General features: G+C 71.2%; 100 protein-coding genes and 1 pseudogene (2 of these 101 only partly in view). 47 read left to right on the top strand and 54 right to left on the bottom strand.

The genetic code is table 11. The features are described 5' to 3' along the window. The 4 genes from ACG04Q_RS19205 to ACG04Q_RS19190 form a co-directional block, all read left to right on the top strand. Positions 1-1,303 carry the 3' portion of a sodium:solute symporter gene (locus ACG04Q_RS19205; RefSeq protein WP_394512886.1) on the top strand. It extends 92 nt beyond the left edge of the window, so only the last 1,303 of its 1,395 coding nucleotides appear in the window; its start codon lies beyond the left edge, outside the window; it ends in the stop codon at positions 1,301-1,303. 84 nt (positions 1,304-1,387) lie between these two features. Then, positions 1,388-1,813, top strand: coding sequence for a hypothetical protein (locus ACG04Q_RS19200; protein ID WP_394512885.1), 426 nt, complete (start codon positions 1,388-1,390; stop codon positions 1,811-1,813). A 73-nt stretch (positions 1,814-1,886) separates the two neighbouring features. After that, positions 1,887-3,623: an ABC transporter ATP-binding protein gene (locus tag ACG04Q_RS19195; protein ID WP_394512884.1), complete on the top strand. Its 1,737-nt coding sequence runs from the start codon at positions 1,887-1,889 to the stop codon at positions 3,621-3,623. 37 nt (positions 3,624-3,660) lie between these two features. Then, positions 3,661-5,406, top strand: a complete 1,746-nt coding sequence (locus ACG04Q_RS19190) for an ABC transporter ATP-binding protein (RefSeq protein WP_394513011.1) — start codon at positions 3,661-3,663, stop codon at positions 5,404-5,406. Here ACG04Q_RS19190 and ACG04Q_RS19185 read toward each other — a convergent pair. The 3 genes from ACG04Q_RS19185 to ACG04Q_RS19175 are packed head-to-tail and all read right to left on the bottom strand — an operon-like array spanning position 5,378 to position 6,994. After that, complete coding sequence (locus ACG04Q_RS19185) at positions 5,378-6,112, bottom strand: SDR family NAD(P)-dependent oxidoreductase (RefSeq protein ID WP_394512883.1); 735 nt, start codon at positions 6,110-6,112, stop codon at positions 5,378-5,380. The genes ACG04Q_RS19190 and ACG04Q_RS19185 overlap by 29 nt on opposite strands. Next, a complete protein-coding gene (gene ubiG, locus ACG04Q_RS19180; protein WP_394512882.1) occupies positions 6,109-6,855 on the bottom strand; it encodes a bifunctional 2-polyprenyl-6-hydroxyphenol methylase/3-demethylubiquinol 3-O-methyltransferase UbiG in 747 nt (248 codons plus the stop codon). The genes ACG04Q_RS19185 and ubiG overlap by 4 nt, the downstream gene beginning before the upstream one ends. Further along, a complete protein-coding gene (locus ACG04Q_RS19175; RefSeq protein ID WP_394512881.1) occupies positions 6,848-6,994 on the bottom strand; it encodes a hypothetical protein in 147 nt (48 codons plus the stop codon). Before ACG04Q_RS19175 ends, ubiG begins: the two co-directional genes overlap by 8 nt. A gap of 110 nt (positions 6,995-7,104) precedes the next feature. On the opposite strand from ACG04Q_RS19175, the gene ubiM reads away from it, so the two are divergent. Then, on the top strand, positions 7,105-8,262 hold the full coding sequence (gene ubiM / locus ACG04Q_RS19170; RefSeq protein WP_394512880.1) for a 5-demethoxyubiquinol-8 5-hydroxylase UbiM: 1,158 nt from the start codon (positions 7,105-7,107) through the stop codon (positions 8,260-8,262). 9 nt (positions 8,263-8,271) lie between these two features. On the opposite strand, the gene ACG04Q_RS19165 is transcribed toward ubiM, so the two are convergent. Together ACG04Q_RS19165 and ACG04Q_RS19160 are read right to left on the bottom strand one after the other, a co-directional pair. Next, positions 8,272-9,519: a patatin-like phospholipase family protein gene (locus ACG04Q_RS19165; RefSeq protein WP_394512879.1), complete on the bottom strand. Its 1,248-nt coding sequence runs from the start codon at positions 9,517-9,519 to the stop codon at positions 8,272-8,274. Positions 9,520-9,542: 23 nt separating this feature from the next. Next, on the bottom strand, positions 9,543-10,205 hold the full coding sequence (locus tag ACG04Q_RS19160) for a phasin family protein (protein ID WP_394512878.1): 663 nt from the start codon (positions 10,203-10,205) through the stop codon (positions 9,543-9,545). A 184-nt stretch (positions 10,206-10,389) separates the two neighbouring features. Between ACG04Q_RS19160 and ACG04Q_RS19155 the strand changes: the two genes are divergently transcribed. From ACG04Q_RS19155 to ACG04Q_RS19140, 4 genes are all read left to right on the top strand, one after another. Continuing rightward, complete coding sequence (locus ACG04Q_RS19155) at positions 10,390-12,381, top strand: SDR family oxidoreductase (protein WP_394512877.1); 1,992 nt, start codon at positions 10,390-10,392, stop codon at positions 12,379-12,381. 185 nt (positions 12,382-12,566) lie between these two features. After that, a complete protein-coding gene (locus tag ACG04Q_RS19150; protein ID WP_394512876.1) occupies positions 12,567-13,109 on the top strand; it encodes a GNAT family N-acetyltransferase in 543 nt (180 codons plus the stop codon). After that, the gene (locus ACG04Q_RS19145) at positions 13,082-14,341 is read left to right on the top strand and encodes a saccharopine dehydrogenase family protein (protein ID WP_394512875.1); all 1,260 of its coding nucleotides are present in this window, start codon (positions 13,082-13,084) and stop codon (positions 14,339-14,341) included. Before ACG04Q_RS19150 ends, ACG04Q_RS19145 begins: the two co-directional genes overlap by 28 nt. Then, complete coding sequence (locus ACG04Q_RS19140; protein ID WP_394512874.1) at positions 14,338-15,108, top strand: nitrilase-related carbon-nitrogen hydrolase; 771 nt, start codon at positions 14,338-14,340, stop codon at positions 15,106-15,108. The genes ACG04Q_RS19145 and ACG04Q_RS19140 overlap by 4 nt, the downstream gene beginning before the upstream one ends. A 1-nt stretch (position 15,109) precedes the next feature. On the opposite strand, the gene ACG04Q_RS19135 is transcribed toward ACG04Q_RS19140, so the two are convergent. From ACG04Q_RS19135 to ACG04Q_RS19125, 3 genes are all read right to left on the bottom strand, one after another. Then, positions 15,110-15,604 (bottom strand): hypothetical protein, encoded by a 495-nt coding sequence (locus tag ACG04Q_RS19135; protein ID WP_394512873.1) that lies wholly within the window; start codon positions 15,602-15,604, stop codon positions 15,110-15,112. 52 nt (positions 15,605-15,656) lie between these two features. After that, positions 15,657-16,139 carry an outer membrane lipoprotein gene (locus tag ACG04Q_RS19130; RefSeq protein ID WP_394512872.1) on the bottom strand — a complete coding sequence of 161 codons (483 nt, stop codon included), beginning with the start codon at positions 16,137-16,139 and terminating at the stop codon, positions 15,657-15,659. Positions 16,140-16,247: 108 nt separating this feature from the next. Then, the gene (locus ACG04Q_RS19125; RefSeq protein ID WP_394512871.1) at positions 16,248-16,805 is read right to left on the bottom strand and encodes an HNH endonuclease; all 558 of its coding nucleotides are present in this window, start codon (positions 16,803-16,805) and stop codon (positions 16,248-16,250) included. A 239-nt stretch (positions 16,806-17,044) separates the two neighbouring features. Here ACG04Q_RS19125 and ACG04Q_RS19120 point away from each other — a divergent pair, with 239 nt between their 5' ends. The 8 genes from ACG04Q_RS19120 to ACG04Q_RS19085 all read left to right on the top strand — a co-directional run bounded on the left by ACG04Q_RS19120 (position 17,045) and on the right by ACG04Q_RS19085 (position 25,928). After that, positions 17,045-17,770, top strand: a complete 726-nt coding sequence (locus ACG04Q_RS19120; RefSeq protein WP_394512870.1) for a TetR/AcrR family transcriptional regulator — start codon at positions 17,045-17,047, stop codon at positions 17,768-17,770. A 39-nt stretch (positions 17,771-17,809) separates the two neighbouring features. Continuing rightward, entirely contained in the window at positions 17,810-19,600 is a 1,791-nt protein-coding gene (locus ACG04Q_RS19115; protein WP_394512869.1) for an acyl-CoA dehydrogenase C-terminal domain-containing protein, read from the top strand. A gap of 49 nt (positions 19,601-19,649) precedes the next feature. Beyond that, a complete protein-coding gene (locus tag ACG04Q_RS19110) occupies positions 19,650-20,081 on the top strand; it encodes a DUF2147 domain-containing protein (RefSeq protein WP_394512868.1) in 432 nt (143 codons plus the stop codon). A 23-nt stretch (positions 20,082-20,104) separates the two neighbouring features. Beyond that, positions 20,105-22,501 carry a 3-hydroxyacyl-CoA dehydrogenase/enoyl-CoA hydratase family protein gene (locus ACG04Q_RS19105; protein ID WP_394512866.1) on the top strand — a complete coding sequence of 799 codons (2,397 nt, stop codon included), beginning with the start codon at positions 20,105-20,107 and terminating at the stop codon, positions 22,499-22,501. A gap of 65 nt (positions 22,502-22,566) precedes the next feature. Next, positions 22,567-23,097 carry a DUF4442 domain-containing protein gene (locus ACG04Q_RS19100; RefSeq protein ID WP_394512865.1) on the top strand — a complete coding sequence of 177 codons (531 nt, stop codon included), beginning with the start codon at positions 22,567-22,569 and terminating at the stop codon, positions 23,095-23,097. 29 nt (positions 23,098-23,126) lie between these two features. After that, positions 23,127-24,350, top strand: coding sequence for an acetyl-CoA C-acyltransferase (locus tag ACG04Q_RS19095; protein ID WP_394512864.1), 1,224 nt, complete (start codon positions 23,127-23,129; stop codon positions 24,348-24,350). A 3-nt stretch (positions 24,351-24,353) separates the two neighbouring features. Next, on the top strand, positions 24,354-24,887 hold the full coding sequence (locus ACG04Q_RS19090; protein WP_394512863.1) for a DUF1569 domain-containing protein: 534 nt from the start codon (positions 24,354-24,356) through the stop codon (positions 24,885-24,887). Between the two features lie 276 nt (positions 24,888-25,163). Next, complete coding sequence (locus ACG04Q_RS19085; RefSeq protein WP_394512862.1) at positions 25,164-25,928, top strand: enoyl-CoA hydratase; 765 nt, start codon at positions 25,164-25,166, stop codon at positions 25,926-25,928. A gap of 4 nt (positions 25,929-25,932) precedes the next feature. Here the strand turns inward: ACG04Q_RS19085 and ACG04Q_RS19080 are convergent, their stop codons facing one another. Next, positions 25,933-26,094: a DUF1328 domain-containing protein gene (locus tag ACG04Q_RS19080; protein ID WP_394512860.1), complete on the bottom strand. Its 162-nt coding sequence runs from the start codon at positions 26,092-26,094 to the stop codon at positions 25,933-25,935. A gap of 143 nt (positions 26,095-26,237) precedes the next feature. Between ACG04Q_RS19080 and ACG04Q_RS19075 the strand changes: the two genes are divergently transcribed. Both ACG04Q_RS19075 and ACG04Q_RS19070 read left to right on the top strand, forming a co-directional pair. After that, on the top strand, positions 26,238-26,963 hold the full coding sequence (locus ACG04Q_RS19075) for an SGNH/GDSL hydrolase family protein (RefSeq protein WP_394512859.1): 726 nt from the start codon (positions 26,238-26,240) through the stop codon (positions 26,961-26,963). A 106-nt stretch (positions 26,964-27,069) separates the two neighbouring features. Continuing rightward, a complete protein-coding gene (locus ACG04Q_RS19070; RefSeq protein WP_394512858.1) occupies positions 27,070-28,899 on the top strand; it encodes a rhamnogalacturonan lyase B N-terminal domain-containing protein in 1,830 nt (609 codons plus the stop codon). Between the two features lie 31 nt (positions 28,900-28,930). Here ACG04Q_RS19070 and ACG04Q_RS19065 read toward each other — a convergent pair whose 3' ends face one another. Beyond that, positions 28,931-29,335 carry an acyl-CoA thioesterase gene (locus ACG04Q_RS19065; protein ID WP_394512857.1) on the bottom strand — a complete coding sequence of 135 codons (405 nt, stop codon included), beginning with the start codon at positions 29,333-29,335 and terminating at the stop codon, positions 28,931-28,933. A gap of 71 nt (positions 29,336-29,406) precedes the next feature. On the opposite strand from ACG04Q_RS19065, the gene ACG04Q_RS19060 reads away from it, so the two are divergent. Continuing rightward, positions 29,407-31,188 carry an ABCB family ABC transporter ATP-binding protein/permease gene (locus tag ACG04Q_RS19060; RefSeq protein WP_394512855.1) on the top strand — a complete coding sequence of 594 codons (1,782 nt, stop codon included), beginning with the start codon at positions 29,407-29,409 and terminating at the stop codon, positions 31,186-31,188. Positions 31,189-31,198: 10 nt separating this feature from the next. Here the strand turns inward: ACG04Q_RS19060 and ACG04Q_RS19055 are convergent, their stop codons facing one another. The 6 genes from ACG04Q_RS19055 to ACG04Q_RS19030 all read right to left on the bottom strand — a co-directional run bounded on the left by ACG04Q_RS19055 (position 31,199) and on the right by ACG04Q_RS19030 (position 37,868). Next, complete coding sequence (locus tag ACG04Q_RS19055) at positions 31,199-32,437, bottom strand: M15 family metallopeptidase (RefSeq protein ID WP_394512853.1); 1,239 nt, start codon at positions 32,435-32,437, stop codon at positions 31,199-31,201. After that, positions 32,434-33,693, bottom strand: a complete 1,260-nt coding sequence (locus ACG04Q_RS19050) for a hypothetical protein (protein WP_394512852.1) — start codon at positions 33,691-33,693, stop codon at positions 32,434-32,436. Before ACG04Q_RS19050 ends, ACG04Q_RS19055 begins: the two co-directional genes overlap by 4 nt. Before the next feature lie 74 nt (positions 33,694-33,767). Continuing rightward, positions 33,768-36,530: a hypothetical protein gene (locus ACG04Q_RS19045; RefSeq protein ID WP_394512850.1), complete on the bottom strand. Its 2,763-nt coding sequence runs from the start codon at positions 36,528-36,530 to the stop codon at positions 33,768-33,770. Positions 36,531-36,617: 87 nt separating this feature from the next. Then, complete coding sequence (locus ACG04Q_RS19040; RefSeq protein WP_394512848.1) at positions 36,618-36,929, bottom strand: hypothetical protein; 312 nt, start codon at positions 36,927-36,929, stop codon at positions 36,618-36,620. 64 nt (positions 36,930-36,993) lie between these two features. Further along, positions 36,994-37,611, bottom strand: a complete 618-nt coding sequence (locus ACG04Q_RS19035) for a UPF0149 family protein (RefSeq protein ID WP_394512847.1) — start codon at positions 37,609-37,611, stop codon at positions 36,994-36,996. Between the two features lie 17 nt (positions 37,612-37,628). Continuing rightward, on the bottom strand, positions 37,629-37,868 hold the full coding sequence (locus tag ACG04Q_RS19030; protein ID WP_394512845.1) for a hypothetical protein: 240 nt from the start codon (positions 37,866-37,868) through the stop codon (positions 37,629-37,631). 67 nt (positions 37,869-37,935) lie between these two features. Between ACG04Q_RS19030 and ACG04Q_RS19025 the strand changes: the two genes are divergently transcribed. Together ACG04Q_RS19025 and ACG04Q_RS19020 are read left to right on the top strand one after the other, a co-directional pair. Beyond that, on the top strand, positions 37,936-38,802 hold the full coding sequence (locus ACG04Q_RS19025) for a transposase (protein ID WP_394512843.1): 867 nt from the start codon (positions 37,936-37,938) through the stop codon (positions 38,800-38,802). Positions 38,803-38,994: 192 nt separating this feature from the next. Beyond that, entirely contained in the window at positions 38,995-39,843 is an 849-nt protein-coding gene (locus tag ACG04Q_RS19020) for an amidohydrolase (RefSeq protein ID WP_394512842.1), read from the top strand. On the opposite strand, the gene ACG04Q_RS19015 is transcribed toward ACG04Q_RS19020, so the two are convergent. Continuing rightward, entirely contained in the window at positions 39,835-40,191 is a 357-nt protein-coding gene (locus ACG04Q_RS19015; protein WP_394512840.1) for a hypothetical protein, read from the bottom strand. The two genes, ACG04Q_RS19020 and ACG04Q_RS19015, sit on opposite strands and share 9 nt — an antisense overlap. 181 nt (positions 40,192-40,372) lie before the next feature. On the opposite strand from ACG04Q_RS19015, the gene ACG04Q_RS19010 reads away from it, so the two are divergent. From ACG04Q_RS19010 to ACG04Q_RS18995, 4 genes are all read left to right on the top strand, one after another. Further along, on the top strand, positions 40,373-42,595 hold the full coding sequence (locus tag ACG04Q_RS19010) for a penicillin-binding protein 1A (protein ID WP_394512839.1): 2,223 nt from the start codon (positions 40,373-40,375) through the stop codon (positions 42,593-42,595). A gap of 124 nt (positions 42,596-42,719) precedes the next feature. After that, on the top strand, positions 42,720-43,409 hold the full coding sequence (locus tag ACG04Q_RS19005) for a hypothetical protein (RefSeq protein WP_394512837.1): 690 nt from the start codon (positions 42,720-42,722) through the stop codon (positions 43,407-43,409). A gap of 38 nt (positions 43,410-43,447) precedes the next feature. Continuing rightward, positions 43,448-44,293, top strand: a complete 846-nt coding sequence (locus ACG04Q_RS19000; RefSeq protein ID WP_394512836.1) for a phytanoyl-CoA dioxygenase family protein — start codon at positions 43,448-43,450, stop codon at positions 44,291-44,293. Between the two features lie 135 nt (positions 44,294-44,428). Beyond that, positions 44,429-45,523 (top strand): BON domain-containing protein, encoded by a 1,095-nt coding sequence (locus ACG04Q_RS18995; protein ID WP_394512834.1) that lies wholly within the window; start codon positions 44,429-44,431, stop codon positions 45,521-45,523. Between the two features lie 65 nt (positions 45,524-45,588). Here ACG04Q_RS18995 and ACG04Q_RS18990 read toward each other — a convergent pair whose 3' ends face one another. The 10 genes and pseudogenes from ACG04Q_RS18990 to msrP all read right to left on the bottom strand — a co-directional run bounded on the left by ACG04Q_RS18990 (position 45,589) and on the right by msrP (position 53,590). Next, entirely contained in the window at positions 45,589-46,017 is a 429-nt protein-coding gene (locus ACG04Q_RS18990; protein ID WP_394512833.1) for a hypothetical protein, read from the bottom strand. 122 nt (positions 46,018-46,139) lie between these two features. Beyond that, complete coding sequence (gene glmU / locus ACG04Q_RS18985; protein ID WP_394512831.1) at positions 46,140-47,519, bottom strand: bifunctional UDP-N-acetylglucosamine diphosphorylase/glucosamine-1-phosphate N-acetyltransferase GlmU; 1,380 nt, start codon at positions 47,517-47,519, stop codon at positions 46,140-46,142. 63 nt (positions 47,520-47,582) lie between these two features. After that, on the bottom strand, positions 47,583-48,212 hold the full coding sequence (locus ACG04Q_RS18980; RefSeq protein ID WP_394512830.1) for a DUF4136 domain-containing protein: 630 nt from the start codon (positions 48,210-48,212) through the stop codon (positions 47,583-47,585). A gap of 107 nt (positions 48,213-48,319) precedes the next feature. Then, a complete protein-coding gene (locus tag ACG04Q_RS18975; protein ID WP_394512829.1) occupies positions 48,320-48,844 on the bottom strand; it encodes a hypothetical protein in 525 nt (174 codons plus the stop codon). Next, entirely contained in the window at positions 48,841-49,800 is a 960-nt protein-coding gene (ttcA, locus tag ACG04Q_RS18970; protein WP_394513010.1) for a tRNA 2-thiocytidine(32) synthetase TtcA, read from the bottom strand. Before ttcA ends, ACG04Q_RS18975 begins: the two co-directional genes overlap by 4 nt. After that, positions 49,797-50,195 (bottom strand): dihydroneopterin aldolase, encoded by a 399-nt coding sequence (locus tag ACG04Q_RS18965; protein WP_394513008.1) that lies wholly within the window; start codon positions 50,193-50,195, stop codon positions 49,797-49,799. Before ACG04Q_RS18965 ends, ttcA begins: the two co-directional genes overlap by 4 nt. Positions 50,196-50,507: 312 nt before the next feature. Next, positions 50,508-51,059, bottom strand: a pseudogene (locus ACG04Q_RS18960) (FAD-dependent oxidoreductase); the annotation flags it as partial. 79 nt (positions 51,060-51,138) lie between these two features. Further along, positions 51,139-51,933 carry a MipA/OmpV family protein gene (locus tag ACG04Q_RS18955; RefSeq protein WP_394512828.1) on the bottom strand — a complete coding sequence of 265 codons (795 nt, stop codon included), beginning with the start codon at positions 51,931-51,933 and terminating at the stop codon, positions 51,139-51,141. 60 nt (positions 51,934-51,993) lie between these two features. Further along, positions 51,994-52,617, bottom strand: coding sequence for a protein-methionine-sulfoxide reductase heme-binding subunit MsrQ (locus ACG04Q_RS18950; RefSeq protein WP_394512827.1), 624 nt, complete (start codon positions 52,615-52,617; stop codon positions 51,994-51,996). Between the two features lie 4 nt (positions 52,618-52,621). Beyond that, the gene (gene msrP / locus ACG04Q_RS18945) at positions 52,622-53,590 is read right to left on the bottom strand and encodes a protein-methionine-sulfoxide reductase catalytic subunit MsrP (protein ID WP_394512825.1); all 969 of its coding nucleotides are present in this window, start codon (positions 53,588-53,590) and stop codon (positions 52,622-52,624) included. A 153-nt stretch (positions 53,591-53,743) separates the two neighbouring features. On the opposite strand from msrP, the gene ACG04Q_RS18940 reads away from it, so the two are divergent. Next, positions 53,744-54,916, top strand: a complete 1,173-nt coding sequence (locus ACG04Q_RS18940) for an alkane 1-monooxygenase (protein ID WP_394512823.1) — start codon at positions 53,744-53,746, stop codon at positions 54,914-54,916. A gap of 36 nt (positions 54,917-54,952) precedes the next feature. Here the strand turns inward: ACG04Q_RS18940 and ACG04Q_RS18935 are convergent, their stop codons facing one another. Continuing rightward, on the bottom strand, positions 54,953-55,531 hold the full coding sequence (locus tag ACG04Q_RS18935) for a TetR/AcrR family transcriptional regulator (protein WP_394512822.1): 579 nt from the start codon (positions 55,529-55,531) through the stop codon (positions 54,953-54,955). Between the two features lie 112 nt (positions 55,532-55,643). Here ACG04Q_RS18935 and ACG04Q_RS18930 point away from each other — a divergent pair, with 112 nt between their 5' ends. Then, positions 55,644-56,111, top strand: a complete 468-nt coding sequence (locus tag ACG04Q_RS18930) for a nuclear transport factor 2 family protein (RefSeq protein ID WP_394512820.1) — start codon at positions 55,644-55,646, stop codon at positions 56,109-56,111. A gap of 89 nt (positions 56,112-56,200) precedes the next feature. Here the strand turns inward: ACG04Q_RS18930 and ACG04Q_RS18925 are convergent, their stop codons facing one another. Genes ACG04Q_RS18925 through imuA form a run of 3 tightly spaced genes read right to left on the bottom strand, consistent with a single transcriptional unit; the run spans position 56,201 to position 61,731 of the window. Beyond that, positions 56,201-59,572: an error-prone DNA polymerase gene (locus ACG04Q_RS18925; protein WP_394512818.1), complete on the bottom strand. Its 3,372-nt coding sequence runs from the start codon at positions 59,570-59,572 to the stop codon at positions 56,201-56,203. Positions 59,573-59,591: 19 nt separating this feature from the next. Then, positions 59,592-60,893: a DNA polymerase Y subunit UmuC family protein gene (locus ACG04Q_RS18920; protein ID WP_394512817.1), complete on the bottom strand. Its 1,302-nt coding sequence runs from the start codon at positions 60,891-60,893 to the stop codon at positions 59,592-59,594. Continuing rightward, positions 60,862-61,731: a translesion DNA synthesis-associated protein ImuA gene (gene imuA, locus ACG04Q_RS18915; protein WP_394512815.1), complete on the bottom strand. Its 870-nt coding sequence runs from the start codon at positions 61,729-61,731 to the stop codon at positions 60,862-60,864. The genes ACG04Q_RS18920 and imuA overlap by 32 nt, the downstream gene beginning before the upstream one ends. Positions 61,732-61,898: 167 nt before the next feature. Here imuA and ACG04Q_RS18910 point away from each other — a divergent pair, with 167 nt between their 5' ends. Further along, positions 61,899-62,285 (top strand): YciI family protein, encoded by a 387-nt coding sequence (locus tag ACG04Q_RS18910; protein WP_394512813.1) that lies wholly within the window; start codon positions 61,899-61,901, stop codon positions 62,283-62,285. A gap of 10 nt (positions 62,286-62,295) precedes the next feature. Here ACG04Q_RS18910 and ACG04Q_RS18905 read toward each other — a convergent pair whose 3' ends face one another. The 3 genes from ACG04Q_RS18905 to ACG04Q_RS18895 form a co-directional block, all read right to left on the bottom strand. Then, positions 62,296-63,354, bottom strand: a complete 1,059-nt coding sequence (locus ACG04Q_RS18905; RefSeq protein ID WP_394512812.1) for a serine/threonine protein kinase — start codon at positions 63,352-63,354, stop codon at positions 62,296-62,298. Between the two features lie 35 nt (positions 63,355-63,389). After that, a complete protein-coding gene (locus tag ACG04Q_RS18900; RefSeq protein WP_394512810.1) occupies positions 63,390-64,247 on the bottom strand; it encodes a DUF2726 domain-containing protein in 858 nt (285 codons plus the stop codon). Positions 64,248-64,380: 133 nt separating this feature from the next. Further along, complete coding sequence (locus ACG04Q_RS18895; RefSeq protein ID WP_394512808.1) at positions 64,381-65,193, bottom strand: GNAT family N-acetyltransferase; 813 nt, start codon at positions 65,191-65,193, stop codon at positions 64,381-64,383. A 207-nt stretch (positions 65,194-65,400) separates the two neighbouring features. Here ACG04Q_RS18895 and rplM point away from each other — a divergent pair, with 207 nt between their 5' ends. The 3 genes from rplM (at position 65,401) to erpA (ending at position 66,693) form a co-directional block, all read left to right on the top strand. Beyond that, on the top strand, positions 65,401-65,829 hold the full coding sequence (gene rplM, locus ACG04Q_RS18890; protein WP_088482271.1) for a 50S ribosomal protein L13: 429 nt from the start codon (positions 65,401-65,403) through the stop codon (positions 65,827-65,829). 9 nt (positions 65,830-65,838) lie between these two features. After that, on the top strand, positions 65,839-66,231 hold the full coding sequence (gene rpsI, locus ACG04Q_RS18885) for a 30S ribosomal protein S9 (protein ID WP_233373278.1): 393 nt from the start codon (positions 65,839-65,841) through the stop codon (positions 66,229-66,231). 99 nt (positions 66,232-66,330) lie between these two features. Then, positions 66,331-66,693, top strand: a complete 363-nt coding sequence (erpA, locus tag ACG04Q_RS18880; RefSeq protein ID WP_394512806.1) for an iron-sulfur cluster insertion protein ErpA — start codon at positions 66,331-66,333, stop codon at positions 66,691-66,693. A 3-nt stretch (positions 66,694-66,696) separates the two neighbouring features. Here the strand turns inward: erpA and ACG04Q_RS18875 are convergent, their stop codons facing one another. Next, a complete protein-coding gene (locus ACG04Q_RS18875) occupies positions 66,697-67,809 on the bottom strand; it encodes an anhydro-N-acetylmuramic acid kinase (RefSeq protein ID WP_394512805.1) in 1,113 nt (370 codons plus the stop codon). Beyond that, positions 67,787-69,175, bottom strand: coding sequence for a peptidoglycan DD-metalloendopeptidase family protein (locus tag ACG04Q_RS18870; RefSeq protein WP_394512804.1), 1,389 nt, complete (start codon positions 69,173-69,175; stop codon positions 67,787-67,789). Before ACG04Q_RS18870 ends, ACG04Q_RS18875 begins: the two co-directional genes overlap by 23 nt. Positions 69,176-69,410: 235 nt before the next feature. Here ACG04Q_RS18870 and tyrS point away from each other — a divergent pair, with 235 nt between their 5' ends. Together tyrS and ACG04Q_RS18860 are read left to right on the top strand one after the other, a co-directional pair. Then, a complete protein-coding gene (tyrS, locus tag ACG04Q_RS18865; protein ID WP_394512803.1) occupies positions 69,411-70,637 on the top strand; it encodes a tyrosine--tRNA ligase in 1,227 nt (408 codons plus the stop codon). Beyond that, the gene (locus tag ACG04Q_RS18860; RefSeq protein ID WP_394512801.1) at positions 70,638-70,976 is read left to right on the top strand and encodes a hypothetical protein; all 339 of its coding nucleotides are present in this window, start codon (positions 70,638-70,640) and stop codon (positions 70,974-70,976) included. It begins immediately after the preceding gene. 105 nt (positions 70,977-71,081) lie between these two features. Here the strand turns inward: ACG04Q_RS18860 and ACG04Q_RS18855 are convergent, their stop codons facing one another. Together ACG04Q_RS18855 and ACG04Q_RS18850 are read right to left on the bottom strand one after the other, a co-directional pair. Further along, complete coding sequence (locus ACG04Q_RS18855; RefSeq protein ID WP_394512799.1) at positions 71,082-72,728, bottom strand: diguanylate cyclase; 1,647 nt, start codon at positions 72,726-72,728, stop codon at positions 71,082-71,084. A gap of 152 nt (positions 72,729-72,880) precedes the next feature. Continuing rightward, complete coding sequence (locus ACG04Q_RS18850; RefSeq protein ID WP_394512797.1) at positions 72,881-76,243, bottom strand: S41 family peptidase; 3,363 nt, start codon at positions 76,241-76,243, stop codon at positions 72,881-72,883. Between the two features lie 135 nt (positions 76,244-76,378). On the opposite strand from ACG04Q_RS18850, the gene ACG04Q_RS18845 reads away from it, so the two are divergent. From ACG04Q_RS18845 to ACG04Q_RS18825, 5 genes are all read left to right on the top strand, one after another. Beyond that, positions 76,379-77,911, top strand: coding sequence for a DUF4331 domain-containing protein (locus ACG04Q_RS18845; protein ID WP_394512795.1), 1,533 nt, complete (start codon positions 76,379-76,381; stop codon positions 77,909-77,911). An 11-nt stretch (positions 77,912-77,922) separates the two neighbouring features. Next, positions 77,923-78,195: a hypothetical protein gene (locus ACG04Q_RS18840; protein ID WP_394512793.1), complete on the top strand. Its 273-nt coding sequence runs from the start codon at positions 77,923-77,925 to the stop codon at positions 78,193-78,195. A 2-nt stretch (positions 78,196-78,197) separates the two neighbouring features. Then, positions 78,198-79,325 carry a hypothetical protein gene (locus tag ACG04Q_RS18835; protein WP_394512791.1) on the top strand — a complete coding sequence of 376 codons (1,128 nt, stop codon included), beginning with the start codon at positions 78,198-78,200 and terminating at the stop codon, positions 79,323-79,325. Then, on the top strand, positions 79,322-80,422 hold the full coding sequence (locus tag ACG04Q_RS18830) for a HupE/UreJ family protein (protein ID WP_394512790.1): 1,101 nt from the start codon (positions 79,322-79,324) through the stop codon (positions 80,420-80,422). Before ACG04Q_RS18835 ends, ACG04Q_RS18830 begins: the two co-directional genes overlap by 4 nt. A 137-nt stretch (positions 80,423-80,559) precedes the next feature. Next, complete coding sequence (locus ACG04Q_RS18825; RefSeq protein ID WP_394512788.1) at positions 80,560-83,370, top strand: penicillin acylase family protein; 2,811 nt, start codon at positions 80,560-80,562, stop codon at positions 83,368-83,370. Here the strand turns inward: ACG04Q_RS18825 and ACG04Q_RS18820 are convergent. Beyond that, the gene (locus ACG04Q_RS18820; RefSeq protein ID WP_394512786.1) at positions 83,360-84,265 is read right to left on the bottom strand and encodes a 5'-nucleotidase; all 906 of its coding nucleotides are present in this window, start codon (positions 84,263-84,265) and stop codon (positions 83,360-83,362) included. The two genes, ACG04Q_RS18825 and ACG04Q_RS18820, sit on opposite strands and share 11 nt — an antisense overlap. 59 nt (positions 84,266-84,324) lie before the next feature. Here ACG04Q_RS18820 and ACG04Q_RS18815 point away from each other — a divergent pair, with 59 nt between their 5' ends. From ACG04Q_RS18815 to ACG04Q_RS18800, 4 genes are all read left to right on the top strand, one after another. Further along, positions 84,325-85,107: a substrate-binding periplasmic protein gene (locus ACG04Q_RS18815; protein WP_394512784.1), complete on the top strand. Its 783-nt coding sequence runs from the start codon at positions 84,325-84,327 to the stop codon at positions 85,105-85,107. Between the two features lie 121 nt (positions 85,108-85,228). Continuing rightward, complete coding sequence (locus ACG04Q_RS18810; RefSeq protein ID WP_394512783.1) at positions 85,229-88,399, top strand: hypothetical protein; 3,171 nt, start codon at positions 85,229-85,231, stop codon at positions 88,397-88,399. Positions 88,400-88,401: 2 nt separating this feature from the next. Next, complete coding sequence (locus ACG04Q_RS18805; RefSeq protein WP_394512782.1) at positions 88,402-90,087, top strand: SWIM zinc finger family protein; 1,686 nt, start codon at positions 88,402-88,404, stop codon at positions 90,085-90,087. A 289-nt stretch (positions 90,088-90,376) separates the two neighbouring features. Then, positions 90,377-92,386 (top strand): reverse transcriptase family protein, encoded by a 2,010-nt coding sequence (locus tag ACG04Q_RS18800; RefSeq protein ID WP_394512781.1) that lies wholly within the window; start codon positions 90,377-90,379, stop codon positions 92,384-92,386. 6 nt (positions 92,387-92,392) lie between these two features. Here ACG04Q_RS18800 and ACG04Q_RS18795 read toward each other — a convergent pair whose 3' ends face one another. The 12 genes from ACG04Q_RS18795 to gspG all read right to left on the bottom strand — a co-directional run bounded on the left by ACG04Q_RS18795 (position 92,393) and on the right by gspG (position 104,147). Then, a complete protein-coding gene (locus ACG04Q_RS18795; RefSeq protein WP_394512779.1) occupies positions 92,393-93,169 on the bottom strand; it encodes a substrate-binding periplasmic protein in 777 nt (258 codons plus the stop codon). 17 nt (positions 93,170-93,186) lie between these two features. Then, positions 93,187-94,398, bottom strand: coding sequence for a type II secretion system inner membrane protein GspF (gene gspF, locus ACG04Q_RS18790; protein ID WP_394512778.1), 1,212 nt, complete (start codon positions 94,396-94,398; stop codon positions 93,187-93,189). Between the two features lie 140 nt (positions 94,399-94,538). Beyond that, positions 94,539-95,963 (bottom strand): type II secretion system ATPase GspE, encoded by a 1,425-nt coding sequence (gspE, locus tag ACG04Q_RS18785; protein ID WP_394512777.1) that lies wholly within the window; start codon positions 95,961-95,963, stop codon positions 94,539-94,541. A gap of 6 nt (positions 95,964-95,969) precedes the next feature. Then, positions 95,970-98,153, bottom strand: coding sequence for a type II secretion system secretin GspD (gene gspD, locus ACG04Q_RS18780; protein ID WP_394512776.1), 2,184 nt, complete (start codon positions 98,151-98,153; stop codon positions 95,970-95,972). 2 nt (positions 98,154-98,155) lie between these two features. Continuing rightward, a complete protein-coding gene (gene gspN / locus ACG04Q_RS18775) occupies positions 98,156-99,046 on the bottom strand; it encodes a type II secretion system protein N (protein WP_394512775.1) in 891 nt (296 codons plus the stop codon). Further along, the gene (gene gspM, locus ACG04Q_RS18770; protein WP_394512774.1) at positions 99,046-99,573 is read right to left on the bottom strand and encodes a type II secretion system protein GspM; all 528 of its coding nucleotides are present in this window, start codon (positions 99,571-99,573) and stop codon (positions 99,046-99,048) included. The genes gspN and gspM overlap by 1 nt, the downstream gene beginning before the upstream one ends. Then, complete coding sequence (gene gspL / locus ACG04Q_RS18765; protein ID WP_394512773.1) at positions 99,573-100,820, bottom strand: type II secretion system protein GspL; 1,248 nt, start codon at positions 100,818-100,820, stop codon at positions 99,573-99,575. Before gspL ends, gspM begins: the two co-directional genes overlap by 1 nt. Before the next feature lie 80 nt (positions 100,821-100,900). Next, complete coding sequence (gene gspK, locus ACG04Q_RS18760; RefSeq protein WP_394512772.1) at positions 100,901-101,935, bottom strand: type II secretion system minor pseudopilin GspK; 1,035 nt, start codon at positions 101,933-101,935, stop codon at positions 100,901-100,903. An 83-nt stretch (positions 101,936-102,018) separates the two neighbouring features. Beyond that, positions 102,019-102,660 (bottom strand): PulJ/GspJ family protein, encoded by a 642-nt coding sequence (locus ACG04Q_RS18755; protein ID WP_394512770.1) that lies wholly within the window; start codon positions 102,658-102,660, stop codon positions 102,019-102,021. Then, the gene (gene gspI, locus ACG04Q_RS18750; protein ID WP_394512769.1) at positions 102,660-103,025 is read right to left on the bottom strand and encodes a type II secretion system minor pseudopilin GspI; all 366 of its coding nucleotides are present in this window, start codon (positions 103,023-103,025) and stop codon (positions 102,660-102,662) included. Before gspI ends, ACG04Q_RS18755 begins: the two co-directional genes overlap by 1 nt. Then, positions 103,022-103,471, bottom strand: a complete 450-nt coding sequence (locus tag ACG04Q_RS18745; protein ID WP_394512767.1) for a GspH/FimT family pseudopilin — start codon at positions 103,469-103,471, stop codon at positions 103,022-103,024. The genes gspI and ACG04Q_RS18745 overlap by 4 nt, the downstream gene beginning before the upstream one ends. A gap of 253 nt (positions 103,472-103,724) precedes the next feature. Then, entirely contained in the window at positions 103,725-104,147 is a 423-nt protein-coding gene (gene gspG, locus ACG04Q_RS18740; RefSeq protein ID WP_394512765.1) for a type II secretion system major pseudopilin GspG, read from the bottom strand. Between the two features lie 52 nt (positions 104,148-104,199). Between gspG and ACG04Q_RS18735 the strand changes: the two genes are divergently transcribed. Further along, on the top strand, positions 104,200-104,802 hold the full coding sequence (locus ACG04Q_RS18735; protein ID WP_394512764.1) for a hypothetical protein: 603 nt from the start codon (positions 104,200-104,202) through the stop codon (positions 104,800-104,802). 7 nt (positions 104,803-104,809) lie between these two features. On the opposite strand, the gene ACG04Q_RS18730 is transcribed toward ACG04Q_RS18735, so the two are convergent. Further along, complete coding sequence (locus ACG04Q_RS18730) at positions 104,810-105,883, bottom strand: nicotinate-nucleotide--dimethylbenzimidazole phosphoribosyltransferase (protein WP_394512763.1); 1,074 nt, start codon at positions 105,881-105,883, stop codon at positions 104,810-104,812. 32 nt (positions 105,884-105,915) lie between these two features. Then, entirely contained in the window at positions 105,916-107,481 is a 1,566-nt protein-coding gene (gene ilvA, locus ACG04Q_RS18725; RefSeq protein ID WP_394512761.1) for a threonine ammonia-lyase, biosynthetic, read from the bottom strand. Between the two features lie 253 nt (positions 107,482-107,734). Between ilvA and ACG04Q_RS18720 the strand changes: the two genes are divergently transcribed. Continuing rightward, positions 107,735-108,166, top strand: a complete 432-nt coding sequence (locus tag ACG04Q_RS18720) for an OsmC family protein (RefSeq protein WP_394513006.1) — start codon at positions 107,735-107,737, stop codon at positions 108,164-108,166. Here the strand turns inward: ACG04Q_RS18720 and coq7 are convergent, their stop codons facing one another. Then, positions 108,167-108,829, bottom strand: a complete 663-nt coding sequence (gene coq7, locus ACG04Q_RS18715) for a 2-polyprenyl-3-methyl-6-methoxy-1,4-benzoquinone monooxygenase (protein ID WP_394512760.1) — start codon at positions 108,827-108,829, stop codon at positions 108,167-108,169. 193 nt (positions 108,830-109,022) lie between these two features. Between coq7 and ACG04Q_RS18710 the strand changes: the two genes are divergently transcribed. Together ACG04Q_RS18710 and ACG04Q_RS18705 are read left to right on the top strand one after the other, a co-directional pair. Next, complete coding sequence (locus ACG04Q_RS18710; protein ID WP_394512759.1) at positions 109,023-110,072, top strand: porin; 1,050 nt, start codon at positions 109,023-109,025, stop codon at positions 110,070-110,072. Positions 110,073-110,248: 176 nt separating this feature from the next. Further along, positions 110,249-111,011, top strand: partial view of a porin gene (locus tag ACG04Q_RS18705; protein WP_394512758.1) — the 5' portion only. It continues 302 nt past the right edge of the window; only the first 763 of its 1,065 coding nucleotides appear in the window; its start codon is at positions 110,249-110,251; its stop codon lies beyond the right edge, outside the window.

The raw sequence follows: 111,011 nt of genomic DNA, 5'->3' as shown, positions 1-111,011 counted from the left end.
GGGTTTCTACGTGGGAGGCAGGGAAAGTCCCTGGCCGGTCGTCGCGTTCGGGATGGTCGGCACGTCGCTTTCCGGCGTCACCTTCATCAGCGTGCCCGGCTCGGTGGCGGCCAGCGGCTTCACCTACCTGCAGGTCACGCTGGGCTATGTGGCCGGCTACGTGGCCATCGCCTTCGTGCTGCTGCCGGCCTACCACCGGCTGCGCGTCGCCTCCATCTACGAGCTACTGGGGGAGCGCCTGGGGCCGGCCGCGCGGCGGCTGGGCTCGGCCTACTTCATCCTCAGCCGCACCGTGGGCGCGACGGCGCGGCTCTACCTCGTCGTGCAGGTGCTGTACCTGCTGATGCTGCAGCCGCTGGGCCTGCCCTTCGCCGTCGGCGCGGCCGTCGTGCTGGCGATGATCCTGCTCTACACGGTGGAGGGTGGCGTGAAGGCGCTGGTGTGGACCGACACGCTGCAGACCGCCGGCATGCTGACGGGGCTGGTGGTCTGCATCGCGCTGCTGTGGCGGCCCGACGCGCTGGCGCAGCTGGACGCCGCCGGCCTGAGCCGCGTGTGGGTGGGCGACCCGCTGTCCCGCGACTTCTCCGTGAAGGCGCTGCTGGCCGGCATGTTCATCGCCATCGCGATGACGGGGCTGGACCAGGAAATGATGCAGAAGAGCCTGTCGGTGGCGAAGCTGCGCGACGCGCAGAAGAACCTGCTGCTGCTGGCGGTACTGCTGGTCGTCGTCATCACCGCCTTCCTGCTGCTGGGCGGGCTGCTGACGCTGTTCGCCCGCGAGCACGGGCTGGCGGCCACCGGCGACGCGCTGTTCCCCGCCGTCGTCATGCAGCACCTGCCGGGCTGGGTGCAGGCGGTGTTCGTGCTGGCGCTGGTGTCGGCGCTGCTGCCGAGTGCCGACGGCGCGCTGACCGCGCTGACGGCCAGCACCTGCCTGGACCTGCTGCGCGTGGGCCAGGACGACATCCGCACCCGGCGCCGCGTGCACCTGGGCTTTGCGGTGCTGTTCCTGCTGCTGGTGCTGGGCTTCAAGGCGCTGGACAACGCCAGCATGGTGTTCCTGATCCTGAAGCTCGCGGGCTACACCTACGGCCCGCTGCTCGGGCTGTTTGCGTTCGCGCTGTTCACGCCGCGGCCGGTGTCAGGCCGTGCGCTGGTGGCGGTGTGTGTGGCGGCGCCGCTGCTGTGCGCGGTGCTGGACTTCGGGCAGCCGTGGGGTGGGTGGCAGATCGGGTTGGAGTTGTTGGTGCTCAATGGCCTGCTAACGTGGCTAGGGCTGTGGTGGGCAGGGCGTGACTGAGGTGACTCGTCGTTCGCACGCAAAGCAGCGCACACACGTCTCTAGGGTTGCCGCTACGGCAGCCAGCATGGAAGGTAAGACAGAGTGGACGAACGCATAGCCATTTGGAACGTTCTGCATGATGGCGAGATCACAGCGGTATCGCGTTCGGGCAGTGCCGTCACGTTCTTCGTCAGCATTGGCTACTTGAGGCGTCGATTCGCGCCACCTGGCGGATGCTTTGCATTGAGCCTCGGCGAGGTGAGCGAATTGCATTTCCATGACTTCGACGGCGAGGTGCAAACGCTTGAACAGCAATTTGAGACGGGCAGGTTGGACATCCTGGGCACCGAGTCGCAACGCTTGCCCATCGTCGTGGATACGTCGATGGGAAGCATGACGCTTTCGTTTGAGCGGTTCGATTTGTCACTGGATACGGGCCAGCTTGTGAGCTTTGCTGAGATAGATCAGGTGTCCGACGAGTACTGGCGGGACTGGGAAGGCAAGCGTCTTCGGGGTGAAGCTAGCTAGCGTCTAACTGTTGTCGACCCGCGAAGCCTGCATGTCCTCGCCTGACCTCCAAATTCACAGCACCCTCTCCCGCATGCTCGCCACCTTCGTGCGCGAGCACTGGCGCGCCTACGCGTCGGCCGCGGCCATGCTCAGCTGCATCGCTGCGATGACCGTCTGGATTCCCCGCCAGGTCGGCCATGTCGTCGATGCGCTGGTGGCCGGCAAGCTGCAGGGCCCGGCGCTCATCGAGCCGCTGTCGCTGCTGGTGCTCGCAGGACTCGCCATCTACCTGTTGCGCGTGGGCTGGCGGCTCACGCTGTTCAAGGCGGCCTACCGGCTCGGCGCGCGGCTGCGCACGCGGCTGTTCGCGCGGCTGGCGCTGCAGGGGCCGGCCTACTTCCAGCAGCAGCGCACCGGCGACCTGATGGCGCTGGCGACCAACGACATCGACACCGTCGAGATGGCCGCCGGCGAGGCGATGCTGGCGGGCTTCGACGGCACGCAGACGCTGCTGCTGGTGCTGGCGATGATGACGCTGTCCATCGACTGGCGGCTGGGCCTGGCCGCGTTGCTGCCCTTCCCGCTGATGGGGCTGGCGTTCTGGTGGATCAGCAAGCATCTGCACGAGGCCGCGCAGGACTCGCTGACCCGCTTTGGCGACCTCAACCAGCAGGTGCAGGAGAGCCTGGCCGGTGTGCGCACGCTGCGGGCGCTGGGCCTGGTGGACCGCAGCCGCCAGCGCTTCGGGGCGCTGGCCGACAGTGCCGCCGAGGCGGCCTTCCGCTCGCAGCGCTGGGAGGCCGCCTACGAGCCGGCCGTGGGCATGACGCTGGCGGCGGCCTATGCCATCGCGCTGGCCGTGGGCGGCTGGCTGGTGGCGCAGCGCGAGATCACCATCGGCCAGCTGACCGCGTTCACGATGTACCTGGGCCAGCTGATCTGGCCCATGTTCGCGGCGGGCTGGGTGTTGTCGCTGCTGGAGCGCGGCCGGGCCGCCTGGGCGCGGCTGGCGCCGGTGCTGGATGCGCCGCTGACGCTGGCCGATGCAGGCCGGGCCGCGTTGCCGCCCGGCGCGACGCTGACCGCCGAGGGGCTGAGCTTCCGGTTCCCGGGCGCCAAGCGGCCGGCGCTGGAAGCGGTGGATCTGACGCTCGCGCCCGGCCGCACGCTGGGCATCGTGGGCGCCACTGGTGCCGGCAAGTCCACGCTCGTGCGCCTGCTGCTGCGCCAGGCGGAGCCCGACGCGGGCCGGCTGCTGCTCGCCGATGTGCCGCTGCCGGACCTGCCGCTGGCCACGCTGCGCGCGCACATCGCCTGGGTGCCGCAGGAGCCCTTTTTGTTCTCGGCCTCGGTGGCCGACAACATCGCGCTGGCAAGACCTGGCGCCACGCCGGCCGACATCGAGGCCGCCGCCCGGCTGGCCGCCGTGCACGACGACATCGCGCGGCTGCCGCAGGGCTACGCGACGGAGGTGGGCGAGCGCGGCGTGACGCTGTCCGGCGGCCAGCGCCAGCGTGTCGCCATCGCGCGGGCGCTGCTGTCCGACGCCGCACTGCTGGTGCTGGATGACGCGCTGTCGGCCGTTGACACCGGCACCGAGACGGCCATCCTTGACCACCTGCGCGAGCTGCGCGCCGCGCGGCCCGACCGCAGCGTCATCGTCATCGCGCACCGGCTGTCCGCCGTCATGGACGCCGACGAGGTCATCGTGCTGAAGCAGGGCCACGTCATCGAGCGCGGCACGCATGCGCAGCTGCTCGAACTGGGCGGCTGGTACGCGGCCCAGTGGCGCTATCAACAGATCGAGGCCAGCCTTGAAGCCGAGTAAGCCGACCGAGAAGCCCTGGCAAAGCGTCGGCCTGCTGATGGACGCGGCGGCGCCCGAGCGCCCGCAGCTGATACGCGGCGGCCTGTGGCTGCTGCTGGCGGCCGCGCTGGAGGCGCTGGGCCCCATCCTCGGCAAGCGCTACATCGACCACCACCTGCTGCCCGGCCACTACGACCTCGGCGCGATGGCCGCGCTGCTGGCGGCGGTGTTGCTGACCGGCTGGGCGGCGAGCTGGGTGCGCTACGCGCAGCTGTCGCGCATGGCCGGCGTGGCGCGGCGCTCGGTGCTGCGGCTGCGCGAGCGGGTCTACGCGCATGTGCTGGCACTGCCCATGGCCTTCTTCGACAAGGCCATCACCGGCCAGCTCGTCAGCCGCGTCACCAACGACACCGAGGCCGTGAACCAGCTCTACCGGCAGGTGCTGTACGTGATGCTGGATTCCAGCATCGTGGTCGCCGGCTCGCTGGTGGCGATGGCGGTGCTGGACTGGCGGCTGATGCTCATCGTCGCCACGCTGGTGCCGGCCATGGTGGGCATCATCCTGGGCTACCAGAAGCTCTCGGCGCCGGCGGTGGCGCGCACGCGCCAGCTGCGCAGCGACATCAACGCGCAGATGGCCGAGAGCATGGCCGGCATGGCGGTGCTGCAGGCGGCCGGCGCGGCCGGGCGCTTCGGCGCGCGCTTCGAGGCGGTGAACGCCGAGCACCGGCTGTCGCGCATCGCCGAGCTGCGCGCCAACGCGTGGCTGCTGCGCCCGGCGCTGGACCTGCTGAACGTGCTGCTGCTCGTCACCGTCATCTACGGCTTCGGCCGGCGCGAGCTGTCGGGGCTGGAGGTGGGGCTGCTCTATGCCTTCCTGTCCTACATCGCCCGCGTCGTCGAGCCGCTGATCCAGATCACCATGCAGTTCGGCCAGCTGCAGCAGGCCATGGTGGCCGCGTCGCGCGTGCGGGCGCTGCTGGAGGAGGATGAGCACCGCGGCGTGGACCCGATCACGCAGAACGGCGCACCCATCACGCGCGGCGAGATCCGCATCGAGCGCCTGGGCTTCGGCTACGACCCCGCGCGGCCGGTGCTGCACGGGCTGGACGTGGACATCCCGGCCGGCAGCTTCACCGGCATCGTGGGCCACACCGGCAGCGGCAAGAGCACGCTGCTGTCGCTGCTGTTGCGCTTCTACACCGCGCAGCAGGGCCGCATCACCATCGACGGCCAGCCGTTGCACGCCGTGCCCGACGCGGCGTTTCGCGACGCCGTGGGCCTGGTGCCGCAGGAGGCCACGCTGATGGCGGCCAGCGTGCGCGAGAACATCGCGATGGGCCGGCCCGGCATCAGCGACGAGGCTGTCGTAGAAGCGGCCAAGGCGGCGCGCGCGCATGACTTCATCACGGCGCTGCCGCAGGGCTACGACACCCGGCTGGGTGAAGGCGGCGTGCGCGTCTCCAGCGGCCAGAAGCAGCTGCTGGCCATGGCCCGCGCGCTGGCCGGCGCGCCGCGGCTGCTGTTCCTGGACGAGGCCACCAGCAATGTCGACAGCGAGACCGAGGCGCGCCTGGGCGAGGCGCTGGCCGCGCTGCACGGCCGCGTCACCGTCATCGCCATCGCGCACCGGCTGTCCACCATCCGCGCGGCCGACCAGATCCTGGTGCTCAACCACGGCCGGCTGCAGGAGCGCGGCACGCACGAGGCGCTGATGACGCTGGACGGCGGCCTGTACCGCCGCCTGGTGGAGCTGCAGACGCTGGAAGAAACGCCTAGCGAACCAGAGGCCGGATCTTCGTGAAGCCGCCGTCCACCGGTAGCACCTGGCCGGTGAGGCGCGCGGCGGCGTCGGACAGCAGCCAGGCCATCACGCCGGCCACCTCGTCGGCGGTCTGCACGCCGCCCAGCGGGTATTGCCTGGCCGCGCCCTCGCGCATGGCAGGCTGCTTGAGCATGGCCGCGGTCATGGGCGTGTCGGTCATGCCGGGCGCCACGGCGTTGATGCGCAGGCCCTGCACGGCGTAGCTGGCCGCGGCGCTGCGCACCAGCGCCTCGATGCCGCCCTTGGCCGCCGCGATGGCCTCGTGGTTGGCCACGCCGATGCCGGCCACCACCGAGCTCACCAGCACCGCCGCGCCGGGCTGCGGCGGTTCGCGCAATGCCTCCACCCAGGCGCCCAGCATGTAGAGCGCGCTGTCGAGGTTGACGCGCAGCACCTCGCGCACCTGCTCGGGCTTGCTGCGGTGCAGGGGCGCGATCAGCGTGCTGCCCACGCAGTGCGCCAGCCGCGTGGGCGTGCCCAGTGCCTCGCGGCAGGCGGCGATGGCGGCCGTGGCGCCTTCGGGCGTGGTGGTGTCCGCGGCGATGTGCAGCGCGGCCGGGACGTCGGCCAGCGTGGCGGCATCGCGGCCGACGGCGGCCACCTGCCAGCCCTGGGCCTGCAGCTGAACGCACAGCGCGCGGCCGATGCCGCCGCGGGCACCGGTGACGAGAGCGATGGAAGTCATGGTCGGGTCTCCGGTGATGGGCGGGCAAAGCTCGCCAGGTAGTTGACCGAGGTGTCGCGCGTCCAGCGGGCGCGGTGCAGCACCGGCAGGTAGCGCATGCCCAGGCGCTGCAGCGGCCGCAGGCCGGCCTGGGCGGCGGCGGCCTCCAGCTCGTCGGGCGTGACGAACTGGCGCCAGCGGTGCGTGCCGACCGGCAGCACGCGCAGCAGGTATTCGGCGGCCACGATGGCCAGCAGCCAGCTGCGCGCGGTGCGGTTGATCGTGGAGGCCACCAGCAGCCCGCCCGGCACCACGGCGGCGGCCACCTGCGCGAGGAAGGCGGGCACGTCGTCCACATGCTCCACCACTTCCAGCGCCAGCACCACGTCGAACCGCTCGCCGGGCCGCAGCGCGCTGGCCGGGTCGCCGTGCCGGTAGTCCAGCCGGGCCGACACGGCGGGGTCCGGCGCCGCGTGGCGGCGTGCGGCGCCGATGTTGCCGGCCGACGCATCGATGCCCACGACCTGCGCGCCCTCGCGCGCCAGCGCTTCGCTCATGAGGCCGCCGCCGCAGCCCACGTCCAGCACGCGCAGCCCGGCCAGCGGCCGGCCGAAGTGGCGCTCGGCCGCCTCGCGCACCCACTGCCCGCGCAGCGCCTGCGTGACGTGCAGCGGCCGCATCGGGCCGCGGGCATCCCACCAGGTGGCGCTCCAGGCGTCGAAGCGGGCGATCTCGTCGGCGCGGACGGTGGGGCTGTCAGACATGGCGGTAAGGCGTGACGTCGGCCGCGTCGCGCCCCAGCATGTCGGGCGGGCAGGCGCCGGGGTCCAGCCGGTGCATCGCGGCAGCATGGGTGCCGTCGGCAGGGGCGCTGGGCTGGGCGGTGGTCGGAGCTGATGTCATGACCGGGCATGCTGCCCGCAGCCGGGGAACCCCATGGCGTGCTCGGGATTCCCAGGGGGGCTGACCTGTGTCAAGGCGGCGCTGCCGGCCTGCACCTAGGCTCCGCGGCCATGAACGATCACGCCCGCCCCGAGCCCTCTGTCGTCATCTGCGGAGCCGGCCCGGCCGGCCTGGCGCTGGCGTGCGCGCTGCATGACCGCGGCCTGGCCGTGCGCGTGCTGGAACAGGCCGATGCCGCCGCGCTGGCCGCGCCTGCGGACGATGGCCGCGAGATCGCGCTCACGCACCGCTCGCGCCGCTTGCTGGAGCGCCTGGGCCTGTGGCAGCGCTTGAGTGACATCGCGCCGCTGCGCAGCGCCGCCGTGCGCTCCAGCGGCTCGCGGCGGCCGCTGCCGTTTGCCTCCCGCGGGCAGGACCTGGGCTGGCTGGTGGCCAACCACCGCCTGCGCGCGGCGGCCTGGGCCGGCGCGCAGCAACGCGGCATTGATCTGCGCTGCGGCCAGACGGTCACCGGCTTCACGCGGTTGGACGGCCTGGCGCAGGTCGACACCCGTGGCGGCGAGCGGCACAGCGCGCCGCTGGTGGTCGCGGCCGACAGCCGCTTCTCGCCGCTGCGCCGGCTCGCCGGCATCGGCGCACGGCACCAGGATTTCGGCCGCAGTGCGCTGCTGGTGCCGCTGGCGCACGAGCGCAGCCATGACGGCATCGCGCAGGAGTGTTTTCTGGCCGGCCACACGCTGGCCCTGCTACCCAAGACGGGTCAGCGCTGTTCGGCCGTCTGGACCGTGGCCAACAGCGAGCTGCCGCGGCTTGCCGCGATGGATGGCCTGGAACTGGCCCTGGCCATCGAGGCCGCCGCCGAGGGCCGGCTGGGTGCGATGCGGCTGGATGGCGAGCGCCACGTCTACCCGTTGGTGGCGGTGTGGGCCGAGCGCTTTGTGGGGCCGCGCCTGGCCTTGATCGGCGACGCGGCGGTGGGCATGCACCCGGTCACGGCGCATGGCTACAACCTCGGGCTGTACGGCATCGAGGCCCTGTCGCGCCGGCTCGATGCCGCGCGCGACCCGGGCGAACTCGGCCCCTTGCTGGCCTACGAGGCCGAGCACCGCCGCGCGGCCGGACCGCTGTATGCGGGCACCAATGCGCTGGTGCGCTTCTTCACGGACGACCGCGCGCCCATGCTGGCCCTGCGCCGGGCGGTCATCGACGTGGCCCGCCACCTGCCGCCGGTGCAGGCGGCGATCACGCGGCGCCTGGTGGACGCCTGAGCCCGCGGCTCAGCGCCGGCGGGCTTCCAGCACGCTGAGCGTGCCGCGCAGCGTGCGCAAGGCCTGTTCGGTGCGGGTCTCGCCCGGGGCGGGCAGCAGACGGGCTTCGCGGTTGGCCAGCACGTCCTCGCGCAGCGTGAGGCCGGTGCGGGCGAACTGCGGCTTCAGCTCGGCGGCGCGCTGGCGCAGCAGCTCGCGCGTGGCCTGGTAGGCGTGCTCCGCGAGGTGGCGTCGCTGGCGGTAGCTGAAGGTGTTGGCGAGGAAGAACTCGGCGTCGCGCGGGTTGGGCTCCAGCAGCACGATGTCGGTCTGCGGGTGGCTCAGCTCGTAGCCGCGCATGCCCAGCTCCAGCCGCGAGTGGATCAGCGAGCGGAAGGTCTGCGACAGCACCAGCGGCAGGCCGCCGTCCACCAGCCGGTGGATGTGCGGCTGCAGCGCGCGGCCGGCCGGGCGGCCCAGCTTGCGGGCCAGGTCGCGGGCGCGGCGCGAGCGGTCCTCGCGGGCGGTGGAGCGGCGGTCGCTGGCGTAGGGCACCAGCGGGTTCAGGCAGATCAGCAGGTCCAGCCCGCGGTCCAGCAGCACGGAGGCGTGCAGCGTCTTCTTCAGCGCGCCGTCCACGTAGTGCCGGCCGCCGATCTCGACCGGCGGGAACAGCCCCGGCAGCGCGGCGCTGGCCTGCACGGCGCGCGAGATGGGTACGTGGTCCCAGCCCGGCGCGCCGAAGGGCACGGCCTCGCCGCTGTCCAGGTCGGTGGCCACCAGCACCAGCGGGCGGCGCAGGCGGCGGAAGTCGTTGCTGCGGCCGGGCTGCGTCAACACGCGCGTCAGCGCCTCACCGAAGCGTTCGCTGCTGAGCAGGCCGGTGGGCAGCGCGCGGCCCAGGCGTTCCAGCGTGGCGAGCTTGGAGCGGCCTTCCAGCAGCACCTCGCGGGCCGAGTCGGCCAGCAGGCCCGGCAGCAGCCGCAGCCGCTGGCCCAGCTCGGCCCAGGCCGGCTGCAGCAGCTCGGCGGGGTCGAAGCGGTCGGGGGCCTCGGCGCTGTTCTCGATGAAGGCGGCGCAGAGCTGGCGCGGCGTCATGCCGTTGGCCAGCCCCGCGGCGATGAAGCCGCCTGCGCTGACGCCGATGTAGCCGTCGCAGGCGGTGACGTCGAGGCCGGCGACGGCCTCTTCGAGGGCGCACAGCGCGCCCACTTCATAGATGGCGCCCAACGGGCCGCCACCCGCCAGGGCCAGGCCGATGCGTGGCTGCTGGCTCATGGGCGGGATGCGTCAGCCCGTGCTCAGGCCTGAGCGGCGGGCTCGGCCTTGGGCGCCGGGGCGGCCTTGGGCGCGGCGGCCTTCTTGGCGGCCGGGGCCTTCTTGGCCGGGGCGGCCTTCTTGGCAGCAGCCGCGGGCTTGGCGGCGACAGCCTTCTTGGCCGGCGTGGCGGCGGCCTTCTTGGCGGCGGGGGCGGCCTTGGTCACGGCGGGCTTGGCGGCCGGCTTCTTGGCGGCCTTCTTCGCCGGCTCCACGCCGGTGGCGACGGCCAGCGCGTCGATGCGCTTGATCAGCGCGTCGATGTCGCCCTTGGTGGGCACGCCCAGGCCTTGCAGCGCCTTGGCGACGCGGGCTTCGAAGATGGATTCCAGCTTGTCCCACTGCTGGCCGGCTTTGGCGCCGACGTCGCCGGCGACGCTGCTGACCTTGCTGGCCACGGCGCTGAGCTTCTCTTCGGCGGCGGATTGGGTCTTCTTCTGCAATTTCAGTCCTTCGGAGACGAGGGCCTCGAAGACCTTGGAGCCTTCACCCTGGGCCTTGGCGAAGGAGGCGAGACCGGCGGCCCAGATCTGCTGGGCGCTGTCCTTGACGTTCTGAGCCATCGCGCTGTCGAGCAGGCCAGCCGGGAAGCCGGTGGCGGCAGCAGCCTTCTTCTTGTCAGCCATCTTCTGGAGCTTCTTGACCATGGTTGTCCTTTCGATAAGAGCGAATTGCCGACGGGACTGTAGCGGCGCCCCGGCCCGGCGGCGCGGCCATTCCTAGTGAGAGGGCTCTATGCGGCCACTCGGGAAAGTGCCCAGCGGAGTGCTTGTGGCGCTGGTGAAGAATCAGGCGAAACCCGCCCTCGATTCCTACAAGCAGGAGACCCGCATGCAGTATTTCGTCACCGGTGCCACCGGCTTCATCGGCAAGCGCCTCGTCAAGAAGCTGCTGGCGCGCCGGGGCAGCACGGTCCACTTCCTGATGCGCGAGGAGAGCGCCGCGAAGCTGCCCGACCTGCTGGCCTACTGGGGCGTCAGCAAGACCCGCGCGATCCCCGTGTACGGCGACCTGACCGCCAAGAAGCTGGGCGTGGCCGCCGACGTCATCAAGGGGCTGAAGGGCCAGATCGACCACCTCTACCACCTCGCCGCCGTCTACGACCTCGGCGCCGACGAGGAGTCGCAGGTGGCCGTCAACATCGAGGGCACCCGCTCGATGGTGGAGTTTGCGCAGGCCATCGATGCCGGCCATGTGCACCACGTGTCGTCGATCGCGGCGGCCGGCCTGTACGAAGGCGTGTTCCGCGAGGACATGTTCGACGAGGCCGAGAACCTCGACCACCCGTACTTCATGACCAAGCACGAGAGCGAGAAGATCGTGCGCAAGGAGTGCAAGCGGCCCTGGACGGTCTACCGACCGGCGCTCGTCGTGGGCGACTCGCACACCGGCGAGATGGACAAGATCGACGGCCCGTACTACTTCTTCAAGCTGATCCAGCGCATGCGCCAGATCCTGCCGCCGTGGATGCCCAGCGTGGGCCTGGAGGGCGGGCGCATCAACATCGTGCCGGTGGACTTCGTTGTCGACGCGCTGGACCACATCTCGCACAAGGTCACGAAGGGCCAGGGCTGCTACCACCTGGTGGACCCCAAGGGCTACCGCGTTGGCGACGTGCTGGACATCTTCAGCAAGGCCGCGCACGCGCCCAAGATGAACCTGTTCATCAACGCGGCGCTGATGGGCTTCATCCCCAAGAGCGTGAAGAAGGGGCTGATGGCGCTGGCGCCGGTGCGCCGCATCCGCAACGCGGTGATGAAGGACCTCGGCCTGCCCGAGGACATGTTCACCTTCATCAACTACCCGACGCGCTTCGACTGCCGCGACACCGAGGCCGCGCTGAAGGGCTCGGGCGTGGCCTGCCCCGACCTGAACGACTATGCGTGGCGGCTGTGGGACTACTGGGAGCGGCACCTCGACCCCGACCTGTTCATCGACCGCTCGCTGAAGGGATCGACAGGCGGCAAGGTGGTGCTGGTGACGGGCGGCTCGTCGGGCATCGGCCTGGCCGCGGCCATCAAGTTCGCCGAAGCCGGCGCCATCACGCTGATCTGCGCCCGTGACCAGACCAAGCTCGACGAGGCCGTCAAGGAGATCAAGGACAAGGCGGGCAAGGGGGCGCAGGTGCATGCCTTCGCCTGCGACATCGCCGACGAGGAAGGCGCGGCCAACCTCATCCAGTGGTGCACCGAGAATTTCGGGGGCGTGGACTTCCTCATCAACAACGCCGGCCGCTCCATCCGCCGCGCCATCGAGAGCAGCTACGACCGCTTCCACGATTTCGAGCGCACCATGCAGCTGAACTACTTCGGCTGCCTGCGTGTGACGATGGGCCTGCTGCCCGGCATGGCGGCCAAGAGGAAGGGCCACATCGTCAACATCAGCTCCATCGGCGTGCTGACGAACGCGCCGCGCTTCAGCGCCTACGTGGCCAGCAAGGCCGCGCTGGATGCATGGACGCGCTGCGCGTCCAGCGAGTTCGCCGACACCGGCATCACGTTCACGACGATCAACATGCCGCTGGTGCGCACGCCCATGATCGCGCCCACCAAGATCTACAACAACGTGCCCACGCTGTCGCCCGAGGAAGCCGCCGACATGATCGCGCAGGCCTGCGTGGCCAAGCCGGTGCGCATTGCCACGCGCCTGGGCATGACGGGCCAGATCCTGCACGCGGTGGCGCCGCGCATCGCGCAGATCGTCATGAACACGACCTTCCGCATGTTCCCGGACAGCGACGCCGCCAAGGGCGAGAAGAAGGGCGGCGGCCTGTCGCCCGAGGCCATCGCGCTGCAGCAGATGATGCGCGGCATCCACTTTTGACCCCTCGTCCGGGCTCGCCCTGCTGAACGCAGGCGAACCCGGCCGGTCCCCCGCGGGGACGGCGATTGACCGGGCATCAAGCCCGGTCAACATCGCCAGGCGGGCCGGCTTGGGGCGGCCCGGCGCTCGGCCCGAAGATGCAGTCCTGGCTCCAGCCAGGCTTTTTCATTTCAGGGGACATACAGATGCTCAGAGGACAACGCGTCGGCCTTCGCTACGTGACCGAGGACGACCTGCCTTGGCTCAAGCGCACGGTCGGCGACCCGCAGGTGCGCGGGCCCCACCTGGGCTCGCGCATGATGCCCCCGCACAAGGTGGACGAGCGCTGGCGCGACAACGGCTTTGCCAACGACGATGCCGAGCGCCTGCTGATCTGCCATCTGCTGGACGGCAGCGTCATCGGCGACGTGGTGCACTTTGCCGCGGCCCGCTACACGACGGCGCGCGAGATCGGCTGGACGATGGCCGACGTGGCCATGCGCGGCCAGGGCTTGGCCACGGAGGCGGCGTCGCTGCTGGTGGACTACTTGTTCGAGAACTGGTCCGTGAACCGGCTGTCCTGCGGCATGTCCGTGCACAACCATGCGTCGCGGCGTGTGGCCGAGAAGTGCGGCTTCACGCACGAGGGCATCCAGCGTGGCGTCGTCTTCGTCGCCGGCGAGTATGTGGACTGCCATTCGCTCAGCCTGCTGCGCAGCGAATGGATGGCGATGAAGGGGCGCGCGTGATGGCGAGCGGCGCGCGCGAGTTCGACCTCATCGTCTTCGGCGCCACCGGCTTCACCGGCCGGCTGGTGGCCGAGTACCTGCACCTCAGCGGCGCCGGCGGTGCGCGCTGGGCCATCGCGGGCCGCAGCCTCGACAAGCTGGCCCGGGTGCGCGACGAACTGCACCTGCCGCCGTCGGTCGCGCTGCTGAAGGCCGATGCCGGCGATGCCGCCGCGCTGGCCCGCCTGGTGCGGCGCACCCGCGTCGTCATCACCACCGTGGGCCCGTACCAATTGCATGGCGAGCCCCTGGCCACCGCCTGCGCCGAGGGCGGCACCGACTACGTGGACCTCTGCGGCGAGCCGCTGTGGATGGCCCGCATGATCGACAAGCTGACGCCGCTGGCCGAGGCGAGCGGCGCGCGCATCGTGTTCTCCTGCGGCTTCGACTCCATCCCGTTCGACCTCGGCGTCGTCTTCCTGCAGGCCGAAGCGCAGGCCCGCTTCGGCGCGCCGCTGCCCGAGGTGCGCGGCCGCGTCGCGCGGCTCAAGGGTGCGGCGTCCGGCGGCACGCTGGCCAGCATGATGGAAACCATCGAGGCCATCCGCCGCGACCGCTCGCTGCTCAAGGTCATGGCCAACCCGTTCTCGCTGTCCGGCGGCTTCAAGGGGCCGAAGCAGCCGGATGACCAGGGCGCGGACTTCGACGACTGGGCCGATGCCTGGACCGGTCCCTTCGTGATGGCGACGATCAACACGAAGAACGTGCACCGCAGCAACGCGCTGCGTGGTCATCCCTGGGGCGAGGGCTTCGTCTACAGCGAGAAGATGCTGACCGGCAAGCCGGGGCAGGGCGACAAGGGCCGCAAAAAGGCCCAGGCGCTGGCCCGCTTCACGAAGCTGCAGAACCTGGCACTGGGCTTCACGCCGACGCGCGCGCTGCTGCGTCGCTTCGTGCTGACCCAGCCGGGCGACGGCCCGAACGCGGCCGCGCGCGAAGCCGGGCGCTACGAGGTGTGGTTCAGTGGCAAGTCCGCCGGCGGCGAGCTGCTGCGCGCCATCGTCAAGGGCGACCGTGACCCCGGCTACGGCTCCACCTGCAAGCTCATCAGCGAGGCGGCGCTGTGTCTGGTGCAGGACATCGACCGCGACGCGACGCCCGGCGGCGTGTGGACGCCTGGCAGCGCGATGGGGCTGGCGCTCGTGCGGCGGCTGCAGGCACGGGCCGGGCTGAGCTTCGAGATCGCGGCTTGAGCGGCCCGCCCCGCTGGGCCATCAGCCAGCCGCGCATGCACGCCACGCTGGCGGGCAACCTGGCCGAGACGCTGCGGGCGTTGGAGAACGCCGCCGCCGCCGGCGCCGAGGGCTGCGTCTGCGCGGAGCTGGCGCTGACGGGCTTTCACCGCGGTGTGCCGGCGCTGGTCGATGCCGATGCGTTGGCGGCGGCCGAGGCGGAGTTGCGTGCCGCTTGCGCGCGGCTGGGTGTCGCCGCCGCCGTGGGCGTGCCGACGCTGGGTGGGGGAGGCGCCGTCTTCAGCAGCCATCTGCACATCGACGCCGCCGGTCGCGAGGTGGGCCGTGTGCACAAGCGCGGCCTGACGGCCAGCGAGGCGGGCTTCTTCACGCCCGGTGGCGCGCGCGGCTGGACGGCTTTGAGCGGCGTGCTGGCCACATCGGTGCTGTGTCGCGAGATGCTGGATGGCGCCGAGCTGGCGCCCGAGTTGCACGCGGCGCTGTCCGCGCACGATGCGGCGGTGCCGCGGGTGGTGTTCTGGCCGAGCTACATCGGCGAGTCCGACGCAGAACAGGCCGCGTTGTGCGAGGCCTACCGGGCCGGTGCGGCCGAACTGGCGCGGGCGCTGGGCGCCTGGGTCCTGCAGAGCAACTGGCCCGAATCGCTGAATGCGCCGGCGCAGCGTGGCTTCGGCGCCAGCTGCGTCATCGCGCCGGATGGCCGCCGCGTCGCCGCGCTGCCGCGCGATGCGGCCGCACAGGTCGTCGCTGCGCTGGGCCGGCGCTGACTCAGTCGCGGCCCGCAGGGCGCTCGAAGCCGTTGTCCACCCAGGCCTCGGCGGCCGACTGGTTGAAGCGGAAACTGGCGCCGACCTTGACCTTGGCCAGCGGCTCGCCGGCGGCGTCGAAGGCGGCCAGCCAGGCATAGGGGTCGTCCTCGGCCGGCACGATCTCCAGCGTCACCTTGATCCAGGCGCCGTCGCGGGCGACGTACAGCGTCTTGTTCAGCTGTGCATGCAGCTGCTGCTCGTGGCGGCGGATGACCTCGGAGGCCGTCTTCACCAGCGTGTTGAACGCGCTGGTGTCCAACGGCTTGGGGTTCTTCTTGTCGCGGCCCATGGTCCACGGGCCCACCAGCGCCGGCTCGCTTTCGCCGGCCTTGAACATGGCGACGGCCCAGCCCTCGTCGTCCTCGTTCTTGATGACCTGGGCGGTCCAGCCGTTGTCGCGCCACAGGCGCGGCTCGTGCAGGGGGGCGTCGTCGTCGGTCGGCAGATCGGTCATGGGGAGAGGCGGGCCAAAGCCCGTCATTCTCTCCCCGTCCCGATGCCGACCGTCAGCCGTTGGTGGGGGCCGGTGCGGCGGGCACGACGGCCGGGGCGCGCGTCACGCGGGTCTTGCCGCCGGTGGTGGTGAGGATGACCGGATCGCCGGCGTTGAAGCTCTCCGCGCCCTTGGCCTGCACGATGGAGCGGCGCTCGCCGTTGCGCAGCTGGACGGTGATCTCCAGCGCATCCTCGCGAGTGGTGGAACGTTCGATGGCGTTGCCGATGACGGCGCCGGCCACGGCGCCCAGCACGCCGACGACCTGGCCTTCACGGCGGCCGCCCACCGAACTGCCGGCGATGGCGCCGGTCACGCCGCCCGCCACGGCACCGACACCGCTCTGCGAGCCGTCGACGACGACCGGGCGGGACGACAGCACGGTCGCGTCCTGCACCTGCGACAGGCGCTGCGCGTCGCCGCGCTGGATGACGTCGGGGCTGGTCGTCGAGCAGGCCGACAGCGCCAGCGCGGCGACGAGGGTGAGGGAAGTCATGAGCTTGGACATTCGAGTCTCCTTGGGCAGAACACACGCCCAACGTGTCGAATTGTCATCGGGTTGACCGCCGGATGCGGCGATCTACAACTCTTTACGCCGACGCTGTCAACCGTGCAAACGCGAGCTGCGCGGCACGCTGGCGAGCAGGAATTCCATCTGGTCGGCCAGGATGCGGCGGCCGCGCAGGATCATGTCCTCGTGCAGGCTGGGCACGTAGGGCAGGTAGAGCAGGCTCATGCGGGCCTCCTCGGGCAGGCGGCTGCCCTTGCGACCGTTGCAAGCCTTGCAGGCGGTGATGCAGTTCATCCACGTGTCGGCGCCGCCGCGCGACGTGGGCTGGATGTGCTCGCGCGTCAGGTCTTCCGGCAGGTGGCGGTGGCCGCAGTAGGCGCAGACGAAGCGGTCGCGCACGAACAGCTTGCTGTTGGTCAGCGCCGGCGCCTGCCGCCAGGCCCGGCTGGGCACGGCGCCGCGCACGGCGATGATGGAATGCACCTCGATGCGGGACTGGCGCCCGGTCACGCGCTGCAGGCCGCCGCGCAGCACCTGGCAGGGGTCGCCCAATGTCCAGGCGACGCCGTCGCTGGCGTAGATCACGGCCGCCTCACGCGTGGTGATCCAGGCCTGGGGTCGGCCGGAGACATCGAGTTGGAGCACGTCCACAGAGTCACACCTCCTCCCTCGAGCCTAGCGAGAACCGCGCCAGCGCTCAAGCGTGCTTCCATGACAAGGCGGCGCCCGCCCGCCGGGACGTTTCGGCCCGAAAGCGGCAGGGTGGCTAGGGTCATCCCTAGGTCGGCGTGCGTATTAGGCACATCACCCTAGGATTTCGTCGGGGCAAGCTGGCGTTGTCACGCGAGCGACCTGCAAAATAGAACGACCGTTCGTTTTATTCTTGCCCTGTGTCCACGCTTCCCGTCCCCGCCAAGAAAGCCGCCCCGCTGCGCGCCGCCAAGCCGGTGCGCGTGGCGCGCTCCCTGCAGAAGGGCCAGCAGACGCGCGCCGCCATTCTGGACGCCGCGCTGGGCCTGGCCTCGCACATGGGCCTGGAAGGCCTGTCCATCGGCGCGCTGGCGGACGTTACGGGCATGAGCAAGTCGGGCGTCTTCGCGCACTTCGGTTCGCGCGAGGAACTGCAGATCGCCGTGGTCACGGAGTATCACGCCAAGTTCGAAGAGGAAGTCTTCTTCACCGCGATCCGCGAGCCGCGCGGCCTGCCGCGCCTGCGCGCGATGTTCGAGCGATGGGTGCGCCGCGTGTCCGTCGAGGTGGACTCGGGCTGCATCTACATCTCCGGCGCCGTCGAGTTCGACGACCGGCCGGGCCCCGTGCGCGACGCGCTCGTCGCCATGGTCAAGGCCTGGCATGCGGCGCTGCAGAAGGCCATCCAGCTCTCCATCGGCGAGGGCCACCTGAAGGCCGAGGCCGACGTCGAGCAGATCTGCTTCGAGCTGCACGGTCTCATCCTGTCGCTGCACCATGACGCGCGCTTCATGCGCATCCCCGGCGCGCTGACGCGCGCCGGCACCGGTTTCGACCGGACCATCCAGTTCTACGCGACGCCGTTCGGCCTGCAGGTCGATCAGGCGCGCAAGCCTTCCAAGACTGGCGCTTCGATCAAGCGCTGACCGATCCACCACCCCCACCATCGCCCCCAGGAGTACCCGATGCCCCAGTACACCCCACCCATGCGTGACATGCAGTTCGTCATGCACGAGTTGCTGAACGTCGTCGACGAACTCAAGATGCTTCCCGGCCACGAGGACATCGACGCCGACACCATCAATGCGGTGCTCGAGGAAGGTGGCAAGTTCGCCGCCGAGGTCATCGCCCCCATCAACCTCAGCGGTGACGCCGAGGGCTGCACGCTCGACAAGGCCACGCACGAGGTGACCGCACCCAAGGGCTTCAAGGAGGCCTACAAGCAGTACGTCGAAGGCGGCTGGCCGGCACTCTCCTGCGACCCGCAGTTCGGCGGCCAGGGCCTGCCGCATCTGGTGAACCAGTTCTTCTACGAGATGCTGAACTCGGCCAACCAGGCCTGGACGATGTACCCGGGCCTGAGCCACGGTGCCTACGAGGCGCTGCACGCGCACGGCACGGCCGAGCAGCAGGCGCTGTACCTGCCCAAGCTGACCAGCGGCGAGTGGACCGGCACGATGTGCCTGACCGAGCCGCACTGCGGCACGGACCTGGGCCTGCTGCGCACCAAGGCCGAACCGCAGGCCGACGGCACCTACAAGATCACCGGCGCCAAGATCTTCATCTCGGCCGGCGAGCACGACATGGCGGAGAACATCGTCCACCTGGTGCTGGCCCGCCTGCCGGACGCGCCCGCGGGCTCCAAGGGCATCTCGCTGTTCGTGGTTCCGAAGTTCAACGTGAACGCCGACGGCAGCCTGGGCAGCCGCAACGGCATCTTCTGCGCCGGCCTGGAGCACAAGATGGGCATCCATGGCAACGCCACCGCGCAGATCGTGCTGGAAGGCGCGACCGGCACGATGGTGGGCCAGCCCAACAAGGGCCTGGCCGCGATGTTCGTCATGATGAACGCCGCCCGCCTGGGTGTGGGCAACCAGTCGCTGGGCCTGACCGAAGTGGCTTACCAGAACGCCGTGGCCTACGCCAAGGACCGCATCCAGATGCGCGCGCTCTCCGGCCCCAAGGCGCCGGACAAGCCGGCCGACCCCATCATCGTGCACCCCGATGTGCGCAAGATGCTGCTGACCGCGCGCGCCTTCGCCGAAGGCGGCCGCATGCTGCAGGCCTACACGGTGCTGCAGCTGGACAAGGCGCTGAAGAGCGACGACGAGGACGAGCGCAAGGAAGCCGATGCCGAAGTCGCGCTGCTGACGCCCATCATCAAGGCCTTCATCACGGACAACGGCTGGCTGGCCACGTCGCACTGCATGCAGGTCTTCGGTGGCCACGGCTTCATCCACGAGTGGGGCATGGAACAGTTCGTGCGCGACGCGCGCATCAACATGATCTATGAAGGCACCAACACCATCCAGTCGCTGGACCTGCTGGGCCGCAAGGTGCTGGGCAACAACGGCGCCACGCTGAAGAAGTTCGGCAAGAAGATCGCCGCCTTCATCGAGGAAGAGGGCACCAACGAGGCCATGCAGGAGTTCGTGAACCCGCTGGCCGACCTGGGCGACAAGGTCAACAAGCTGACGCAGGAAATCGGCATGAAGGCCTTCGGCAACCCCGACGAAGTCGGTGCCGCCGCCGTCGACTACCTGCGCGTGGTGGGCCACATGACGTTTGCCTACTTCTTCGCCCAGGCCGCCAAGATCGCGCTGGCCAAGCAAGGCAGCGGCGACCCGTTCTACACGGCCAAGCTGCACACGGCACGCTTCTACTTCGCCAAGCTGCTGCCCGAGACGGCCTCGCTGATCCGCACCTGCCGCGCCGGCCTGTCGCCGCTGATGGCGATGGACGAAGCCCTGTTCTGACCCCAGCCTCACCGCTGAACGATTCACTGGACGACAAGGACAACGCCCGATGAAATCCCTGTTCGCTGCTGCACTGCTGCTGCCCACGCTTGCCCTTGCGCAGGCCACCCCCGTGGGCCTCTGGAAGACCATCGACGACGACGGCAAAACCGCGAAGTCGCTGGTCCGCATCAGCGAACAGGCGGGCACCCTGGTCGGCAGCATCGACAAACTGCTGGACCCCGCCGCGCAACCGGACGCCAAGTGCGACAAGTGCAGCGATGACCGCAAGAACCAGCCCGTGCTGGGCCTGCAGATCATCCGGGGCGTGAAGCCGGACGGCGATGGCATCTGGGGCCATGGCGAGATCCTGGACCCCAATAACGGCAAGACTTACCGCACCCGCTTGAAGCCGGTGGACGGTGGCAAGAAACTCGAGGTGCGCGGCTACATCGGCGCCCCTCTGTTTGGCCGTACCCAGACCTGGGTGCGTGTCGAGTAACTGAATAACTGGAGAACCACCCCATGAGTCGATTCCAAGTCCGCAAGGTCGCCGTGCTCGGCGCCGGCGTGATGGGCGCGCAGATTGCCGCGCACCTCGTCAACTGCAAGGTGCCGGTCGTGCTGTTCGACCTGCCCGCCAAGGAAGGCCCCAAGAACGGCATCGTGACCAAGGCGGTCGAGGGCCTGAAGAAGCTCAAGCCCGCTCCGCTGGGCGACAGCGCCGAGGCCGCGCTGATCCAGCAGGCCAACTACGAAGAGCACCTGGACGTGCTGAAGGGCTGTGACCTCATCATCGAGGCCATCGCCGAGCGCATGGACTGGAAGCTCGATCTGTACACCAAGATCGCGCCCTTCGTGGCCCCGCACGCCATCGTCGCGTCCAACACCTCGGGCCTGAGCATCACCAAGCTCTCCGAAGTGCTGCCCGAGGAAATCAAGCCGCGCTTCTGCGGCATCCACTTCTTCAACCCGCCGCGCTACATGGCGCTGGTGGAGCTGATCAACACCCCGACCACGCAGCCGGTCATCCTCGACCAGCTCGAAGCCTTCGTCACCACCGCCCTGGGCAAGAGCGTTGTGCGCGCCCATGACACGCCCAACTTCGTCGCCAACCGCGTCGGTATCGCCGGCATGATGGCCACGATGATCGAAGCCGAAAAGTTCGGCCTGTCGGTCGACGTGGTGGACGACCTGACCGGCAAGAAGCTGGGCCGCGCGTCCTCCGGCACGTTCCGCACCGCCGACGTGGTGGGCCTGGACACCATGGCCCACGTCGTCAAGACGATGCAGGACAACCTGAAGGACGACCCGTTCTACAGCACCTACGCCACGCCCAAGGTGCTGGCCGGCCTGATCGAGAAGGGCGCGCTGGGTCAGAAGACCGGCGCCGGCTTCTACAAGAAGGTGGGCAAGGACATCCAGCGTCTGGACTTCGCCACGGGTGAATACGTCACCGGCGGCAAGAAGGCCGACGAGATCGTCGCTCGCATGTTGAAGAAAGCCCCGGCCGACCGCCTCAAGCTGCTGCGCGAAAGCACCAACCCGCAAGCCCAGTTCCTGTGGGCCATCCTGCGCGACAGCTTCCACTACGCCGCCGTGCACCTGAACACCGTGGCCGACACCGCCCGCGAGATCGACTTCGCGATGCGCTGGGGCTTCGGCAGCAGCCAAGGCCCGTTCGAGCTGTGGCAAGCCGCAGGCTGGAACCAGGTGGCCGGCTGGATCGCCGAAGACATCGCCGCGGGCAAGGCGCTCAGCACCGAGCCCCTGCCTGCCTGGGTCACGTCGGGCCCCGTCGCCGAAGCCGGTGGCGTGCACACGCCGCAAGGCTCGTGGAGCGCCGCCGAAGGCCAGTTCAAGCCGCGCAGCGAGCTGCCGGTCTACAGCCGCCAGGCCTTCCGTGAATCGCTGCTGGGCACCGGCGCGGCCGACCCGCTCAAGAGCGGCACCGAGCTGTTCAAGAACGACGAAGTGCGCGTCTGGACGCTGGATGGCAAGGTCGTCATCGCCTCCATCACCGCCAAGCTGCACCTGATCAGCCCGGCCGTGACCGAGGGCCTGATCAAGGCCGTTGAGATCGCCGAAGCCGACTACCAAGGCATGGTGATCTGGAGCCCGGACGACGTGTTCTCCGCCGGCGCCAACCTGGAAAGCCTGATGCCCGTCTTCATGAAGATGGGCAGCAAGGGCATCGCCCCGGAAGAGAAGAAGCTGCAGGACGCGATGCTGCGCATCCGCTACGCCTCGGTGCCGGTGGTGGCGGCCATGCGTGGCCTGGCGCTGGGCGGCGGCTGCGAGCTGGCCATCCACTGCGCACGCCGCGTGGCGCATGTCGAGAGCTATGTGGGCCTGGTGGAAGTGGGCGTGGGCCTGGTGCCGGGTGCCGGCGGCCTGACCTACATCGCCCGCCGTGCCGCCGAGATGGCCGCAGCCGGCAATGCCGGTGCCGACATCCTGACCTTCCTGAAGGACGGTTTCCTGACCGCCGCCACGGCCAAGGTCGCCACCTCCGCGCACGAAGCCAAGAAGAACGGCTTCCTGCTGGACAGCGACGTGATCGTGCCGCACAAGGACGAACTGCTGCACGTGGCCACCGCCACCGCGCTGGGCATGGCCGAAGCCGGCTACCGCCCGCCGCACAAGGCCCTGTTCCCGGTGGCCGGCCGCAGCGGCATTGCCACCATCAAGGGCCAGGTCGCCAACATGCGTGACGGTGGCTTCGTCAGCGCCCACGACTACCACCTGGCCGCGGCGATTGCCGACGTGGTCTGCGGTGGCGAGGTCGAGGCCGGCTCGCTGGTCACCGAGGAGTACCTGATGGCCCTGGAGCGCAAGCACTTCTGCTCGCTGCTGGACAACCCCAAGACGCAGGAACGCATCATGGGCATGCTGCAGACCGGCAAGCCGGTGCGCAACTGATGACATCGCGGGACAGACCGAAGCGCGCAGCGCGTAGCTCTGTCCCCGACTGACTCAAACTCGAAATGAATAGGCTTCAACGCACCCTCGCCAAGCTGGACGGCCTGCCCGCCCCGCTGCGTGGCGCCGCGCGCAACTTCGCGCTGCGGCGGGCGGTGCCCCTCACCGGCACGGCGGGGCTGGACTTCGTCGCGCTCACGCCCGAGCGCAGCGAGATCCGCATCGCCAACCGGCGCCCCGTGCAGAACCACATCCGTGGCGTGCACGCGGCGGCCATGACGCTGGTGGCCGAAACCGCCACCGGCATGGTGGTGGGCATGAACGTGCGAGACGACTGCCTGCCGCTGTGCAAGAGCCTGAACGTCGCGTTCAAGAAGCGCGCGACCGGGGCCCTGCGCGCCGAGGCGCATCTGACGGCCGAGCAGCGTGCGCTGCTTGCGTCGCAGACCAAGGGTGAGGTGACGGTGGCCGTGACGGTCACCGATGAAGCCGGCATCGAGCCGATCCAGTGTGAATTTGTCTGGGCCTGGGTGCCCAAAGAGAAGCCCCAATCCCAAGACCTTGCGGGACAGACCGAAGCGCGTACCCGCGCGTAGCTCTGTCCCCAACTGACCAAGGAAGCACCATGAGCAAGCAAGTCCAAGACGCCTACATCGTCTCCGCCACCCGTCTGCCGATCGGCAAGAGCGGCCGCGGCTATTTCAAGAACACCCGCCCGGACGAGATGCTCGTCAAGGTGATGCAGGCCGCGCTGGCCCAGGCCCCGGGCCTGGATCCCGCTGCCATTGAAGACGCCATCGTCGGCTGCTCTTTCCCCGAAGGCGAGCAGGGCATGAACATCGCCCGCGTGGCCTCGGTGCTGGCCGGCCTGGGCAACACCATCGGCGGCGTGACCGTGAACCGCTACTGCGCCTCGGGCATCACCGCCGTGCAGATGGCGGCCGACCGCATCCGCGTCGGCGAGGCCGACGTGATGTTCGCCGGTGGCGTGGAGTCCATGTCCATGATCCCGATGGGTGGCAACAAGCCCAGCCTGTCGCCGCTGATCTTCGAGAAAGACGAGAACATCGGCATCGCCTACGGCATGGGCCTGACGGCCGAGAAGGTGGCCGCGCAGTGGAAGATCAGCCGCGAGGCGCAGGACGCGTTCTCGGTGGAATCGCACCGCCGCGCCGTGGCCGCCATGCAGGCCGGCCACTTCGCCGCCGAGATCACGCCGTTCGACGTGGTCGAGCGCACACCCAACCTGGCTGATCCCACTTCGGGCTCGGTCAACGTCAAGACCCGCATCGTGAGCCTGGACGAAGGCGCCCGCCCCGACACCTCGCTGGAAGGCCTGGCCAAGCTCAAGCCGGTGTTCGCCGCCAAGGGCAGCGTCACAGCAGGCAACAGCTCGCAAACCTCCGACGGCTCGGGCGGCCTGCTGATCGTCAGTGAAGCCGCGCTCAAGCGCTACAACCTGACGCCGCTGGCCCGCTTCGTGTCGTTCGCCGTGCGCGGCGTGCCGCCCGAGATCATGGGCATCGGCCCCATCGAAGCCATCCCGGCCGCGCTGAAGGCCGCCGGCATCTCCGCCAAGGACCTGGACTGGGTGGAACTGAACGAAGCCTTCGCCGCACAGAGCCTGGCCGTGCTCAACGACCTGGACAGCAAGGGCATTGAGCTGGATCGCGCCAAGGTCAACCCCAACGGCGGCGCCATTGCCCTGGGCCACCCGCTGGGCGCCACCGGCGCCATCCGCGCGGCCTCGGTCATCCACGGCCTGCGCCGCACGGGCGGCAAGTACGGCATGGTGACAATGTGCGTTGGCGCCGGTCAAGGCGCTGCTGGCATCTTCGAAAGGCTGTAACCCATGGACCGTCGCCGCGCGCTCAAGACCACCACCCTGCTGCTCGCGGCGGCGCCCCTGGCCGGCTGTTCCGGCCGGCTCAAGACCTTCCTGACCTGGAAGGAGGCGCAGCAGGCCGTGCTGGACCTGCTGTTCACGCCCAAGGTCGTGGAGGGCAACCCGTGGAACCTCAGCCAGGTGCTGCAACACCTGGCGCAGAGCATCGAGTTCTCGATGCAGGGATTCCCGGCGCTCAAGGGCGCGTGGTTCCGCTCATCCGTCGGCTCGGCGGCGTTCGCCGTCTTCAATGCACGCGGCGCGATGAGCCACGACCTGAGCGAGCCCATCCCCGGCGCGCCGGCGCTGGACGCGGCGCAGGCGCTCAAGGTGTCGGTGCAGCGGCTGCTGGACGCGATGGACGCTTTCGCGCAATTCAACGGTACGCTGCGGCCTCATTTCGCCTACGGCGAGCTGACCAAGCCGCAGTACGAGCGTGCCCATTTGATGCACTTGGCGAACCACTGGACGCAGTTCCAAGCCAAGACTGCAGTCGCGTGAAGGACGGGGCCTGTTCACACTACGGGGATCGGATGCGTTGACACTTGAAAGCCCGCGAGCAAGGCGCGAAGCGAAGCTGGGGGGGCGACCCCAGCGAGGCTTCGTAACGCCGCGCGCGGGCTTTCAAGTGACAACCCTTCGGGAGAGGGCCTGCGCGAGTGCATGGCGTCGTTGCGCGCCTTGCCTGGGCATGAGCCCAGGCGGTGTCGCACGCCCAGCCCTGCGCCCGCGCAGGCCCTCTCGCACCGATTCCCGTAGCGTGAACAGGCCCCTGCCATGACCATCAAGACCTACACCGTCAACGGCGTCGCGACGATCGAGATCGCCCGCCCCGAGAAGAAGAACGCCATCACGCAGGACATGTACCAGCAGATGGCCGATGCGCTGCGCGCGGCCGACGCCGCGCCCGAGGCACGCGCGGTGCTGATCACCGGCCAGCCCGGCATCTTCACATCGGGCAACGACCTGGAGGACTTCATGGGCCGCCCGCCGCGTGGCGAGGACGCGCCGGTGTTCCAGTTCATGCATGCGCTGGTGGATTGCGGCAAGCCGGTCGTCGCCGCCGTGACCGGTGCGGCCATCGGCATCGGCACGACGCTGCTGCTGCACTGCGACCTGGTCTACGTGGCGGATGACGCGCGCCTGGCCATGCCCTTCGTGGGCCTGGGCCTGGTGCCGGAGTTCGCGTCCAGCCTCGTCGTGCCGCAGCTGATGGGCAACCGCCGAGCGGCCGAGAAGCTGCTGCTGGGCGACCCGTTCACGGGTGAGCAGGCCGTCGAGTGCGGCATCGCCAACGGCGTGCTGGCCGGCACCGAGGTGCTGAACCATGCCCGGCGCGTGGCCGAGCGTTTCAACAACCTCGCGCCCGGCGCGGTGCGTGACAGCAAGCGGCTGATCCGCGACGCTCAGCGCGATGACGTCAAGGCGGCCATCACGCGCGAGGCCGAGGTGTTCAGCGCCCGGCTGCGCAGCCCGGAGGCCATGGAGGCCTTCCAGGCCTTCTTCCAGAAGCGCAAGCCGGACTTCTCGAAGTTCTCCTGAGCGCCTATCGGCGCACCAGGCCGACCAGCAGGCCGATGACGGCCAGGATCAGGAAGCCGTAGAACAGGATCTGGGCAAAGCCGGCCGCGCTGGCGGCGATGCCCGTGAAGCCGAACACGGCGGCGATCAGGGCGATGACGAAGAAGATGATGGCGTAACGCAGCATGGTGGGCTCCTACGGTTGACGCCTTGGCGGCGCATGCATGAAGCCTAGGGCCGCGACCGTTCTCGTCATGCCGGACGGCGCGGCGGCCTGAGGTCGGACAGGGCTGACGCCGTTACCACCGAGATGACCCACCGATGCGACTGATGCTGGCCAAACTGCTGCTGGGCCCGTTGCTGATCTGGCAGGGCCGGCGCGTGCGTGCCACGGCGCTGCGGCTGCCGGAGGCCGAGGGCGAGCGCTCGTGCGATGGCGGCGCGCTGCGCCTGCTCATCGTCGGTGACTCATCGGCCGCCGGCGTCGGTGCTGCGCATCGGGACGAGGCGCTGGCCGGGTGTCTCGCCCGCACGCTGGCGGCGCAGCTGGGCCGGCCGGTGGGCTGGCAGCTGGTGGCCGCCAGCGGCCACCGCAGCGTGCAGGCGCTCGCGGCGCTGCGGGAGGCCGAGCTGGCGCCGGCCGATGTGCTGGTCACGGCGCTGGGCGTGAACGACGTCGTCGACCAGGTCTCGCCGCCGGACGCGCTCGCGGCGCTGGATGCCATCGACGCCCATGCCCGCGCACTCGCCGGCGTGCGGCTGAGCCTGCACTGCGCGGCGCCGCCCATGCAGTCCTTCCCGCTGCTGCCGCAGCCGCTGCGCTGGTTCTTCGGGCAGCAGGCGGCGCGCTTCAACGCGGCGCTGGCGGCGGGGCTGGCCGGCCAGCCGGCGCGGCGCGTGGTGCACCTGCCGCCCGCGCTGCAGCGGGACGCGGCGGCCTTGATGGCCCCCGACGGCTTTCACCCCGGCCCGCGGGGCTATGCGCTGTGGGCCGAGGCGTTGGCCGACCACATCGTGGCGGCGTTGCCGAAGGTTGCGAAGCACTCAACAACTTGAGTGCTGCGGCGACAGGCCGCTTCCTAGACTGACTCGGCCGCAATCACGCGGCAGCACCGCCCGCAGCAGTGAGCAGTAGATGGCCGGGCACCAACGGAGACAACACATGCGGATCGACTTTCTCCGCCGGCCTCTGCGCCGGCTGGGTGCGCTGGCCTGCGCGCTCTTCTTCATGGCCCTGGGCTCGCCCGCCATGGCGGCCTTCAGCCTCACCACGCTCTACGACAGCGGCAGCTCGTCCAAGGTGCAGTACCAGGTGGACACCGGCGGCGGCCTGGTGTTCAAGGTCATGGCCTACGACAACGGCGTCAGCACGCAGTCCAAGGGCGACCTCTCCAGCCTCGTCTACAACGGCGTGCAGTACGCCGACGCCAGCCGCGGCTCGCAGCTGAACTCGGGCTTCGACTACCTCTACAGCAACGTCTCGGCCGTCGACGTGCAGGCGCAGATGATCAGCAGCACCGGCGCCGCCACGCCCGCGTCGACTGCCAACGGCGGCGTCGTCAGCGGCGGCGCCTACGTGAAGATCACGGTGACGGTGAACAGCGCCAACGGCGGCGTGCTCAAGCACTACTACCTGGCCAGGAGCGGCGAGCCGCGCATCTACATGGGCACCTATTTCACCGAGGAACCCGACACGCTGAACCTGGTGCGCTTCATCGTGCGCGTGCCCATCGCGGCGCTGTCCAGGGGCGGTCCGGCCGGCACGCCCGGCGGCCTCACCGCCAACGGCAGCTGGGCGCAGGACCTGCGCGACACCAGCACCACCGTCGAGGCCAGCGACGTGTTCGGCATCCCCAGCGGCACCTATGCCGGCCAGACACGCTCCAAGCACTACGCCAACATGCGCGTGAAGGACTGGCAGTACTTCGGCGGCGTCAACAGCGGCGGCACGGTGGGCCTCTGGTTCTACCGCGACAACCAGGAGGGCGGCTCCGGCGGCCCGTTCTACCGCAGCCTGCTCAACCAGATCACGTCCACCAACAACGAGCTGACCTACATCGTCAACTACGGCGAGGGCCAGACCGAGGCCTTCCGCATGGGCGTGCTGAACAGCTACACGCTGATGTTCACCGGCGGCGGCGCACCGGCAGCGCCGGACACCAGCTGGTTCTCGCTGATGGGCCTGGATGGCTACGTGCCGCCCGCGGGCCGCGGCGCCGTGGCCGGCGTGGGCCTGTCGGGCACCGACCCGGCCTACACCTACACCGTGGGCTTCGCCAACAGCCAGGCGCAGTACTGGACGACGGCCAACCTCGCCAACAGCGGCTACTTCAAGAGCACCGGCATGCGCCCGGGCAGCTACACGCTGACGGTCTACAAGAACGAGCTGGCCGTCTACACCGGCAGCGTCAACGTGACGGCGGGCGGCACGACGGCACTGAACACGCTGACGATCAATGCCGACCCGGCCGCCACGCCGGCGCTGTGGCGCATCGGCGCGTGGGATGGCTCGCCGGCCGAGTTCGTCAACGGCAGCCGCCTCACCAGCATGCACCCGAGCGACAGCCGCATGAGCGGCTGGGTGGCGCCCGGCTTCGCGGTCGGCAGCGCCACGGCCGCCACGGGCTTCCCGGCCTACCAGTGGAAGGACGTCAACAACGCCCGCGTCATCACGTTCACGCTGACCAGCGCGCAGCTGCAGAACCTGACGCTGCGCCTGGGCACGACGACCGACTTCAACGGCGCACGGCCGCAGGTCACGGTCAACGGCTGGACGTCCGCCGTGCCCGCCGCGCCGCCCAAGGGCTCGCGCAACCTGACGGTGGGTACCTACCGCGGCGTGAACCGGCTCTACAGCTACGCCATCCCGGCGTCGGCGCTGGTGGCCGGCACCAACACGGTGACGATCAATGTCGTCAGCGGCACCAGCGGCACGGGCTTCCTCAGCCCGGGCTTCTCCTACGACGCGGTCGACCTGATCGCGACGCCGTGACCTGAAGCCCTGCGCCCGGCCCGCGCCAGTCTCAGGCCGTGACCTGGCGCGGCTTGCCGTCGCGGTCGATCGCCACGTAGGTCAGGTTGGCCTCGGTCACCTTGACCACGTGCAGGTTCTCCGGGTCGCGCTCGGCGAACACCTCCACGTGCACCGTCACCGACGTGCGGCCCACGCGCGTGATGGTGGCGTAGAAGCTCAGCAGGTCGCCCACCGAGACGGGCTGCTTGAAGATGAACTCGTTGACGGCCACCGTCGTGATGCGGCCGCGCGAGAGGCGCGCCGGCAGGATGGAGCCGGCGATGTCCACCTGCGCCATGATCCAGCCGCCGAAGATGTCGCCGTTCGCGTTCGAGTCGGCGGGCATGGGCATCACGCGCAGCACGAGCTCGCGATCGCCGGGCTTGTGTTGGACGGGGCTTGATTCCTGGGGCATGGCGTTCACTTGGGAGAATTCGGCTTTCATTGTCGGGCCTGAGCTTGCGATCTCTCAATTCAGCATCAACCGTGCCACCCACAGGCAACGCCGCCGCCGTCCGCGGCGACTGGGGCACGGTGGGCCGCCTGCTGCCCTACCTGTGGCGCTACCGCTGGCGCGTCGGGCTGGCGCTGGCCTTCATGGTGGGCGCCAAGCTCAGCAACGTGGGCGTGCCCATCCTGCTCAAGCACCTCATCGACAGCCTGGACCTCAAGCCCGGTGCGCCGCAGACGCTGCTGGTCGTGCCGCTGGGCCTGCTGGTGGCCTACGGCGCGCTGCGGCTGTCGACGTCGCTGTTCACCGAACTGCGCGAGCTGATCTTCGCCAAGGCCACCGAGGGCACGGCGCGCAGCATCTCGCTGCAGGTGTTCCGCCATCTGCACGACCTGTCGCTGCGCTTCCACCTGGAGCGCCAGACGGGCGGCATGACGCGCGACATCGAGCGCGGCACCCGCGCCGTGCACTCGCTGATCAGCTACTCGCTCTACAGCATCGTGCCGACGCTGATCGAGGTCGCGCTCGTGCTGACGCTGCTGGGCGTCAAGTTCGACGCCTGGTTCGCCGGCATCACCGTCGCGGCGCTGGTGGTCTACGTCACGTTCACCGTCGTCGTCACGAACTGGCGCACGCAGTTCCGCAAGACGCTCAACGAGCTGGACTCGGTGGCCCACAGCAAGGCCATCGACTCGCTGCTGAACTACGAGACGGTCAAGTACTTCAACAACGAGGACTTCGAGGCGCGCCGCTACGACGAGAGCCTGGAGAAGCTGCGCCGCGCGCAGTTGAAGAGCCAGACGACGCTGTCCATGCTCAACACCGGCCAGCAGCTCATCATCGCGACGGCGCTGGTGCTGATGCTGTGGCGGGCCACGCAGGGCGTGGTGGCCGGGCAGATGAGCCTGGGCGACCTGGTCATGGTCAACGCCTTCATGATCCAGCTCTACATCCCGCTGAACTTCCTCGGCGTCATCTATCGCGAGATCAAGCAGAGCCTGACCGACATCGAGAAGCTGTTCCTGCTGCTGGACCGCGAGCGCGAGGTGGCAGACGCACCGGGCGCCGTCGACCTGCAGGTGAGCGGCGGCAGCGTCCGGTTCGACGACGTGCGCTTCGCCTACGACCCGGCGCGGCCCATCCTGCACGGCGTCAGCTTCGAGATCCCGGCGGGCAAGAAGGTCGCCGTCGTGGGCCCCAGCGGCTCGGGCAAGAGCACGCTGGCGCGGCTGCTGTATCGCTTCTACGACCTGGACGGCGGCGCCATCCGCATCGACGGGCAGGACATCCGCGCCGTCACGCAGCACAGCCTGCGCAAGGCCATCGGCATCGTGCCGCAGGACACGGTGCTGTTCAACGACACGGTGGCCTACAACATCGCCTACGGCCGGCCCGGCGCCAGCGCCGCCGAGGTGGAGGCCGCGGCGCGCGCGGCGCACATCCACGGCTTCATCGCCGCCACGCCCAAGGGTTACGACACCATGGTGGGCGAACGCGGCCTGAAGCTGTCGGGCGGCGAGAAGCAGCGCGTGGCCATCGCCCGCACGCTGCTGAAGAACCCGCCCATCCTGATCTTTGACGAGGCCACGTCGGCGCTGGACTCGACCAACGAGCGCGCCATCCAGGCCGAGCTGGAGTCGGTGGGGCAGAACAAGACCGTGCTGGTCATCGCGCACCGGCTGTCCACCGTGGTGGACGCGCACGAGATCCTGGTGCTGGAGCAGGGCCGCATCCTCGAGCGCGGCCGGCACGACGAGCTGCTGGCCCGCGGCGGCCGCTACGCCGAGATGTGGCGCCTGCAGCAGTCGGGCGAGTAGCGCAGGCGCGTCAGGCCTTCTGCAGCAAGAACCCCGGCGCGGCCACGCCGGGCCACAGCTCGTACAGCACCTCCACCTTGTCGGTGCCGCCGTTGCGCGGGCTGGACGGGATGCCCAGCGCCCGCGCCGCGGCGATGCTGAGCTCGCCCACCTTGTTGGCCGGGCCGCGGTCGGCCACGACGCAGTCCACGCTCTTGCCGCGCCAGGTCACCCGCGCCTTGCAGCCGCGCACCACGCCGGCCGTGCGCTGCACGACGAGCGGCGGCACGACGACGTAGGGCACCGTCTCGGCGTCCACGTAGGCGGCCGGGTCGTCCAGCGCCTTGCCGGCGTGGCGGTACCAGGTGGTGGATGCGATGACGCCGCCGGGGAACACGCGCGGCTGGTTGTCCGGCCCCAGCAGCACGATGTCGCGCGCCCAGTTCTGCGCGCAGACGACGCGGCCATCGGCGTCGATGCGCATGCCGCCGTTGGCCAGCGCCTCGGTGCCGCTGTCGTCATCGCGATAGGCCGCCGGGCCGCCGGCCTGGCCGTTGGCGCCGTCGGCGTCGATGTCGGCATCGGCCGTGAAATGCACGCGGCCGTCGCTGTCCTCGCGGATGGTGCAGACGAAGCCTTCGCCGTCGATGGTGCCCAGCGTGCGCGACGTGACGGTGGCGGCTGGCGCCACGGCCGGCGCGGCGGCCGGCGGCGTCATCACCTCGGGCGCGGCGGCGTCGCTCAGCACCACCGGCGCGGCCGGCTGGGCGGTGCCCAGCGCGTCCACATGCTCCCAGACGGCCTGCATGCCCTGTGCGTTGATCAGCGCCCGCGCCGCGTCGGACGGGCTGGCCGGGCAGCGGCCCCACTGGAAGTGCGGCAGGTCCGCCATCTTCCAGTCGCCGCCCCAGGTGCAGCCGTGCTTCTTGAAGATGGCGCCCACCTTGCGGAACCAGGCGTCGCCCTCGGGCGGCGACCAGAACTTCTGCGCATGCACCACGTCCACCGCCAGGCCGAAGCCGTGCCAGCTGTGCAGGTTGGACGGCGCGTTGGTCACCGGCTTGTACGGCGGCTTCACGGTGCGGCCGCGCTGGTAGTACATGGCTGCGAGCCCGGCCGAGCGGTAGGCCTCGTAGACGAAGGCGTTGAGCCCGTTGGCGGGGCTGTTGCACTCGGCGATCGCCGCCTCCACCGCGGCGCGGAAGGCCGGCGCCAGGCGGGTGAGGTCGCGGTTGACCATCAGCTCGGAATCGCTGGACCCGGCGCTCACAGCGGAATCTCCTGCGGGTTGGTGCGGCCGTCGCGCCAGGTGTGCGGCACGAAGTCTGGCGGGGCGCCGGGCACGGGCGCGGGTGGCGCCGGCGAATCGGTGGAGGCATGCGGCGCGGCGGCCGCAGCGACGGTGGCCACGGCGGCACCGACGGCGTCCTTGGACGGGTCGGCGCGGTCCTCGCTGCCTTCCTCGCGGCTCTTCTCGCGCGGCTTCACCGTGGAGCGGATGACCATGAACTTGTTCAGCAGGTCGAACCAGAACGGCGCGCCCAGCATCACCGCGAAGGCGGTCATCAGCCAGCCGAACGCGACGCGCACATGCGCGTAGCCAGTGGGCGTGCAGCGCTTGACGTCTTCGATGCGACACATCTGCACCGGCGTCAGGTCGGCGACCGACCAGTCCGCCGGGTTCTTCGCGTCGAGGTTGCCGCCACGCCAGCCCATGGGCATGCCGACCTTCTCCAGCTCCTCGCGCGCCCGCTGCGCGGCGGCGATGCCGCTGGCGGCCGACGCGCCGGGTTCGGGGGGCTTCACCTGCGCCGCCGCCGTGACCACCGTTTCGCGCAGCGTCTTGTCCACCGTCAGCCGGCCCATCACGTAGATCGCATCCACGTTCAGCGCGGCCGCCGCCGCTAGGCCCAGCGCGAACAGCACGGTCTGCGTGCGGCGCTTGTACCAGCCCGAGGCCCGGTCCATCGCGCCGTCGAACCAGTTCTGCAGGTTCTGCGTCAGCTGGGCCAGGTCGCCGCCGCTGTGGTCGATGGCGCTCAGCACCGCGCGGCGCAGGAACGGCGACTGCAGCTCGGCCGCGCGCTCGCGCAGCTGTGCCAGCGTCAGCGGTGCATGCGGGGCCGCCTCACTGCTGGCGCTGGCCGGGCCGCGCGCCACCAGGTCGATCAGCGCCCGCGCGAAATGCCCGGCCGGGATGTAGGACGGCAGGTTGCGGCGCAGCGACCACGGCATCTGCCGCGCCCGCGACACGCCCGGCACCCAGTTGGTCAGCCGGTTCACGGCGAGGTGGGCGGGGTCGTAGCCGCCCTGGTACAGCGAGGACACCAGCGGGTGCGCGTAGACGTGGGCGGTGAGCTGGCCGCCCTCGTCGTCCAGCAGCGTGCGCATGCCGCGCTCCAGGTCCATCGCGCGCCACTTGAAGATGCCTTCTATCCACTCCTTGATGCCGGTGCAGATCAACGACATCAGCAGGAACAGGAAGGCCATGCCGATGGCCACTTCCAGCGTCTCCGAATTGAACATGGCGTGCGGCCTCCTGGGATGCGCCGCGATTGGAGGCGCGGCCCCGGCGGCCGTCATCCCCTGGATTGCTGAGATCAGGCCAGCAGCAGCGGCCGCGGCGCGTCGGCGCCCGCCGGCTCGGCCACCATCAGAAAGCCCGGCGGCAGCTGGCCCGTCAGCTCGGCCATGGCGAGCAGGAAGGTCGCGAACGGCCAGGCCAGCGCCTCGCCCAGGCCGGTCAGCGTCTGGCTGGCCACGGTCACCGCCTCCAGTGCCGCGCGGATGTCGCGCAGCGGCCGCTCCACCCGGGCGCGCGTGGCGGTGGGCAGCTCGCCGTCGGGCGCGTCCTGCAAGGCCTGCCGCACCGCCGCGGCCGAGCCGTGCAGCGCCGCCGCGGCACGCAGCACGCCGGCGAAGCGGTGGAACACCGCGAACTGCACATTGGTGGCCGTCAGCTGGAAGGAGTTGGACACGCCGGCGTAGCCCAGCCCGGTGGCGTAGCCGATGTCGGGGTCCCGCGGCGCCACGTAGCGCGCCTCGTACAGGCCCAGGTAGGCCACCATGCGGCCCACGGCGCCGTCACCCTTGAAGAACTCGTCGGCCTTCTGCTGCAGTGCCGCGCTGGGCGACGTGCCGCTGAAGCGCTTCATGCCGGCATAGACGTCGTCCAGCGCGGCCAGGCCGTGCCGCAGAAAGGCCGCCATCACGGCCGAGCGCGGCTGGCTCTCGAACTTCAGCCAGTCCGCCGGCCCCAGCCTGACCGGCACGGCCACCGTCAGCCCGCGCCAGAACGCGGCGCGCTGCTCCGGCGTGGCGGGCTCGCCCAGCAGCGCGCCCACGTCGCGTGGCGGCCGCACGCCCACGCGTGCCGCATAGCCGTCCACCAGCGCCTGCACGAAGCCCTTGTCCACCTTGCTGCCACGCGCCGTGAACGCGCCGTCCAAACCCACCTCCACGCGCCGCACGCCGTCGGCCAGCGTCAGGCCGGCGCTGACGCCCAGCATCGCGGTGCGCGCCAACCAGGGGTTCAGCGTGCGCGCATCGACCTGCGCGAGGGCCTTGGCGGCGATCAGCCGGCCCCACAGGTCGGCCTTGAACGCCATGTCGACAAGGCTCACCCGCGTGTCCGTCAGCGCAGCGCCGAACAGCGTCAGCGTGGCCGACTGCGTCTCGACCGCCTTGGCCGCGCTGGTCAGCCAGCCCTCGTCCAGCTCGAACGCATGGCCCGCCTGCGCGGCGTCCACCAGCTCGCCCAGCAGCGCGATGCGGCCGCTGCACAGCGACTGGTACAGCGCCTGCGCGGCGGCCTGGTCGCCCTGGCCGCTGAACCAGCCCGCCACCGCGATGCCGCGCGAGCGGCTGCGCTGGATCTGCGCCGCCAGCGTGAGGCCGAGCTTGGCCTTCTTCGCGTCCGACAGCGCCGCCAGCAGCCGCTCGCGTGCCCGGCCGTAGGCGCTCAGCGCGTGCGTGACGGCCTCGGGCACCGCGCCGTTCAACCGCTTGAGCTCCTGGCCGATCTTGTCGCCCAGTGCGCCCAGCGGCGCGAGCACCGCGTCCAGCGCCGCGCCGGTCTTGTCGGTCAGCGCGGTCTTGAGCGCGCTCACGCGCGCCTGCCACTGCTGCGTGGCCTGCGCCAGCGCGTCGCCGACGGCCTGCCTCAGCGGCGCCTTGAGCTCGTCGGCCAACGGGCGCTGGCCCAGCAGCCGGTCCAGCCACGCGTCCAGCAGCGCATCCGCGTCGGCCGTGCCATCCACCAGGCCGGTGAGGGCGCCGTCCAGCGCGTCAGTCAGCGGCTGCGTGAGCTGGCTGACCCAGCGGGCCTGGGTGGCGCCTGCATCCGCCTGGCCCAGGGCGATGAGGGCCAGCGCCCGCACGTCGTCGTCAGCGAGCCGGCCGCCGGCGATCTGCGCCAGCTTCTCGCCCAGCGCCGTGCCGGGCTGCGTCAGTGCGGTCAAGGTCCGGGCATCGACGGCCGGCCAGGCGGCCCGCAGCGCGCGCTCGGCGCTGGCCGCCAGCGCGGTCAGGTCCAGCGACGCCGCCAGCGTCAGCGCGAACGCGTCCGAACGTGCGTCCAGCACCTCCAGCTCCACCTTCAGCCCCCACCGGTCGTGCCGTTGCTCGGGCCGCACATGCAGGCTGATATCGGCCGTGCGCGCGAACTTGATGTGGGCATCCACGCCGATGCTCAGCCCGATCTGCGCCTGTTCGCCGTCGAGGCCATAGGTCCAGCCACTCCAGCCCTGCCTGGCGCCGGCGCTGAGCTGGGCGTCCAGCGTGCCCGTCAGGTCCAGCCGCAGCCCCCAGAAGTCGGGGCTGGGCGCCAGCGCCATCAGGCCCGTGTAGTCGTTGGGCAGCCGCCAGAAGCGCGTCGACGCAGCCACCGCGTCGACCAGCAGCCTGTTCGTCGCGTCGCTGAAGTACCAGTGCAGCTTTGCGCCGGCTTCGGCCGAGAACGCGGCCGAGGCCTGGCCCCACGTCGAGATGGCCTGCTGGCCGGTGAGCCCGGCGGTGAGCGCCAGGTCCGCGCCCACCGACAGCGCCACGCGGCCGTCGCCGGGCTGGATGTTCAGCTGCTCGCGCAGCGCCTCGTCCAGCACGTCCACCGTCACGGCCGCCGAGGCGCCGACGGTGGCGCCCCAGTCCCAGCCGAACTCGGTGGTCTGCGCCGCGCCCGTGCGGTCCAGCAGCGGCAGCGCCACCTCGGGCTCCGGCTCCTGCGGCAACTGGCCCAGCGGCGTCAGCAGCAGCTGCCAGTGGCGCTCGGCGCCCAGCGCCTTCAGCGCGTCGGGCAGGGCGGTCGAGAAGTTCCAGTCCTTGAGCCGGGCGATCAGGGCGGAGTCGAGCTGCAGTCCGGGCATGGCGGTGGTCGCGGGAGTGAAGGCCGCGCAGCGTAGCCAGCGCCCGGCGGGGTGCCATCCGCAATATCGTGGAAACCGGCGGGCCGGTCAGTGCGGCTTCTTGGGCTTCTCGAAGCTCTTGGGGCGGTAGACGTTGCCGTCCCACTCGCCGTCGGTGCGGCTGTTCTGTGCCGACTCGCGCGCACGGCGGATCACGCGGTCGGCCTCCAGCGCGGCGGCGCGCGTCTGGCGCTGGCGGCGGCGCCAGCCGATGGCGCGGTCCACCTGTGCCTGCAGCCAGTCGCCCAGCCGCGCCATCGCGGCATCCACGCGCCTGCGCAGCCGCGAAGGCAGGGCCATGTGGACGGCCAGCACGATGCAGACGGCGAGGCCCAGGGAGGCGAGCACGGTGTGAAGCATGGGCTCAGTGTGAACCAAAGCGGGGGCGGGAGCCACCTGCGTTGAGGGGATAAAAACCCGCTTCTCAGCTTTTCTGACGAATCGCCCACAACGCCAGCATGGCGTCAGGAATAGTCCGGCTTGCCTCGTCGCGGTCCTGGGCCGAGCCCTCGGCCAGCGCGCCGTCGGGGCTGCCCAACGCCGCGATGGGCGCCAGCAGCGGGCCGGTCTCGGCGCCGTCGAACCATGGTGCCCAGGCGTTGGGCGCCAGGTCCACGGCCGTCAGGAAGCCGGCGGCCCAGTCCTCGGCGTCGGCGTACTCGGTGTCCTCGTCCTCACCGTCGGCGAAGCTGAAGATGGGCTCCCAGCCCTGCGGGTGCTGGGCCCACGCGGTGGCGATGGACTGCAGGTGGCGCAGCACCAGCATGACCACCTTCTTGCGCTGCTTGCCGCTGGCGAAGGGGGCGTTGTCGTCGGGGTTCTCTGCGTCGCCACCCCAGACCACCGGCAGCCAGTCGGCGCCGGGCAGGGCGGCCAGGTTGCGGCCGGGCGTCAGCAGCAGGCCGGCGAGGTAGCCGTCCAGCGCCTCGATGTTCATGGTGCCGTCCGCGTGCAGCGCGGCCAGCAGTTCGTCGAGGTCGTTCAGCTCCTCGTCGGCCAGCGGGCGGTTGTCGGAGGCGGGGTTGTATTGCGGGTAGTTCATGGGCGTCGTCCTGCGGCTCAGCCGTGGCGGCCGTGGCGGCTCTTGGGTTTCTTGCTGTCGAATTCGGCCAGCTGCGTCTTCAGCAGCGCCATCAGCACGCGGGCATTCTGCTCGGTCATCACCAGCATGCTGCTGGGCTCCATGCCCTCGAGCGGCTCGCGGGTCGACAGCAGCGCGTCGACCTTGAACAGCACCTGGCCGTGGATGTTGTTGGCGGCGGCCTTGAACTTCTGGATTTCGATCTGGTGGGTCTTCATGGGGCAATGGATGGGCCGGCAGGCCGCCATCTTGCCATTCCGGGCGGCGGGACATTTAATGTGGCGCATGGCCCGGCCCGCTCGACTCGAGATTGCCGGCGCGGTCTACCTGATCGGCGCCCACTGCCCGTCCGAGAGCGGCCGGCCGGCGTTCGCCGACGACGCAGACCGCAGCGAGATGTGTGCGCTGCTGGCCCAGGCGCTGCACCGCTTCGACGCCATCGCGCTGGCCTACGCGCTGATGCCCGACCACTACGACCTGCTGCTGTTCACGCGCCGCGCCAACCTGTCGGCGCTGATGCGCCATATCAACGGCGTCTACACCCAGCACCGCCAGCGCCGCGATGGCTTCAGCGGGCCGCTGTTCCAGGGACGCTTCCATGCCGTGCTGGTGGACCGCGAGCGGCACCTGCTGGATGCCTGCCGCTGGGTGGACCTGAACCCGGTGCGCGAGGGGCTGTCGCACGGCGCGGCGGAATGGCCGGGGTCCAGCTTCCGCGCGCTGGCCGGGCTGGAGGCGGCGCCCGCGTGGCTGGACGTGGACGGCCTGCACAGCCACTTGTTGAACAAGCAGGCCGTCACGGCCGCGCAGCACCGGCTGGCGGGCGACCGCTATGCGCGGCTGGTGGCGTCCGAGCCGGGGCTGCAGCTGTGGCCCGGGCGGCTGCGCGAGCAGATCTTCCTGGGCGATGCCGACTTTGCTCGCCGCATGCGCGCCGCCGCGGGCGCGCCCAAGCGCGTGGTGCGCACGCCCTGGGCCGAATGGCTGCGGCGCGCCGGCGGCATCCGCGAGCAGGCGCTGTGGCTGGCGCATACCGAGGGCGGTGTGGCGATGACGGACCTCGCCGCCCAGCAGGGATTGTCCGTTTCCCGCATCAGCCGTCTCATCGCCGCGGCGGAACGTGAAGCCCCTCGTCCCGATGCGCCACGCTGAACGCGTGCGCATCTGGCCGGTCCCCCGAGGGGACGGCGATGCTCTCGGCATTGAGCCGCGAGCACATCGCCATGGCGGGCCGGCTTGGCGAACTGGAGTCGGACCCAAGCAGTCCCTGCGGACTGCTTGTGCCTACGACAGGCCATGGGCCTCTGGCCCATGGCAGCCCGGCGCTCGGCCCGGAACACGGTCATGCTGAAGCGCCGCGCGCTGCTGCTGGCCGGCCTGCCGCTGGCCGCCCGGGCATCTGGCTATGACGGCCCGCTGTTCGACGCCCACCTGCACTACAACGACGACGCGCAGCTGCCGCATCCGCCGGCCGACGTGCTGGCGCGCATGGCCCGTGCGGGCGTGCGCGGCGCGCTGGTCAACAGCCGGCCCAATGACGGCACGCTGCGGCTGGTGGCCGAGCATGGCGCGCAGTGGGTGCCGTTCGTGCGGCTGTACCGCAACCGGGCCGATTACAACGGCTGGTTTGCCGATGACAGCATCCGCCGCATGGTGCTGGACCTGCTGGCCCAGGGCAGCCCCGCCGGGCCGTTCCGCGGCCTTGGCGAGTTCCACCTCTACGACAGCGCCAACGCCGACGGCCCCACCGCCGTCGCGCTGATGAAGCTGGCCCGCGAGCGCGGCCTCACCGTGCTGGCGCATGTGGACGGCGTGGCCGTGGACAAGCTGCTCGGTCACGCGCCCGGCGCGTCGCTGCTGTGGGCGCACACGGGCATCGGCGGCGAAGCGGTGGCGCGCGTGCGCGAGCTGTTCGCGCGGCATGCGGGCCTGCGCGGCGAGCTGTCGTACCGGCCCGGCGTCACCGCCGACGGCCGGCTGACGGCCGAGTGGCGCGCGCTGCTGACCGACCATGCGCGCCGCTTCCTGATCGGCTCCGACACCTGGGTCACGCAGCGCTGGCAGCACTACGAGGGCTTGTTCGCCGACTACCGCGGCTGGCTGGGCCAGATGCCGGGCGAAGTGGCGCAGCGCATCGCGTGGGGCAACGCGGCGGAGCTCTTCCAGCTCCAGCCGGCCGGCCCGTCAGCGTGACGCGGCGCCGGCCCAGCGGGTCGACGGCCCGCGCGCGGGCTCGGCGAAGCGGATGTCCAGCACGTACTGCTGCGGCGTGCCGGGCTGGCATTGCAGCTCGCCGACGGCCAGGCGCACGGGCGTCTGGTACTGGCGCGAGCCCTGCAGGTTCACCAGCCGGGCGCGGCCGTCGGCGCCGACCTCGAACAGCACGCGGACCTCGGCGTCGCGGCCCACGCGGCGCTTGGCGGCGTCCAGTGCATCGGCCAGCTGGTCGCCCGCCGCGGGGCAGCTGGCGGGCGTCGCGGGCGTGGCGAAGGCCGGCGCAGCAGCCAGCAGCAGGGGCATCAGGGGCAGCAGGGCTTTCATGGGATCTCCGTGTCAGGACGTGGTGCCGCAAAGTTAGAGGCCGCTGCCCCGTACGTCAGCCGCCATCGGACGAAGCGCAGCATCGGGCTACCGAGCTGCAGGCCGCAGCCGGCGCCGGCGCGACGGCCCTGACTTTCCTCATGGGCGCGGCAGGCCGCGCGCAGCCCCTACGATGCGGGCCATGCTCAAGTTCTTCGTCCAACGCCCCTGGTTGAGTGCGCTCGTCGGCATCCCCGTGGCGATCCTGCTGCTGGGGTCCATCGTCGCGGCCTTCATCTGGGTGCAGCTGCCTGCGCTGGACACGCTGACCGACTACCAGCCCCACCAGCCGCTGCGCGTGCTCAGTGCTGACGGCCAGCTCATCGGCGAGTTCGGCGCCGAGCGACGCCGCTTCGTGCCGCTGAAGGACATCCCCAAGCCCATGCAGGACGCGCTGCTGGCCGTGGAGGACAGCGATTTCTGGACGCACTCGGGCATCGACTTCGGCGGCATCGCGCGCGCGTTCTTCCGCAACCTCACGCACAGCGGCCCGCTGCACGGCGCGTCCACCATCACGCAGCAGCTCGCGCGCGACACCTACCTGACCAAGGAGCAGCGCTGGACGCGCAAGATCGTCGAGGCGCTGCTGGCCATCAAGATCGAGCACGCGCTGAGCAAGCAGCAGATCCTCGAGATCTACATGAACCAGATCTACCTCGGCAACCGTGCCTACGGCTTCGCCGCGGCGGCCGAGCGCTACTACGGCAAGACGCTGGACAAGCTCTCCACGGCCGAGGTGGCGCTGCTGATCGGCCTGCCCAAGAACCCCAACGGCCTGAACCCGGCGATCTACCCCGAGCGCGCGCGGCGCCGCCAGGCCGTCGTGCTGGAGCGGCTGGCCGGCGTGGGCCTGATCACGGCCGCACAGGCCAAGGCGGCGCGCGAGCAGCCGCTGGCCATCCAGCGCCCCAAGCGGCTGGCCGGCGTGGCCGACCACGCGGCCGAGCAGGTGCGCGCCGAGATCGTCGCCCGCTACGGCGAGGACGCTTACACGCGTGGCCTCACCGTGACGACGACGCTGCTGTACGCCGAGCAGGCCGCCGCCCAGCAGGCGCTGCGGCATGCGCTGTTCGAGCTGGAGCGCCGCCAGCCCTTCCGCGGCCCGGAGGCGACCGTGCCCTTGCCCGAGGGCGACGGCCTGGACGACGCGCTGGACGCCGCCTTCGATGCCCACCCCGACCTGGGCGAGCTGCGCACCGCCGTGCTGCTGGAGCAGGACAAGAGCGCCGCCAAGCTCGTGCTGGCCGACGGCGAGCGCATCACGCTGAAGGGCGCTGCGCTGCGGCCGCTGCAGGGCGCCAAGCGCGGCGCCGTCGTGCGCGTGCTGGAGTCCAACAAGCAGTGGCAGCTCAGCCAGACGCCGCAGGCCGAGGGCGCCGTCGTCACGCTGGACCCGGCCACCGGCGCCATCCGTGCGCTGGTGGGCGGCTTCGACTTCACGCGCAACCAGTTCAACTCCGCCACGCAGGCCTGGCGCCAACCGGGCTCGGCGTTCAAGCCCTTCGTCTACTCCGCGCTCATCGAGCAGGGCGGCTGGGCCGGTACGCTGGTCAGCGACGAGCCCTTCGTGCAGGGCGACTGGTCGCCGCGCAACTACGACGGCCAGTACGAGGAGGCGCTGACGTTGCGCCAGGGCCTGGCGCGCTCCAAGAACATGGTCACCATCCGCGTCGCGCAGGCGCTGGGCCCGCAGCGGGTGCGCGGGTGGGCGGCCAAGTTCGGGCTGGACGAAGAACGCCAGCCGCTGAACCTGACCATCGCGCTGGGCACCGGCGACGTCACGCCACTGCAGATGGCCCAGGCCTACGGCGCCTTCGCCAACGCGGGCCAGCTGCCCACCGGCTGGCTGATCCAGAAGGTGCAGGACGCGCAGGGCGAGACCCTCTGGCAGGCCGACCCGCCCAAGCCGCGCACGGCCGTCAGCGCGCGCAACGCGTTCATGACGTCGCAGCTGCTGGCCGCCGTCACGCGCGAGGGCACCGGCGCGCGCGCCAGCGCGATGCTGGGCCGCTGGGACCTGTACGGCAAGACCGGCACCACCAACGACGCGGTGGACGCCTGGTTCTGCGGCTTCCAGGCCGCGCGGGCCGGCGCGGTGTGGATCGGCTACCCCAAGCCCAAGTCGCTGGGCGAGCGCGAGAGCGGCGGCGGGCTGGCGCTGCCGGTCTGGGCCGCGACGATGGCCGTCGCGCTCAAGGGCCAGCCCAGCACGCCGCTCGCGCCGCCCGAGGACGGCGGGCTCGTGAAGGTGGGCGACGACTGGTTCTACAGCGAGTTCGCCGGCGACCTGGCCATCGCCCGCATCGGTGTGGCCGCGTCGGCGCCGCAGGAGGCGGCGTCCGACGTGCCGTCCCAGACTCCCTGAGCGCGCTGCCCGCCGGCGCCAGCGGCGACCGGCGTGGCGACTTACGCAAGCAACGTGGGGTAACAGCTGTCCAGGATGCCCGGCCCTAGAGTGGGTGCCTCCGCTGTCACAGACCCGATCGCCCATGCGCCACGTCCTGCCTGCCCTTTCCGCGTCGACCCTGCTGCTGTTCGCCGGTTGTGCCGCCGTGCAGGACGGGCGGCCGGGGCGCCCGCCGGTGCAGGGCAGCATGGCCCAGGCGCCGTCGGTGGCCGGTGTCGCGCAGGAGAGCTTCGGCAAGGCCGGCTGGGGGCGGCAGGGCGAGTTCGCACTTGGCGGCCAGCGCGTGCGCTACGAGCGCGGGGCCGAGCGGCTGTCGCTGTTCGACCCGCTGCCCGCCGGCGTGCGCGCCCCGCTGAGCTTCAGCGCCGGCGACGCGGCGGTGAGCTGCGAGGGCTGGACGCCCGAGCAGAGCGCCAACGGCCGCCTCACCGACAGCAAGCCCTGGGTGCTGAGCTGCAAATGGGGCACGGGGCCTGCGGCCATGCTGCAGATCGGCGAGGGCCAGGTGCGCCGCGGCAAGCTCAGCCGCGAAGGCGCCTACCGCCGCGGCGAGCTGACCGTGGGCCTGCGCTCGGCCCACCTGCTGGACGGCAGCCCGCAGCCGCAGACCGCAGCCGTCGGCTACGAGATGCTGCACCAGGGCACCGTGGTGGGCAGCCTGGACCTCAGCGGCCCGGTGCCGCGGCTGCGCCGGCCCGACCCGGCGACGCCGCTGGGCCGCGCGGTGACGGAGGCCGCACTCGCGCTGGCGCTGGTGTGGGAGCCGGCCTGAGCGGCATGGCGGCCGTTACCTGGGCCCACAATCGAGCCATGACCGTCGACGCCACCCGCTACGCCGAACAAGGCTATCTCGTCATCCCGGGCTTCAAGTCCGCCGCGGACATCGCCGCGCTGCGCGAGCGCGCGCTGCAGATCGTTGATGCCTTCGACCCCGGCGAGCAGCGCCCCGTGTTCACGACCGAGGAGCAGCAGCGCCACGTGGACGACTACTTCCTCGACAGCGGCGACCAGGTGCGCTGCTTCTTCGAGGAGGAGGCCTTCGACGAGCAGGGCCGGCTGCGCGTGCCCAAGGAGCTGGCCATCAACAAGATCGGCCACGCGATGCACGACCTGGACCCGGTGTTCAGCGCGTTCTCCAAGGGTGACGCCCTGCGCGGCGTGGCCGCTGCGCTGGGGCTGAGCCGGCCGCAGGTCTGGCAGAGCATGTTCATCTTCAAGCAGCCCGGCATCGGCGGCGAGGTGCGCTGGCACCAGGACGCCAGCTTCTTCGAGAGCGACCCGGTCACCGTGACGACCTTCTGGTTCGCGCTGGAAGACGCCACGCTGCAGAACGGCTGCCTGTGGACCGAGCCCGGCGGCCACCGCGGCCCGCGCGGCGTGCTGCGCGAGCGTTTCGTGCGCGAGGGCCGCAAGGCGTGGATGGAGCAGATCGACGCCACGCCCTGGCCCGCGGCGGACTCCGCGCAGGCCATCCCGCTGGAGGTGGAGGCCGGCTCGCTGGTCGTCTTCCACGGCCTGCTGCCGCACTACTCGGCGGCGAACCGCTCCGCCCGGTCGCGCCATGCGTACACGCTGCACGTGACCGATGGCGCCAGCCGCTACTCGCCGCGCAACTGGCTGCAGCGCGGCGCGGCGCTGCCCGTACAAGGCTTCTAACAGCGCTCACAAACGCTCACCGGCGCGGCCCGCCGTCCTACAGGGCCAGGGGCGCCACGCCGGCACGGGCCGGCGCCGTGCCGCCGCAAAGTTGCCTCCATCGCAACGGTCGCAAGACGACGACAGGAGGCTGACATGAAGTTCCCGAAATCTCTGCACGCCGACGGCTGGTCCAACCACATCGACACCACCCCGTCGGACAAGCCTTCCGTGAAGGCCGCGGGCGTCGGCGCCCGCCTGCCCGGCGCCAAGCCGGCCAGCATCACGCCGTCGCTGAGCACCACGCCGCCGCTGTATGCGCAGGCAGCGCCCGCCGCCGCGCCCCGCGTGGCGCCGGCCGTGCATGCCCAGCCCCGCGCCGCCGCGCTGCCGCCGCAGCGCCCCAAGGCCACGGCGGGCTGGATCGCGGCCGGCGTCGGGGCCGCCGTCATCGCCAGTGTCGCCATCTGGGCGATGAACCGCCACGCCGAGACCTCCGCCGCCCCGCCCGCCGTGATCGGCAGCGCCGCCATGCCCACGCAGGTGGCGGAGGCGACGCCCGTGGAGCCGGCGCCCGCCGCCGACCGCGACACCGTGGCCGCTGCGGACGCACCCGCGCCCGCTGAACCAGCCGCGGAGCGCCTGGGTCCGCCGGTGACGACCGTCAGGCCCGCGCCCGAGGCGGCTCGCCCGGTTGCCCAGGCGCCGGTGCCTGCGCCGCGCCCGGACCTGGTGGAGCGTGCCAACCCGCGCACGGCGGCCCTGCAACCGCTGCAGCCGCCGGTGACCGTGGCCGCGGCTCCCGCCGTCGAGCCGGCGCCCGCGGCTGCCGTGCAGCCGGGCACCACGCCGCTGACGCTGCCGCCCACCGCGGCCGGCCCGGCACCGCTGATGCCGCAGACGGCGACGCCGCCGGTCGCCGCCACGACGCCTGACACGGCCGCCAGCGCCGTTGCCGCCCCCGTGACGCCGCCGGTGGCGCAGGCGCCGGCCGTGCCGTCGCCGGAGGACAGTGGCATCACGATGACCGTGCGTTCGGCGCTGGCTGCGGACGCCACGCTGGCCGCCGTGCCCATCGCCGTCAGCACCGACCATGGCGTCGTGAAGCTGGAAGGCCAGGCGCCGGACGCGCCGACGCGCGAGCGCGCGACGGTCGTGGCCGCCAGCGCCGCGGGCGTGAAGGCGGTGGACAACCGGCTGACGCTGCCGCCGGCCACCGTGGTGGGCCAGGCGCCCAGCAGCACGCTCTGAGCGCGCTGCCCGGCTGACGCAAAAAGGCGCCCCGCGGGGCGCCTTTTTTCATGGGCAGGGCCGGTTCAGTGGCAGAACGCGTGGCGGGCCGGCGCCAGGTCGGCGTCGATCAGCGCGTCGGCCGTCACCTCGCGGGCGGCTTCCAGCTGCAGGCACAGCTCGGTGATGCCGTCGTCGCGGCCGCCGACGACCTCGGGCAGCGGTGCGGTGGCGATGTCGGTGGGCAGGTCGGCCAGCGCGCCGATGAGCTGGAACAGCAGCTCCAGGCTGGCTTCGCCGTCCTGCGGCAGGTCGCGCGCGGCGCCCAGGCTGCGGGCCAGGTAGTAGCAGGCCTCGGCGGCGTTGTCGCAGGCCTGGGCCTTCAGTTCCAGCGCGCGGTTGCGGGCGTCGGCTTCCTCGCGTTCGCGCTGCGACTGCAGCAGGTCGAACGCGCCCAGGTCGGCCGGGACGGCATCGTCAAGCGAGAACGCGGCGAGATCGAGTTCGTGGGCCATGGTGGGTGGAGCGGTTCGGTCGTGAGACGGGTGTCATGCTAACGGCGCCAGGGGCGCCAGGGGCGCGAGGGTGCCCCCTCATCCCGGGCGCCGCGGCATGATCCGCGGAACTAAGTCACTATTCAGCGCTTCTTCGCCGGACGCGTCCAGCCGGAAATGGCCACCTGTTTGCCGCGAGCCACAGCGAGCTCGCCCGGGTTGACGTCCTTGGTGATCGTGGAGCCGCCGCCGATGGTGGCGCCCGCGCCCAGCGTCACCGGGGCCACCAGCACGCAGTTGGAGCCCACGTGCACGTCGGCCGCGATGGTGGTGCGGTGCTTGTTGGCGCCGTCGTAGTTGGCCGTGATGGAGCCGGCACCGAAGTTGACGCGCTCGCCCACGGTCGCGTCGCCCAGGTAGGCCAGGTGGTTGGCCTTGGCGCCGTCGGCCAGCGTCGCGTTCTTGACCTCGACGAAGTTGCCGATGTGGACCTCGGCGCCCAGCTGCGCACCGGGGCGCAGGCGGGCGAACGGGCCGATCAGCGCGCCGGCGCCGACGCTGGCGCCCAGCTTCTCGCCGTCGATGTGCGTGAACTCGTGGATGCGCGCGCCGGACGCGATGCTGACATTGCGGATGACGCAGTTCGCGCCGATGCGCACGTTGTCGCCCAGCTGCACGTCGCCTTCGAACACGCAGTTCACGTCGATCTCGCAGTCCTGCCCGTGCGTCAGCGTGCCGCGCAGGTCGAAGCGGGCGGGGTCGGCCAGGCGCACGCCGGCGCGCATCAGGTTCTCGGCCTGCTGGGCCTGGAAGGCGCGCTCCAGCTGCGCGAGCTGCACCGGGTCGTTGACGCCCAGCACCTCGGTCTCGCTGCCGGCCTTGATGCCCAGCACGGGCAGCCCTTCGGCGACGGCCATCGCGACGATGTCGGTCAGGTAGTACTCGCCCTGGGCGTTGTTGTTGCTGAGCTGTCCCACCCAGCGCTTCAGCGCGGCGGTGGGGGCGGCCATCATGCCGCTGTAGCCCTCGTGGATGAGGCGCTGCTCGGGCGTGGCGTCCTTGTGCTCGACGATGGCCAGCACGCCGCCATCGTCCTGGTTGCGGATGATGCGGCCGTAGCCGGTGGGGTCGAACAGGTCCACCGTCAGCAGCACCAGCGCGTGGCCGGCGCAGGTGTCGATGAGCGCCTTGGCGGTGGACGTCTCGATGAGGGGCACGTCGCCGTTGAGGATCAGCGTCGTGCCGTCGCCCACCAGCGCCGGCACGACCTGCTGGATGGCGTGGCCGGTGCCCAGCTGCGGCATCTGGCGCACGAAGCTGATGCCGGGCGCTGCCACCGCGGCTTCGACCTGCTCGGCGCCATGGCCGGTGATGACGATGCGCGCGTCGGCGGCCAGCGGCTCGCCGCTCTTGAGGACGTGGGCCAGCAGCGAGCGGCCCGCGAGCTTGTGCAACACCTTGGGCGTTGCGGACTTCATGCGGGTTCCCTTGCCCGCCGCCATGATCACGATGTTGAGCGCCATGCCTGCCTTGCGACTTCTTTTTGCGAAGCCGCGATTATGGGCAGGCCGGCCGCCCGGCCGCGCTCAGCGCGATGTCTGTACGGACACGCGGTGCGACTTCGGGTCGACCTTGGGGAACTCGGCCAGCGACGCGGAGAACAGCGGCCCCAGCAGCGCCTCGCCGGCGGAGATGCCCTCGTTGCTGGCATGCGCCTCGTACAGCGCCTCGCCGCTGGCGCGGTCGCGCAGCAGCACGGCCACGGCGCGGTCGTAGCGGCGGTCGAAGAACGGGTCCTGGCGCCAGCCCCAGAGGCCGGGGCCCACGTAGCCGTAGCGCGGCGAGATCATCAGCCGGCCGCGCCAGCGCCACCACAGCGGGTCGTCCCAGGGCACGGGGTCGTAGGCGGTCACGCGGGCGCCCAGCGTGATGAGCACGTCGGCGGTCTTGGCGTCGGCGGCCGGCGTGAAACCGGCCTTCTCCAGCGCCGGGCGCACGGCGTCTTCCAGCGCGGTCTGGCGCTTGGCGGCCTCGTCGTTCTGCTGCTGCGACGGCAGGCGGTCGAAGGCGTAGGTGCCGGGCTTGCGGTCGGCGGGCCAGTTGCCATAACTGGATACGTCGGCGGACACGGTGTACGGGCCGGCGCAGCCGGTGACGGCCAGCAGGGCCGCGGCGCTCAGGCTGGTGAGCACCAGCCGGCGGGTGGGTGTGAACATGCGAGCCTCCAGGGTTGGGCTGTACGGACGATCTTCAGGCGGGCAGTTTGCCGCACTGTGTCCGGACGCAACCAGATGTCAGCCTTTGGCCTGGCGTCAGGCCGGGGTCACGGGCCGTTCGATTCGCAGGCGGCCGGCGTGGGCGGCTGCGCGAGGTCGGGGGGCGGGGCTTGCGTCGCGTCGTCCGTGACGACGGCCTTGCAGCGGCCCGGCGCGTAGACGCGCTGGGACACGGTGTAGGCCCGGCCCGCCTCGGGTGTGAAGCTGACGAGGCTGGTGCAGGTGTAGCGGGTCAGCGGGCCGTTCACACCGGTCACGGACACGGCGCTGGACGACGTGCCCTGCACGGCCACGTGCAGCGGCTGGCGGGCGCGCACGCGGGTGGGCTTGGGCTTCTCGGACAGGTCGTAAGCCTTGCCCACGGTGCCGATGCGGCCGGACGCCGGCGAGGCCTGGCAGCCGCCGTTGTCGAAGACGGTCACCGTGGTCCAGGACGGGAAGTCCTTGCCCTGGTGGGCGATGGTCAGCGTGGCGGCCGGCGCGCCCGGCAGCGGCTCGGCGTAGCGGGTGGCGCAGCCGGCCAGCAGCGCCAGCCCGGCGGCGCCGGCCCATGCGCAGAGCCGGCGCGTCACTTGACGAAGGTGATGCCGACGCTCTGCACGGGCGGGGCGCAGCTCTCGTCGTCGTCGAACGCGATGTCGCCGCCGGCATCGGCAACGCCCGTGGCCTTGATGGTCTCGAACGGGAACAGCTTTTTGTCCATCATGTGCGAGGGCACGATGTTGGTCATCGCGGTGAAGATGTTGTCGATGCGGCCCGGGTAGCGCTTCTCCCACTCGTTGATCATGGCCTTGACCTGCACGCGCTGCAGGTTTTCCTGGCTGCCGCACAGGTTGCACGGAATGATGGGGAACTCGCGGTGCTCGGCCCAGCGCACGAGGTCGGGCTCCTTCACGTAGGCCAGCGGGCGGATGACGACGTTCTTGCCGTCGTCGCTGACGAGCTTGGGCGGCATGCCCTTCATGCGGCTGCCGAAGAACATGTTCAGGAACAGCGTCGTGACGATGTCGTCGCGGTGGTGGCCCAGCGCGATCTTGGTGCAGCCCAGGTCGCCGGCCACGCGGTACAGGATGCCGCGGCGCAGGCGCGAGCACAGGCTGCACGTCGTCTTGCCCTCGGGCACCAGCTTCTTGACGATGGAGTAGGTGTCCTGGTTCTCGATGTGGAAGTCGACGCCGCGGCTCTTGAGGTACGCGGGCAGCACTTCTTCCGGGAAGCCGGGCTGCTTCTGGTCGAGGTTGACGGCGATGAGGCTGAACTTGATGGGCGCGCGCTGCTGCAGGTTCAGCAGGATGTCCAGCATCGCGTAGCTGTCCTTGCCGCCCGACAGGCAGACCATGACCTTGTCGCCGTCTTCGATCATGTTGAAGTCGGTGATGGCCTGGCCCACCTGGCGGTGCAGGCGCTTGGACAGCTTGTTGATCTCGTGCGCGGCCTTCTTGGCGGCGATGTCTTCGGCGGAGGCGGCCGGGGCGTGGTCGATGACGTCGGTGTTCATGGCGGTCGGGGAGTTCGTGGGGGTGGTCACCATTGCCCGGTTTCGGCGCTGACGGCGACTTCGCAGTCCGGGAAGATTTCGAGCTTGGTCAGCTTCACGCGCACGCCGACGACGCCGGCCAGGCTCATCAGGCGGTTGCTGAGCTTGCCCACCAGCGCCTCGACGAGGTCGGTGTGCTCGGTGGTGCATTCGTCGATGATGGCCGCGCGGATGCGGCGGTAGTCCAGCACGCGGCCGATGTCGGCATCACGCGCGACGATGGGCAGAGCGCCGAGGTTGACCTCGGCGTCCACCTGGATGGGCTGCGGGCCGGTGCGCTCGAAGTCGAGGATGCCCAGGTTGGCCGCGAAGCGCAGCCCCTGCAGGTGGATGACCTGGCGGTTGTTGAAGCGCTGCGGCGCGGCGGTGGGGCCCTCCGGGCGCAGCGCCTGCTCGATGAGCTTGGCGGCCTGCACGCCGTCGGCCAGCGCCGTCTGCACGCAGGGGTGCCAGCGGCCGCTGGCGTCACCGGCGACGAAGGCGTGCGGGCGGTCGTGCTCGCTGAGCAGCTGGAAGGCGGAGGGCTCGGTCTCGAAGCCCAGCAGCGCGGCGACGACGTCGAAGCGCTCGTCGCCCACCGTCACACCGGTGTCGTCCGGCCGCAGCGCGTCGGGCAGCGGCGTGGCCAGGCGCGGCCGGATGCGCGGGTGCGTCGTCACGCGGGCGACGAGGTGGGCCTGGGCGCGCCAGTCGCCACGCGCCCACACGGTCACGTCGCAGCCGCGCTCGGCCAGGAACAGCGCGTTCTCGGCCGCGTTGTCGCCAGCGCCCAGCAGCAGCACGCGGCCGGCGGGCAGCGTGTCGCGGCGGGCCGTCAGCGCGGTGGCGTCCAGCACGCGCGGATGCGGCACGCCGAAGTAGCGCGCCGGCCGCAGCAGCCGCAGGCCGGTGGCGACCAGCAGCGCCCGCGCCTGCACATGCTCGCCGGTGGCCAGCTGCAGCGTCCAGGCGCCCGCGGCGTGGCGGGCGGATTCGGCCGTGGTGGCGAGGCGCAGCGCGATGCCGTGGGTGGCCTGCACCTGGCTGGCGTAGCGTTGCGCCAGCTCGGCCAGTGCGCTGGCGGGCTGGCCCAGCACCCAGTCCTGCCGGAACGACAGCCCCCACAGCGCCGCGCACAGCTGCGGCTCGCGCTCGACGAGCAGCGCCGTCAGCCCCAGCTGGCCCAGCCAGGACGCGGCGCTGCAGCCGGCGGGGCCGCCGCCGAGGATGGCGACGTCGACGCGGGTGGTCGGCAGGGGGTGGTCGGGCATGGGTAGGGTGCAGTGGCGGCTGGCAAAGACCGCCATTGTCCCAAACTGCGCCTTCACCCCCTTGCCGGGGGGGCGCGGGTCAGTAGGTGTAGGTGAGCAGGACTGCGCCTTCCGGGGCCGTCTTGCGGCGCGCCAGCGGGCTCTTGCCGGCATCGCCCAGCAGGTGGCTGACGCCGCCGGTGGTCACCACGCTCCAGTGGTCGTCCACGCGGTGTGTCCAGGCCAGGTTCAGCTCGGTCTTGTAGAAGCCGGCCTTGGGCGTGAACAGCGCGTAGCCGGAGGCGGCCGACTGCGTGGGCGTGACGCCGAAGTAGGTGCGCAGGTACTTGGCGTCGCCATAGCTGGCGCTGGCGCTGAGCGACAGCGAGTCCTGCTTGCCCTGCAGCAGTGGTAATTCGGCGCCCAGGTGCAGCGCGCGGCCGTTCTCGCGCTGCGTCAGCGGCAGCTCCAGCGCGGCGCGCAGCTCGGCGCTGTCGCCCAGCTTGAAGCCGGCGCTGAACAGGCCCACGGCCGAGGCCTTGACCTTGCCCATGCCCTTGAGCTCGTCGCTGCCGCCGCCGGTGCCCAGCACGTTGCGCTTCTTGTCGCTGCGCTCGCCGCGGGCGCCCAGCGCCGCGCTGAACTTGAAGACGTCGGTCTCGGTGCCCCAGCCCACGCCGCGCATGGTGCTGGCGAAGAAGCCGCTCTCGTGCTGGTAGTCCAGCAGTGGTGCCAGGCCCACCTGGTTTTCCTTGGAGCCGGCGAAGCGGGGCGACACGCCCACGCCGGCGCCGATGGTCAGCGTGGAGGTCTTGGCGGGCGGCGCGTCGGCGGCGCTCGCGTTCAGGGACAGGCCGGCCAGGGCCAGGCAGGAGAACAACAGGCGGTACTTCATGGGTCTGACGTCAAACAGGCTGCGAAGGCATCCCGGTGATCCCCATGCTGCGGGCGCCGGCTAAAGCTTCCCTGGTCGCTGCATGAAGAAAGACTTAAGGCGCCAGCCCAGCAGCAGCGCGAGCAGGGCGCCGTAGACCGCCGGCTCGCCGAAGTTGTTCTTGCCGGCGCGCATCCAGATGAAGTGCAGCAGCGCGATGACGCTGACCGCATACACCGCCTTGTGCAGCAGCCGCCAGCGCGGCGCACCGAGCGCCCTGATCGCGCGGTTGAAGCTGGTGGCGGCCAGCGGCAGCATCAGGGCCCAGGCCGTGAAGCCCATCAGGATGAAGGGCCGCTTGGCGATGTCGGCGGCGATGGCGGCCACGTCCAGCCCCTGGTCCAGCCAGCCATAGGCCAGCAGGTGCAGTGACGCGTAGAAGAAGCTGAACACGCCCAGCATGCGGCGAAAGCGCGCCAGCGCCGCCAGCCCGGTCAGCTCGCGCAGCGGCGTGATGGCCAGCGTCAGCCACAGCAGCCGCAGCGTCCACTCGCCCAGCTCGCGGATCAGCTTCTCGGCCGGGTTGGCGCCCAGCTGGTTGTTGAACGCGCCATACACCAGTGCGGCCAGCGGGGCCAGGCACAGCAGGAACAGCAGTGGCTTGGCAGCGCGGCTGAGCAGCGCCGTCGTCAGGAAACGCGTCACGGGATCAATAGTTCTTCTTGAGATCCATGCCCGCGTAGAGCTGGCCCACCTGCGCCTCGTAGCCGTTGAACATCAGCGTGGCCCGCTTCTTGGCGAACAGGCCGTCCTCGCCGATGCGGCGCTCGGTGGCCTGGCTCCAGCGCGGGTGCGGCACGTTGGGGTTCACGTTGGAATAGAAGCCGTACTCCTGCGCCGCGGCCTGCTCCCAGCTGGAGCGCGGCTGCTTCTCGACGAAGCGGATCTTGACGATGCTCTTGGCCGACTTGAAGCCGTACTTCCACGGCAGCACGATGCGCACCGGCGCGCCGTTCTGGTTGGGCAGCACCTCGCCGTACATGCCGAAGGTCAGCAGCGCCAGCGGGTGCATGGCCTCGTCCATGCGCAGGCCCTCGACGTAGGGCCAGTCCAGCACGCCGGAGCGCAGGCCCGGCATCTGCGAGCGGTCGGCCAGCGTCGTGAACTCGACGAACTTGGCCTTGGACGTCGGCTCTGCCTTCTTGATGAGTTCGGCCAGCGAGAACCCCACCCACGGAATGACCATGCTCCAGCCCTCCACGCAGCGCAGCCGGTAGATGCGCTCCTCCATCGCGCCGAGCTTCATCAGCGCATCGAGGTCGTAGTTGCCGGGCCTGGCGCACTCGCCCTCGACGGCCACCGTCCAGGGGCGCGGCTTCAGCGTGTGGGCGCGCTGGGCGGGGTCGGCCTTGTCGGTGCCGAACTCGTAGAAGTTGTTGTACGAGGTCGCGTCGGCATAGCTGGTGGGCTTGTCCATGACGCTGGCGCCAGCCACGGCGGAGCGGGCGGCCGCCAGCTTGGGCAGCTTGCCGCCGCCGGGTGCGCCCTGGGCCAGGGCCAGCGGCGACGCGGCGGCCAGGCCCAGGCCGGCGGTCAGCTGGCGGCGGTTCAGGTAGGCCTGGCGGGGCGTGATCTCGCTGGGCAGCGGCTCGTGGGGGAACGGGGTCTTGATCAGCATGGGGCTCTCGTCACTCTAGTCAAGGAGTGTGGTTGTCGGTCGCGTGGCCAGGGGCGCAACTTACACCGGTGTCGCCCGGCCCGTGCGTTGCTCGATGTAAACCCCACCGCGGCCGTCCTTGACGCGAGGTGGGGGCCGACCGAGCATGCCGCCATGTCCGACAGCCTGCCGTCGCCCGCGCCGATACCCTGGCGCGATGCCAAGCGCCATGCGTGGCTGCTGTCCGGTGTCTTCCCCGGGCTGGCCTGGATCAACGTCTGGCAGGCCGACCGCAGTGGCCACATGGGCTGGCTGTGGCTGATGCCCGGCATCATGTACACGGCCATCCCGCTGCTGGACTGGCTGCTGGGCGAAGACCGCAGCAACCCGCCCGACGAGCAGGTGCCGGCGCTGGAGGCCGACCGCTGGTATCTCGGCGTGCTGCTGCTCTTCGTGCCGCTGCAGTTCGGGCTGACGCTGCACGGCGCCTGGCTGGCCGTGCACGGCGGGCTGGGCCTGGTGGGCCTCGTCGGCCTGGTGCTGACGGTGGGCGGCATCAACGGCGTGGCCATCAACACGGCGCACGAGCTGGGCCACAAGCACGCGGCCTGGGAACGCTGGCTGTCGCGCGTGGTGCTGGCGCCGGTGGCGTACGGCCACTTCTTCGTCGAGCACAACCGCGGCCATCACCGCCGTGTGGCCACGCCGGAAGACCCGGCCAGTGCCCGGCTGGGCGAGAGCTTCTGGGCCTTTCTGCCACGCACGGTGCTGGGCGGCCTGCAGTCCGCCTGGCAGCTGGAACGCCAGCGCCTGGCCGGCCGGGGTCACGGCCCCTGGCACTGGCACAACGAATGCCTGCAGGCCTGGGCGATGACGGGGGTGCTCTACGCCGGCCTCGTTGCCTGGCTCGGCTGGGCGGTCCTGCCCTTTCTGCTGGTGCAGGCCGCCTACGGCGCGCAGCTGCTGGAGGTGGTGAACTACATCGAGCACTACGGCCTGCTGCGCCAGAAGGGCGCCGACGGGCGCTACGAGCGCTGCGCCCCGGAGCACTCTTGGAACAGCAACCACCGCATGTCCAACCTGTTCCTGTACCACCTGCAGCGCCACAGCGACCACCACGCCCACCCCGCGCGCCGTTACCAGGCGCTGCGCCACTTCGAGCAGGCGCCGCAGCTGCCCAGCGGCTATGCCGGGCTGCTGCTGGTGGCCTACGTGCCGCCGCTGTGGTTCCGGTTGATGGACCGGCGGGTCATGACGCATTACGGCGGGGACCTGGCGCGGGCGAATGTGCAGCGTTCGGCATGGCGGAAGCTGTCCCGACGGTGGGGCGCGGCGCCGGCCGGCTGACGCAATCTGCTGGGCGGGAAGGGTGGCCTGTTGCGCTCAGGCGCCGGTCAGCCGGGCGGTGATGAGCGCCAGCGCGCCCAGCGCGGTGGCCGGATCGCTGCCGTACTGGGACTGCACGATGGCGCCGTCGACGGCGGTGGCCAGGGCCTCGGCCGTTTGCCGGCGCTGATCCGACGGCGGCAGCAGGGCGGCCAGGGCATCGGTCATCTCCTGCTTGTGCTGGCGGGTGACCTCCACGACGGCCGGCAGCACCGGCCCCAGCTCGCTGACGCCGTTGAGGAAGGCGCAGCCGCGGAAGTCGCCTAGAGCCTGGCCGCTGAACCATTCCTGCATCGCCGGCACGAGCGCCTGCGCGCCCGCGGCAGCGCCGCCGTGACGCGCCAGCGCCGCGTTGAACCACGCCATCCACTGCGCGTGGCGCAGGTCCAGGTACGCCAGGATGAGGTCGTTCTTGCTCGGGAAGTGCCGGTAGAAGGTCACCTTGGTCACGCCCGCTTCGGCGATGACGCGGTCGATCCCGGTGGCCCGCAGGCCCTCCGCGTAGAAGAGGTCATGCGCCGTGCGCAGGATGCGTTCTCGGGCCGGGAGGTCGGTGATGCCGGTTTGCGTGGCCATGTCGAGACTATAGACAAGTCTGTCTACATGCGCCACAATCGGCGCGTAGACAGGTCTGTCTACGTGCCGCCGGTCTGCGGCTCCTCCTGACCTCCTCTTGAAAGCCTCCGCCATGGACACCCGCCCCCCGCTGCCTCCCTTCAGCCGAGAAACCGCGATCCAGAAGATCCGCCTGGCCGAAGACGGCTGGAACAGCCGCGACCCCGCACGCATCGTGCTGGCCTACAGCCCGGACACCGTCTGGCGCAACCGGGCGGAGTTCCCGCGCGGGCGCGCCGAAGCGCAGGCGCTGCTGGAGCGCAAGTGGGCGCGTGAACTGGACTACCGCCTGATCAAGGAACTCTGGGCCTTCGAGGGTCATCGCATCGCCGTGCGCTTCGTCTACGAATGGCACGATGACGCCGGCAACTGGTTCCGCAGTCATGGCAACGAGAATTGGGAGTTCGACGACCAGGGCCTGATGACGCATCGCCACGCGAGCATCAATGACCGGCCGATCAAGGCCGAGGACCGCAAGTTCCACTGGCCGCTGGGCCGCCGCCCGGATGACCACCCGGGGTTGACCGAACTTGGGCTGTGACCGACAGGGGCGCGCCGGAGTCCAAGTCGGCGCTGCCGTCGAAGTCGCAAGACGCGCGGCCTTCGTCTTTGTGGGCCTGGACGGCCCACTCAGCGGAAATCCCGGCTCTCCGTCGGCAACCGTCCCAGCCACGGATTGAGGTTCTTGAACCCCCGCGCCAGCAGGTGCCGCACATCGCCATCCCCGCGCTGCCAGACGCCTTCCACCGCCAGCAGCCGGGCGCCGAGGATGGTGCTGCGGTGTTCCTCGTAGACCTTGGGCCACACGATGACCTGCACGTTGCCGGTCTCGTCTTCCAGCGTGACGAACAGCGTGCCTTTGGCGGTCTGCGGCTTCTGCCGGCCGGTGACGATGCCGCAGGCCTTGGCGAAACGCCCGGCCTTGACGGCGTCGAGCTGCCGGGCTGACAGCAGGCCTTCACGCGCCAGCCGCGGCCGCAGCAGTTCCAGCGGATGGCGGCGCAGCGTGAGGCCGGTGGCGGCGTAGTCCCACAGCACTTCCTCGCCCTCGGCGGCGGCGGGCAGCGCGAGGTCGTCCTCGGGCAGCAGGCTGCCTTGCAATAACGCCGGCATCGCGTGCAGCGCCGAGGCCTGCCAGACCTGCTGGCGGCGATGGCCGGCGAGTGAGGTGAGCGCGTCGGCGGCGGCGAGGTGTTGCATGTCGGCCTGCGTGAGGCGGGCGCGGTGGGCCAGGTCTTGCGGATGGGCGAAGTCGCCGTCGCGCCGGCGGGCGTCCTCGATGCGCAGCGCTGCCTCGTCACCCAGCCCGCTGACCAGGCGCAGGCCCAGGCGCACCGCGGGCTGGTGCTGGCCGTCGCGGAGTTCCAGCGTGCTGTCGTGGCCGCTGTGGTTCACGTCGATAGGCCGCACCTCGACCTGGTGCCGGCGCGCGTCCTGCACCAGCTGGCTGGGCGTGTAGAAACCCAGCGGCTGCGAGTTCAGCAGCGCACACAGAAAGGCGGCGGGTTCGTGGCGCTTGAACCAGCAGCTGACGTAGGTCAGCAGCGCGAAGCTGGCGGCGTGGCTCTCGGGGAAGCCGTAGCTGGAGAAGCCCTTGATCTGGCGAAAGATGCTTTCGGCGAAGTCGCGTTCGTAGCCGCGCTCGCGCATGCCGTCGATGATCTTGTCGTAGTACTTCTCCAGCACCCCGGGGCGCTTCCAGGCGGCCATGGCGCGACGCAGTTGGTCGGCCTCGCCGGCGCTGAATCCCGCCGCGATCATGGCCACCTGCATGACCTGTTCCTGGAAGATGGGGACACCGCAGGTTCGCTCCAGCGCCTCTTCCAAGCCTGGCGGGCATTTCGCCTGGCCGGGGGGCAGCTGGCGGTTCTTCAGATAGGGGTGCACCATGCCGCCCTCGATGGGGCCGGGCCGCACGATGGCGACTTCGACGACGAGGTCGTAGTACTTGCGTGGCCTCAACCGCGGCAGCATGGACATCTGCGCGCGGCTCTCGATCTGGAACACGCCGACGGTGTCTGCCGCGCAGATCATGTCGTAGGTGTCGCTGCAGTCCTGCGGGATGGTGGCCAGTTCGTAGGACGTGCCGCGCAATGGGTTCACAAGGTCGAAGCAACGCCGCAGTGCGCTGAGCATGCCCAGGGCCAGGACGTCGACCTTCATCATCTTCAGTTCGTCGATGTCGTCCTTGTCCCATTCGATGACGCTGCGGTCCTTCATCGTCGCGTTCTCGATGGGCACGAGCCGCTCCAGTGGCCCCTCGGTCAGCACGAAGCCACCGACGTGCTGGCTGAGGTGGCGCGGCAAACCGTTGAGCTGCCGCGCCAGCGTGATGAGCTGCAGCAGGCGCGGGTCGTCGTTGGGCAGGCCCAGGCGCTGCAGCAGGGCATCGCGGTGAGCGTCGGGAAAGACATCGAACACCCAGCCGCTGTGGTCCTTGCACATGATGGCCAGCTGCTCTTCGCTGAAGCCGAGTGCCTTGCCGACATCGCGGATGGCGCTGCGGGGGCGGTAGCAGATGACGACGGCAGTCAGCGCGGCGCGGTCCCGGCCGTACTTGTCGTACAGGTGCTGGATGACCTCTTCACGGCGGTCGTGTTCGAAGTCGACGTCGATGTCGGGCGGCTCGCCACGCTCCTTGCTGATGAAGCGCTCGAACAGGGGCGTGCCATCCTTGGGGTCGACCGATGTGATGGCGAGGCAGTAGCAGACCACGCTGTTGGCGGCGGAGCCGCGGCCTTGGCACAGGATGTCGATGCTGCGCGCATAGGCGACCACTTCGGCCACGGTGATGAAGTAGTGCTCGTAGCGCATCTCCTCGATCAGCGCTAGTTCATGCTCGATGCGCTGCTTCCACTTGTCGGGCACGCCATCCGGCTGCGGCCAGCGTGCGTTGGCGCCTGCGTAGGTCAGCTCGCGCAGATGCTGCATCGCCGTGCGCCCGGGGGGCACCAGCTCGCTCGGATACTGGTAGCTGATTTCGGTCAGATCGAAGGTGCAGTAGGACGCCACATGGAGCGTCTGGGCCATCAGCTCCCGAGGCACCAACTGCGCGATGCGCTGGCGCGTGCGCAAGTGCCGTTCGGCGTTGGGTTGCAGGTCGAATCCGCAATCGGCCACGTTGCGTCCCAGACGGGTGGCGGTCATCACGTCCTGCAAGGCCTTGCGAGATCGCACATGAAAGTGCACGTCGCCTGCCGCCACCAGCGGCAGGGCTGTTTGGTCGGACAGCTGCTGCAGCCGTTGCAGCCACTGCGCGTCGCTGGCTTCTCGCAGCAGTTCCGCGGCAATCCAGGCGCGGCCGATGAAGTGCTGCAGCAGCCATCGCGCGGGCGCCAGCAGTTCGGCATCGCTCGCGTCGCGCGGCAGCAGGAGCAGCGCCAGGCAGTCGGTCAGTTTCTCGGGAACGATCTCGCGCCAGCGCAACATGTACTCGCCCTTGACCGGGCTGGCGCGCCGCAGCCGCGTGATGAACTGGCTGAGGTTGCCGTAGCCGCTGAGGTTCTGTGCGATCAGCACGAGCTTGAAGCGCGGCGTGCCGGCGTCGTCGCGCACGAGGAACTCGCTGCCGATCAGCAGCTTCATGAGCTGCGGCTGTTCGATGCCGTCGACCGGCTGACCGGCCTCGGTGGCGGCCTCCTTCAACGCCTGGTGCGCCGCCTCGCGCATCTCGCGCAGCTGCTTGTGCGCGCGCACGACTCCGGCCAGCGAGCACTCGTCGGTGATGGCCAGTGCCTCGTAGCCCTGCTTGACGGCGCGCTCCACCAGCTCTGCCGGTTCGGACGCGCCGCGCAGGAAGCTGAACGCCGTCAGGCAGTGCAGCTCCGCGTAGCGCGGCAGCTCGCGAGGCAGCGACTCGTCTGCCCGCCTTGGGGGGCGCGGCGCTGACGAAGCGTCAAACGCCTGCGCATCGGCCACGCGCCGCATGTCGGCGTCCGATGCGAAGCCGAGCCGGCGGAGTTCGTGCAGGTGCTCATCGCGGTCGGACTGCGGCGGGCTCATCGGTGCCTCCCGGCGGGCGTCATGCGAACACCCCATGCAGGAACCAGCCCGACGTGGCCCGCTGGCGGGCCGACTCGGTGGCCGACAGCCGCTCGTGATAGACCCACAGCAGCCCGCGCGCCGCGCTGCGGTAGACGTAGTAGTCGCGTGTCTGCAGCTGGCCCGGGCCGTCCCACCAGCCGGCCTCCACGCGGTGCGGCCCGCTGATGCGCGCCAGCGCGCCGCAGTACGTCGGCTGCTCCCGTGCATCGCAGCGCAGCGGCAGCGGCGGCTCCACCAGCCAGGTGGGCTGCGGCCCGGGCGGCGGGCGCACGGGCGGCGACGCGGGCGCGGGCCAGGGCAGCCAGCGCTGCATGCGGTCCAGGCGGTGGTCTTCCTGCAGCCGGCCCTCGCGGACGTGATCGGCACCCAGCCGCACCGACAGCCGCTCCAGCAGCGCGTGCGTCGTCGCGCGCTCGGCCGGGTCGGACGGGCCGGGCAGCAGGCTGTGGCTGCCTTCCTGCAGCGGCAGCAGCGTGTCGGCGCTGAGCGTGATCTCGCCGGCCGGCGCGGCCAGCGTCGTGCGCGCCAGGTGCTCGCCCAGCAGGCGCGTCAGTCGCTGCAGGTCGCGCGTCGTGTCGGCGGTGGCCACGGTCAGCTCGCCGCTGCCGGCCACGTCACGCGCGCGCATCGCGTCGTGCTGCCAGGCCAGGCGCAGCGTGCGCACGCCGGCGTGGCGCGCAGCGAGAAACGTGCAGAGCTGGCGCAGCAGCGTCTCGGCAAAGCTCAGCAGCACGGGCGCGTGCTCGACACGCCACGGCAGCTCCAGCCGGGCGTCGAAGCGGTCGGGCAGCGTCAGCCAGTCATGCACTTCGGGCAGGTCGCCGTAGGCCTGGTCCAGCGCCGTCAGCAGCGCCGGGCCGAAGCGCCTGGCCAGCGCGGCGCGGGGCAGCCGGCGCAGCTCGCCCAGCCGCGTGCAGCCCAGTCGCGCCAGCATCGCGTGGTGGGCGTGCGCGGCCGTGAGGGCGGCCAGCGGCAGCGCATCCAGCCGGGCCGCGAGCGGGCCCTGCCGCGGCGCGCCGGGGCAGCGCGCCAGCGCCAGCGCCGCCAGCGCGGTGGGGGCCCAGGCCATCGCGCCCAGCGCCAGGCCGGCCCGCACCGCGTCTGCCTGCAGCCGCAACCGCAGCGCGCGCGCGCCGCGGAACAGCCGCAGGCTGCCCGACACCTCGGCCACCACCGCCTCCTCCAGCCGGGCAACGCGGGGCGTGAAGCTCAGCGCCAGCCAGGCGAGGGCGTCATCCGCCGCTGCATCAGGCGTGCAGCACAGTGCGAGCCAGCGCATCGGCGCGCTCCAGAGGAGGAGATGCCGGCGCGGGCGAGGGCGCCGGGCCCGGTGCCGGCTGGGGCTTGCGCTTGGCCGCCGTCAGCAGGGGTTCGACGGCGCCCGGCACGGCGGGCAGCTCCAGCCAGCCCTCGTGCGCCGGCCCGCGGCGCTTGAGCAGGTGCACGTTCAGCGCCCAGCCGTCGCCCGGTTGCACCACCAGGCGCAGCGGCGCGGCCGAGGACTGCTGGCCCGCGCGCTCCGGCCGCACGAGGAAGGCGGGCGCGTCCGAGCTCAACGCGCTGACCTGCAGCCGGCGGATCTGCTCCGGCCGTGCCTCGGGCAGCCAGGCCAGCACGGCCACGCGCGACTTGATGGCCTGTTCGGCGGCCCACAGCTGCTGGGCGGGCGCGGTGGCAGTCACCCAGATCAGCGCGGCCTGCGGCAGCCCCAGCGCCCGCAGCCCCGGCAGGTGCGGCGTGTGTGGCGGGTTGATGAGCAGCAGCGAGCGCAGCGCCGGCGCGGCGGCGCGTGCCCGGCGGCCCGGGGCAGCGGCCGGCAGCGCCTGGGCGGCCCACCAGCGCTGCAGCGCCGGCGCCAGCAGCCGCCACTCCAGCACACCCGACTGCGGCGTCAGCAGCTCGGTGATGGCCTGCAGCGGCCAGCCGCCGCCGGGCAGCTCGGCGTCCAGCGCCGCAAAGCCGCTGGGTAGCGTGGGCGCGGCGCTGGCGCCCAGGCTGCTGCCGCGCCACAGCCGGCCTGCCAGGCGGGCGTCCAGGGGCGCGTCCAGCGAGGCCTTCTGCGGCGGAAGGCCCGGCACGGGCAGGGCGGCGGGGGCGGAAGATAGGGCGGACAGCATGGCCGGGCGGACGAAACCAAAGGCGACGGGGAAGAAAGCGGAGCCTGGATGAGACCACAATACTGTATGTATATCCAGTATTTTCCGACTATCGACCTTGGTCGCCCGCTAGCATTCCTGCCTCGGGTGCCGTGTGCTGCCCGCCCCCAACTCCCGGAGATTTGCCGATGCCGATGAACGACTACCTGGTGCTGTCCCGTGGCCAGTGGAACGAAGACGCCAGCCCGCAGGCCGTGCAGGCGGCCATCGACGCCTTCTACGTCTGGTACGAGCAGGGCCTGGCGCAGGGGCGGCTCAAGCCCGGCAGCCGGCTGGAGCCGGGCTGCCGCATCGTCGCCAGGGGCGGGCTCATCACCGACGGCCCGTTTGCCGAGACCAAGGAGTGGGTGGGCGGCTACTGGTTCATCGTCGCCGAGTCGCTGGCGCAGGCGGCGGCCATCGCGGCCGAGAACCCCTGCCTGCAGTTCGGGCTGACCCTGGAGATCCGGCCGCTGGATGCCAGCCGCGCCGATGTGACGGTGGCGACCAACGAGACGCCGGCGAGCTGGCGTTAGGGCTCAGGCGTCAGGCGAACCCGTCGCCGTCAAAGTCCACGGCGTCCTCGTCCCGCGTGAGGGTGGGCGGCGCGTCCTTGGGGCGCATGGCCTCCAGCTGCTCGCGCAGCTTGGCGACCTGGTCCAGCCAGTAGTTGGGCGAGCCGAACCACGGGAAGGCCAGCGGGAAGGCCGGGTCGCCCCAGCGGCGCGCCAGCCAGGCGCTGTGGTGGATCATGCGCATCGTGCGCAGCGGCTCGATGAGGCGCAGCTCGCGGTCGTCGAACTCGGCGATCTGCTCGTAGCCGTCCAGCACGGCGTTGAGCAGCTGGCGGGCGGCATCGGGCTCGCCCGGCAGCAGCATCCACAGGTCCTGCATGACCGGGCCCATGACGGCGTCGTCCAGGTCGACGAAATGCGGCCCGCGGTCGGGCGTCCACAGGATGTTGCCGGGGTGGCAGTCGCCGTGCAGCCGCGTCAGCGGCAGGTCGGGCAGGCTGTCGAAGGCGGCCTGGATGGCGTCGATGCAGCGGCGCGCGGCGTCGTCCCAGCTGGGGGCGATCTCGGGCGGGATCGCGTCGTTGTGCATCAGCCAGTCCCGCGCTGCCTGGGCCGGCGCGGCGCTGGCCCAGGACAGCCGCGCGGCGAACGGCCGCTGGCGGCCCACGCCGTGCAGCCGCGCCAGCAGCCGGCCTATCCAGCGCAGCACCTCGGGGTCCTCCAGCTCCGGCCCGCGACCGCCCTGGCGCGGCGTGACGGCCAGGCGCTGGCCCTGGTGATGGAACAGCGTGGTGTCGCCGTCCAGCAGCCACGGCGCGGCAACGGGCACCTCGGCGGCGGCCAGTTCGGCGGCGAAGGCGTGCTCCTCCAGGATCTGCGCGTCGCTCCAGCGGCCCGGCCGGTAGAACTTGGCGACGCCCACGCCGCGGCCGGGGCGGTCGTCCTCCAGGTGGACCTGCAGCACGCGGTTCTCGAAGGAGTTGAGCTGCAGCATCCGACCGTCGGCGCGCAGGCCGGCGGCGTCCAGGGCGTCGAGCATGAACTCCGGCGTCAGGTCGCCGAAGCTGAGGTCAGGGGTCGCGTGGTGCATCCGGCGAGTGTCGCCGGTCGGCCGCGGTCAGCGGTTCAGCGGCGGCGGGGGCGCTCGGTCGCGTAGCGCGGCGCGTCGACGACGACGCCCACGATGTCGTCCATCATGGCTTCCTCGTCGGCATCGTCCAGCACCGGCAGCGTGCGCGGGTTGAAGCGCGCCGCATCCAGCTGGCGCTGCGGCGCGCGGCGCTCGACCGGCGGGCGATGCGGGTAGGGCGACTGCGCCCGCGGCTGGCGCGGCTCGGCATAGGCCGGGGGCTCGTTGCCGCCGAAGACGCCGGCGTCCTGCCACAGCGGCAGCGGCTGCGAGAACTGGCCCCAGTCGCTGCCGAACTCGTCGTCGCTGGCGCGGCGGCGCGGCAGGGCGGCCGTGGCGGCCGGCGCCGGCAGCGGGCCACGCGGGTTGCTGCCCTGCGGCACCAGCAACTGCAGCTCGGCGACGCTGGGCAACTGGTCCATCGCGCAGCGCAGGTAGCGCACGCGGCAGGCGGACAGCACGGCATGCTTGATCTGCAGGCTGCGCGGCGTGACGCCGCGCTCGCCTTCCAGGTCGATCGCGGCCAGCACGCGGCCGTTGGGGCTGCAGACGGCGAAGGTCACATGCGAGGCGCCCAGGAGGTCGAACCAGTAGCGCACTTCCTTGGCCTCGGTGGGCTGGCAGAAGCGCACCAACGGCAACTTGGACAGCACGACGTGGTGGGGCAGCGCCTCGCGCAGCAGGCGGAAGACGCGGCGCTCGTCGGTCGTGAAGACGGGCCTGGCCGTGAGCGACCACTCGCCAGGAAGGCCACGGTTGGCGTAGGCCGGCCGCCGCAGCGCCCAGACCAGGCTGATGGCCAGGCCCAGCACGCAAACAGCCAGCGCTGCGATCCAGTAGATGGCGTACGGCATGTCTCTCGGGGAGTTCGGCGGCATCGCCGACAGGCACGCGGCGCACTAGTAGATCAATGTAGCGTAATCAAGGGACAGGCTATTGCTCGTTAGCCCCTGTTCCCCCGGCCTGAGGGGGACTTGGCCGCGTCACTTATTCCTTGGCGGCGCGGCCAGATGCGTCGAAATGAGCCTTCACCTCGGCGACGCTGTCGACGAAGTCGTTCAGCACGCGGGCCTGTCGCTTGAACTGGAAGTCCAGTTCGCCCAGATGGCGCTCCAGCGCCTGCTCGACCTGGGAGCCGAAAGAGTCCGGCGGCAGGCGCAGGTAGGCCGCGGACTCGCTGCCGTCGCGCTCAACGACAGCGCCGGCCGCCGTGGCGATGCGCAGCATCGGCCGGTTCTCGCTGAGTGCGTGGATGAAGAGGGTGTCGATGCCGCGGTTGCGGGCGTGCAGCGCGGCGGCCTCGAACAGCCGCCGGCCCAGGCCGCGGCCGCGCGACTCGGGCAGCACCGACACGCCGAATTCGGCCATCGTGCGGGTCGGGTCGCCGGGCAGCGGCTGCCCGTAGGCCAGATGGGCCAATGCCACCAGCCTGAGTCGGCGGTTGAAGATGCCCAGCACCTCGTCGCGTGCGAAATCGAGCGACAGCGCGTACTTGCGGATGTGCTCGTCCGATGCCGCATAGCCGAAGCGCAGGTAGCGGTCCCGGGCGTCCATTGCGAACAGATGCTCGATGATGCGGCGGCGGTGGCGGCGCGCCAGGGAGCGGATGGGCACCCAGGTGGCCAGCCGCTCCAGCGCCGCGCGTGCGGTGGCCAGCGGGCCGGTGCCGGCGTCGGCGGGGGGCTCGACCGGTGGCACGGGCGCTGGTGGATGCGGGTCCGGCCCGAACGCCGACAGCACCTCGTCCCAGCCCGTGGCCGGGGCGGCGGGTGGCGGCGTGGGAGCGGGCTTGCGGGGCATGGCGGGTGATCCTGTGCGGAGGTTAACGCGGTAGCGGCTTCCAAACCATGGGCGCCGCTGCTACACTCGTCGGCTTTTCCGTCAAAGGCTGCGGGAAAGAGGGCGGTTGAGAGGCTGTGCAACAGACACAGCACCGAGGCCGGCCAGCAGTTTCAGCCATTCATCGCCGGCTTTCCAACAGGGGCCGGCACAGCGAAAGCAACTCTCATGAAGACCTTCAGCGCCAAGCCGGCCGAAGTGACGCACGAGTGGTTTGTGATTGACGCCACCGACAAGGTGCTCGGACGTGTTGCCAGCGAAGTGGCACTCCGTTTGCGCGGCAAGCACAAGGCCATTTACACGCCTCACGTCGACACCGGTGATTTCATCGTCATCGTCAACGCCGACAAGCTGCGTGTCACCGGCAACAAGGCCACCGACAAGGTGTACTACCGTCACTCGGGCTTCCCCGGCGGCATCTACGCCACGAAGTTCAAGGACATGCAAGCCAAGCACCCCGGCCGCGCGCTGGAGAAGGCCGTCAAGGGCATGCTGCCCAAGGGCCCGCTGGGTTACGCCATGGTCAAGAAGCTGAAGGTCTACGCAGGTCCCACGCACCCGCACACCGCTCAGCAGCCCAAGGCTCTCGAGATCTAAGGAACGGCCATGATCGGAAACTGGAATTACGGCACTGGCCGCCGCAAGTCGTCGGTCGCTCGCGTCTTCATCAAGAAGGGCACGGGCCAGATCGTCGTCAACGGCAAGCCCATCGAGAGCTACTTCGGCCGCGGCACGTCCATCATGATCGCCAAGCAGCCGCTGCTGCTGACGAACAATGGCGAAGCCTTCGACATCAAGGTCAACGTGCACGGTGGCGGCGAGTCCGGCCAGGCCGGCGCGCTGCGCCTGGGCATCACCCGCGCGCTGATCGACTACGACGCGACGCTGAAGCCCGAACTGAGCCGTGCCGGCTTCGTCACGCGTGACGCGCGTGAAGTCGAGCGTAAGAAGGTCGGTCTGCACGGCGCCCGTCGCCGCAAGCAGTTCAGCAAGCGTTAATCGCTTCACGACTCCACAAAAGGCCGCTTCACCGCGGCCTTTTGTTTTTGCGCCGACAATCCATCTATTCGTTTTCGCACAGATTCTGAGGAGCCCGCCATGAGCGCCGTGCTTGACACCCCCACCGACATCCCTGCGCCCCTGGTCTTCACCGACAGCGCCGCCGACAAGGTGCGTGACCTGGTGGCCGAAGAAGGCAACCCCGACCTGAAGCTGCGCGTGTTCGTCCAGGGCGGCGGCTGTTCGGGTTTCCAGTACGGCTTCACCTTCGACGAGGCCGTCAATGACGACGACACGCAGATGCAGAAGAACGGCGTGACGCTGCTGATTGACGCGATGAGTCTGCAGTACCTGATGGGCGCCGAGATTGACTACAAGGAAGATCTGCAGGGCGCCCAGTTCGTCATCAAGAACCCGAACGCGACGACGACCTGCGGCTGCGGGTCCAGCTTCTCGGTCTGACGATCAGGCCGGATACAGGCAACCCAGGAGCCGCAAGCCCGCGGCTCCCGTGACGGCCGGCAGATTGCCCGGCCGTTTTTCTTTGAAGCATTGCGCCAGCCACGCGAAGGCTGCCGCCTCCACCTGATCGACCGGCAGGCCCAGCGCGGCGCTGGATTTGACGCGGGCGCCGCGCAGCAGCTCACCCAGCCGTTGCATCAGCCGGCCGTTGCGGGCGCCGCCGCCGCAGGCGATCAGCGTGGCCGCGGCGGGCATCTGCGCCCGCAGCGCGTCGGCGGCGCTGCGCGCCGTCAGCTCCAGCAGCGTGGCCTGCACGTCGGCCGGCGCGGCGCCCGGCGTGAGTCGCGCGTCCAGCCAGCCGAGGTGGAACAGGTCGCGGCCCGTGCTCCGGGGCGGCGGCAGCGCGAAGAAAGGCTCGGCCAGCAGTGCCGCCAGCAGATCCGGCAGCACGCGGCCGGTCGCGGCCCAGGCGCCGTCGGCGTCGAAGGCCAGGCCGCGGTGCCGGGCGATCCAGCCGTCCATCAGGCAGTTGGCCGGGCCGGTGTCGAAGCCGCCGGTGCGGCCATCGGCGAACAGCAGGCTGACGTTGGCGATGCCGCCCAGGTTCAGCACGGCCACGTCCTGGCCGGCCAGGCCGAAGCAGGCGCGGTGGAAGGCCGGCACCAGCGGCGCGCCCTGGCCGCCGGCGGCCACGTCGCGGCTGCGCAGGTCGCAGACGACATCGATGCCGGCCTGCTCGGCCAGCAGCGCGCCGTTCAGCAGCTGCGTCGTGTAGCCGTCGATACCGCCGGGGCGGTGCCGCACGGTCTGGCCATGGGCGCCGATGGCGGCCACCTGCTCGCGGCGTGTGCCGGTGGCTTCCAGCAGCTGGGCGACGACGTCGGCATAGCCGCGTGCGACGGCGTTGGCCGCCAGCGCGGCGCGGTGCAGTTCGTTGTCGCCCGGCGTGTTCAGCGCGAGCAGCTCGTCGCGCAGCGCCGGCAGGAAGGGGGTGTGGACATGGCCCGTGACGGCCAGCCGGCTGGCGTCGAAGAGAACCCCGTCGATGCCGTCGAGCGAGGTGCCCGACATCAGCCCGATGTAGAGCCGGGCGTCAGTCGGCCGCAGAGACGCCATCCATCGTCTCGGCGACGGCCAGCTGGGTCTTCACGCTGGCCACCGTCTGCTGGAACTGCGCCTTGGCGTAGCCGGGCAGCGTGACCGCTTCGGACGCGCGGGCGATGGTGCGCGGGTCCACGTGGCGGCCGCCGACGCGGAACTCGAAGTGCAGGTGCGGGCCGGTGGCCCAGCCGGTGGCGCCGACCGCGCCGATGCGCTGGCCCTGGTCGATGCGCTGGCCCTTCTTCACGTCGATCTTGCTCAGGTGGGCGTAGACGGTGGTGCGGTCGCCGCTGTGGCGCACATGCACGACGTTGCCGAAGCCGTTCTGCCAGCCGGCCATCTCGACGACGCCGTCGCCCACCGAGCGCACGGCGGTGCCGGTGGGGGCGCCGTAGTCGGTGCCGTTGTGCTGGCGCCAGGTGTTCAGGATGGGGTGGAAGCGCATCGCGAAGCCGCTGGTGATGCGCGAGAACTCCATCGGGCTGGCCAGGAAGGCGCGGCGCTTGCTCTGGCCGTCGAAGCCGTAGAAGCTGGCCTTGCCGGTGGCACTGTCCTTGAAATAGACGGCCGAGTAGGTGCGGCCGTTGTTCGTGAACTCGCCGGCCAGCAGGCGGCCGACGCCGCCGTCCCAGGTGATGGGCTCGCCGTCGGCGGTCAGCGTCTCGTAGACGATGCTGAAGCGGTCGCCTTTGCGCAGTTCGCGGTGGAAGTCGATGTCGCCGGAGAACATGTCGGCCATCTGCGAGGCGATGGCGTCGGGGATGTTGGCGTCGTCGGTCGCGGCGAACAGCGAGGTGCGGATGCTGCCGCTGCCCAGCGCGACCTGGGCCTGCAGCGGCGCCTGCTCGGTGCGGGCCGTGAAGCCGGCGCCGTCGCGGGCGATGGTCAGGCGCGTGAAGTGGCTGCCCTGCTGCTCGACCTTCTCGGCAGGGAAGCGCACGACGATCTGCTGCACCTGGCCCGAGGCGTCTGCCGTGACGTGCACGCGCTTGCCGGCGCGGCCCTGCAGCACGCGGCGGCCCAGCGGGTCGTTGCGCAGGAAGGCGGCGGCGGCGGCGTCGAATGCGCCGGCGCGGCGCAGCAGCGTGTCGGGCGTGTCGCTGGAACGCGTGATCTCGGTGCGGGCCAGCCCGATGCTGTGGGCGGCGAGCTCGTCCAGCTGGGCCTCGATGCTGGGCGTGGCCAGCGTCTCGATGACGGTGCGCTTGGGCAGCGCGGCGGCATCCGGGGCCAGCGGCGCAATGCCGAAGGCGGTGACGGCGAAGCAGCTGAGGGCGCCGACGACCGAGGCGGTCAGTGCGCGCGGGTGACGGGCCGCGAAGGCTTCGGCGCTGCTGAGGGCAGTTTTGACTTGCTCTAGGCGTTGCTGGAAAACGGTCACGCTCGGTATCCCGGGGTTGTCGCTGGGGCAATCCCGGCCGGGCCGGTTCCACGCGAAGGGGCCGCACCGGGTGGGGCCCCGGGCTGCCCTTAAAATCCTGCTTGGTTGTGTTGAAACAACACCCCCAATTCGAAGGGTGAATTCTAACGGCTTTGTCCTACCCGGCATGCCGGTTTACCCCGATGGATCAATCACTTAACACTTTCATTCGGTTTGTTGCCGAATGCGCCGCGCCATGTCCGACGCTCCTCAGTTCCCGATCACCGATGCCGTGCAGGAAGCGCTGGCCATCTCCCGCCGCGGCGTGGAAGAACTGCTGCCGGAGGCCGAGTGGACGAAGAAGCTGGCCCGCTCGGCCGCCACGGGCGTGCCGCTGCGCATCAAGCTGGGCCTGGACCCGACGGCGCCGGACATCCACGTCGGCCACACCGTGGTGCTCAACAAGATGCGCCAGCTGCAGGACCTGGGGCACCAGGTCATCTTCCTGATCGGCGACTTCACGTCGCTGATCGGTGACCCGTCGGGCCGCAACGCGACGCGCCCGCCACTGACGAAGGAACAGATCCAGGCCAACGCCGAGACCTACTACGCCCAGGCCAAGCTGGTGCTGGACCCGGCGAAGACGGAGATCCGCTACAACTCCGAGTGGAGCGAGCCGCTGGGCGCGGCCGGCCTGATCCAGCTGGCGGCCAAGTACACGGTGGCGCGCATGATGGAGCGCGACGACTTCACGAAGCGCTTCGCGGCCGGCACGCCGATCTCGGTGCACGAGTTCCTGTACCCGCTGATGCAGGGCTACGACTCGGTGGCGCTGAAGGCCGACCTGGAGCTCGGCGGCACCGACCAGAAGTTCAACCTGCTGATGGGGCGCCACCTGCAGCAGGAGTACGGCCAGGAGCCGCAGTGCATCCTGACCATGCCGCTGCTGGAGGGCCTGGACGGCGTCGAGAAGATGTCCAAGTCCAAGAACAACTACATCGGCATCACGGAAGCGCCGAACACGATGTTCGCCAAGATCCTGTCCATCAGCGACGTGCAGATGTGGAAGTGGTACGACCTGCTGTCGTTCAAGTCCATCGCCGCGATCGCCGCGCTGAAGGCCGAGGTGGAGGCGGGCCGCAACCCCAAGGACGCGAAGGTCGCGCTGGCCAAGGAGATCACCGCGCGCTTCCACAGCGCCGCGGCGGCGGACGCGGCCGAGCAGGACTTCATCAACCGCTCCAAGGGCGGCATCCCGGACGACATCCCGACGGTGCAGCTGACCGGCGCACCGATGGGGCTGGCCCAGGTGCTGAAGGCCGCCGGCCTGGTGGCGTCCACCAGCGAGGGGCTGCGTATGGTGGAGCAGGGCGGCGTGCGCCGTGCCGGCGAGGTGATCTCGGACAAGGGCGTCAAGCTGGACGCCGGCGAGCATGTGCTGCAGGTCGGCAAGCGCAAGTTCGCGCGGGTGGTGCTGAGCTGAGTGGTACGGCTGCCGCTTCCCGCGTCGGGCACGGACCTGCTGCGCCACGTCGATGAACAGGTGCAGGCCGGCACCCTCGATGCCGCGCTGGACCTCAGCGTCGTCGAGTTCGACGAGCTGGCGCAGCGTGCCGGCGTCACGGTGACCGGTGTGGAAACGTCGGCAGAGCACATTGCCATTCACTACACGGTGGCGTGGACGTCGTTCCACGCCTGCGAGGACCGCCGGTTCGGCGGCCGCCATGCGCGGGTGCTGCGCGGCCGGGCCGAGACGGGCGCGTGGGTGTTCCCGCCACATGCGCCGTGGCCCACGCAGCGGGACGCGGCCGGCGAGCTCTGAGCCCCTGCCGGCGGCCGCCGCGCCGACGCGGTTGAAAGCGTCGGTGCACCGGGCCATCGACGGCAAGCGGGCTTCCCGTCGCGTGAACAGGCGGGTGGACAGGCCCTAGGCGCTGCGGCCGCGCTTGTCGGCGTACATGCGGTCGTCGCTGCGCTGCAGCAGCGTCTGCATGGACTCGCCGGCGCGCGCCTGCTCCAGCCCGATGCTGATGCTCACGCGCAGCCCTGGCGCGATGGCCTCCCAGCCGTGCTGGTGGATGGCCCACTTCATGCGCGCGCAGACCTGCTGCGCCTCCGCGAGCGTCGCGCGATCGAACAGCACGACGAACTCGTCGCCCGCCATGCGCGCGACGAAGTCTCCGGTGCGCACCGACTGCGTCAGCACGCTCGCCACGACCTTGAGCACCTGGTCGCCGACGTGGTGGGAGAAGCCGTCGTTGATCTGCTTGAAGCGGTCCACGTCGATGAGGGCGACGCAGGTCTGCCGGCCCGCGTCCATCGGCGTGGCCATGCGGGCCTGCAGCTGCCGGTCCAGCGCGCGCCGGTTCGGGATGCGGGTCAGGCTGTCTTCCAGCGACAGCCGCTCCAGCATGCGCGAGCGGGATTCCAGCCGCAGGATCTGGTTTGCCGATGTGCGGGCCTCCAGCTGCCGGGCGGCGGCCTGGTCCCGGCTGTCCAGCGCCTCGCGCCGGATGGCCTGCTCGCGCTGGTGCAGGCGGCGCAGCTCGTCGGCCTCGGCCCGGCTGTCGCCGCGCGCGCGCTCCACGGTCGCCACCACGCGGTGGCCCAGGCAGGCCAGCTGCTCATGCTCGGCCTGCGTGGCGGCGCGGATCATCTCGCGGCCCAGGTCGGCAGCCAGGCCCGGGTCGTGGCAGGCCCAGGCGGCCTCGGCCTCCAGCCAGTGCCGCATGCCCACCAGCCAGGTCGTGCGGCCGTCGCGGGTCTGCCAGGCGTCGCACCACTGCAGCTCGCCCGCGGCAGCCGTGAGGTCGCCGGACCACGCGGCGGCCAGCCCCTTGAGCACGTGGAACAGCGTGCGCGTGGCCTCGGTCATGCCCAGCAGCAGCCCCTCGTCGCCATGGCGCTCGATGATGTCGCCGCAGTCCGCCAGCCGCGCGTTCAGCTTGCCCACGGGCGGCGCGATGCCGGACTCGAAGCGCAGCACCGCGAGCCGGAACGCCTCCAGGAAGGCCAGGTTCAGCAGTGGCTGCAGCGGGCTGGCCGAGGGCTCGTCGACATGCACGAGATCGGCCGAGCGCTCCAGCGCCGACTCGGCGCGGCCGAAGTCCTGGCCCCAGCAGAAGGCCACGCCCAGGTAGTTGTGCACCAGCGGCTGCAGGTGCGACAGCGGCAGCCCGTCGGACAGGCCGACGGCCAGCAGCGCGCTCTCGATGGCCTCGTCCACGCGGCCCAGGTTGGTGGCCACGTGGGCCAGCGTCGTCAGCGCCATCACCTCGCCGGCCAGGTCCTGCGCCTGGCGCAGCAGGTGTACGGCGGATTGGCTGTTGCTGTAGGCGCGGCGCAACTGCGAGAGCTGCCGGTCGCAGTCGGCCAGGCAGGCGAGCGCGCGGCCCTCGTGCAGCATGTTGCGGCCGGCCTGGGCGTTCTTCAGCACCTGGCGGGCGAGGTAGGTCGCCTGCTCGATGTCGCCCACCTCCAGCGCCTCATGCGCGCGATGCAGTGCGATGTCGTCGTTGCCCTCGGTCACGTTCTGCCCTTCCCACGCGTGGCCGGCCCCGGCGCTGCGCCGCATGCCTGCGGCGGCGCCCGGCGGGGCCCGGTTGTTTGTGCAGTCCGAATGGTGGCGTCAGATCCGGCCGCCCCGCTGCTGTTGCACTGCAACAACCGGCCCGACCTGCCGAATCCGGCACGCTGGCGCGGCCCGGATGGGGGCCGGCTGCGTCGTCAGGGCCTGACCGGGCGCGGGTAGGCGCCCGGCTTGACCGGTGCCACCGGCTGCTCGGCGATGCGCTTCTTCAGCTCGGCGATGGCGGCGTCCAGTTGCGCGTCCTGGCCCAGGAAGGTGGCGCGCGGCAGGTTGTCCACCTCGATGTCCGGCGTCACGCCCACGCCCTCGATGAGGAAGCGGCCGCTGGCGTCCATCTGGCCGGTCTCGGCGGCGCGCATGATGCCGTTGTCGATGAGGCGGTTGCGGTCGGACAGCCACACGCCCGCGCCCGAGCTGCGCTTGCCGATGACGGGGCCCAGCTGCAGGCGCTTGAAGCCTTCGGAGAAGGTCTCGCCATCGCTGTACGTGTCCTCGTTCATCAGCACCACCGTGTGGCCGCGCCAGACATTCTGCATGTTGGCGTAGACCGGGCTGCCGGCCGGCGAGCGCGGCTGCCAGAAGGCCCAGGCGCGGCGCAGCAGCTTCTCCAGGATCCAGCTGTCGATGTTGCCGCCGTTGTTGTAGCGCACGTCGATGATGAGGCCGTCGCGGTCGCCGGCGGCGTAGAACTCGCGCACGAAGTCGGCGATGTCGTTGGGGCCCATCGCGCGCAGGTGCACGTAGCCGATGCGGCCCTGGCCCAGCTGCTCCACCGTGCGGGCGCGGCTGACGCGCCAGTCGTTGTAGCGCAGCTGGTTCTCGCGCATCTGCGCCACCGGCGTGACGATGCGCTGCATGGGCTTGCCGTCGGCGCGCTTCACGTCCAGCAGCACCTGACGGCCGGCCTGGCCGCGCAGCAGCTCCAGGATGTGCGGTGCGTCGGCCGTGGCGCGGCCGTTCACGTGCGTGATGACGTCGCCCACCTTCAGGTCGACGCCGGCCGCGGCCAGCGGCGGGGCCTCGGCCGGCAGCTCCAGCTCGTGGCCGTAGATGGCGTCGATGCGCCAGCCGCCCGGCGCGCGCGAGAAGCGCCCGCCCAGGCCCGCCAGGCCCGGCTCGTCGGGGCCGGGGCGGGTGTCGCCCACGCCCACCTGGCTGTGCAGCGCGCCCAGCTCGGACACCATCTGCGCCATCAGCTCGCCCAGCTCGAAGCGGTCGGTCACACGGTCCACCAGCGGGGCGTACTTGGAGCGCACGGCCGCCCAGTCCACGCCGTGCATGTCCTTGTCGTAGAAGTGGTCGCGGTGCATGCGCCACGCGTCGGCGAACATCTGCCGCCACTCGGCGCGCGGCTGCGTGGCGATCTGCCAGTCACTCCAGCGCACGGTCAGCTTGGACAGGTCGGCCGGCAGCTTGGGCGCGGCGTCGACGATGAGCACCTCCGGCGCGGCCTGGCCCTGGTTGCGCACCAGCATCAGCTTCTTGCCGTCGGCGCTCAGCTCGTAGGCGCGCACGTCGCTGGCCAGCACCTCGGGGGCACCGCCCTGGTTGTCGATGCCGATGGACTTGAGCTGGGTCTTGCCGTCCAGGTCGCGGTCCAGGAACCAAAGCCGCTTGCCGTCGGTGCGCAGCGCGCGGTAGGTGCCGGCCGGCACGGGCAGCTCGTAGAGCCGCTCGTTCAAGCCCTCGAAGACGATGGCGGGCTTGCCCCTCTTCTCGGGGGCGGCGGCCTTCTTGTCGTCCTTGCCATCCTTGCTGTCCTTTGCATCGGCCTTGCGCTCGGTGGGCGCCTTGTCGGTGGCCTTGCGGTCTTCTGCGCGCTGCTCGTCGGCCTTTTTCTCGGCGGGGGACTCCAGCTCGTCCTTGGCGGCGAACGGCGAGCGCAGGCCCGGCTGCAGCGCCACGGCGTACAGCTTGCTTCGGAAGCCGAAGAACGGGCCGGTGTTGCGGTCGCCCCAGGGGCTGCCGTTGCCGGTGGTGGCGAAGTTGCGGCTGGAGGTGAAGTACAGCCACTGGCCGTCGGGGCTGAAGGCGGCGCCCTCGGTGTCGTAGCGGTCGCTGGTCAGCGTGTGCGTGCGGCCGTCGGCCACGCGGTAGAGCTGCAGCTGCGTGCGGTCTGCGTGGCGCAGCGACTGCTGCCACGCCAGCACCTGGCCGTCGGGGCTCCAGGCCTGCAGCTGTGGCGGGGCGCCCAGCGTGCTGCGGGCGATCTCGCGCGTGGCCTGGGTCTTCACGTCGGTCAGCCAGAGGCGGCCTTCCTTGTCGGTGTGGGCCAGCCAGCGGCCATCGGGCGAGGGCAGCAGCTCCATGCGCTGCGTGGTCGCTCCGCTGGTGATGCGCTCGGGCTGGCCGGTGCCATTGGCCGCAAAGCGCCAGATCTCGTGCTCGCCGCTGAAGTCGCAGATGGCAAAGACGCTCCTGCTGTCGCTGCTGAACTCGCCGTGCTTGCAGCGGCCGTCGGCCGGCTGCGGCAGCTCGGCGCGGCGCAGTTGCTGCACGCCCTGCGTCGCGAGGTGGCCGCGCGCGGCCAGCAGCACGCGCTCGCCGTTGGGGGCGAAGGCCTGGTCGGTCAGGAAGTCCTGCGGCTTCTTGATCCAGCGCTCGCGCATCTGGTCGAAGTCGCCACCCAGCGCGATGTCCAGCTTCCTCGGCGCGGCGCCGGGTGCGAGGTCCAGCGTGTAGAGGTCGGCGCCCAGCGCGTAGACGGCGCGGCCGCCCTCCACGTCGGCGTGGCGGATGTCCCAGCCCTTGTGCGTGCTGTGCTGGCGCAGGTCGGCGCCCTGCGTGTTGACCGACCAGATGTTGACCGAGCCGTCGCGGTCGGACAGGAAGGCCACGCGCGCCTCGCCATTCGCGGCACGGTAGGGCAGGGGGCGGCGGTCGTTGTTGCCTTCGGCGACGAAGGGGCGGGCCTCGCCATTGCCGGTGAGGTCCAGCACCCACAGCCGCGCGATGGCGCCGCCGCGGTACTGGCGCGCGTTGTCGCTGCGCAGGCCGTTGCGCGTGAAGTACAGCGTCTTGCCGTCGGCGCTCAGCGCGGCGTCACTGGCCTGGCCCACGGGCAGTTGGCGGCGCTGGCCGGTCTTCACGTCGACGGCGAACAGCTGCGCGCCGGGGCGGGCGTCCAGGCCGGTGTAGAGCACCTCGCCCGCGGCCGTGAAGCCCCACACGCGCATGCCGCCGCCTTCCCACGTCAGCCGCTTCGGCGTGCCGCCGGCCACCGGCATCAGGTAGATCTCGGTGCCGCCGTCGTACTGGCCGGTGAAGGCCAGCCACTGGCCGTCGGGCGACACGACGGGCTGGCTCTCCAGCCCCGGGTGGGTGGTCAGCCGCTGCGCGGCGCCGCCGTTGCCGGCGGTGCGCCAGAGGTCGCCCTCGGCGACGAAGTAGACGCTGTCGCCCTGCAGGGTGGGCTGGCGGTAGAAGCCTGAGGTGCCGGCCGCCCATGCGCTGGTGGCGCACAGGGCAGCCGCGAGTGCGGCGATGCGAAAGCGGGGCATGGGTTCTCCTCGAAGAGCCGGCATTGTGGGACTAGGGGGACGGGTGGCGATTCGTCACATCGGTTGAATCCGGCGTCGTGCCGGCAGCGTAGACCGCCCAGATGCCAAACCGGCATTGCCTCCCAGGATGCCCCCATGAATGCCCGACTCACCCGCAGCGCGCTGGCCACGGCGCTGTTCTGCCTGGCCGCTGGCGCCCAGGCCTCCAGCCACCGCGAAGCCCCGTTCCTGACGACCGCGCCCAAGGTCGACGCGACGGACTTCTACATGTTCCGCAGCTACGAGGCCGGCCGTGACGGCATGGTCACGCTGATCGCCAACTACCTGCCGCTGCAGGATGGCTACGGCGGCCCCAACTACTTCGCGCTGGACCCCAACGCGCTGTACGAGATCCACATCGACAACACCGGCGACGCCAAGGAAGACGTCACCTTCCAGTTCCGCTTCAAGAACCGGCTGTCCAACGGCGGCGCCGGCACCAGCCTGACGGTGGGCGGCAAGTCGGTGGGCATCCCGCTGATCCAGAGCGGCGCCGTGGCCAACGTGAAGGATGCCAACCTGCAGGTCAACGAGAGCTACACCGTCACGGTGGTGCGCGGCGACCGCCGCAGCGGCACGGCCCAGGCCGTGACCCATGCCACCAGCGGCGCGACGACCTTCGACAAGCCCGTCGACAACATCGGCAAGAAGACCATCGCCGACTACGCCGCCTACGCGGCCAAGCATGTCTACCCCGTCACCATCCCCGGCTGCAGCACGCCGGCCAAGGTGTTCGTCGGCCAGCGGCAGGACCCGTTCGCCGTCAACCTCGGCACCATCTTCGACCTGGTCAACGCGCCGGTCTCCGTCATCACCGACCCGTCGCTGATCAACGCCGCGCCCAACACCATCGGCGACAAGAACGTCACCACGCTGGCGCTGGAGGTGCACAAGGACTGCCTGAAGAGCGCCGGCAGCGACGTCATCGGCGGCTGGACGACCGCCAGCCTGCGCCAGGGCCGGCTGCTGGACCCGACGCCCAAGAGCGGCCACCAGACCGCCGAGAAGGCCGGCGGCGCGTGGGTGCAGGTGTCGCGCCTGGGCATGCCGCTGGTCAACGAGGTCGTCATCGGCCTGAAGGACAAGGACCGGTTCAACAGCGCCAAGCCCAAGGACGACGCCCAGTTCGCCGACTACGTGACCCACCCGACGCTGCCCGCGCTGCTGGAGATCGCGCTGGCGCTGCCCAACACGGCGCCCACCAACTTCCCGCGCACGGATCTCGTCACGACCTTCCTGACCGGCATCAAGGGCGTTAACCAGCTGGCCACGGTGACGCCGTCCGAGATGCTGCGGCTGAACACATCAATAGCGCCCGTGCCCCTCGCGCAGCAGAACCGGCTGGGCATCGTCGGCAACATCCTCGCGAATGGCAGCGACAACGCCGGCTACCCCAACGGCCGCCGGCCCAAGGACGACGTCGTCGACATCTCGCTGGTGGCCGTCATGGGCGGCCTGTGCGTGGCCAACGGCGACACCGACAAGCTCGCGCTAGGCGCGGCCTGCAAGCCGTCCGCCGTGCCGCTGGGCGCCACCGCGTTCAAGCTGCACGACGCGGTGGACCAGGCCGTCGTGCCGCTGCTGCCCGGCTTCCCCTACCTCAACACGCCCATCCCGGGCACCAAGTGAAGGAGGCCGCCATGCGCACCCTGATGACCACCGTGGCGGCCGGTGCCGCCAGCCTGGCCCTCGTCGCCTGCGGTGGCGGGGGCGGCGACAGCGGCGGGCCGGCCCCCGGCCCGGCGCCCATGCCCACGCCGCAGACCGCCGTGCCCGACAGCGCCATCACGTCCAGCGATGCCTTCGTCGGCTACCTGAACACGCGGCCCACCGGCGACGAGACCGGCGACGCGCTGACGCTGCCTGCCGCCGAGCCGTTCACCAGCGAGACCGAAGAGCCCTACGCGATCTGAGCATGAAGGCTGTGCTTGCCCTGCTGCTGGTGCTGCCGCTCGCGGTGGCGGCCGAGCCCTTCACGCCGAAGGACGACGCCGACATCGTGCAGCGGCTGCCCTACCGCATGGACGCCGCCGAGCGCGCCCGCCGCGCGGCGCTGGCGCGCGACCCGGCCCAGCTGCCGCTGGCACTGGCCGCCGCACGCGCCGCGCTGGAGCGCGCCCGCACGCTGGGCGACCCGCGCGAGCTGGGCGCTGCGCAGGCCGCGCTGGCGCCTTGGTGGGCGCGTGCCGATGCACCGGCCGAAGCGCAGCTGCTGCGCGCCCGCGTGCTGCAGGCGCGGCACGAGTTCGATGCGGCGCTGGCCCAGTTGCGCGCTCTGCTGGCGCGCGACGACCTGGCGTCGGAGTTGCGCGCGCAGGCCTTGCTGGACGCCGCAGCCATCCACCAGCTGCGCGCCGAGCTGCCGCCGTCGCGCGCGCTGTGCGAGCAGCTCAAGCCGCTGGCGCCGCTGCCCGCCGCGGCCTGCCTGGCCGAGCTGGACAGCCTGTCCGGCAACGCCCCCGCCGCAGCGCAGACGCTGGCCCGTCTCAGCCCCGGCCGCACCACGCCGCCGTGGCTGCTGCTGATGCGCGCCGAGCTGGCCGAGCGCCTGGGCGATGCCACCGCGCAAGGCCTGTACCGCCAGGCGCTGCTGGGGAGCGACGACGTCTACACCCGCGCCGCGCTGGCCGACTGGTTGCTGGCCCAGGGCCGCGCGGCCGACGCGCTGGCGCTGACGCAAGGCAGCGACGCCGACGCGCTGCTGCTGCGCCACGTCATCGCGCTGCGGCGGCTGGGCCGCGACGCCGACGCGCCCGCCGCCCGCCTGCAGGACAGCCTCGCCGCCGCCGACCGGCGCGAGCCCGGCAGGCATGCGCGCGAGCAGGCCCGCTTTGCGCTGGACGTGGCCGGCCAGCCGCGCGAGGCGCTGCGGCTGGCCCAGGCCAACTGGGCCTGGCAGCGCGAGCCGGCGGACGCCGTGCTGCTGGCGCGCGCCGCCCAGGCCGCCGGCCGCGACGGCGAGCCCGCGCGCCAGGGGCTGGCCCGCTTCGTGCGCGACACGGGCTGGCAAGATGCGCGCCTCGCTCCGCTGCTGCCGCCGTGATCCGCGTTCTGCTCCTGCTGCTGTTCTGCGCCCCCGCCTGGGCCCACCAGGCCAGCGAGGCCTACCTGCGCTACCGCGTGGACGGCGCGCAGGTCGAGCAGCGGCTGGACCTCGCGCTGCGCGACCTGGACCGCGACCTGGGCCTGGATGCCGACGGCGACGGCACGCTGAGCTGGGGCGAGGTGCGCACGCGCTGGGCCGACATCACGGCGCTGGCCGATGCCGGCCTGCGCTTCACGGCCGACGGCGCCGCCTGCACGCGCGAGCAGCCCGCGCCGCCGCAGCTGGAGGCGCACCGTGACGGCATGCACGCGGTGCTCGTCACGCCGTGGCGCTGCCCGGCCGCCGTGCGCGAGCTGGCGCTGGACTACCGGCTGTTCGCCGCCACCGACGCTGGCCACCGCGGCCTGGCCCGCCTCGCCGGCGCCGCGGGGGAGCCGCTGGTGCTGGTGCCCGGCGCCGGCCCGCAGGTGCTCAGCACGGCCGGCACGGGGCTGGGCGGTTTCATCGTCGAAGGCGCGGCGCACATCGCCAGCGGGCTGGACCATCTGCTGTTCCTCGCCACGCTGCTGCTCGTCGCCGTGTGGCGGCGCGACGGCCGCGGCTGGGCACCACGGGCCAGCGCGCGGGCCGCGCTCGCGGAGACGCTCAAGCTCGTCACCGCCTTCACCGCGGCCCACTCCATCACGCTGGGGCTGGCCGCGGCGGGCGTCATCGCGCCGGCGGGCGCGGTCGTCGAATCGCTGATCGCGCTAACCGTGCTGCTGGCCGCGCTGGACAACATCCGCCCCTTCGTGCCCGGGCCGCGCTGGGCCATGGTGGCCGTGTTCGGGCTGGTGCATGGCGTGGGCTTCGCCGGGCCGTTGACGGACCTGGGGCTGCGCGGCCGCGAGCTGCTGTGGCCGCTGCTGGGCTTCAACCTCGGGGTGGAGCTGGGCCAGCTCGCCGCCGTGGCGCTGCTGCTGCCGCCGGCCCTGTGGCTGCGCGGCCGCCCGGCCTACCGGCGCTGGATCGTGCCGGGCGGGTCGAGCGCCATCGCCGCGCTGGCCGCGCTGTGGCTGGCCGAGCGCAGCCTGGCGCTGCAGCTGCTGCCCTGAGGGCGCCATCAGCGGACGATGTCCGCAGCGTGTCAGCGACAGGTGAATGCACTCCTAGGGATGGGTGGTAGCTACCCGCATGTCTGGCCGGCGCCGACGGCGGATAGTGCCGGCCTCTGCAACGACCGGGAGCCGGCATGTCGCGTCATCTCATCGCCCTCGTGGTATCCCTGGGGGCCTCGCTGGCCCAGGCCCATGGCACCGAAGCCCAGGCCGTCCAGCTCGCCGGCCTGAGCGCGCCGGCCCAGCTCGTGCGGGACCGCAGCGGCATCCTGCACGTGGAGGCCCGCACCGAGGCCGACCTGTGGTTCATGCAGGGCTATGTGCATGCGCGCGACCGGCTGTTCCAGATGGACGAGTTCCGCCGCACCGCCAGCGGCACGCTGGCCGAGCTGCTGGGCACCGGCGCGCTGGCGTCGGACGTGCAGATGCGCACCCTCGGCCTGCGCCGCGCGGCGCAGCGCTCGCTGGCGGCGCTGTCGCCCGACGCCGTCGCCGCGCTGGAGGCCTACGCACGCGGCGTCAACGCCTACGTGTCCACGCAGCCGCTGCCGGTGCAGTACCGCGCGCTGGAGCTGACGCAGTTCGCGCCGTGGACACCGCTGGATTCCGTCGTCATCGGCAAGCTGTTCGCGGCCCAGCTGTCTCTGGAGACCGACGTCGACAACACGCTGGCGCTGGCGGCCTACCAGAAGGCCGGCGCGCTGGCCGGCTTCGACGGCAAGGCCTTGTTCTTCGACGACCTGAACCGCGTCGCGCCGCTGGACACGGCCGTCACCGTGCCCGACGCCCAGCAGCGCCGCCCGCGCCCGCATGCCGGCCCGGGTCGGCCGCGCTGGGGCCACGGTGCCGACGTGGACGACGTCGCCGCGCGCCTGGCGCAGCGCTGGCGCGAGCAGCTGCGCGACGTGCCGGCGCTGCGCGGCATCACGCAGCGCGACCACCGCGCCGGCTCCAACCTGTGGGCCGTCAGCGCCCGCTTCACCGACAGCGGGCGGCCGCTGATCGCCAACGACAAGCACCTGCAGATCACGGCGCCGGGCGTCTGGTACCCCATCGCGCTGGCCGTCAGCGGCCCGCGCGCGACGGCGCTGCGCGTCGTCGGCGACAGCTTCGCCGGCGTGCCGGCCGTGCTGGGCGGCTACAACGCCCACCTGGCCTGGGGCAGCACGAACTCGCTGTTCGACGTGACCGACACCTACCAGGAACAGCTGGTGCCCGACGCCACGTCGCCCAGCGGCCTGGCCAGCCTGTACAAGGGCCAGCGCGAGGCGGTCATCCCGGTGCCCGAGGTTTACCGCGCCAACCGGCCCGGCGACGGCCAGCCCGACAACCTCGTCACCGTGCCGCCCGGCAACGGCATCCCCGCTGCCACGTTGATCGTGCCGCGCCACGGCCCCGTCGTGCAGTTCGACGCCGCCACCGGCAAGGCGCTGTCGCTGCAGTGGGCCGGCGCCGGCCCGACGCGCGAGCTGGAGGCCTTCCTGCGCATCGTGCGTGCCGGCACCGTCGACGAATTCAAGGCCGCGCTGCAGTTCTTCGACGTCGGCGCGCAGAACTGGGTCGTGGCCGACAGCCGCGGCGACCTGGGCTACTTCACCAGCGGCGAGGTGCCGGTGCGCGAGGACCTGCAGGCCGGCATCGTCAACGGGCTGCCGCCGCACTTCATCCGCAACGGCCAGGGCGGCAACGAGTGGCTGCCGGTGCGCAACCCGCAGCCGCAGCAGGCGCTGCCCTGGGAGGTGCTGCCGTTCGCCGAGCTGCCGCAGATCATCAACCCGCCGGCCGGCTTCTTCGCCAACGGCAACAACGACCCCATCGGCGTCACGCTGGACAACAACCCGTTCAACGAGACGCGGCCCGGCGGCGGCATCTACTACCTGTCGTTCAACTTCAACGACTCCACCGGCCTGCGCGCCGGCCAGATCACGGCGCGCATCAAGGACGTGCTGTCGCGCCGGCGCATGCGCTTCGAGGACATGCAGTCCATCCAGGCCGACAGCACGCTGCGCGACGCCAAGCTGTTCCTGCCCCACCTGCTGAACGCGTTCGACCGCGCCGGCCGCCCCGGCGCGCTGCCGGCGCTGGCCGCGCTGGCGGCCCAGCCGGGCGTGGCCGAGGCCGCCGGCCGGCTGCGCCGCTGGGACTTCACCAGCCCCACCGGCCTCACCGAAGGCTGGGACGCCGGCAAGCCCGCCGGCGAGCGCCCCGACGGCGACAACGTGCGCGCGTCCGTCGCGGCCACGCTCTACAACCTGTGGCGCAGCCGCTTCGCGGCCAACACCATCGACCGCGTCGTCGGCGGCGCGGGCCTGCCGGTGCCCGACTCGGGCAACCTGATGATCGCGCTGGGCCACCTGCTGCAGAGCTTCCCGCAGCAGCAGGGCCGCGGCGCGTCGGGGCTGGACTTCTTCCCCGTGCCCGGCGTGGCCGCGGCCGAGGACCGGCGCGACCTGGTGCTGCTGCAGAGCCTGGCCGACGCGCTGGCGCTGGCCGCCAGCGACGCGTTCAAGCCCGCGTTCGGCAACTCGACCAACCAGGCCGACTACCGCTGGGGCAAGCTGCACCGCGTGGAGCTGAAGAGCAACCTGGGCGCGCCGTTCACGATCCCGTCGGTGGGCAACCCGTTCCCGCCACCGTTGCCGGGGCAGGCCGGCATCCCGATGGACGGCGGCTTCCAGAACGTGGACGTGGCCGGCTTCGACCCGCGCGCGGCCACGCCCGACGCCTTCATCAGCCGGCACGCCGCGTCGCAGCGGCTGGTGGCGCAGGTGGCGCCCTGGGGCACGTCGCGCGTCGAGAACGTCTGGCCCGGCGGCCTCAGCGAGCAGCCCGGCGGCGCCGGCTACTCGCGCTACCTGAAGGCCTGGCTGGCCAACGACGCGGTGCCGCTGCGGCTGGACGCCGACCGCTGGGGCGCGGAGGGCGTGGAGCGTTTCAGGCCTTGACCGGCAGCGCCGACGCGATGCCGGCGGCCACCTGGCCCGCCGGCACGTGCTGGGCCGCGCTGGCCACATGGCCGGCCTGGTCGTCGAAGAAGAAGTCGGGCTCGAACTCGCGCAGGAACTCGCCCTTGGCCAGGCCGCCGAGGAACATGGCCTCGTCGACCTCGATGTCCCAGTCCATCAGCGTGCGGATGGCGCGCTCGTGCGCCGGCGCGCTGCGCGCCGTCACCAGCGCCGTGCGCACCGCCATGCCGGGCACCTGCTGCAGCACGTGCAGCGCCTGCAGCACCGGCTTGAACGGGCCGGCCGGCAGCGGGCGGTGGGCGTGCTGGGTCTCGTGGGCCTGGAAGGCCGCGAGGCCGTCGCGCTGGAACACCTGCTCGGCCTCGTCGGAGAACAGCACCGCGTCGCCGTCGAACGCGATGCGCAGCTCGTGCGGGTGTGCCGCCGACGCGCGCGCGGCCTGCGGCATCACGCGCGCCGCGGCCACGCCGGCGGCCAGCGCCTGGCGCACGTCGTCGTCGTTGGCCGACAGGAACAGCTGCGCCGACAGCGGCCGCAGGTAGCGCCACGGCGACGCCCCGCGCGTGAACACGCCGCGCTCGATCGGCAGGCCGTAGTGCCGCGCCGAGCGGAACACGCGCAGGCCCGACATGGGGTCGTTGCGCGACAGCACCACCACCTCCACGCGGGGCGTGCCGCCGGCGTTGAAGGCCAGCAGCTTCTTCACCAGAGAGAACGCGACGCCCGGCGCGGCCGGCTCGTCCAGCAGCCGCTGCTGCAGTGCCATGTAGGCGTGGTCGTCGTGGGCCTCGAACACCTCGTTCTCGGCCTCGAAGTCGAAGAGGGCGCGCGACGAGATCGCGACGACGAGTTGACCGTTCAGCGTGGCAGGCATGCGGCGATTGTCGCGGCAGGGGCGTAGGCCTAGGATGGAACGGCACAGGGAGAAAAGCGTTGAAACGCAGAGATTGCCTTGCCAGCGGGCTGGCCTGGGCCGGGCTGGCCCGGGGGCAGGCCTTGCACGCCTCGCCAGCCGCCATCGGCTTCGACGAGGGCAGCCTGCCCACCATGTACCGCGCCGCCGCGTCACCGGCTGCGCGCGGCATCTACCCGGCGCTGGTGGGCGCGGCCTTCGCGGCGATGCGCCGGCCTTGCGAGCTGCGCGCGCTGCCGTTCAAGCGCATGCTGACCGAGGTGGACGCGGGCCAGCTGATCGCCGGCGCCGTCATCCGCACGCCCGAGCGTGAGCAGCGCTGGCTGTTCAGCCAGCCGTATTTCCTGGAGCGGCTGGCGGTGTACTCCACCGGCGCGCTCTACCAGGGGCTGGACAGCCTGCAGGGTAAGCGCGTCGGCGTCATCCGCGGCTGGTCTTACGGCGAGGCGTTCGACACGGCGCGGCGCCAGGGCCGTTTCGTCTGCGAGGACGTGGCCAGCGACGTGCACAACTTCGCCAAGCTGCTGCGCGAACGCATCGACTACGCGGTGGTCACCGAGCTGGGCGGGCGCATGCTGCAGCAGCTGGCGGCCTACGAGGGCCGCGTGATGGCGGGCAATGCGGTGCTGGGCGCCACGGCCATCCACCTGGCCGTGCCGCGCACGCAGGACGGCGGCGCGGCGCTGCTGGCCGCCTTCAACGCCGCGGTGGAGCTGCTGCACCGGGACGGGCTGGTGGAGCCGCTGGTGGCGCGCGAGATCGCGGCCGCGGCCGAGGTGGCGCGCACGCTGCCCGCGGGCTGACGGCGGCCCCCCAAGCTTGGGAGGCAGGGCCGCCGCCGCGCGGCCCTACCATGCGGCCCGCGCGACCGGGCAGGCCGGTCGCCGACGATCTTGTTCAAGAGTGGGCTGGGGAGGCTTGCGAATGCAGAAGATGGCCCGCGCGACGCTGGCGCGATCGCGCAACCCGGCGCAGCGTTGCGTCGTCGAGCTGGTGGCGCTGGACCTCGCGTCCGACGCCCGCCACGTGGTGACGGTGCGCGACGCCACGCGCGAGTCGACGCTGACGCCCAGCCCCTGCGAGCTGGCCGAGGCACGGCGCCGCGCGCTGGACTACCTGCGCCGCCGTCTCGCCGCGGGCGACCAGCTGCTGGCGCACGACGGCTTCCCGGAGCTGGCCGATTGGGCGCCGCAGCCCGCCGCTGTCGCGCCGGCGCCGGCCGCCTCGGCGGGCGACGTGCCACAGGCGGTTGCCCAGCTTGTCGCCCGCTTCCAGCCGGTGCGCTGGAAGCTGCTGCCCCCGGCGCGCCGCGCGCGCGCCGCATGGCGCGTGGCCGAGGTGAGCGATGCTGCGGCGCCCGACAGCGCCGCGCAGCAGGCGCTGCGCGGCGTGGTGCCGCGCCTCGTGGAGCTGCTGGGCAGCGGTGACGACTTGCTGGACCTGTGCCTGGCCGCCGCCATCGCCCGGCTGGGCGACGCGGGCGCCGCCGAGGCGATGCAGGAACTGTCACGCCGTGGCCGCAGCCCGGCCACCTGCCGCACGGCCCGCCAGGCGTGGCTGATGCTGCAGACACCGGCCGGGCGTGCCGCCCATGCCGAGACGCTGCTGCCCGGCTGGCGCGAGGTGCTGTACAGCGACGAACCCGCCGAAGCGCTGCTGGCCCGCGTGGAGGCGGCGCTGCCGCAGCGCGGCACCACCTGGCCCGAGCTGCTGCTGGACTGGTACGACATCGCCTGGACGCAGCACGAGCCGCGCGCCGCGCTGCTGCGCCTCCTGCAGGCGCTGCCGCTGCAGGCGCCGCACTTCCAGGGCGTTCGCTACGTCTACAAGGCCGCCGAGCTGCGGCGCGACGCCGAGGTGGTGGGCCAGCTGCATGCGCGCTTCGAGAACGGCATGGCCGCGCTGGGCCAGGCCGGCGGCCGGCAGTACGTGTCGCCCGCCACCGGCAGCTGGATACAGCGCGCCATGGGCGGTGCGCGTGCGCCGGCCCGCGCCTTCGGCAAGCGCACGCGCGACTACCTGCGCCTGCGCGCCTGGCGCCAGCTGCGCCGGCTGGCTGCGCTGGGGCATGCCCATGCGCCCGAGCTGGCCGTCGGGCTGCTGCTGGGGCTGGTGGATGACGAGCAGCCCGCGCCGCGCGAGGAGCGCCGCTGGGAGCTTGTCAATGGGCGCTACGAGTCGGTGACGCGGCAATATCCCCGGGGCTCGGGCTGGCTGCTCGTGCAGCGGCTGCTGCTGGCCCGCTGGCCGGGCCTGCATGCCAGCCCACGGGCGATGCGTTGGTGGACCTACCAGCCGCTGGACACCAGCCGCCCGTTCGCGCAGCGGCCCGAGGCGCTGCAGGCCATGTGGGACGCCCACCCGGAAGCCTTGCTGCAGCTGTCGTTGCGCAGCCGCAGCGGGCTGGTGCAGGCGGTGGCGGCGCGCGCGCTGCAGGACCACGCCGCCTTCCTGCAGCAGCAGCCTCCAGGCGTGCTGGGCGCGCTGCTGCGCAGCGACTACGAGGCCGCTGCGGCGCTGGGCTTCGGCGCGGCACGCGAGCGGCTGGCGTCGCTGGCCGACACCTCAGCGCAGGTGCCCTGGCTGATGCTGATGGCTGCCAGCCTGCACGCACCGGCGCGCGACCACGCGCTGCTGCACCTCGCCGGCGACCCGGCCGCCTTCGCGCAGCATGCCCAGCTCGTCGTGGCGCTGCTGCTGTCGGCAGACAGCCGCGTGCGCAGGCAGGGGCAGGGACTGGCGCTGTTGGCGCCGGCCGAGCCGCTGCTGCGCGAGCTGCTGGGCGCACTGCTCGCGGCCGACGTGCAAGACCCCGGCCTCGCGTTGGGCGCCGCGCAGGCCGAGCCGCTGCTGCAGGGGCCGCTGGCGCCCGCCGCGTCGGCCTGGCAGGGGCTGGGCGCGCTGCTGCCGCTGCTGGAGCACCCGGTCACGGCCGTCGTCAACCTGGCCGTCAGCTGGCTGCTGCTGCACCCGGCCGGCCTCGCGGTCGTGCCGCCAGCCACGCTGACGCGCCTGCTGGCTGCGCAAGACGGCGAGCTGCGGGCCTGCGGTGCGCGGCTGCTGGCGGCCTTCCCGGACGACGTGCTGGGCAGCCAGGTGGACCTGCTCGTCGCGCTGGCCACGCAGCCCGCAGCCGGCGTGCGCGCCGCCGTGGGGCCGGCGCTGCTGCGGCTGGCCGCGCGCGACGCGGCGCTGGGCCACACGCTGGCCGCGCGCCTGCACGCGGCGCTGTTCCAGGGCGAGGCCGGCGAGGGCCTGCACGACGACCTGCTGCGCTGGCTGACGCAGGACCTCGCCGCCTTCGCGCCGGCGCGCGATCCGTCCGGCGTGTGGCGCGCGCTGCAGGCCCGCAGCGGCGGCGCGCAGCGCTACGGTGCCTGGGCGCTGCCCGCGCTTGGCGTCGGTGACTACAGCCTGCGCCAGCTCGCCACGCTGGTGCGGCATGCCGACGCCGGCGTGCGCCAGTGGGCCATGCGGGCGCTGGACGCGCGGCTGCCCGCGCAGCCCGCGCCCGAGCAGGTGGCCGAGCTGCTGCCGCTGGCCGACGCGACGTTCGACGACGCGCAGGCCTACACGCGCGAGCTGTTCGGCGAGCGCCTGCCGGACGACGCGCTGAGCGTGGAGCTGCTGATCGCGTGGGTGGACCACCCGCAGCCGTGGGTGCAGGCGCTGGGCCGCGGCCGCCTCGTGCGGCGCATGAGTGCGGCCGACGCGGCCTTGTGCCTCACGCGGCTGAGCCAGCACCCCAGCTCGGCCGTGCAGCTGTTCGTCACGCAGTGGCTGCTGGCGCTGCCCACCGACGACCCCGCCGCGCTGGCCCGCCAGCTGCGCGCGCTGACGCCCTATCTGCTGACCGTGCTGAGCCAGGTGCACCGCGGCCGCGCAGCCAAGACGCGCATCACCGAGTTCCTGCGCGCGCAGGTGGCCGCGCCCGAGACGGCGGCAGTCGTCGCCGAGATCTTCGCGCGCCAGGTCGTCACGGCCAGCCTGACCGACAAGCCGCAATACATCGCCGGCCTGCGCGACATCGCGCGCCGCCACCCGCAGCTGCCGCTGCCCTTCCTGAGCTGGCAGCAGCCCGAGGTGCAGGCCTGACCATGCAATTCCGCTACAAGTACTACGGCGCCACGACGGTGGACGACAGCGCCACCACGCAGGCCTTCCGCTTCGCGCCCGACACCCTGCGCCCGCCGACGCACTTCCAGGGCGAGCTGCGGCGCGACTCGCATGCGCACCTGGTGTTCCGCGAGGCGCTGTCGGCGCTGCACGCGGTGGTCGTCAGCGACCTGCGCTTTCGCGGCCGCGACCCCGGTGCCTACCAGACCTGGCTGCAGGCCAACGAGAGCCAGATGCTGGCGACCTTCATGGCCCAGGCGCAGACGCTGAAGGCCCGCGCGGCGGAGATCACGGCCGAGCTGGCGCAGCTGCGCGAGAAGAAGGCGTCGCTGCTGTCGCCGTTCTACAAGGCCCGCGCGCGCTACTTCGACTGGCTTTACCAGGCCAACCGCGACGCCTGGTTCGTGCTGGACCCGGTCATCACGGTGCACCCCGAGCGCCTGCTGTTCGAGGCCTTCAGCCAGGACGAGTCCAGCTACTGCGCCGTCAGCATCCGCCACGACGTGTTCGACCGCATCGGCGACATGGCCTGCGGCACCACCAACATCGACTACTCGGCCGGCCTGTTCGAGGAGTTCCAGAAGATCCGCGACTACAAGGCCACGCGCTTCGACGTGGACCCGACCGGCTTCACCGTCGCCACCGGCGACGACCCGGCCTTCGTCGAAGAAAAGATCGACCTGCCCGACAGCTGGGTGCGCGGCTTTCTGCAGGTGTCCAGCGCGATGACGCTGCCGGCCACGGTGCTGGAGCTGCACCCCATGGACCTGCACAACCTGTGCAGCGCGCTGCGCGAGCGCAAGGAGCGCGCCGGGCCGCGCTCGCTGCGCTTCGAGCTGGCGCCGGGCAAGCCCGCGCGGATGGTGCTGGAGCCGTGGAACATCGAGCTGACCGCGCGGCGCAGTGCCGTCGTCGGCACGCCGCTGGCCCAGCCGCGCACGGTGCGGCTGTGGGGCCGGCGCCGCCTGCTGACGCTGGAGCGGCTGATCGCGCTGGCGACACGCGTGCGCGTGCACCTGCTGGGCTCGGGCATGCCGAGCTTCTGGGTCATCGAGATGGGCGACGTGACCGTCACGCTGGGGCTGTCGGGCTGGACGGCCAACGACTGGTCGGCCGCCGGGCGCTTCGACCTGCTGCAGGCGCGGCACGACGTCAGCGAGGCCAGCCAGCTCGCGGTGGCCGCGGCACTGCAGTCCACGTGGCTGGCGACACCGGCCGAACTGTCGGCACGTACCGGCCTGCCGCAGGCCGACGTGGACGCGGCGATGACCGCCTGGGTGCAGGCCGGCCGCGCGATCTTCGACCTGCCGACGGGCCGCTACGCGTGGCGCGAGCTGTCGCGCGAGCCGCTGCCACTGGAGCGCCTGCGCTTTGCCAGCCCCGAGGAGGCACAGGCGCTGGCGCTGATCCATGCCGGCGGTGTGCGTGTCGGCAGCATCCGCCAGGAGGCGTCGCGCATCCTCATCGACGGCTCGGTGAAGGCCGGCGCCCACGCCTTCGCTCCGCGCCTGACGCTGAACGCCGACCAGCAACTGCAGGACGGCCACTGCGGCTGCAACTTCTACAGCCAGAACAAGCTGCGGCGCGGGCCCTGCCAGCACCTGCTGGCCCTGCGCCAGCTGGCCCAGCCCCAGCTGGACGACGCGACAAAAGCGAGGGGGGCGTGATGACGAAATCCGTGGCTACACTGCGCCCGAGTGCAGTGCGTGGGCTCTTGCAACCCGGGCGGTGTTTCGCCGCCCTTGTGAACTGCCGTTCTACGCACCACGGGGTCCGTCTTCACTGTGCCGGGCTGCCACCCGTCGCGCATTGCCGATGGGGTTCGCTCCGAACGCAATGGCGCGACGGGTGGCGCCCGGCGTCGAGTGGACAGACCCCGTCCCTCAAGCCCTTCGGGCTCTTCGATGAGAAGCGCACTGCACTCACCTTTTTCGGGCAGGTCTCATGACTGAGCGCATGCCCACCCGTGCGGAGCTGCTGGCCCGCATCGCCCTCAGCAGCAAGGACGCCGTCGTCCTCGCCGAGATGCAGCGCCTGGGCTACTGGCCCAAGGGCGCCCAACAACCCACCATCGAGGCGGCGCTCATCGAGCGTGAAGCCGAGCTGTACAAGGCGCTCACCGCGCTGCAGGGCGAGCTGCAGGTCAAGGGCGACCCGCAGGCCGCGCTGCAGGCGATGCGCCGCGAGCGCATGGCGCAGGCCCGCGAACAGCGCGAGGCGCGCGCCCAGGCCCGCGAGCGTGAGCGCTACAAGCGTGCGCTGCGCTGGCACGCAGCCCGCCAGACGCAGGCGGGCTACCTGGGCGAAGGCGTGTCGGGCGGCCTGGGCGCCGAGACCGACCCGGAGGCCGCCAAGGCGCGCCTGCTGGCGGCCGGCCTGCCGGCGCTGACGACGCCGCTGGAGCTGGCGCAGGCGATGGGCCTGTCGCTGCCCGAGCTGAAGTTCCTGTGCTTCCACCGCGAGGTGGCGCGCAGCACGCATTACCGGCGCTTCCACCTGCCGAAGAAGACGGGCGGCGTGCGCACCATCTCCGCCCCCATGCCGCGCCTCAAGCGCGCGCAGTACTGGGTGCTGGACAACCTGCTCGCCAAGGTGCCCGTGCATGCCGCGGCGCACGGCTTCCTGCCGGGGCGCAGCATCGTCAGCAACGCCCAGCCGCATTGCGGGCAGGACGTGGTCATCAACCTCGACCTGAAGGACTTCTTCCCCAGCGTGCACCTGCCGCGCATCAAGGGCGTGTTCCGCGGCCTGGGCTACGGCGAGGCGGTGGCCAGCCTGCTGGCGCTGCTGTGCAGCGAGAATGCCTGCGACGAGCTGACGGTGGATGGCGAGCGCTTCTTCGTCGGCGGCAAGGGCCATGAGCGCGTGCTGCCCCAGGGCGCACCCACCAGCCCGATGCTGACCAACATCCTGTGCCGCAAGCTGGACCGGCGCCTGGCCGGTCTGGCGGCCAAGCTGGGCTTTGCGTACACGCGCTATGCCGACGACCTGACGTTCTCCGCCGCGGGCGAGGCCGCGCAGCGCGTCGGCACGCTGCTGCGCCAGGTGCACCACGTGCTGCGCGACGAGGGCTTCACGCCGCACCCCGACAAGCAGCGCGTCATGCGCCGCGGTACGCGTCAGGAGGTGACCGGCATCGTCGTCAACGGCCAGCCGTCGGTGTCGCGCGAGGAGCGCCGCAAGCTGCGCGCCGCGCTGCACCGCGCCGGCCAGCAGGGGCTGCAGGCAGCCACCTGGCAGGGCCAGGCCGCCACGCGCGACACGCTGGTGGGCTATGCGCGCTTCGTGCACATGGTCAACGCCCAGCAGGGCCGGGCGCTGCTGCAGCGGGCCCTGGCGCTGCCGGGTGCCGCGGGCGCCGCGCCCCGGGGCGACGCCTTCCGCGCGCAGGCCGCCCGTGGCCAGGCGCCGGCGCGCGGGCAGGGCGACTGGTGGCAGGTGGCCCCGGCGCCCGAGCCGCAGCTGGCGCTGACGGCCGGCCAGATGAAGGCCGCGCGGCAGGCCCGCATCAATGCCGAACGCGCGGCGCGCAACGAGGCCCGCCGGCCTGCGACTGCGCCCCGGCAGGCCGCTCGCGCGCCGGCTGCGGCGGTACCAGCGGGGGCGGGTGCTGGTGCGGGTGCAGGTGCAGGTGCAGGTGCAGGTGCAGGTGCAGGTGCAGGTGCAGGTGCAGGTGCAGGTGCAGGTGCAGGTGCAGGTGCAGGTGCAGGTGCAGGTGCAGGTGCAGGTGCAGGTGCAGGTGCAGGTGCGACGGACGCCGTGCCGTGGGGCCGCTACGGCGCGCAGCTGCTGGGCATGCTGCTGCTGGCCATCGCCCACCTGAACCTGTGGTTCCTCATCCTGGGCCTGGTGTGGGTGACGCAGTCGCTGAAGAAGCGCGACCCGTCGTGGCGCCGCTTCGGGCTGGGGGTGCTGCTGATCGCCGTCGTGGTGCGCGTGCTGGCCGCGCTGGCCAACCCCGGGTAGCGCGGCTCAGCGGTAGCCCACCTGCTTGCGGAACTCGTCCAGCAGGCGCGCGTAGCTGCCGTCGCGGCGCATCTGCGCGAGGCCGCGGCCGAAGGCCTGGGCCAGCGCGGGGCCGTCCGGATGGGCCTTGGAGAACGCGACCCAGAACGCATCCGCGCTCAGGATGCCGCGCCGCACGACCTTGCCGCGGAACTCGGGCGCGGCGTCGATGCGCATCCAGCCCGGCGTGCGGTTCAGCAGGATGTAGTCCACGCGGCCGTTGACCAGCATGCGCAGCAGGTTGGCGTCCGACGTGGCCGTGAAGCGCTGGATGCGCGGGTCGCGCATGAACTCGGTGGGGTAGGTGTAGCCGTTGGTGATGGCCACACGCTTGCCGCGCAGGTCGGCCAGGCGCAGCTCGGGGCCGGCCTCGCCCGCCCGGCCGAAGATGGACAGCTCCTCCTCGAACATGGGCGGCTGGTGCCAGAGGTAGTCGTCGCGGTTCTCGTCGGTGACGGTGGCGTTGAAGCAGCCCGCCACCTCGCGCGAGCGCGCCAGCAGCATGCAGCGCGCGAAGGGCACGGTGACGAATTGCGGCGTGATGCCCTGCGTGGCGAAGGCGGCGCGGATCAGCGTCACGCTGAAGCCCTTGGGCGGCTGCTCCTGCGGGCTGCCCGGGGACTCCGCCGCGCTGTAGGGCGCCCAGTCGTCCTCGCCGGCCAGCACGACCGGCCCCGCGGCACGCGCCGTCAGGTGCAGCGCGAGCGCCGCGGTCAGCAGGCATCGCCAGGTCGTTGCGGACATGGCGCCGATGCTATGCCCTATTTCACCCAGGTGTTGAGCTGGATGATGGGCAGCAGCACGGCCAGCACGATGACCAGCACGATGGCCCCCATGGCGACGATGAGCAGCGGCTCCAGCAGCGTGGCCGCGGCCATCGATCGGCGCGTCACTTCCACACTGAGCTGGCGCGCGGCGCGGCCCAGCATCTCGGGCAACTGGCCGGTCTGCTCGCCCAGGCGCGCGAACATGGCCAGGATGCCGGGGAAGCGCTTCTTGCCGGCCAGCGCCGAGCCCAGCGGCGCGCCTTCGCGCACCTGCACCAGCGCGTCCAGCGCGTCGGCCTGCATGGCGCGGTTGGACAGCGTTTCGGCCGCCGCCTGCAGCGCCTTCAGGATGGGCACGCCCGCCGCCGCCAGCATGGCCAGCGTGCCGGCGAAGCGCGCCGCGTTGTAGCCGCGCGCCAGCCGGCCGACCAGCGGCACGCGCAGCAGGCCGGCGTCGAAACGCAGCCGGAACGCCGGCGCCTTCAGTGCCTGGCGCAGCAGCAGCGCGCCCGTCACGAGCGCGGCCAGCATGGCCCAGCCCCAGGTGCGCACGAAGTCGCTGACGGCCAGCATGCCTATCGTCAGCGCCGGCAGCGTGCGCTTGGAGCTGGTGAACACGGTGGCGATCTGCGGCACCACGTAGGTGACGAGGAAGATGACGATGAGCACCGAGATCATCGAGATGATGGCCGGGTAGGCCATCGCGCCGACCAGCTTGCCCTTCAGGTCCTCGCGGGCCTCCAGGTCGTCGGCCAGCTTCTCCAGCACCTGGCCCAGCGCGCCGCTTTGCTCGCCGGCGGCAACGACACCGCGGAAGACATCGTCGAACTCGCGCGGCGCCGTGGCCAGCGCGCGGGCGAACGTCGAACCGGCATTCACCTCGGCCTTGAGCTGGCTGATGAGTTCGCGCTGGCGCACGTCCTCGCTCTCGTCGGCCAGCGCGGTGAGGGCACGCTCGATGGGCAGGCCGGAGCCCACCAGGCCGGCGAGCTGGCGCGTCCACACGGCCAGCGCGGTGGCGCTGAACACGCGGCGCGTGAAGCGGCTCCCTTCCTGCGCGCCGTGCTGCTGCACCTGCTCGATGGCCAGCGGCGTCAGGCCCAGCGCGCGCACGGCGGCCCGCGCGGCGCGCGGGTTGTCAGCCTCGATCAGACCGGTGTTCTGGCGACCGGAGTCGGTGAGGGCTTCGTACTTGTAGGCGGGCATGTCAGCGGAATCCTGCGGGACGAGCGCCGGGCTGCTCCCAAGCCGGCCCGCCACGGCGACGTGCTCGTGGCTCAATGCCGCGAGCGTCGCCGTCCCCTCGGGGGACCGGCCAACGTACTCGTTGGACGAGGGGCTTCATATCACTCTCGGGTCACGCGGAGGACTTCTTCCAGCGACGTGACGCCGGCCTCGATCAGCCGCTCGCCGTCCTCGCGCATGGAGCGCAGCCCGTTCGCCACGGCGGCCGCCTGCAGCTGGCTCTCGGGCGCGCGGTTGTGGATGAGGCCGCGCACGGCTTCGTCGGCCACCATCAGCTCGTAGACGCCGGTGCGGCCCTTGTAGCCGGTGTGGCCGCAGGCCTCGCAGCCCACGGGGTGCCAGCGCTGGTGTTCGTCCTGCGTCTTGCAGACCGGGCACAGCCGGCGCACCAGCCGCTGTGCCAGCACGCCCAGCAGCGAGCTGGACAGCAGGAAGGGCTCCACGCCCATGTCGGTCAGCCGCGTGACGGCGCTGGGCGCGTCGTTGGTGTGCAGCGTGGCCAGCACCAGGTGGCCCGTCAGCGACGCCTGGATGGCGATCTGCGCGGTCTCGTAGTCGCGGATCTCGCCGATCATGATGACGTCCGGGTCCTGGCGCAGGATCGCGCGCAGCGCCTTGGCGAAGGTCAGGTCGATCTTGGCGTTGACCTGCGTCTGGCCGATGCCGGGCAGCTCGTACTCGATCGGGTCTTCCACCGTCAGCACATTGGTGGTGCTGGTGTCCACGGTCTGCAGCGACGCGTACAGCGACGTCGTCTTGCCCGAGCCGGTCGGGCCGGTGACCAGCACGATGCCGTGCGGCTGCTGCACCAGCTTCTTGAACGCGGACAGCACCTGGCCGTCCATGCCCAGGCCTTCCAGCGTGAACTTGGATTCGCTCTTGTCCAGGAGGCGCAGCACGGCGCGCTCGCCGTGGGCGGAGGGCAGCGTGGACACGCGCACATCGATGGCGCGGCCGCCGATGCGCAGCGAGATGCGGCCGTCCTGCGGCAGGCGCTTCTCGGCAATGTCCAGCTCGGCCATGATCTTCAGGCGGCTGATCAGCGCGGCGTGCAGCGCCTTGTTGGGCTGCACCACCTCGCGCAGCGTGCCGTCCACGCGAAAGCGCACCGAGCTGCTGCGCTCGTAGGGCTCGATGTGGATGTCGCTCGCGCCGTCCTTGGCGGCCTGCGTCAGCAGCGCGTTGAGCATGCGGATGATGGGCGCGTCGTTGGCGGCCTCCAGCAGGTCTTCCACGGCGGGCAGGTCCTGCATCATGCGGCTCAGGTCCACCGCGCTCTCGACCTCGCCGACGACGACCGCCGCACTGCTCTCGCTGCCGGCATACGCGGCATTGATGCGCTCGGCCAGCGACGCGTCGGCCTCGGACTCCAGCTTGTCCACAGAGTACAGGCGCTGCACTTCGGACAGTGTGGCCCAGCCCACCTCGGGCGAGGCCCAGAGCGTCAGCGCGCTGCCGTCGTCCTCCAGCAGCACTCGGTGCGCCTTCGCGAAGGCATAGGGCAGGGGGTGGCGATTGACGGCCATGGCGGCTTACCGCGGCGTGGCCTTGCCGGCCGGTGCCTTGGGCTCCGGCAGCACCGGCGCGCCCGTGTCGGGCAGCGCCCAGTTCTTGCCCGGCTGGCCGTTCTGCTGCACGGCACGGATGCTGTCGTAGCGGTCCATGCTGAGCTGGTTGGTGCTCTCGGCGGTGCGCAGCACGACCGGGCGCAGGAACACCATCAGGTTGCTCTTCACGCGCTTGCGGTTCTTATTGCCGAACAGGTTGCCCAGCAGCGGGATCTTGGACAGCCCCGGCACGCCGGCCTCGCCGTCGTCGTACTCGTCCTTCATCAGCCCGCCCAGCACGATGATGTCGCTGTCCTCGACGACGACGGAGGTCTCGATGGCGCTCTTGTCCAGCGTCGGCCCGTTGACGCCCTGGGCCGTCACGTTGGAGTTCTCCTGGTACACCTGCATGCGCACGGTGCCGCCCTCGCCGATCTGGCTCTTGATCTTCAGCGTCAGGCCCACGTCCTTGCGGTCGACGGTCTGGAACGGGTTCACGGTGCCGCCGGTCGACGAGCCGGTGTTGGCGTAGGAGCCCGTCACGAAGGGCACGTTCTGGCCGATGACGATGCGTGCCTCCTCGTTGTCCAGCGACACGAGGTTGGGCGTGGACAGCACGTTGGCGCCGCTCTGGCTCTCGAAGAAGTTGGCCACGGCGCCCAGTGTGTAGACGCTGCCGAACTTCTTCAGGATGCCGATGTTCAGGCCCGTCGGGGCCGGCGTGGAGGTCTGCGCCGTCACGATGGCGCTGGTGCCGGTGGCCACCGCGCCGGTGGCGTTGATGATGTTGGCCAGGCCGGTGCCGTAGTTGGTGCCGGCGCCGTAGATGGTCGCGTCACCCTTGTTGCCAAAGATGTTCTGCCACTGCACGCCGAACTGGCCGGCCTTGCTGTTGTCGATCTTGACGATCAGCGACTCGACGTAGATCTGCGCGCGGCGCGAGTCCAGCTGCTCGATGACCGCGCGCACCTGGCGGTACAGCGGCTCGGCGGCGGTGATGATGAGCGAGTTCGTCGCCGGGTCGGCCTGCACGAAGCCGCCGGTGGACGGGCCGGCGGAGGCGTTCAGCGGCGTCGTCGCGGCCGCCGAGATGCCGCCGCTGTTGCTGTTCGTCGACGTGGCCGAGCCGGTCAGCGACGCGTTCTGCCCGCCGAAGCTGGTGCCCGCGCCGGCCAGGCCGCCGGTGTTGCCGGTGCTGGACGAGCTGTTGCCGCTGCCGCCAGCGTTGGCCGCGCCGAAGGCCGCGCGCAGCACGGCGGCCAGCTTCACGGCGTCGGCGTTCTTCAGGTAGACGACGCGGATGTTGTTGCCACCGTCCGGGCTGGGTTGGTCCAGCTTGTCGACCATGGAGCGCACGGCGGCCAGCCGCGTCGGGTTGCTGGCGCGCAGGATCAGGCCGTTGGAGCGCGGGTCCACCAGCACGTTGACGGCGCTGCTGCTCTGGCCCGGCACGGCGGCGCCGGCGGTCTGGCCGCCGTCGGCCAGGCGCTGCACCAGCGGCGCCAGGTCGGCGGCGACGGCATGCTTCAGCGGCACGATCTCGATGTCGCTGCTGCCCGGCGTGTCCATCGCCGCGACGATCTTGGCGATGCGGTTCAGGTTGTCGGCGTAGTCGGTGATGACCAGGCTGTTGTTGCCCGGGTTGGCGTTGATCGTGTTGTTGGGGCTGATCAGCGGGCGCAGCACGGCCACGAGGTTGTTCGCGTTCTCGTGCTGGATGCGGAAGATCTGCGTCAGGATCTGGTCGCCGCGCGCGCCGCTGGTCTCCACGGCCACCGAGCCGGCCTGCAGCTTGGCGTCGGCCTCGGGCAGCACCTTCAGCAGCCCGGCGCTCTCGACGACGGTAAAGCCCAGGCCGCGCAGCGCCGCCAGGTAGTTGCGGTAGGCCTCACCCACCGACACCGGCTGCTCGCTGTAGACCGTGATGGTGCCCTTCACGCGCGGGTCGATGATGATCTGGCGGTCCAGCATGACGCCGATGGCCCGCGTGACGGCCTCGATGTCGGCGTTGACGAAGTTCAGCGTGACCGGCGAGCTGGCCTTGACGGCCGGGCCCTTGCCCGCGCCGGGGCGGGCGCGCTGCACGGTGGCGTTGTCGGGCTGCGCGAGCGCGCTGCCGGTGGCCAGCAGCAGCGCGGCGAGGGCGGTGGCGGTGCGGTGGAGATTCATGATCATCCGATCGTCAGGACGGAGCGCGAGCCTTGGCGGCGCCCGATGATGTTCAGCAGGTTGTTCAGCGCTTCCTCGCGGCCCGGCGCGGCGGTGGCCTCGCCGGTGAAGCGGCTCTTGCCGCCGGGGCTGAGCTGGCCCACGCCGGTGAGCTGCAGCGCGCCTTCCAGCGTGGACAGGCGCAGCGTGCTGGTGCCCGGGTTGGCGCTGTCGCCGACCAGCTCCAGCCGGTAGCTGCCCAGCGGCGCCACGGTGGAGATGCGCGAGGACAGGTTCACCAGCTCCAGCTGTGCGCTGCCGAACTGGCGCCAGCGGCCCTGCACCGACTCCAGCCGCAGCTCGCGCGCCGACAGCCGCAGCGAACCGCCCAGCTGCAGCGTGTTCCACGGCGTGCCCAGGCCGGCGAGCAAGCCGGCCGGCAGCCGCGCGATCCAGTCGGCGCGGTTGTCCACGCTGACCTCCATGCGGCCCAGGCCCGGCTTGATGCCCAGCAGCAGCTCGCCGTTGATGCAGCAGTCCTGCCGCGCGGCCAGCTGCAGGCCGGCGCCCTTCAGGCTCATCTTCCAGTGCAGGCGGCCGGGCAGCGACGCCGCGTCGCGGGCGCCGGCGCCGCCGGTCAGCACCAGCACGCCGGAGCCGTTCCAGATGCTGCCGCGCGTGTCGGCGATCAGCAGGTGGCCGCCGGTGGCCGAGGCCACGCTGCCGGCCAGCCAGCTGGCCGGGGCGAAGACGATCAGTGCGCCCAGCAGGCCGATGACGGCACCGGCGATGCTCCAGGCGCGCGGCGCACCGCGGCGCACGGCGCGGCCCGTGCCCAGCGTGCTGGCGGCAAAGACCGAGTCCTGCACGGTGGCGGGCGCCAGCGGCGCGGGTTTCTTCTTGAACCAGGCCATCAGGCGCCCCCTCCCAGGCCCAGCACCAGCGTGCCGGAGTAGCCCTTGGGGCCGCGTGTCAGCTGCGCTTCGACGGGCCGCGCGCGGGCCGCCGCGCGCACCTCGCCCAGCCAGGCCTGCAGCGCCGGCGGCGTGATGCCGTTGAGCGTGACGATCGCGCGGTCGCCGGCCACGTTCAGACGTGCGGCGGCGCCCAGGTGTTCGACGGAGGCCTTGAGCGCCGCCTCGGCCTGCGCCGGCGGCACCGGCGGTGCGGCGCGCAGCTGGCTGGCTTCCAGCGCCTGGGCCTGCATCTGCTGCAGCTGCGCCTCGGCCAGCTCCAGCTCGGCCGGGGCCGTCTTCAGCGTGCGCAGCGCCGGCGCCAGCAGCACGCTCCAGGCCAGCAGCAGGCCCAGCAGCGCGGCCACGGCGCTCAGCGCCAGGCGTTCACGCTCGCCCAGTGCCTGCCACTGTGTCAGCGCCTGTGCGCGCAGTTGGCGCCACTGTGCCTGCAGGCCGTTGGCATCGGGGGAATCAAAGCGGGCCATCAGCGTCGTCCTTGGGCACTGGCGCGGCTCAGCGTCAGCTTGCCTTCGCTGGCATCGAGCAGCCAGCCCTCGCTTTGCAGCTGGCTGCGGAAGTTGTCGACCTGGGCCTGGCTCCAGCCCTGGGCCGACACGGTGAGCCGGCCGGGCTCGAAGGCCAGCGCCTCGGCGGGGGGGCGGTCGGCGGGCCAGGCGGTGGCGGCGGCGCCCAGCAGCGCCTCCAGGTCCTGGTCGCCGACGCTGCCGGCGCCGGCGCGCAGCAGGTCCAGCTGCTTCTGCATCTGCACCGGCGCGTCGAGGATGGCGCGCACCTGCGGGAAGGCGGCCGTCAGCGTCGCGCTGACCGCGTCGCGGCGGGCGGCGAGTTCGCGCTTCTGGTGCCAGGCCCACAGGTTCAGACCCAGCAGCTGCACGACGATGAGCGCGCCCAGCCCCCAGCGCACCGGCTGCCAGGGCTTGCGCATCAGGTTGCGGCTGAGCAGGCGCAGCGCGCGCGCGCCGCGGGCTCGGGGCGCCAGGTCGAACTGGCGCAGGTTCCAAGGGCTGCCGATGACGCCCAGCGCGCGCTGCGCCGGCGTCTGCACCGTGACGGTGGTGCCCAGCCAGCGCTCGGCGCTGGTGGCGATGCCCGGTGTGGCCGTCCATTGAGCCGCATGCACCAGGCCAGGCCCGAAGAACTGGCGCGTCAGCCCGCCCTGCAGCGGCAGCGTGGCGACGCCGTCGGCATGGCTCCAACGCAGCGAGATGCCGCTGGCGTCGGCGCCATTGGATTCGAAGAAATGCCCACGCGGCAGCTCGTCGGGCCAGGACAGCGGCGCGACGCGGTCGATGAAGACATGCGCTGCGTCCAGCTGCGCGAGGTGCTCGGCCAGCCAGGGCTTGGACGTGATCGCGACCCAGGCGGTGTCGCCGCCCACGGCGTCGGGCTCGACGGCGAAGTGCAGCGTGTCCGGGTCGTCCAGCAGCGCCTCCTCCAGCTTGCCGGCCAGCGCCGCGCGCATCTGGCGGCCGGTGCGTGGCAGCTCGACGCGGCGCCAGCTGACGTCGGACTCGGCCGGGATGGCGATGACGGTGTCGGCCGACGGCAGCGCGCCGGCGGCGCTGCGGCCCTCGCGGTGCACGTGCTGGTCGTCCGTGGTCAGGGCCCAGTCGTACTCGTGCGGCGTGCCGGCGCGCGCCGGTTCGGACGCGGCTTTGCCCAGCGCGCGAAGGCGCGTGCGGGGGGGCAGGAACAGCAGCAGGGTGCTCATAGGGGCTGGCGGGCGCGGCGCATTCTAGGAGGGGGCTGTGGCGGTGGCGGGCAGATGGGCGGCGGCGGTCACAAGTCTTTTCAACGATCCAGCAGCTGGCTGACGCGTTCGCGCGCGAGCACCAGCGTGTTGCTGCCCTGGCGCTCGACGAGCGAGCGCTGCTCCAGCTGGCGCTCGTCCAGCCGCAGCCGGCCGGTGACGATGAAGAAGGAGGAGTCGACCGACGCGCGGCCGCTGCCGATCTGCACGTTGGTGGGCAGGAAGGCGGCCGCGTCGGCGGTGTTCTGCAGCGGCTTGGCCTTGCGGCCCTGCACCAGCCGTTCGGCGGCGGCCAGGTTCATGTTGTCGAACAGCGCTGCGATGACCTCGCGCGGCGCCGTGTTCAGGTTGACCGGCGTGGCCTTGGGCAGCAGCACCACGTAGGGTTGCAGGCGCTTGATCGTGTCGGCATCCAGCCCCAGCCAGGCGAGTTGGTCCAGCCCGGCGGGCTGCAGCGGGCCGCTGCTGGCGGCCGGCGTGCTGGCCGGGGCGCTGGCGGGCGCACTCGCGCCGCTGGCCGGCGTCGGGAAGGCAGCGCGCAGCCCGTCGATGATGACGGCAGCCGTGCCGGGCGGTGCGTTGACCTGGCCGCATAGCCGTTGCAGCGTGCGCTCCTCCAGTGGGTCCACGGTGGCGCCGGCCACCAGCGCGCGCAGGTTGTAGCGGCTCTGCGCGTCCTCGATGAAGCCGGACAGGAAGGCCTCGGGGCCGTCGTCGGCGCTGGCGGTCGACGGATCGGCCGCGAGGAAGGTGGACAACCGCGACTCCGCCAACGGCGTGGCCCAGAACTCGCCCAGGTGGTCGATGCCGCGGGCGTCGGACTTGAGGATCAGCCGCGCCCAGTCCAGCGCGCCCTGCAGCACCCACACGGCCTGCGCCCGGGCGCGGTCGGCGGCCTCGATCTGCACGGCGCGGTACTGCTGCCAGACCATGCCCGCGGCCAGCGCGGCCACCAGCGTGACGATGATCATCGCGGTCAGCAGCGCAGCGCCGGATTGAGCCCCTCGTCCAGCCGCACATCGCTGGACGCGGTGCGTCTGGCCGGTCCCCCTGGGGGACGGCGATGCTTGCGGCATTGAGCCGCAAGCACATCGCCCGAGCGGGCCGGCTTGGGAGCGGCCCGGCGCTCGGCCCGGAAGGTGCATGGCGCGGCGCGGGTTCATCGGACGGTGACCTCCAGCTCGCGCGTCAGCGTGCCCGCCAGGCCGCTGCCCTCGGCGAACTGCATCGCGACGCGCAGGCCCGACGGCGCCTGGTTGGCGGGCCGCGGGTTGACGGGACCGGCATTGGCCTGCGCCGTGCCGCCGGTGGACTGGCAGTTGCTCCACGCATTGCCCCAGAAGCAGTAGAACTGCCAGCCGGCCACGCCCTCGAAGGCGCGCAGCGCCGGGTTTCGCGAGGCCAGCTGCTGCATGCCGCGCTGGCGCTCGGTGTCCAGGTCCTGCACGGTGCGCACGCCGGGGCTCTCCCAGCGCCACAGGCTGCCCTCGCGCAGGCTCCACACCACCACCTGCAGCCCCAGCGGCGCCTGGCGCGTCAACACCAGGTTGCCGCCGTCGAAGGCCAGCGGGGGCACGGTGCTGTGGCTGTCCTGCACGGCGCGCAGGTCCACCTCCCACTGCGCCAGCACGGTCTGCAGCCGCGCGGTCTGCGCGAGGCGGACCTGCGCGATCTCGCGGCTGCGGGCCAGCGCGTCGATGCCGCGCCAGGCCATCGCCGCCATCGTCGCCATGACGACCAGCGCGACCAGCACCTCCACCAGCGTGAAGCCGCGTGCGTGGCGGGGCGGCGTCGCGTGCATCAGATGCGGCCCACGATGGTGGTCAGCGTCAGCATGGGCAGGCCTTCGTCGTTCTCGACGTCGGCGTCGACGCGGCGGAAGTCCGGGTTCAGCGTCGAGCTGACCTTGAGCTTGCCGGCATAGGTGCGGCCCAACTGCTCGCAGCTGAACGGCGACTCGCCGATGCTCGGGAACTGCTGGTTCAGCCGGATCTCGGTCAGCACGTTCTCGGCGCACCACTGCGCGGCGCTGACCTGGGCCAGCCGGTCGGCATTGTTGGCCAGCGCGCCGGCGGCCTTGATGCCGGCGCCCAGCGCGATGGCCACGATGACCAACGCCACCAGCACCTCGATCAGCGTGAAGCCGCGTTGGCGACGGCGGCTCATGGGTTGACGACCTCGAACGCGGCCAGGCCGTCCGTGCCCAGCACGACGCGCTGGTCGCCCAGCTGCAGGCGCAGCCGCTGGGCCGGAATGATGGGTTCGGGACCGAGCACCAGGCCGGGGTTGACGGCGGTGGCGTTCTCGATGGTGACGGCCACGGGGTCGCCCAGCCAGCGGGACGGCAGCTGCAGGGTCTTGGGCAGGCCCGTGAACTGGAAGTCCTCGCCGGTCTTCTGGCTCTTGGGCACCCAGCGCACCGCCAGGCCCGACGCCCGGCTCTCGGCGCGGGCCGTCTCCAGCAGCGCAGCCAGGCGCTGGGCCTCGCGCTGCAGCTGCAGCTCGGTGGGGTCGCGCAAGGCGAGGCTGATGGTGGCGCTCGTGATGGCGATCAGCGCGACGACCACCAGCAGCTCGATCAGTGTGAAGCCGCCATGGCGCCTGAAGCGCATGCATTGCGGGCCGAGCGCCGGGGCGCTCCCAAGCCGGCCCGCCAGGCGATGTGCGAGCGGCGCAACGCCGCGAGCATCGCCGCCCCCTTGGGGGCTGGGGCCGGACACAAGGCGTCCAGCGGACGGCTTGCGCATGCCGAAGGGCTGCGGCTGCGGCTGCGGCTGCGGCTGCGGCTGCAGACGCAGCGCGGCCTGCAAGGCCGACCAGACTCGCTCGCGTTCAGCGACGCGAGGCTGGGCGAGGGGCATCACGTTATTGCCAGGAACCGATGTCCGCGTCGCGGCCCTCGCCGCCGGCGCGGCCGTCGGCGCCGAAGCTGTAGACGTCGACATCACCCTTCACGCCCGGGTTGGCGTACTGATAAGGATGGCCCCATGGGTCATTGGGCAGCTTCTCGAGGTAGGGCTTCCAGTTCGGCGGCGGCGTGCCGGCCGTGGGCTTGCGCACCAGCGCATCAAGGCCCTGTTCGCCGCTGGGGTAGCGCTGGTTGTCGAGCTTGTAGAGCTTGAGCGCCTGCATCAGGTTGTTGACGTCGGTGCGGGCGGCGGTGACGCGGGCGTCCTCGGCGCGGTCCAGCACGTTGGGGACGACGAGGGCCGCGAGCACGCCGATGATGACGAGCACAACCAGCAGTTCGATGAGCGTGAAGCCGCGGACGATGGAAGAACGACGCATGACGGGCAGGGAGAGCGCTGAGGCAGCGGTGAGCGGGCCATCATAATGGGCCATGGTTGCTCGATTGATGGCGTTCTTGGTGTGGCTGCTGCTGGGCGGCTCGGTGGCCTACTGGGGCCTGCAGTTGTTCGCCCGGCCGCTGGCGATGCCGGCGTCGGTGCTGCCCGCCACGGGCGGCCCGTCCGGCCCGGTGGACCTGAGCCGGCTGCTGGGGGCGGCCGCGCCCGAGGTGGCGCCGGAGCCCGAGGTGGCCGCGTCCACGCGGCTGCGGCTGCTGGGCGTCGTGGCCCCCCGGAACGCGAAGGCCGCCGAGGCCGGCGAGGGTGTTGCGCTGATCGAGGTGGATGGCGTGCCGCGCACTGTGCGCGTGGGCGCCGTCGTCGACGGCGAGCTGCGCCTGCTGCGCGTGCAAGCACGCAGCGCCAGCCTGGGCCTGCTGGGCCAGGCGCCCGCGCAGGTGCTGCAGCTCAGCCCGCCCACGGCGCCGGCCACGGGTTCGCTGGTGGCCGCGGCGCCGTCGCCGGTCGTGCTGGGAGGCAACCCGCCCGGCACGGTGGCCCAGATGCCGCCACCGCCGCCGGCCGTGCAGCAGCCTGTTTACGGCGCGCCCTTGCCCGAGATGCAGGCCAGCGGCGTGCCGCTGCGCCAGCGCTGAACGCTGATCAGCTGCCCAGCGTCGGCACGTAGGTGCCGGGCTCGGGGCGGATCGACAGCCGGGCCTCGGCCACTTCGTGCAGGTCGGTCAGCAGCGCCGCCGCCGAGCGGATCATGGGCCAGGCGAGCGCCGCGCCGGTGCCGTCGGCGCTGTCCATGCCCAGCTCCAGCAGCGCCGAGGCGTGGAACAGCGCCAGCGCCTCGTCCAGGCCGCGGTGCACGTGGCTGCGGCAGAACACGGCGTAGTCGGTCACCGGGGCGCAGATCAGCGAGGCCAGCTTGAGTGCGGCGCAGGCGGCGATGCCGTCCACGATGATGAGGCTGCGCTTGCTGGCGGCCACCAGCATGGCGCCCACCATGACGGCCAGTTCATGGCCGCCAAACGCCGCCAGCAGGTCCATCGGGTCCTTGGCATCGCGGTGTCGGGCCTGGGCGCCGTGCAGCACTTCCAGCAGGTGCGTGAGGTCGTCCTGGCGCATCGTGGGGCCGGAGACGACGAAGTCCCGCACCGGCTGGTCGGCCAGGCGCGACAGCACCAGCGCGGCGCACTCGGGCGAGCCCTGGCCCATGGCCGCGCAGGCCAGCACGTTGCCGGGCAGGTTGTCGGCGATCTCCATGCCCACGCGCACGCCGGCATGGGCCTGCTCCAGGCTCATTGCAAATGCGGTGCGCGCATTGCGCGTGCCGTGCGCGACCTTGCGCGCCAGCAGCCGGGCATGCGGCGGCAGGTTGTCGGCGACGCCGCAGTCCACCACGGTCAGGTGCAGGCCCTGCAGCCGCGCGAACACGGACACGGGCAGTTGCGCATGCAGCGCCATCTGCACCTGGTCCTTCGTCGCGCGGCCCCACTGGGCGCCGACACCGTCGACGACGATGCCGTGGTCGGCCGCGAACAGCGCCAGCACCGGGTCGCGGAAGCGCGGCGTCAGGCTGTTCTGCACCAGGCCCAGGCGCACGGCCAGCGGTTCCAGCTCGCCGAGGCCGCCCGCAATGGCGGAGCGCCGGTCGACGCGGTCACGCAGGGCTTTTTCCAGCTCGGGATTGGCGGTGGGGGAGATCAGCGACTGTTGGGCGACGGTCATGGCGCAGGCGGTCAGAGGCCCCCGATTTCAACTCAACCCAGGAACAAGCGGTAGACCGGGTTTGCCGTCTCGTCCTCGAACGGATAGTTCAGGCCGCTCAGGAACTCGCGCAGCGCCGCGGCCGCGCCCTTGGGCACCTGGATGCCGACGAGGATGCGGCCGTGGTCGGCGCCCTGGTTGCGGTAATGGAACAGGCTGATGTTCCAGTCCGGGTGCATGCTGGACAGGAACTTCATCAGCGCGCCGGGCCGCTCGGGGAACACGAAGCGGTACAGCCGCTCGTCCTTCGCCAGTTCGCTGCGGCCGCCCACCATGTGGCGCACGTGCTGCTTGGCAAGCTCGTCGTGGGTCAGGTCCAGCGTCTCGAAGCCGGCCTTTGTGAAGGTGCGTGCCAGCCTTGCCGCCTCGTCGGGCTTGGAGATGCCGATACCCACGAAGATGTGGGCGACGTTGGCGTCGGCGATGCGGTAGTTGAACTCGGTGACGCTGCGCGGGCCCAGCAGCTCGCAGAAGCGCTTGAAGCTGCCGCGTGCCTCCGGGATGGTCACGGCGAACAGTGCCTCGCGGTGCTCGCCGACCTCGGCCCGCTCGGCGACGAAGCGCAGGCGGTCGAAGTTCATGTTGGCGCCGCAGGTGATGGCAATCAAGGACTGGCCCTTGGCGCCGGTCTTCGCGGCGTACTGCTTGACGGCGGCCACGCTCATCGCGCCAGACGGCTCCAGGATGGAGCGCGTGTCCTCGAACACATCCTTGATCGCGGCGCAGACGGCGTCGGTGTCGACGACGATGAAGTCGTCCACCAGCTCGCGGGCGATGCGGAAGGTCTCCTCGCCCACCAGCTTGACGGCCGTGCCGTCGGCGAACAGACCCACGTCGGTCAACGTCACGCGCTTGCCAGCCTTCACCGAGCGCAGCATGGCGTCGGAGTCGGGGGTCTGCACGCCGATGATCTTGATCTCGGGCCGCAGCGCCTTGACGTAGGCCGCCACGCCGGAAATCAGGCCGCCACCGCCGATGGCGACGAAGATCGCATCGATGGGGCCCGGGTGCTGGCGCAGCAACTCCATCGCGATGGTGCCTTGGCCCGCAATGACGTCGGGGTCGTCAAAGGGATGGACGAAGGTCAGGCCCTGCGCCTGCTCCAGTTCCTTGGCGTGGCCGTAGGCGTCCGTGAAGCTCTCGCCGGACAGCACCACCTCGCCGCCCAGCGCCTTCACGGCGTCGACCTTGACCTGGGGCGTCGTCAGCGGCATCACGATGACGGCGCGGCAGCCAAGCTTTCGGGCCGACAGCGCCACGCCCTGGGCGTGGTTGCCGGCGGAGGCGCAGATGACCCCGGCGGCGCGCTGCTCGGCCGTCAGGTGCGCCATCTTGTTGTAGGCGCCGCGCAGCTTGAAGCTGAACACGTCCTGCTCGTCCTCGCGCTTGAGCCAGACCTTGTTGGCCAGCCGCTTGGACAGCTTGGCCGCGTGCGTCAGGTCGGTTTCCCGTGCGACCTCGTAGACCTTGGCGTTCAGGATGCGCTGCAGGTAGCTGCTGCCGGGGGGCAGCATGGCGGGCACCTTGGCTGCGGGCGTGCGGCGGCGCGAGGCGCTCATCGAGTCTCCATGAGGTTTTGTTGCGGCGCCGCATGATAGGGGAGACCCCTCATGCGGCGCCGCTCGCCGCCGGCAAGGCTGCCTTGGCGAAAAAAAACCCGAGCTCTTGCAAGCTCGGGTTGAATCCACCATGGAGGCGGTGGAGGAGACAATCGGTGCGAAAGCGTTTTCGCTTGGTTGGCAGTTTAGCGCCGAGTTATGCTGCGCTGCAATATTTTTCTGTGAAAAATTGGAGCTTTGCCCCTAGATGAGCATGGAATGCACGGTGAGTTGGCTGGGCCCCGAAGGCCCCAGCGGCATGAGCTTCGTCGCCGAGACGGGGAGCGGCCATGTGTTGGCCATGGACGGCGCGCCCGATGGCGGCGGCCGCAACCTTGCGCCACGGCCCATGGAGACGGTGCTGGCCGGCACCGGCGGCTGCACCGCCTATGACGTGGTGCTCATCCTCAAGCGAGGCCGCCACGACGTGCGCGGCTGCAAGGTGGTGCTCAAGGCCGAGCGGGCGACGAGCGACCCCAAGGTCTTCACCGCCATTCATTTCCACTTCGTCGTCAGCGGCAAGGGGCTCAAGCCCGAGATCGTCGAACGCGCGGTCACGCTGTCGCACGAGAAGTACTGCTCGGCCACGGCCATGCTGGCCAAGACCTCGGCCATCAGCACGTCGTTCGAGGTCGTTGAGGTCTGATCAGATGCGGTGGGCCACGGTCGTCATGACCTTGGCCGCCAGGCGCATCAAGCCGGTCACGGGCGCCGGCAACGGCGCGGCGCCGGCCGCGAGGGCGGCCTCGGCGTGCGCGGCTTCCTCGCGCTTCATCTGGTCCACGACGGCCCGAGACGCGGTGTCGCTGGCCGGCAGTCGGTCCAGGTGCGAGGCCAGATGTGCCTCCACCTGCCGCTCGGTTTCAACGACGAAGCCCAGGCTCCAGCGGTCGCCCGCCGCACCCGCCAGGCTGCCCCATGCAAAGGCGCCAGCCCACCACAACGGCGCGAGGTGGCTGGTGTGTGCGCCCAACTGCGCCAGGCGCTCGGCCGTCCAGGCCAGGTGATCCAGTTCCTCCTGCGCGGCCTGTTCGAAGTGCAGGCGCAGCTCGGCGGTTCGTCCGAACAGTGCCTGCGACTGATAAAGCGCCTGTGCGCAGATCTCGCCCACGTGGTTGACCCGCATCAGCGCCCCCGATTCACGGGCCTCGTCGGCGCTCAATTCGTTGCGCGAAAGCGCCGCTGCGGGCGACGGACGTGCTGCCCGCGTGGGGGCAAAGATCGTCCTCAAGCCCGAATCGAGTGCGCTCAGCAGCCGATCGCCAGTGCTCAATGAGCGAAGCTGCGGGGTAGTTGGGTGCGAAAGCATTCAGTTCACATGCATTTACATGAAGAAATCATGACAACGACTCCTTCGTTGTCGATGGGCAACGGCAACACACAATTTCATATCCGTAAATTCCCGAAGGGGTCAAACCTGTAGTGGAATACGCGCACTTCCTCACAGGAGGTGAGCCCGGCCGACTCGGCCAGGGGCTCGTGTGAATATCTAGGAGTATCGAATGAAGAAAGCACTGATTGCCCTGGCCGTCCTCGGTCTGACCGGTGGCGCTGCTGTTGCGCAATCGTCCGTCACGCTGTTCGGCGTTCTGGACGCCAACGTCCGCTACACCAAGTCCAGCGGCCAGACGCTGAAGAAGCTGGACTCCAGCGGCCTGAGCACCAGCCGTTTCGGCGTGCGTGGCACGGAAGATCTGGGCAGCGGCCTGAAGGCTGGCTTCTGGCTGGAATCCGAAGTCGGTGTCGACACCGGCGTCGCCGCCAACGGTGGCGCCTTCTGGGGCCGTCGTGCCACGGTGAGCCTGTCGGGCGACTTCGGTGAAGTGCGCCTGGGTCGCAACAAGACCGCCTCGCGTCTGCACCTGGAAGACTTCGATCCGACGGCCGCCACGGGTCAGGGCAGCGTCCTGTCCGTCTACAGCAACCTGGGCAGCGGCAACAGCACGGCCTTCGGCCGCGCTGACAACCTGGCTTCCTACTCGCTGCCGGACGGTCTGGGTGGCTTCTACGGTGGTGTCGACGTCGCCGCCGGCGAAGGCGCGACCAACAACAAGCTGGAAGCGGCTCGCCTGGGTTACAAGGCTGGCCCGCTGAACGTGTCCGGCGCCTACGCCAACGCCACCGGCGTGGCAGGCAAGTACAAGCTGACCTCGATCGGCGTGTCCTACGACCTGGGCGTCGCCAAGCCTTCGTTCGCCTACACGGAGAACAAGTACAACGCCGCCAAGCAGACCATCTACACGGCCGCTGTGACCGTGCCGCTGGGCCAGGGCCTGATCATGGCTTCGTACACCGACTCCAAGGCCAACACGGCTGCGGAAGGTACGGCTGCCTACACGACCGCCGGCGTTGCTGCCGTCACGGGCGATGCCAAGCTGTTCTCGGTCGGCTACGTCTACAACCTGTCCAAGCGCACGGCTCTGTACACGACCTACGCCCAGATCGACAACGACGGCAAGGGTACGTACTACGCCGCCGGTTCGACGGCTGGTTTCGTCAAGGCTGGCCAGAAGTCCAGCGGCTTTGACGTCGGCATCCGCCACAGCTTCTGATCAAGCGCCGCGACTTTGTCGCGGTCGATCAGCAAAGCCGCCCTCGGGCGGCTTTTTCATTTGTCTCCGCGGCGACAGGGGAATTGCTGTGGGCAATGAACAACAGCGCTTGCTTTCCGGGACAGTGGTTCGCTGAGAATAAGCCGGTTCACTATTCCTAGCAGGAGACAACGTTGATGAAAAAAGCTACTTTGGCCGTCGCCGTTCTGGCCGCCAGCACCTCTGCCGCCTGGGCCCAATCCAGCGTGACCCTGTATGGCATCGTGGACGCTGCCGCGCGCTATACGACCAACACCAACCCCGGCCAGTCCGACAAGCAGCTGATCCCCGGCGGCCTGTCGCAGAGCCGCCTGGGTGTGAACGTCACCGAAGACATGGGTGGCGGCCTGAAGGCGCTTGTGAACATGGAGCACCGCTTCAATTCCGACAACGGCACTGTTGCGGCTGCTGATTTCTGGCGCCAGGCCTGGGTGGGCCTGCAATCCAGTGAATTCGGCCAGATTCGCCTGGGCCGCCAGTACAACATCCTGTTCGACATCTACACGTCGACCTACGCTTCCTTCCGTTATTCGCCATACATCGAGGCATACAAGCCCGAAATCGGCATGTCCGCCGGCGCACGCCAGGACAACATGGTCAAGTACCTGGGCCAGTTCGGCAATGTGTACGGCGAAATCCAGCTGTCGGCCGGTGAGGGCAATTCGCAAAACAAGTCCGAAGGTTTCCTGCTCCGCTATTCGGATGGCACCTACGGTTTCGGCGGCGCCTACCTGCAGGTGACCGACACGGCCGGCAAGAAGGTCAAGGCCACCACCATCGGCGGCTCCTATACCTCCGGTCCGCTGTATGTGAACCTGTCCTGGGCCGAGAACAAGTTCGACACCGGCAGCCTGCTGCAAGCCGCCTACACCAGCGGCCTGCTGAACGCGCAGAGCGCCC

The sequence above is a fragment of the Pelomonas lactea genome (assembly GCF_043555885.1).
GTDB classification, from domain to species: Bacteria; Pseudomonadota; Gammaproteobacteria; order Burkholderiales; family Burkholderiaceae_C; genus Pelomonas; species Pelomonas lactea.
Note: the sequence above shows the minus strand (reverse complement) of the source record. Positions and strands in the feature narration are given on the sequence as shown.

Excerpts from the sequence above, each read along its gene's own strand:
- ACG04Q_RS19195 (WP_394512884.1), top strand. The coding sequence starts at position 1,887 with ATGCTCGCCACCTTCGTGCGCGAGCACTGGCGCGCCTACGCGTCGGCC.
- ACG04Q_RS19190 (WP_394513011.1), top strand. The coding sequence starts at position 3,661 with ATGGACGCGGCGGCGCCCGAGCGCCCGCAGCTGATACGCGGCGGCCTG.
- ACG04Q_RS19185 (WP_394512883.1), bottom strand. The coding sequence starts at position 6,112 with ATGACTTCCATCGCTCTCGTCACCGGTGCCCGCGGCGGCATCGGCCGC.
- ubiG (WP_394512882.1), bottom strand. The coding sequence starts at position 6,855 with ATGTCTGACAGCCCCACCGTCCGCGCCGACGAGATCGCCCGCTTCGAC.
- ACG04Q_RS19175 (WP_394512881.1), bottom strand. The coding sequence starts at position 6,994 with ATGACATCAGCTCCGACCACCGCCCAGCCCAGCGCCCCTGCCGACGGC.
- ubiM (WP_394512880.1), top strand. The coding sequence starts at position 7,105 with ATGAACGATCACGCCCGCCCCGAGCCCTCTGTCGTCATCTGCGGAGCC.
- ACG04Q_RS19165 (WP_394512879.1), bottom strand. The coding sequence starts at position 9,519 with ATGAGCCAGCAGCCACGCATCGGCCTGGCCCTGGCGGGTGGCGGCCCG.
- ACG04Q_RS19160 (WP_394512878.1), bottom strand. The coding sequence starts at position 10,205 with ATGGTCAAGAAGCTCCAGAAGATGGCTGACAAGAAGAAGGCTGCTGCC.
- ACG04Q_RS19155 (WP_394512877.1), top strand. The coding sequence starts at position 10,390 with ATGCAGTATTTCGTCACCGGTGCCACCGGCTTCATCGGCAAGCGCCTC.
- ACG04Q_RS19150 (WP_394512876.1), top strand. The coding sequence starts at position 12,567 with ATGCTCAGAGGACAACGCGTCGGCCTTCGCTACGTGACCGAGGACGAC.
- ACG04Q_RS19145 (WP_394512875.1), top strand. The coding sequence starts at position 13,082 with ATGGATGGCGATGAAGGGGCGCGCGTGATGGCGAGCGGCGCGCGCGAG.
- ACG04Q_RS19135 (WP_394512873.1), bottom strand. The coding sequence starts at position 15,604 with ATGACCGATCTGCCGACCGACGACGACGCCCCCCTGCACGAGCCGCGC.
- ACG04Q_RS19130 (WP_394512872.1), bottom strand. The coding sequence starts at position 16,139 with ATGACTTCCCTCACCCTCGTCGCCGCGCTGGCGCTGTCGGCCTGCTCG.
- ACG04Q_RS19115 (WP_394512869.1), top strand. The coding sequence starts at position 17,810 with ATGCCCCAGTACACCCCACCCATGCGTGACATGCAGTTCGTCATGCAC.
- ACG04Q_RS19110 (WP_394512868.1), top strand. The coding sequence starts at position 19,650 with ATGAAATCCCTGTTCGCTGCTGCACTGCTGCTGCCCACGCTTGCCCTT.
- ACG04Q_RS19105 (WP_394512866.1), top strand. The coding sequence starts at position 20,105 with ATGAGTCGATTCCAAGTCCGCAAGGTCGCCGTGCTCGGCGCCGGCGTG.
- ACG04Q_RS19100 (WP_394512865.1), top strand. The coding sequence starts at position 22,567 with ATGAATAGGCTTCAACGCACCCTCGCCAAGCTGGACGGCCTGCCCGCC.
- ACG04Q_RS19095 (WP_394512864.1), top strand. The coding sequence starts at position 23,127 with ATGAGCAAGCAAGTCCAAGACGCCTACATCGTCTCCGCCACCCGTCTG.
- ACG04Q_RS19090 (WP_394512863.1), top strand. The coding sequence starts at position 24,354 with ATGGACCGTCGCCGCGCGCTCAAGACCACCACCCTGCTGCTCGCGGCG.
- ACG04Q_RS19085 (WP_394512862.1), top strand. The coding sequence starts at position 25,164 with ATGACCATCAAGACCTACACCGTCAACGGCGTCGCGACGATCGAGATC.
- ACG04Q_RS19080 (WP_394512860.1), bottom strand. The coding sequence starts at position 26,094 with ATGCTGCGTTACGCCATCATCTTCTTCGTCATCGCCCTGATCGCCGCC.
- ACG04Q_RS19075 (WP_394512859.1), top strand. The coding sequence starts at position 26,238 with ATGCTGGCCAAACTGCTGCTGGGCCCGTTGCTGATCTGGCAGGGCCGG.
- ACG04Q_RS19070 (WP_394512858.1), top strand. The coding sequence starts at position 27,070 with ATGCGGATCGACTTTCTCCGCCGGCCTCTGCGCCGGCTGGGTGCGCTG.
- ACG04Q_RS19065 (WP_394512857.1), bottom strand. The coding sequence starts at position 29,335 with ATGCCCCAGGAATCAAGCCCCGTCCAACACAAGCCCGGCGATCGCGAG.
- ACG04Q_RS19050 (WP_394512852.1), bottom strand. The coding sequence starts at position 33,693 with ATGTTCAATTCGGAGACGCTGGAAGTGGCCATCGGCATGGCCTTCCTG.
- ACG04Q_RS19045 (WP_394512850.1), bottom strand. The coding sequence starts at position 36,530 with ATGCCCGGACTGCAGCTCGACTCCGCCCTGATCGCCCGGCTCAAGGAC.
- ACG04Q_RS19040 (WP_394512848.1), bottom strand. The coding sequence starts at position 36,929 with ATGCTTCACACCGTGCTCGCCTCCCTGGGCCTCGCCGTCTGCATCGTG.
- ACG04Q_RS19035 (WP_394512847.1), bottom strand. The coding sequence starts at position 37,611 with ATGAACTACCCGCAATACAACCCCGCCTCCGACAACCGCCCGCTGGCC.
- ACG04Q_RS19030 (WP_394512845.1), bottom strand. The coding sequence starts at position 37,868 with ATGAAGACCCACCAGATCGAAATCCAGAAGTTCAAGGCCGCCGCCAAC.
- ACG04Q_RS19025 (WP_394512843.1), top strand. The coding sequence starts at position 37,936 with ATGGCCCGGCCCGCTCGACTCGAGATTGCCGGCGCGGTCTACCTGATC.
- ACG04Q_RS19020 (WP_394512842.1), top strand. The coding sequence starts at position 38,995 with ATGCTGAAGCGCCGCGCGCTGCTGCTGGCCGGCCTGCCGCTGGCCGCC.
- ACG04Q_RS19015 (WP_394512840.1), bottom strand. The coding sequence starts at position 40,191 with ATGAAAGCCCTGCTGCCCCTGATGCCCCTGCTGCTGGCTGCTGCGCCG.
- ACG04Q_RS19010 (WP_394512839.1), top strand. The coding sequence starts at position 40,373 with ATGCTCAAGTTCTTCGTCCAACGCCCCTGGTTGAGTGCGCTCGTCGGC.
- ACG04Q_RS19005 (WP_394512837.1), top strand. The coding sequence starts at position 42,720 with ATGCGCCACGTCCTGCCTGCCCTTTCCGCGTCGACCCTGCTGCTGTTC.
- ACG04Q_RS19000 (WP_394512836.1), top strand. The coding sequence starts at position 43,448 with ATGACCGTCGACGCCACCCGCTACGCCGAACAAGGCTATCTCGTCATC.
- ACG04Q_RS18995 (WP_394512834.1), top strand. The coding sequence starts at position 44,429 with ATGAAGTTCCCGAAATCTCTGCACGCCGACGGCTGGTCCAACCACATC.
- ACG04Q_RS18990 (WP_394512833.1), bottom strand. The coding sequence starts at position 46,017 with ATGGCCCACGAACTCGATCTCGCCGCGTTCTCGCTTGACGATGCCGTC.
- glmU (WP_394512831.1), bottom strand. The coding sequence starts at position 47,519 with ATGGCGCTCAACATCGTGATCATGGCGGCGGGCAAGGGAACCCGCATG.
- ACG04Q_RS18980 (WP_394512830.1), bottom strand. The coding sequence starts at position 48,212 with ATGTTCACACCCACCCGCCGGCTGGTGCTCACCAGCCTGAGCGCCGCG.
- ACG04Q_RS18955 (WP_394512828.1), bottom strand. The coding sequence starts at position 51,933 with ATGAAGTACCGCCTGTTGTTCTCCTGCCTGGCCCTGGCCGGCCTGTCC.
- msrP (WP_394512825.1), bottom strand. The coding sequence starts at position 53,590 with ATGCTGATCAAGACCCCGTTCCCCCACGAGCCGCTGCCCAGCGAGATC.
- ACG04Q_RS18940 (WP_394512823.1), top strand. The coding sequence starts at position 53,744 with ATGTCCGACAGCCTGCCGTCGCCCGCGCCGATACCCTGGCGCGATGCC.
- ACG04Q_RS18935 (WP_394512822.1), bottom strand. The coding sequence starts at position 55,531 with ATGGCCACGCAAACCGGCATCACCGACCTCCCGGCCCGAGAACGCATC.
- ACG04Q_RS18930 (WP_394512820.1), top strand. The coding sequence starts at position 55,644 with ATGGACACCCGCCCCCCGCTGCCTCCCTTCAGCCGAGAAACCGCGATC.
- ACG04Q_RS18925 (WP_394512818.1), bottom strand. The coding sequence starts at position 59,572 with ATGAGCCCGCCGCAGTCCGACCGCGATGAGCACCTGCACGAACTCCGC.
- ACG04Q_RS18920 (WP_394512817.1), bottom strand. The coding sequence starts at position 60,893 with ATGCGCTGGCTCGCACTGTGCTGCACGCCTGATGCAGCGGCGGATGAC.
- imuA (WP_394512815.1), bottom strand. The coding sequence starts at position 61,731 with ATGCTGTCCGCCCTATCTTCCGCCCCCGCCGCCCTGCCCGTGCCGGGC.
- ACG04Q_RS18910 (WP_394512813.1), top strand. The coding sequence starts at position 61,899 with ATGCCGATGAACGACTACCTGGTGCTGTCCCGTGGCCAGTGGAACGAA.
- ACG04Q_RS18905 (WP_394512812.1), bottom strand. The coding sequence starts at position 63,354 with ATGCACCACGCGACCCCTGACCTCAGCTTCGGCGACCTGACGCCGGAG.
- ACG04Q_RS18900 (WP_394512810.1), bottom strand. The coding sequence starts at position 64,247 with ATGCCGTACGCCATCTACTGGATCGCAGCGCTGGCTGTTTGCGTGCTG.
- ACG04Q_RS18895 (WP_394512808.1), bottom strand. The coding sequence starts at position 65,193 with ATGCCCCGCAAGCCCGCTCCCACGCCGCCACCCGCCGCCCCGGCCACG.
- rplM (WP_088482271.1), top strand. The coding sequence starts at position 65,401 with ATGAAGACCTTCAGCGCCAAGCCGGCCGAAGTGACGCACGAGTGGTTT.
- rpsI (WP_233373278.1), top strand. The coding sequence starts at position 65,839 with ATGATCGGAAACTGGAATTACGGCACTGGCCGCCGCAAGTCGTCGGTC.
- erpA (WP_394512806.1), top strand. The coding sequence starts at position 66,331 with ATGAGCGCCGTGCTTGACACCCCCACCGACATCCCTGCGCCCCTGGTC.
- ACG04Q_RS18875 (WP_394512805.1), bottom strand. The coding sequence starts at position 67,809 with ATGGCGTCTCTGCGGCCGACTGACGCCCGGCTCTACATCGGGCTGATG.
- tyrS (WP_394512803.1), top strand. The coding sequence starts at position 69,411 with ATGTCCGACGCTCCTCAGTTCCCGATCACCGATGCCGTGCAGGAAGCG.
- ACG04Q_RS18855 (WP_394512799.1), bottom strand. The coding sequence starts at position 72,728 with ATGCGGCGCAGCGCCGGGGCCGGCCACGCGTGGGAAGGGCAGAACGTG.
- ACG04Q_RS18850 (WP_394512797.1), bottom strand. The coding sequence starts at position 76,243 with ATGCCCCGCTTTCGCATCGCCGCACTCGCGGCTGCCCTGTGCGCCACC.
- ACG04Q_RS18845 (WP_394512795.1), top strand. The coding sequence starts at position 76,379 with ATGAATGCCCGACTCACCCGCAGCGCGCTGGCCACGGCGCTGTTCTGC.
- ACG04Q_RS18840 (WP_394512793.1), top strand. The coding sequence starts at position 77,923 with ATGCGCACCCTGATGACCACCGTGGCGGCCGGTGCCGCCAGCCTGGCC.
- ACG04Q_RS18835 (WP_394512791.1), top strand. The coding sequence starts at position 78,198 with ATGAAGGCTGTGCTTGCCCTGCTGCTGGTGCTGCCGCTCGCGGTGGCG.
- ACG04Q_RS18825 (WP_394512788.1), top strand. The coding sequence starts at position 80,560 with ATGTCGCGTCATCTCATCGCCCTCGTGGTATCCCTGGGGGCCTCGCTG.
- ACG04Q_RS18820 (WP_394512786.1), bottom strand. The coding sequence starts at position 84,265 with ATGCCTGCCACGCTGAACGGTCAACTCGTCGTCGCGATCTCGTCGCGC.
- ACG04Q_RS18810 (WP_394512783.1), top strand. The coding sequence starts at position 85,229 with ATGCAGAAGATGGCCCGCGCGACGCTGGCGCGATCGCGCAACCCGGCG.
- ACG04Q_RS18805 (WP_394512782.1), top strand. The coding sequence starts at position 88,402 with ATGCAATTCCGCTACAAGTACTACGGCGCCACGACGGTGGACGACAGC.
- ACG04Q_RS18800 (WP_394512781.1), top strand. The coding sequence starts at position 90,377 with ATGCCCACCCGTGCGGAGCTGCTGGCCCGCATCGCCCTCAGCAGCAAG.
- ACG04Q_RS18795 (WP_394512779.1), bottom strand. The coding sequence starts at position 93,169 with ATGTCCGCAACGACCTGGCGATGCCTGCTGACCGCGGCGCTCGCGCTG.
- gspF (WP_394512778.1), bottom strand. The coding sequence starts at position 94,398 with ATGCCCGCCTACAAGTACGAAGCCCTCACCGACTCCGGTCGCCAGAAC.
- gspE (WP_394512777.1), bottom strand. The coding sequence starts at position 95,963 with ATGGCCGTCAATCGCCACCCCCTGCCCTATGCCTTCGCGAAGGCGCAC.
- gspD (WP_394512776.1), bottom strand. The coding sequence starts at position 98,153 with ATGAATCTCCACCGCACCGCCACCGCCCTCGCCGCGCTGCTGCTGGCC.
- gspN (WP_394512775.1), bottom strand. The coding sequence starts at position 99,046 with ATGGCCTGGTTCAAGAAGAAACCCGCGCCGCTGGCGCCCGCCACCGTG.
- gspM (WP_394512774.1), bottom strand. The coding sequence starts at position 99,573 with ATGGCCCGCTTTGATTCCCCCGATGCCAACGGCCTGCAGGCACAGTGG.
- gspL (WP_394512773.1), bottom strand. The coding sequence starts at position 100,820 with ATGAGCACCCTGCTGCTGTTCCTGCCCCCCCGCACGCGCCTTCGCGCG.
- gspK (WP_394512772.1), bottom strand. The coding sequence starts at position 101,935 with ATGCCGCAAGCATCGCCGTCCCCCAGGGGGACCGGCCAGACGCACCGC.
- ACG04Q_RS18755 (WP_394512770.1), bottom strand. The coding sequence starts at position 102,660 with ATGCACGCGACGCCGCCCCGCCACGCACGCGGCTTCACGCTGGTGGAG.
- gspI (WP_394512769.1), bottom strand. The coding sequence starts at position 103,025 with ATGAGCCGCCGTCGCCAACGCGGCTTCACGCTGATCGAGGTGCTGGTG.
- ACG04Q_RS18745 (WP_394512767.1), bottom strand. The coding sequence starts at position 103,471 with ATGCGCTTCAGGCGCCATGGCGGCTTCACACTGATCGAGCTGCTGGTG.
- gspG (WP_394512765.1), bottom strand. The coding sequence starts at position 104,147 with ATGCGTCGTTCTTCCATCGTCCGCGGCTTCACGCTCATCGAACTGCTG.
- ACG04Q_RS18735 (WP_394512764.1), top strand. The coding sequence starts at position 104,200 with ATGGTTGCTCGATTGATGGCGTTCTTGGTGTGGCTGCTGCTGGGCGGC.
- ACG04Q_RS18730 (WP_394512763.1), bottom strand. The coding sequence starts at position 105,883 with ATGACCGTCGCCCAACAGTCGCTGATCTCCCCCACCGCCAATCCCGAG.
- ilvA (WP_394512761.1), bottom strand. The coding sequence starts at position 107,481 with ATGAGCGCCTCGCGCCGCCGCACGCCCGCAGCCAAGGTGCCCGCCATG.
- ACG04Q_RS18720 (WP_394513006.1), top strand. The coding sequence starts at position 107,735 with ATGGAATGCACGGTGAGTTGGCTGGGCCCCGAAGGCCCCAGCGGCATG.
- coq7 (WP_394512760.1), bottom strand. The coding sequence starts at position 108,829 with ATGCTTTCGCACCCAACTACCCCGCAGCTTCGCTCATTGAGCACTGGC.
- ACG04Q_RS18710 (WP_394512759.1), top strand. The coding sequence starts at position 109,023 with ATGAAGAAAGCACTGATTGCCCTGGCCGTCCTCGGTCTGACCGGTGGC.